This is a genomic window from Enterococcus sp. RIT-PI-f (assembly GCF_001297065.1).
In the GTDB taxonomy this organism is placed as follows: Bacteria; Bacillota; Bacilli; order Lactobacillales; family Enterococcaceae; genus Enterococcus_D.
Genome location: NZ_LHOX01000017.1, coordinates 115,344 through 230,686, shown reverse-complemented (window position 1 = coordinate 230,686; position 115,343 = coordinate 115,344). Strand labels below are relative to the sequence as shown.

The 115,343-nt window shown below is 42.7% G+C and carries 116 protein-coding genes (1 of these 116 only partly in view); 103 read left to right on the top strand and 13 right to left on the bottom strand.

Annotated features, from left to right (window positions below; all coding sequences use genetic code 11):
• The 5 genes from AEQ18_RS11025 to thrB all read left to right on the top strand — a co-directional run.
• Positions 1-627, top strand: partial view of a phospho-sugar mutase gene (locus AEQ18_RS11025; RefSeq protein WP_054116393.1) — the end only. It extends 1,101 nt beyond the left edge of the window; only the last 627 of its 1,728 coding nucleotides appear in the window; its start codon lies beyond the left edge, outside the window; it ends in the stop codon at positions 625-627.
• Between the two features lie 102 nt (positions 628-729).
• Complete coding sequence (locus tag AEQ18_RS11020; RefSeq protein ID WP_054116392.1) at positions 730-1,023, top strand: ArsR/SmtB family transcription factor; 294 nt, start codon at positions 730-732, stop codon at positions 1,021-1,023.
• 116 nt (positions 1,024-1,139) lie between these two features.
• On the top strand, positions 1,140-2,381 hold the full coding sequence (locus AEQ18_RS11015; protein WP_054116391.1) for a homoserine dehydrogenase: 1,242 nt from the start codon (positions 1,140-1,142) through the stop codon (positions 2,379-2,381).
• Positions 2,381-3,439 (top strand): threonine synthase, encoded by a 1,059-nt coding sequence (thrC, locus tag AEQ18_RS11010; RefSeq protein WP_054116390.1) that lies wholly within the window; start codon positions 2,381-2,383, stop codon positions 3,437-3,439. Before AEQ18_RS11015 ends, thrC begins: the two co-directional genes overlap by 1 nt.
• The gene (thrB, locus tag AEQ18_RS11005) at positions 3,436-4,305 is read left to right on the top strand and encodes a homoserine kinase (RefSeq protein ID WP_054116389.1); all 870 of its coding nucleotides are present in this window, start codon (positions 3,436-3,438) and stop codon (positions 4,303-4,305) included. The genes thrC and thrB overlap by 4 nt, the downstream gene beginning before the upstream one ends.
• Positions 4,306-4,394: 89 nt before the next feature.
• Here the strand turns inward: thrB and AEQ18_RS11000 are convergent, their stop codons facing one another.
• Complete coding sequence (locus AEQ18_RS11000; protein ID WP_054116388.1) at positions 4,395-5,285, bottom strand: pyruvate, water dikinase regulatory protein; 891 nt, start codon at positions 5,283-5,285, stop codon at positions 4,395-4,397.
• 94 nt (positions 5,286-5,379) lie between these two features.
• Between AEQ18_RS11000 and AEQ18_RS10995 the strand changes: the two genes are divergently transcribed.
• The 9 genes from AEQ18_RS10995 to recO all read left to right on the top strand — a co-directional run bounded on the left by AEQ18_RS10995 (position 5,380) and on the right by recO (position 12,656).
• Entirely contained in the window at positions 5,380-5,811 is a 432-nt protein-coding gene (locus tag AEQ18_RS10995; protein WP_054116387.1) for a Fur family transcriptional regulator, read from the top strand.
• A gap of 160 nt (positions 5,812-5,971) precedes the next feature.
• Positions 5,972-6,148 (top strand): 30S ribosomal protein S21, encoded by a 177-nt coding sequence (gene rpsU / locus AEQ18_RS10990; protein WP_002356740.1) that lies wholly within the window; start codon positions 5,972-5,974, stop codon positions 6,146-6,148.
• Between the two features lie 33 nt (positions 6,149-6,181).
• Positions 6,182-6,631: a GatB/YqeY domain-containing protein gene (locus AEQ18_RS10985; protein ID WP_054116386.1), complete on the top strand. Its 450-nt coding sequence runs from the start codon at positions 6,182-6,184 to the stop codon at positions 6,629-6,631.
• 180 nt (positions 6,632-6,811) lie between these two features.
• On the top strand, positions 6,812-7,786 hold the full coding sequence (locus AEQ18_RS10980) for a PhoH family protein (protein ID WP_054116385.1): 975 nt from the start codon (positions 6,812-6,814) through the stop codon (positions 7,784-7,786).
• A gap of 24 nt (positions 7,787-7,810) precedes the next feature.
• Positions 7,811-10,012, top strand: a complete 2,202-nt coding sequence (locus tag AEQ18_RS10975) for an HD family phosphohydrolase (RefSeq protein WP_054116384.1) — start codon at positions 7,811-7,813, stop codon at positions 10,010-10,012.
• On the top strand, positions 10,012-10,485 hold the full coding sequence (ybeY, locus tag AEQ18_RS10970) for an rRNA maturation RNase YbeY (protein WP_054116383.1): 474 nt from the start codon (positions 10,012-10,014) through the stop codon (positions 10,483-10,485). Before AEQ18_RS10975 ends, ybeY begins: the two co-directional genes overlap by 1 nt.
• Positions 10,469-10,870: a diacylglycerol kinase family protein gene (locus AEQ18_RS10965; RefSeq protein WP_200908916.1), complete on the top strand. Its 402-nt coding sequence runs from the start codon at positions 10,469-10,471 to the stop codon at positions 10,868-10,870. Before ybeY ends, AEQ18_RS10965 begins: the two co-directional genes overlap by 17 nt.
• Before the next feature lie 21 nt (positions 10,871-10,891).
• Positions 10,892-11,791 carry a GTPase Era gene (gene era, locus AEQ18_RS10960; RefSeq protein ID WP_054116381.1) on the top strand — a complete coding sequence of 300 codons (900 nt, stop codon included), beginning with the start codon at positions 10,892-10,894 and terminating at the stop codon, positions 11,789-11,791.
• Positions 11,792-11,882: 91 nt separating this feature from the next.
• Positions 11,883-12,656 (top strand): DNA repair protein RecO, encoded by a 774-nt coding sequence (recO, locus tag AEQ18_RS10955; RefSeq protein WP_054116380.1) that lies wholly within the window; start codon positions 11,883-11,885, stop codon positions 12,654-12,656.
• Here the strand turns inward: recO and AEQ18_RS10950 are convergent.
• Positions 12,650-13,459, bottom strand: a complete 810-nt coding sequence (locus AEQ18_RS10950; RefSeq protein WP_054116379.1) for an AraC family transcriptional regulator — start codon at positions 13,457-13,459, stop codon at positions 12,650-12,652. The genes recO and AEQ18_RS10950 overlap by 7 nt on opposite strands.
• Positions 13,460-13,574: 115 nt before the next feature.
• Here AEQ18_RS10950 and AEQ18_RS10945 point away from each other — a divergent pair, with 115 nt between their 5' ends.
• From AEQ18_RS10945 to hisIE, 13 genes are all read left to right on the top strand, one after another.
• Positions 13,575-15,587 carry a beta-galactosidase gene (locus tag AEQ18_RS10945; protein WP_054116378.1) on the top strand — a complete coding sequence of 671 codons (2,013 nt, stop codon included), beginning with the start codon at positions 13,575-13,577 and terminating at the stop codon, positions 15,585-15,587.
• Complete coding sequence (locus AEQ18_RS10940) at positions 15,584-17,341, top strand: glycoside hydrolase family 35 protein (protein WP_054116377.1); 1,758 nt, start codon at positions 15,584-15,586, stop codon at positions 17,339-17,341. The genes AEQ18_RS10945 and AEQ18_RS10940 overlap by 4 nt, the downstream gene beginning before the upstream one ends.
• Positions 17,342-17,652: 311 nt before the next feature.
• The gene (locus AEQ18_RS10935; protein ID WP_054116376.1) at positions 17,653-17,892 is read left to right on the top strand and encodes a hypothetical protein; all 240 of its coding nucleotides are present in this window, start codon (positions 17,653-17,655) and stop codon (positions 17,890-17,892) included.
• An 18-nt stretch (positions 17,893-17,910) separates the two neighbouring features.
• A complete protein-coding gene (gene glyQ, locus AEQ18_RS10930; protein ID WP_054116375.1) occupies positions 17,911-18,819 on the top strand; it encodes a glycine--tRNA ligase subunit alpha in 909 nt (302 codons plus the stop codon).
• A 1-nt stretch (position 18,820) separates the two neighbouring features.
• Positions 18,821-20,890: a glycine--tRNA ligase subunit beta gene (gene glyS, locus AEQ18_RS10925; protein WP_054116374.1), complete on the top strand. Its 2,070-nt coding sequence runs from the start codon at positions 18,821-18,823 to the stop codon at positions 20,888-20,890.
• A 211-nt stretch (positions 20,891-21,101) separates the two neighbouring features.
• Positions 21,102-22,670, top strand: a complete 1,569-nt coding sequence (hisG, locus tag AEQ18_RS10920) for an ATP phosphoribosyltransferase (protein ID WP_054116373.1) — start codon at positions 21,102-21,104, stop codon at positions 22,668-22,670.
• Complete coding sequence (hisD, locus tag AEQ18_RS10915; RefSeq protein ID WP_200908919.1) at positions 22,670-23,947, top strand: histidinol dehydrogenase; 1,278 nt, start codon at positions 22,670-22,672, stop codon at positions 23,945-23,947. The genes hisG and hisD overlap by 1 nt, the downstream gene beginning before the upstream one ends.
• Positions 23,944-25,002: a histidinol-phosphate transaminase gene (hisC, locus tag AEQ18_RS10910; RefSeq protein ID WP_054116371.1), complete on the top strand. Its 1,059-nt coding sequence runs from the start codon at positions 23,944-23,946 to the stop codon at positions 25,000-25,002. The genes hisD and hisC overlap by 4 nt, the downstream gene beginning before the upstream one ends.
• Entirely contained in the window at positions 24,999-25,589 is a 591-nt protein-coding gene (hisB, locus tag AEQ18_RS10905) for an imidazoleglycerol-phosphate dehydratase HisB (protein WP_054116370.1), read from the top strand. The genes hisC and hisB overlap by 4 nt, the downstream gene beginning before the upstream one ends.
• A gap of 24 nt (positions 25,590-25,613) precedes the next feature.
• Complete coding sequence (gene hisH, locus AEQ18_RS10900; protein ID WP_054116369.1) at positions 25,614-26,240, top strand: imidazole glycerol phosphate synthase subunit HisH; 627 nt, start codon at positions 25,614-25,616, stop codon at positions 26,238-26,240.
• Positions 26,237-26,974: a 1-(5-phosphoribosyl)-5-[(5-phosphoribosylamino)methylideneamino]imidazole-4-carboxamide isomerase gene (hisA, locus tag AEQ18_RS10895; protein ID WP_054116368.1), complete on the top strand. Its 738-nt coding sequence runs from the start codon at positions 26,237-26,239 to the stop codon at positions 26,972-26,974. The genes hisH and hisA overlap by 4 nt, the downstream gene beginning before the upstream one ends.
• A complete protein-coding gene (hisF, locus tag AEQ18_RS10890) occupies positions 26,971-27,726 on the top strand; it encodes an imidazole glycerol phosphate synthase subunit HisF (RefSeq protein ID WP_054116367.1) in 756 nt (251 codons plus the stop codon). Before hisA ends, hisF begins: the two co-directional genes overlap by 4 nt.
• A 22-nt stretch (positions 27,727-27,748) precedes the next feature.
• The gene (gene hisIE, locus AEQ18_RS10885) at positions 27,749-28,387 is read left to right on the top strand and encodes a bifunctional phosphoribosyl-AMP cyclohydrolase/phosphoribosyl-ATP diphosphatase HisIE (RefSeq protein WP_054116366.1); all 639 of its coding nucleotides are present in this window, start codon (positions 27,749-27,751) and stop codon (positions 28,385-28,387) included.
• A 77-nt stretch (positions 28,388-28,464) separates the two neighbouring features.
• Here the strand turns inward: hisIE and rlmD are convergent, their stop codons facing one another.
• A complete protein-coding gene (rlmD, locus tag AEQ18_RS10880; RefSeq protein ID WP_054116365.1) occupies positions 28,465-29,841 on the bottom strand; it encodes a 23S rRNA (uracil(1939)-C(5))-methyltransferase RlmD in 1,377 nt (458 codons plus the stop codon).
• 112 nt (positions 29,842-29,953) lie between these two features.
• Between rlmD and recX the strand changes: the two genes are divergently transcribed.
• The 4 genes from recX to AEQ18_RS10860 all read left to right on the top strand — a co-directional run bounded on the left by recX (position 29,954) and on the right by AEQ18_RS10860 (position 33,678).
• Positions 29,954-30,748 (top strand): recombination regulator RecX, encoded by a 795-nt coding sequence (gene recX / locus AEQ18_RS10875; protein ID WP_054116364.1) that lies wholly within the window; start codon positions 29,954-29,956, stop codon positions 30,746-30,748.
• Positions 30,741-31,895, top strand: a complete 1,155-nt coding sequence (gene mutY, locus AEQ18_RS10870) for an A/G-specific adenine glycosylase (protein ID WP_054116363.1) — start codon at positions 30,741-30,743, stop codon at positions 31,893-31,895. Before recX ends, mutY begins: the two co-directional genes overlap by 8 nt.
• 93 nt (positions 31,896-31,988) lie before the next feature.
• A complete protein-coding gene (gene ntdP / locus AEQ18_RS10865) occupies positions 31,989-32,522 on the top strand; it encodes a nucleoside tri-diphosphate phosphatase (RefSeq protein ID WP_054116362.1) in 534 nt (177 codons plus the stop codon).
• A 193-nt stretch (positions 32,523-32,715) separates the two neighbouring features.
• Positions 32,716-33,678, top strand: coding sequence for an N-acetylmuramoyl-L-alanine amidase family protein (locus AEQ18_RS10860; RefSeq protein WP_054116361.1), 963 nt, complete (start codon positions 32,716-32,718; stop codon positions 33,676-33,678).
• A 63-nt stretch (positions 33,679-33,741) separates the two neighbouring features.
• Here the strand turns inward: AEQ18_RS10860 and AEQ18_RS10855 are convergent, their stop codons facing one another.
• Positions 33,742-34,179 carry a GNAT family N-acetyltransferase gene (locus AEQ18_RS10855; protein ID WP_054116360.1) on the bottom strand — a complete coding sequence of 146 codons (438 nt, stop codon included), beginning with the start codon at positions 34,177-34,179 and terminating at the stop codon, positions 33,742-33,744.
• A gap of 136 nt (positions 34,180-34,315) precedes the next feature.
• Between AEQ18_RS10855 and AEQ18_RS10850 the strand changes: the two genes are divergently transcribed.
• The 7 genes from AEQ18_RS10850 (at position 34,316) to AEQ18_RS10820 (ending at position 42,119) form a co-directional block, all read left to right on the top strand.
• Complete coding sequence (locus AEQ18_RS10850; protein ID WP_054116359.1) at positions 34,316-35,437, top strand: AI-2E family transporter; 1,122 nt, start codon at positions 34,316-34,318, stop codon at positions 35,435-35,437.
• Between the two features lie 106 nt (positions 35,438-35,543).
• Positions 35,544-36,920, top strand: a complete 1,377-nt coding sequence (locus AEQ18_RS10845; RefSeq protein WP_054116358.1) for a hemolysin family protein — start codon at positions 35,544-35,546, stop codon at positions 36,918-36,920.
• Positions 36,921-37,140: 220 nt separating this feature from the next.
• Entirely contained in the window at positions 37,141-38,157 is a 1,017-nt protein-coding gene (locus AEQ18_RS10840) for a lipoate--protein ligase (RefSeq protein WP_054116357.1), read from the top strand.
• Between the two features lie 10 nt (positions 38,158-38,167).
• Entirely contained in the window at positions 38,168-38,893 is a 726-nt protein-coding gene (locus AEQ18_RS10835; RefSeq protein WP_054116356.1) for an ATP-binding cassette domain-containing protein, read from the top strand.
• On the top strand, positions 38,880-39,542 hold the full coding sequence (locus AEQ18_RS10830; protein WP_054116355.1) for a methionine ABC transporter permease: 663 nt from the start codon (positions 38,880-38,882) through the stop codon (positions 39,540-39,542). Before AEQ18_RS10835 ends, AEQ18_RS10830 begins: the two co-directional genes overlap by 14 nt.
• A gap of 13 nt (positions 39,543-39,555) precedes the next feature.
• Positions 39,556-40,365, top strand: coding sequence for a MetQ/NlpA family ABC transporter substrate-binding protein (locus tag AEQ18_RS10825; protein ID WP_054116354.1), 810 nt, complete (start codon positions 39,556-39,558; stop codon positions 40,363-40,365).
• Between the two features lie 173 nt (positions 40,366-40,538).
• On the top strand, positions 40,539-42,119 hold the full coding sequence (locus AEQ18_RS10820) for a peptide chain release factor 3 (RefSeq protein ID WP_054116353.1): 1,581 nt from the start codon (positions 40,539-40,541) through the stop codon (positions 42,117-42,119).
• A 73-nt stretch (positions 42,120-42,192) separates the two neighbouring features.
• Here AEQ18_RS10820 and AEQ18_RS10815 read toward each other — a convergent pair whose 3' ends face one another.
• Together AEQ18_RS10815 and AEQ18_RS10810 are read right to left on the bottom strand one after the other, a co-directional pair.
• Positions 42,193-42,507, bottom strand: coding sequence for a DUF1827 family protein (locus AEQ18_RS10815; RefSeq protein ID WP_054116352.1), 315 nt, complete (start codon positions 42,505-42,507; stop codon positions 42,193-42,195).
• Between the two features lie 148 nt (positions 42,508-42,655).
• Positions 42,656-44,896 carry an ATP-dependent Clp protease ATP-binding subunit gene (locus AEQ18_RS10810; RefSeq protein WP_054116420.1) on the bottom strand — a complete coding sequence of 747 codons (2,241 nt, stop codon included), beginning with the start codon at positions 44,894-44,896 and terminating at the stop codon, positions 42,656-42,658.
• 253 nt (positions 44,897-45,149) lie between these two features.
• Between AEQ18_RS10810 and AEQ18_RS10805 the strand changes: the two genes are divergently transcribed.
• The 7 genes from AEQ18_RS10805 to AEQ18_RS10775 all read left to right on the top strand — a co-directional run bounded on the left by AEQ18_RS10805 (position 45,150) and on the right by AEQ18_RS10775 (position 51,263).
• Entirely contained in the window at positions 45,150-45,341 is a 192-nt protein-coding gene (locus tag AEQ18_RS10805; protein WP_054116351.1) for a hypothetical protein, read from the top strand.
• A 160-nt stretch (positions 45,342-45,501) separates the two neighbouring features.
• Positions 45,502-45,768: a phosphocarrier protein HPr gene (locus tag AEQ18_RS10800; RefSeq protein ID WP_003126335.1), complete on the top strand. Its 267-nt coding sequence runs from the start codon at positions 45,502-45,504 to the stop codon at positions 45,766-45,768.
• Positions 45,768-47,495, top strand: coding sequence for a phosphoenolpyruvate--protein phosphotransferase (ptsP, locus tag AEQ18_RS10795; RefSeq protein WP_054116350.1), 1,728 nt, complete (start codon positions 45,768-45,770; stop codon positions 47,493-47,495). The genes AEQ18_RS10800 and ptsP overlap by 1 nt, the downstream gene beginning before the upstream one ends.
• A gap of 232 nt (positions 47,496-47,727) precedes the next feature.
• Positions 47,728-48,738: a glycosyltransferase family 4 protein gene (locus AEQ18_RS10790; RefSeq protein WP_054116349.1), complete on the top strand. Its 1,011-nt coding sequence runs from the start codon at positions 47,728-47,730 to the stop codon at positions 48,736-48,738.
• A 28-nt stretch (positions 48,739-48,766) separates the two neighbouring features.
• Positions 48,767-49,999: a glycosyltransferase family 4 protein gene (locus AEQ18_RS10785; RefSeq protein ID WP_054116348.1), complete on the top strand. Its 1,233-nt coding sequence runs from the start codon at positions 48,767-48,769 to the stop codon at positions 49,997-49,999.
• Between the two features lie 74 nt (positions 50,000-50,073).
• On the top strand, positions 50,074-50,949 hold the full coding sequence (locus tag AEQ18_RS10780; RefSeq protein ID WP_054116347.1) for an NAD(P)-dependent oxidoreductase: 876 nt from the start codon (positions 50,074-50,076) through the stop codon (positions 50,947-50,949).
• 83 nt (positions 50,950-51,032) lie between these two features.
• Positions 51,033-51,263 (top strand): YkuJ family protein, encoded by a 231-nt coding sequence (locus AEQ18_RS10775; protein WP_054116346.1) that lies wholly within the window; start codon positions 51,033-51,035, stop codon positions 51,261-51,263.
• An 86-nt stretch (positions 51,264-51,349) separates the two neighbouring features.
• Here the strand turns inward: AEQ18_RS10775 and AEQ18_RS10770 are convergent, their stop codons facing one another.
• Complete coding sequence (locus AEQ18_RS10770; protein ID WP_054116345.1) at positions 51,350-52,303, bottom strand: GIY-YIG nuclease family protein; 954 nt, start codon at positions 52,301-52,303, stop codon at positions 51,350-51,352.
• 302 nt (positions 52,304-52,605) lie between these two features.
• Here AEQ18_RS10770 and fabT point away from each other — a divergent pair, with 302 nt between their 5' ends.
• The 24 genes from fabT to AEQ18_RS10650 all read left to right on the top strand — a co-directional run bounded on the left by fabT (position 52,606) and on the right by AEQ18_RS10650 (position 71,131).
• On the top strand, positions 52,606-53,046 hold the full coding sequence (fabT, locus tag AEQ18_RS10765; RefSeq protein ID WP_054116344.1) for a fatty acid biosynthesis transcriptional regulator FabT: 441 nt from the start codon (positions 52,606-52,608) through the stop codon (positions 53,044-53,046).
• Positions 53,047-53,055: 9 nt separating this feature from the next.
• On the top strand, positions 53,056-54,018 hold the full coding sequence (locus tag AEQ18_RS10760; protein ID WP_054116343.1) for a beta-ketoacyl-ACP synthase III: 963 nt from the start codon (positions 53,056-53,058) through the stop codon (positions 54,016-54,018).
• Between the two features lie 60 nt (positions 54,019-54,078).
• The gene (locus AEQ18_RS10755; RefSeq protein WP_003126345.1) at positions 54,079-54,303 is read left to right on the top strand and encodes an acyl carrier protein; all 225 of its coding nucleotides are present in this window, start codon (positions 54,079-54,081) and stop codon (positions 54,301-54,303) included.
• A 119-nt stretch (positions 54,304-54,422) separates the two neighbouring features.
• Positions 54,423-55,346 (top strand): ACP S-malonyltransferase, encoded by a 924-nt coding sequence (gene fabD / locus AEQ18_RS10750; RefSeq protein WP_054116342.1) that lies wholly within the window; start codon positions 54,423-54,425, stop codon positions 55,344-55,346.
• 9 nt (positions 55,347-55,355) lie between these two features.
• Positions 55,356-56,093: a 3-oxoacyl-[acyl-carrier-protein] reductase gene (gene fabG, locus AEQ18_RS10745; RefSeq protein WP_054116341.1), complete on the top strand. Its 738-nt coding sequence runs from the start codon at positions 55,356-55,358 to the stop codon at positions 56,091-56,093.
• A 12-nt stretch (positions 56,094-56,105) separates the two neighbouring features.
• Positions 56,106-57,344 carry a beta-ketoacyl-ACP synthase II gene (fabF, locus tag AEQ18_RS10740; protein WP_054116340.1) on the top strand — a complete coding sequence of 413 codons (1,239 nt, stop codon included), beginning with the start codon at positions 56,106-56,108 and terminating at the stop codon, positions 57,342-57,344.
• Positions 57,345-57,824, top strand: coding sequence for an acetyl-CoA carboxylase biotin carboxyl carrier protein (accB, locus tag AEQ18_RS10735; RefSeq protein ID WP_054116339.1), 480 nt, complete (start codon positions 57,345-57,347; stop codon positions 57,822-57,824).
• Between the two features lie 3 nt (positions 57,825-57,827).
• A complete protein-coding gene (gene fabZ, locus AEQ18_RS10730; RefSeq protein WP_054116338.1) occupies positions 57,828-58,256 on the top strand; it encodes a 3-hydroxyacyl-ACP dehydratase FabZ in 429 nt (142 codons plus the stop codon).
• A gap of 7 nt (positions 58,257-58,263) precedes the next feature.
• Positions 58,264-59,628: an acetyl-CoA carboxylase biotin carboxylase subunit gene (locus tag AEQ18_RS10725; RefSeq protein WP_054116337.1), complete on the top strand. Its 1,365-nt coding sequence runs from the start codon at positions 58,264-58,266 to the stop codon at positions 59,626-59,628.
• Positions 59,629-59,640: 12 nt separating this feature from the next.
• On the top strand, positions 59,641-60,510 hold the full coding sequence (gene accD / locus AEQ18_RS10720) for an acetyl-CoA carboxylase, carboxyltransferase subunit beta (RefSeq protein ID WP_054116336.1): 870 nt from the start codon (positions 59,641-59,643) through the stop codon (positions 60,508-60,510).
• Positions 60,503-61,288: an acetyl-CoA carboxylase carboxyl transferase subunit alpha gene (locus tag AEQ18_RS10715; protein ID WP_054116335.1), complete on the top strand. Its 786-nt coding sequence runs from the start codon at positions 60,503-60,505 to the stop codon at positions 61,286-61,288. Before accD ends, AEQ18_RS10715 begins: the two co-directional genes overlap by 8 nt.
• 225 nt (positions 61,289-61,513) lie before the next feature.
• Positions 61,514-62,359, top strand: a complete 846-nt coding sequence (locus AEQ18_RS10710) for a transporter substrate-binding domain-containing protein (protein ID WP_054116334.1) — start codon at positions 61,514-61,516, stop codon at positions 62,357-62,359.
• 22 nt (positions 62,360-62,381) lie between these two features.
• Positions 62,382-63,071: an amino acid ABC transporter permease gene (locus AEQ18_RS10705; protein ID WP_054116419.1), complete on the top strand. Its 690-nt coding sequence runs from the start codon at positions 62,382-62,384 to the stop codon at positions 63,069-63,071.
• A 13-nt stretch (positions 63,072-63,084) separates the two neighbouring features.
• Positions 63,085-63,810, top strand: a complete 726-nt coding sequence (locus tag AEQ18_RS10700) for an amino acid ABC transporter ATP-binding protein (RefSeq protein WP_054116333.1) — start codon at positions 63,085-63,087, stop codon at positions 63,808-63,810.
• 158 nt (positions 63,811-63,968) lie between these two features.
• Complete coding sequence (locus tag AEQ18_RS10695) at positions 63,969-64,493, top strand: YqeG family HAD IIIA-type phosphatase (RefSeq protein ID WP_054116332.1); 525 nt, start codon at positions 63,969-63,971, stop codon at positions 64,491-64,493.
• Complete coding sequence (gene yqeH, locus AEQ18_RS10690) at positions 64,494-65,612, top strand: ribosome biogenesis GTPase YqeH (RefSeq protein WP_054116331.1); 1,119 nt, start codon at positions 64,494-64,496, stop codon at positions 65,610-65,612. It abuts the gene before it with no gap.
• A 15-nt stretch (positions 65,613-65,627) separates the two neighbouring features.
• Entirely contained in the window at positions 65,628-65,939 is a 312-nt protein-coding gene (gene yhbY / locus AEQ18_RS10685) for a ribosome assembly RNA-binding protein YhbY (RefSeq protein ID WP_054116330.1), read from the top strand.
• An 11-nt stretch (positions 65,940-65,950) separates the two neighbouring features.
• Positions 65,951-66,592, top strand: a complete 642-nt coding sequence (locus tag AEQ18_RS10680; RefSeq protein ID WP_054116329.1) for a nicotinate-nucleotide adenylyltransferase — start codon at positions 65,951-65,953, stop codon at positions 66,590-66,592.
• Positions 66,582-67,181 carry a bis(5'-nucleosyl)-tetraphosphatase (symmetrical) YqeK gene (gene yqeK / locus AEQ18_RS10675; RefSeq protein WP_054116328.1) on the top strand — a complete coding sequence of 200 codons (600 nt, stop codon included), beginning with the start codon at positions 66,582-66,584 and terminating at the stop codon, positions 67,179-67,181. The genes AEQ18_RS10680 and yqeK overlap by 11 nt, the downstream gene beginning before the upstream one ends.
• 11 nt (positions 67,182-67,192) lie before the next feature.
• Complete coding sequence (rsfS, locus tag AEQ18_RS10670) at positions 67,193-67,534, top strand: ribosome silencing factor (protein WP_082348652.1); 342 nt, start codon at positions 67,193-67,195, stop codon at positions 67,532-67,534.
• Positions 67,519-68,262: a class I SAM-dependent DNA methyltransferase gene (locus AEQ18_RS10665; RefSeq protein ID WP_235505532.1), complete on the top strand. Its 744-nt coding sequence runs from the start codon at positions 67,519-67,521 to the stop codon at positions 68,260-68,262. The genes rsfS and AEQ18_RS10665 overlap by 16 nt, the downstream gene beginning before the upstream one ends.
• A 30-nt stretch (positions 68,263-68,292) precedes the next feature.
• Complete coding sequence (locus tag AEQ18_RS10660) at positions 68,293-69,513, top strand: nucleotidyltransferase (RefSeq protein WP_054116325.1); 1,221 nt, start codon at positions 68,293-68,295, stop codon at positions 69,511-69,513.
• A 23-nt stretch (positions 69,514-69,536) separates the two neighbouring features.
• Positions 69,537-70,259: a YebC/PmpR family DNA-binding transcriptional regulator gene (locus AEQ18_RS10655; protein WP_054116324.1), complete on the top strand. Its 723-nt coding sequence runs from the start codon at positions 69,537-69,539 to the stop codon at positions 70,257-70,259.
• A 212-nt stretch (positions 70,260-70,471) separates the two neighbouring features.
• A complete protein-coding gene (locus tag AEQ18_RS10650; RefSeq protein WP_054116323.1) occupies positions 70,472-71,131 on the top strand; it encodes a hypothetical protein in 660 nt (219 codons plus the stop codon).
• A 151-nt stretch (positions 71,132-71,282) separates the two neighbouring features.
• Here the strand turns inward: AEQ18_RS10650 and AEQ18_RS10645 are convergent, their stop codons facing one another.
• A complete protein-coding gene (locus AEQ18_RS10645; protein WP_054116322.1) occupies positions 71,283-71,588 on the bottom strand; it encodes a hypothetical protein in 306 nt (101 codons plus the stop codon).
• Between the two features lie 101 nt (positions 71,589-71,689).
• On the opposite strand from AEQ18_RS10645, the gene AEQ18_RS10640 reads away from it, so the two are divergent.
• On the top strand, positions 71,690-71,893 hold the full coding sequence (locus AEQ18_RS10640; RefSeq protein WP_054116321.1) for a helix-turn-helix domain-containing protein: 204 nt from the start codon (positions 71,690-71,692) through the stop codon (positions 71,891-71,893).
• A 250-nt stretch (positions 71,894-72,143) separates the two neighbouring features.
• Here the strand turns inward: AEQ18_RS10640 and helD are convergent, their stop codons facing one another.
• On the bottom strand, positions 72,144-74,414 hold the full coding sequence (gene helD / locus AEQ18_RS10635) for an RNA polymerase recycling motor HelD (protein ID WP_054116320.1): 2,271 nt from the start codon (positions 74,412-74,414) through the stop codon (positions 72,144-72,146).
• Between the two features lie 195 nt (positions 74,415-74,609).
• Here helD and AEQ18_RS10630 point away from each other — a divergent pair, with 195 nt between their 5' ends.
• From AEQ18_RS10630 to rbfA, 11 genes are all read left to right on the top strand, one after another.
• Entirely contained in the window at positions 74,610-75,107 is a 498-nt protein-coding gene (locus AEQ18_RS10630; protein ID WP_054116319.1) for an ASCH domain-containing protein, read from the top strand.
• 69 nt (positions 75,108-75,176) lie between these two features.
• On the top strand, positions 75,177-75,353 hold the full coding sequence (locus tag AEQ18_RS10625) for a 2-hydroxymuconate tautomerase (RefSeq protein WP_054116318.1): 177 nt from the start codon (positions 75,177-75,179) through the stop codon (positions 75,351-75,353).
• A gap of 302 nt (positions 75,354-75,655) precedes the next feature.
• Positions 75,656-77,596, top strand: a complete 1,941-nt coding sequence (thrS, locus tag AEQ18_RS10620) for a threonine--tRNA ligase (protein ID WP_054116317.1) — start codon at positions 75,656-75,658, stop codon at positions 77,594-77,596.
• A 216-nt stretch (positions 77,597-77,812) separates the two neighbouring features.
• Positions 77,813-78,190 carry a DUF4234 domain-containing protein gene (locus AEQ18_RS10615; protein ID WP_054116418.1) on the top strand — a complete coding sequence of 126 codons (378 nt, stop codon included), beginning with the start codon at positions 77,813-77,815 and terminating at the stop codon, positions 78,188-78,190.
• Positions 78,175-78,516, top strand: a complete 342-nt coding sequence (locus AEQ18_RS10610; RefSeq protein ID WP_054116316.1) for a DUF2752 domain-containing protein — start codon at positions 78,175-78,177, stop codon at positions 78,514-78,516. Before AEQ18_RS10615 ends, AEQ18_RS10610 begins: the two co-directional genes overlap by 16 nt.
• A gap of 226 nt (positions 78,517-78,742) precedes the next feature.
• Complete coding sequence (gene rimP, locus AEQ18_RS10605) at positions 78,743-79,216, top strand: ribosome maturation factor RimP (RefSeq protein ID WP_054116315.1); 474 nt, start codon at positions 78,743-78,745, stop codon at positions 79,214-79,216.
• Positions 79,217-79,237: 21 nt separating this feature from the next.
• A complete protein-coding gene (gene nusA, locus AEQ18_RS10600; protein ID WP_054116314.1) occupies positions 79,238-80,446 on the top strand; it encodes a transcription termination factor NusA in 1,209 nt (402 codons plus the stop codon).
• Between the two features lie 16 nt (positions 80,447-80,462).
• Positions 80,463-80,759: an RNase P modulator RnpM gene (rnpM, locus tag AEQ18_RS10595; RefSeq protein ID WP_054116313.1), complete on the top strand. Its 297-nt coding sequence runs from the start codon at positions 80,463-80,465 to the stop codon at positions 80,757-80,759.
• Positions 80,752-81,054: a YlxQ-related RNA-binding protein gene (locus tag AEQ18_RS10590; RefSeq protein ID WP_054116312.1), complete on the top strand. Its 303-nt coding sequence runs from the start codon at positions 80,752-80,754 to the stop codon at positions 81,052-81,054. The genes rnpM and AEQ18_RS10590 overlap by 8 nt, the downstream gene beginning before the upstream one ends.
• A 12-nt stretch (positions 81,055-81,066) precedes the next feature.
• The gene (gene infB / locus AEQ18_RS10585; protein ID WP_054116311.1) at positions 81,067-83,667 is read left to right on the top strand and encodes a translation initiation factor IF-2; all 2,601 of its coding nucleotides are present in this window, start codon (positions 81,067-81,069) and stop codon (positions 83,665-83,667) included.
• A gap of 33 nt (positions 83,668-83,700) precedes the next feature.
• A complete protein-coding gene (rbfA, locus tag AEQ18_RS10580; protein WP_054116310.1) occupies positions 83,701-84,051 on the top strand; it encodes a 30S ribosome-binding factor RbfA in 351 nt (116 codons plus the stop codon).
• Between the two features lie 49 nt (positions 84,052-84,100).
• Here rbfA and AEQ18_RS10575 read toward each other — a convergent pair whose 3' ends face one another.
• Positions 84,101-84,679, bottom strand: a complete 579-nt coding sequence (locus tag AEQ18_RS10575) for a phosphatase PAP2 family protein (RefSeq protein ID WP_054116309.1) — start codon at positions 84,677-84,679, stop codon at positions 84,101-84,103.
• A gap of 122 nt (positions 84,680-84,801) precedes the next feature.
• On the opposite strand from AEQ18_RS10575, the gene truB reads away from it, so the two are divergent.
• From truB to iadA, 4 genes are all read left to right on the top strand, one after another.
• On the top strand, positions 84,802-85,731 hold the full coding sequence (gene truB / locus AEQ18_RS10570) for a tRNA pseudouridine(55) synthase TruB (protein WP_054116308.1): 930 nt from the start codon (positions 84,802-84,804) through the stop codon (positions 85,729-85,731).
• 2 nt (positions 85,732-85,733) lie between these two features.
• Positions 85,734-86,669 carry a riboflavin biosynthesis protein RibF gene (gene ribF, locus AEQ18_RS10565; protein ID WP_054116307.1) on the top strand — a complete coding sequence of 312 codons (936 nt, stop codon included), beginning with the start codon at positions 85,734-85,736 and terminating at the stop codon, positions 86,667-86,669.
• A 280-nt stretch (positions 86,670-86,949) separates the two neighbouring features.
• Positions 86,950-88,641, top strand: a complete 1,692-nt coding sequence (yfcC, locus tag AEQ18_RS10560; protein WP_235505535.1) for a putative basic amino acid antiporter YfcC — start codon at positions 86,950-86,952, stop codon at positions 88,639-88,641.
• A 24-nt stretch (positions 88,642-88,665) separates the two neighbouring features.
• A complete protein-coding gene (iadA, locus tag AEQ18_RS10555; protein WP_054116305.1) occupies positions 88,666-89,844 on the top strand; it encodes a beta-aspartyl-peptidase in 1,179 nt (392 codons plus the stop codon).
• A 59-nt stretch (positions 89,845-89,903) separates the two neighbouring features.
• Here iadA and AEQ18_RS10550 read toward each other — a convergent pair whose 3' ends face one another.
• The gene (locus AEQ18_RS10550) at positions 89,904-90,725 is read right to left on the bottom strand and encodes an aldo/keto reductase (protein WP_054116304.1); all 822 of its coding nucleotides are present in this window, start codon (positions 90,723-90,725) and stop codon (positions 89,904-89,906) included.
• A 155-nt stretch (positions 90,726-90,880) separates the two neighbouring features.
• On the opposite strand from AEQ18_RS10550, the gene AEQ18_RS10545 reads away from it, so the two are divergent.
• The 14 genes from AEQ18_RS10545 (at position 90,881) to AEQ18_RS10480 (ending at position 104,932) form a co-directional block, all read left to right on the top strand.
• Positions 90,881-91,528: a hypothetical protein gene (locus AEQ18_RS10545; protein WP_054116303.1), complete on the top strand. Its 648-nt coding sequence runs from the start codon at positions 90,881-90,883 to the stop codon at positions 91,526-91,528.
• A gap of 430 nt (positions 91,529-91,958) precedes the next feature.
• Positions 91,959-93,143, top strand: coding sequence for a radical SAM family heme chaperone HemW (gene hemW / locus AEQ18_RS10540; protein ID WP_200908915.1), 1,185 nt, complete (start codon positions 91,959-91,961; stop codon positions 93,141-93,143).
• Positions 93,144-93,299: 156 nt separating this feature from the next.
• The gene (gene hrcA / locus AEQ18_RS10535; RefSeq protein ID WP_054116302.1) at positions 93,300-94,343 is read left to right on the top strand and encodes a heat-inducible transcriptional repressor HrcA; all 1,044 of its coding nucleotides are present in this window, start codon (positions 93,300-93,302) and stop codon (positions 94,341-94,343) included.
• Between the two features lie 33 nt (positions 94,344-94,376).
• Entirely contained in the window at positions 94,377-94,943 is a 567-nt protein-coding gene (gene grpE, locus AEQ18_RS10530; RefSeq protein ID WP_082348651.1) for a nucleotide exchange factor GrpE, read from the top strand.
• 43 nt (positions 94,944-94,986) lie between these two features.
• On the top strand, positions 94,987-96,816 hold the full coding sequence (dnaK, locus tag AEQ18_RS10525) for a molecular chaperone DnaK (RefSeq protein WP_054116301.1): 1,830 nt from the start codon (positions 94,987-94,989) through the stop codon (positions 96,814-96,816).
• A 126-nt stretch (positions 96,817-96,942) separates the two neighbouring features.
• Positions 96,943-98,112 carry a molecular chaperone DnaJ gene (gene dnaJ, locus AEQ18_RS10520; RefSeq protein ID WP_054116300.1) on the top strand — a complete coding sequence of 390 codons (1,170 nt, stop codon included), beginning with the start codon at positions 96,943-96,945 and terminating at the stop codon, positions 98,110-98,112.
• Positions 98,113-98,229: 117 nt separating this feature from the next.
• Entirely contained in the window at positions 98,230-99,330 is a 1,101-nt protein-coding gene (locus AEQ18_RS10515) for a glycerol dehydrogenase (RefSeq protein ID WP_054116299.1), read from the top strand.
• A gap of 392 nt (positions 99,331-99,722) precedes the next feature.
• Positions 99,723-100,685 (top strand): PLP-dependent cysteine synthase family protein, encoded by a 963-nt coding sequence (locus AEQ18_RS10510; RefSeq protein ID WP_054116298.1) that lies wholly within the window; start codon positions 99,723-99,725, stop codon positions 100,683-100,685.
• Complete coding sequence (locus tag AEQ18_RS10505; RefSeq protein ID WP_054116297.1) at positions 100,675-101,820, top strand: cystathionine gamma-synthase; 1,146 nt, start codon at positions 100,675-100,677, stop codon at positions 101,818-101,820. The genes AEQ18_RS10510 and AEQ18_RS10505 overlap by 11 nt, the downstream gene beginning before the upstream one ends.
• A gap of 2 nt (positions 101,821-101,822) precedes the next feature.
• On the top strand, positions 101,823-102,467 hold the full coding sequence (locus tag AEQ18_RS10500; protein ID WP_054116296.1) for a class I SAM-dependent DNA methyltransferase: 645 nt from the start codon (positions 101,823-101,825) through the stop codon (positions 102,465-102,467).
• Between the two features lie 14 nt (positions 102,468-102,481).
• A complete protein-coding gene (locus AEQ18_RS10495) occupies positions 102,482-102,937 on the top strand; it encodes an S-ribosylhomocysteine lyase (protein ID WP_054116295.1) in 456 nt (151 codons plus the stop codon).
• A gap of 191 nt (positions 102,938-103,128) precedes the next feature.
• Positions 103,129-103,590 (top strand): RNA polymerase sigma factor, encoded by a 462-nt coding sequence (locus AEQ18_RS10490; RefSeq protein ID WP_054116294.1) that lies wholly within the window; start codon positions 103,129-103,131, stop codon positions 103,588-103,590.
• Entirely contained in the window at positions 103,587-104,612 is a 1,026-nt protein-coding gene (locus tag AEQ18_RS10485) for a hypothetical protein (RefSeq protein ID WP_054116293.1), read from the top strand. The genes AEQ18_RS10490 and AEQ18_RS10485 overlap by 4 nt, the downstream gene beginning before the upstream one ends.
• Positions 104,613-104,617: 5 nt before the next feature.
• Positions 104,618-104,932, top strand: coding sequence for a hypothetical protein (locus AEQ18_RS10480; RefSeq protein WP_054116292.1), 315 nt, complete (start codon positions 104,618-104,620; stop codon positions 104,930-104,932).
• Between the two features lie 114 nt (positions 104,933-105,046).
• Here AEQ18_RS10480 and AEQ18_RS10475 read toward each other — a convergent pair whose 3' ends face one another.
• A complete protein-coding gene (locus AEQ18_RS10475; RefSeq protein ID WP_054116291.1) occupies positions 105,047-105,784 on the bottom strand; it encodes an amino acid ABC transporter ATP-binding protein in 738 nt (245 codons plus the stop codon).
• Between the two features lies 1 nt (position 105,785).
• Complete coding sequence (locus AEQ18_RS10470) at positions 105,786-107,942, bottom strand: amino acid ABC transporter substrate-binding protein/permease (protein WP_054116290.1); 2,157 nt, start codon at positions 107,940-107,942, stop codon at positions 105,786-105,788.
• Between the two features lie 269 nt (positions 107,943-108,211).
• Here AEQ18_RS10470 and uvrB point away from each other — a divergent pair, with 269 nt between their 5' ends.
• The 4 genes from uvrB (at position 108,212) to AEQ18_RS10450 (ending at position 115,301) form a co-directional block, all read left to right on the top strand.
• Entirely contained in the window at positions 108,212-110,203 is a 1,992-nt protein-coding gene (gene uvrB / locus AEQ18_RS10465) for an excinuclease ABC subunit UvrB (protein WP_054116289.1), read from the top strand.
• A gap of 13 nt (positions 110,204-110,216) precedes the next feature.
• A complete protein-coding gene (uvrA, locus tag AEQ18_RS10460) occupies positions 110,217-113,033 on the top strand; it encodes an excinuclease ABC subunit UvrA (RefSeq protein WP_054116288.1) in 2,817 nt (938 codons plus the stop codon).
• A 306-nt stretch (positions 113,034-113,339) separates the two neighbouring features.
• Positions 113,340-114,593, top strand: a complete 1,254-nt coding sequence (locus AEQ18_RS10455) for a carboxylate--amine ligase (protein WP_054116287.1) — start codon at positions 113,340-113,342, stop codon at positions 114,591-114,593.
• Positions 114,594-114,596: 3 nt separating this feature from the next.
• The gene (locus AEQ18_RS10450) at positions 114,597-115,301 is read left to right on the top strand and encodes an amino acid racemase (RefSeq protein ID WP_054116286.1); all 705 of its coding nucleotides are present in this window, start codon (positions 114,597-114,599) and stop codon (positions 115,299-115,301) included.
• Positions 115,302-115,343: the final 42 nt, after the last annotated feature.

Genomic DNA, 115,343 nt, shown 5'->3' with positions numbered 1-115,343 from the left:
GCTCAATCCTACGATGTGGCGATGTTCAATGTGCTGACTGGCTTTAAATTTATCGCCGAAAAAATCCAACAATATGAAGAAGATCATTCACAAACCTTTATGTTTGGTTTTGAAGAAAGTTACGGCTATCTAGTGAAACCTTTCGTGCGGGATAAAGATGCGATTCAAGCATTGGTTCTTTTAGCCGAAGTAGCAGCATTTTATAAGCAATCTGGCAAAACATTATATGATGGTTTGCAAGATATTTTCGAGGAATACGGCTACTATGCTGAAAAAACCATTTCGGTTACGATGAGTGGCATGGAAGGTGCCGCAAAAATTGCAGCTTTGATGAAGACCTTCCGTGAGAAAGCACCGTCTGTTTTTGCAGGTACTGCTGTTGTTCAAACAGAAGACTTCAAATTATTGACCCGCGTAGGCTTAGATGGTCATATGCAAAAAATGACTACACCGCCTTCTGACGTATTGAAATATACATTAGAAGATGAAAGCTGGATCGCTGTTCGTCCTTCTGGAACCGAACCGAAGATCAAGTTTTATATTGGGGTCAAAGGTGCGTCTGATGCAGATGCGGCACAAAAAATTGCTGATTTGCAAGCTGCAATCGAAGAAATTACCGGTGAATAAGACCAAAGCACCCAGGAAGCTATTTCTGGGTGCTTTGATATTCAATTTGACAAAAATAGCTGCGGCGCGCTAAAATGCTACAAGAAAGTGAGGCTACCGCCTATGACAACCCCACAACCAGAGGAAATCCAGCAAGTGACACAAATGTTCAAAATGCTGAGTGATCCAACCCGCTTAAAGATCTTGCTGTCTTTACAAGAAGGCGAAAGAAATGTGACCTCGATCGCAGAAGAAGTACATATGGAACAATCAGCCGTTTCTCATCAGCTGAAACTATTGAAAGACAATCGCATCATTAAATCTGAACGACAAGGAAAAACGATACTTTATAGTCTAGATGACAAACATGTTGTCGATATTTTGAAAAAAACATTCGAACATATTCATCACCGCTAAAACTAGGACGAGAATTTCTCGAAAGTCCTAGTTTTTTCTCATTCTTTTTGGTATGCTAGTAGAAAAATTAAAATCAGATGAACGGTTTTTAATAACGTTTTCAGTTAGGGGGCATTATGGGTAAGCAATTGAATGTCGGATTATTAGGGATGGGTGTCGTCGGAAGCGGTGTTTGCCAAGTGTTGGCAGAACAAAAAGCAGCGATCAAAGCCCGGACCGGGGTGGAGATCACGATCACCAAAGCATTGGCTTCACCTTACGAGGATAAATCAGCTTTCGCTGAAGCGTACGGCTTTTCATTGACAACTTCTGTTGAAGAGATCTGCGCAGATCCAGCAATCGATGTGATCGTGGAATTGATTGGCAAAATCGATCCCGCGAAAGAATTTATTCTTACCGCTTTGGCACATAAGAAGCATGTCGTGACGGCCAATAAAGATTTGATCGCCACCCACGGTCCTGAATTAATGGCCGCAGCTGAATCAGCAGGGGTGTCTTTGTATTTTGAAGCCAGTGTTGGCGGCGGGATCCCTATTCTGAGGACACTCAGTACCCATTATTTACCAGATACGATCACCGGTATTTTCGGAATCATCAATGGGACCACCAATTACATGTTGACCCAAATGGTCGCTGAAGGGCTATCTTATGAGACGGCTTTATCAGAAGCCCAAGAAAAAGGTTTTGCAGAATCAGATCCCACCAATGATGTTGACGGGATTGATGCCGCTTATAAAATGGTGATCTTGACAAAGTTTGCATTCGGCATGACGATTGCGTTAACAGATATCGATATCACAGGTATTCGCGGTCTATCGATCGATGATATCCAACAAGCAGCAGCCTTTGGCTATGATGTCAAACTGATTGGCGGGGCACAAAAGAACAAGAACGGCGCACTGGCAGTTTCTGTCGGACCCGTCCTAGTGCCGCAAAGCCATGCGTTGGCATCCATCAAATCAGAATTCAATGGTGTCTTTATCAAAAGTACCGGAATCGGTCAATCGATGGTGTATGGCCCAGGTGCGGGTTCTAGACCAACAGCTACCAGTGTGGTGGCAGATTTGACGGAATTAGCGAAGCACAAAGCTGAAGGGGTCGTGACACCATTCATTCAGTTTGCTGCGCCAACCAAGTTGGCTTCAGCCTCAGAAAAAGTCGATCGGTACTACCTATCTTGTCCAACAGCTGTCGATGTGTCAGCATTGATTGCTGATGTGCTTGATCCAACTGTCGCACCTCAACAAACCAATGGTATCACTGCATACCTTACTCAGCCAATCAGTCAGCAGTTCGCAGAAGAACGATTCGGCAAAGTCGCTGGCATCCAAATGATGAAAGTAATGGAGGAATTCTAATGTATCAAGGACTATTACATCAATATAAGGACTACTTACCAGTAACAGAACAAACACCGCAACTCTCATTGGCCGAAGGCAATACACCCTTGATTCCTTTGCCTAGCTTGTCTAAAGAACTGGGGATCACGTTATACGGCAAGTATGAAGGTTTGAATCCAACTGGTTCGTTTAAAGACCGCGGCATGGTGATGGCGGTAGCAAAAGCTGTAGAAGAAGGCGCTAAAGCCATCGTTTGTGCGTCAACTGGAAATACGAGTGCGGCTGCGGCGGCATACGCCACAAGAGCGGGCATCAAAGCCTATGTGGTGATTCCTGATGGCAAGATCGCTATGGGTAAATTGGCACAAGCGATCATCTATGGCGCGGATATCATCTCGATTCCCGGCAACTTTGATGAAGCGTTGAAAGCGGTGCGGGATATTGCCAAAACCGAGGCGGTTGCTTTGGTCAACTCAGTCAATCCTTATCGTTTGGAAGGTCAAAAAACAGCGGCTTTTGAAGTCTGCGAACAATTGGGACAAGCGCCTGACGTGTTGGCGATCCCTATAGGAAATGCCGGCAATATTTCCGCTTATTGGAAAGGGTTCAAAGAATGGCATGAAAAAAACGGGACGACTCTGCCAAGAATGCATGGCTTTGAAGCAGAAGGTGCGGCGGCAATCGTCCGTGGCGAAGTCATCGAACAACCTGAAACGATCGCAACTGCGATTCGGATCGGTAACCCTGCTAGCTGGCATTTAGCTGAAGCAGCTCGGGACGACTCAAAAGGCCATATCGACGCTGTGACGGATGAAGAAATCTTAAATGCCTATCGAAAAATCGCCGCGCAAGATGGTGTCTTTATCGAACCCGGCTCAGCTGCCTCTTTGGCAGGTGTCATCCAACATGTCCGTGACGGAAAGATCAAGGCCGGTGAAACAGTTGTGGCTGTCTTCACAGGCAATGGGTTGAAAGATCCAGATACAGCTATTTCAGCGACAGAAGTAACCATCAACAAAATGAGTGATCTAGAAGAAATGCGCCGACATTTACGTGAAGGAGTTGCCCAACTATGAAGATCCGCGTTCCTGCGACTAGCGCCAATCTAGGCCCTGGTTTTGATTCCTGCGGGATAGCTCTCTCCAAGTATTTGGTGATTGAAGTAGTAAAAGAAAGTTCAGAATGGGAAATCCTTCATGATCTAGGCCCCCATGTGCCGACAGACACAACAAATCTATTGTTAAGGGTCGCTTTGAAGTTGGCACCGGCCATGAAGCCGCATCAAATCAGAATGACCTCTGATATTCCGCTGGCAAGAGGATTAGGTAGTAGTTCTTCTGTGATCGTGGCTGGGATCGAGTTGGCCAATCGTTTGGGTAATATGAATCTAAGTGCTGCCCAAAAGTTAGAAATCGCTACGGCGATCGAAGGCCATCCAGACAATGTCGGTCCAGCGATCTATGGTGATTTTGCGGTAACGGCATATGACCACCAAACCAAACATACTTATTTGGTCAAACATCACTTTCCTGAGTGTGATATCATTGCCTATATCCCAGACCATGAATTATTGACTGAAACCAGCCGCCACGTCTTGCCGAAAGAACTGACGTTTCAACAAGCAGTTGAAGCCAGTGCAATCGCCAATGTGATGATAGCGGCTTTGATCAATGGCAATTTGCCTTTGGCTGGTCAATTGATGCAGCAAGACCGATTCCATGAAATGTATCGTGAAAAAATGGTACCGCACCTATCAACGATTCGCCAAATTTGTGAAGAAGAAGGCGGCTATGGTTGTTTCTTGAGCGGCGCTGGTCCCACTGTGCTGGCCATCGTACCAGAAGACCATTCAGAACGGATCCTGCGGTTGCTTCGCGCCCTAGAACCTGAAGCATCGATCGAACTGCTGCAAATCGAACGTGAAGGCGTCCAAGTATTTTGAAAATGAGTCAAAAAAAACCAATCGATCTTCTTGAGGAAGCCTAAGACTTCTTCTAAACGATCGATTGGTTTTTTTTTTGCGGCAGATGGTTAATCTTTGGTATCTGAACTGTAATAGCTGTGATCTTCTAGATTTAATGCATTGAGAATCATTGAGGCTGTTTCCTCGATGGACAAAGAAGCCACATTGATCACCACACAACCTAGTTTTTCATATAAATCAGCAGCAAAGGCTAATTCTGCTCTGATTTTTTCAATATCTGAATAGGCCGAATCTGGATTAAGTCCATAAGAGCGCATGCGCTCTTTACGTATGCTGTTCAAAACATTGGGGTCATTGGTCAAGCCAACGATCTTCTGTGGATCAATCTCCCATAATTGTTTGGGAATATGGGCTTGGGGAACCAACGGCAGATTCGCCACTTTCAAATTCTTGTTGGCCAAGAATAAACTCAACGGGGTTTTTGAGGTTCGTGAAACCCCTAGCAGGACAACATCGGCTTCCAGAAAACCGCGCGGGTCTTTGCCGTCATCATACATGACAGCGAATTCCATGGCTTTGATCCGTTTGAAATAATTCTCATTGAGATGATGCAACGCACCAGGTTCCCTTGAGGGGGCGATACCTGTGCGGCGTTCTACTTCAGATACTGGTGGCGTCAACACATCAAAATGATAGAGATTGGCTTCTTCGCAAAAATGATTGGTCAAGTCGACCAAATCATCATTGATCAAGGTGTGTAGGATGATGGCATTGTGTTTTTTTGCATCAGACAACGCTTTGATCAATAATTCTTTGGTGTGGATAAACGTGCGGCGAAATAGATTGAATTCGACATTTGGATACTGCGCCATGGTCGCTTGCGCCAGTTTAGATGCGGTTTCGCCAGCAGAATCAGAGAGCACAAAAATCGTGACGACTGGCGTCTGTTCAGTCGCTTTTTCGGATGCAGGTTGAACTGTTTGGTCATTTGAGGTCATAGAGACATTCCTTTCTTGCTTTTTTGATGATTTCATTATACCATACATAAGACCAATAAAAATCGGAATGATTTTGATTTAACTGGAGGTTGCTATGGAAAATAAACCAATGATTGAACATGCTATGACGATGTTGAAGGAAAATGGCTTTAAGTATACGAAGAAGCGTGAGGCGATCATCACCTATCTTGTCAAACGCAACCGCTATCTGCCGGCAAAAGAGATCCATGAATTTATGTCTCAGGAGTATCCTGGTCTGAGCTATGACACGATTTATCGGAATCTTCATGACTTTTCGGAAATTGGCATTTTAGAAGAAACCGAACTAAATGGCGAGATGAAATTTCGATATAATTGTTGTGCAGAACTAGATGATCATCACCATCATCACTTTATTTGTACCGTTTGCGGCAAAACCAAAGAATTGAATATTTGCCCGATGGACTTTTTTCAACAACAAATACCAGGATGTACAATTGAAAGCCATCGCTTTGAAATATTAGGCCGTTGTGAAGACTGCCAATGAAAACCTGAACAATATTTGCGACAAGTACGTTTTTTTTGTCAGAATGCCTTGACACTTTTTCAGGGGTTAGCTATAATTTTTAAAGGACAGTCGTGTTTTTTGGGATTTAATTTCAATAACAACTACGGTTACTTTTTAAGCTCGGAGGGAGGGAATTTACATGTCAAAAACAGTCGTTCGCAAAAACGAATCACTTGACGATGCTCTTCGTCGCTTCAAACGTTCCGTGTCAAAAGCGGGTACTTTACAGGAATCTCGTAAACGTGAATTTTACGAAAAACCTAGCGTAAAGCGTAAGAAAAAATCTGAAGCAGCTAGAAAACGCAAAAAATTCTAATTTTCTACTGTTTTGAGAATTGGAGCTGGTAGTGTGACACTACTAAGTACACTGAATGATGACATGAAGACAGCGATGAAAGCCAAAGACAAAGACACGTTGCAGGTGATTCGCATGTTGAAAGCATCGATTCAAAATGAGCAGATCAAAAAAGGTGCAGCACTGGATGATGAAGAAGAATTGACAGTTTTGGCGCGGGAAATGAAACAGCGTCGCGATTCTTTGCATGAATTCGAAAAAGCAGACCGTGATGATCTTGCTGAAAAAGTCAAAGTTGAAATTACAATTGTTGAAAAATATTTGCCAGCCCAGTTGGATGAAGCTGAAATTCGTCAAATCGTAGCTGGCGCGATCGAAAAAACGGGCGCGACTTCTGCCAAAGAATTTGGTAAAGTCATGGGTGCTGTCATGCCTCAAGTCAAAGGCAAAGCTGATGGCAGTCAAGTCAATGCGATCGTCAAAGAATTATTAGATCAAATGTGAGATCACGCCGCAAGTATGTGTTCATGCTTGCGGCTTTTTTGTGCCTGAAATAGAGGGACGCCAATTCTTAAAAAAAAGATAAAGCGTTCGTGAAACGCCTTCATACAGCAGAAGTAATTTTGCTTTTTACTAAGATATGGTATGATAAGTGAGAATGCCTAAAAAGGAGCTGTAGACTATTTGACTGACAAAACAATAACAATCGATATCAAATTAAACGAGAATGATGATGTTCGTTTATTGCTAGGTGCCCATGATAAACACATCAAAGTCATTGAAGATTCCACCGGTACCTTGATCCACACGAGAGGTGAATTGATCCAAATCGTTGGTGAAGAACAGGCTGCCCACCAAGCGGAAGCTGTGATTCACGCGTTGCAAGAGCTGATCAAACGCGGGATCAATATCAGTACGCCAGATGTCATTACGGCTTTGAATATGGTCAACAAAGGCAGCTTAGAATATTTTAAAGATATGTATGAAGAAGAGTTGGTGAAAGACCGTACGGGGAAACCGATTCGTGTCAAAAATGCTGGTCAAAAGAAATATATCGATGCCGTCAACAAACATGATGTGGTATTCGGGATCGGACCTGCTGGAACAGGCAAAACCTTTTTGGCAGTCGTCATGGCGATCGCTGCATTGAAAAAAGGGCAAGTCCAAAAAATCATTCTGACTCGACCTGCAGTTGAAGCCGGTGAAAATCTCGGTTTTCTGCCCGGTGACCTAAAGGAAAAAGTCGATCCGTATTTACGACCAGTTTACGATGCCCTATACCAAATATTTGGGATGGATCATACCAATCGTTTGATGGAAAGAGGCGTCATTGAGATCGCACCGTTAGCTTATATGCGTGGGCGGACATTAGAAGATGCCTTTGTGATTCTCGACGAAGCACAAAATACGACCATCGCACAAATGAAGATGTTTTTGACGCGTCTGGGCTTTAACTCAAAAATGATCGTCAATGGCGATACCAGCCAGATCGATTTGCCTAAAGGCACACTCAGCGGATTGATCCATGCTGAAAAAACGCTAAAAGCGATACCGAAAATTGCTTTTGCCCATTTTGATGCTGCGGATGTCGTCAGACACCCAGTTGTAGCTGACATCATCAAAGCTTATGATGAAGCAGATCTTAAAGACAAACGCTAAAAATCGTCTTTTGGGAGGGATAATATGATCATTCAACCATTAAAGAAATTTCGCGAACGCCTCGGGAAGTTTTATTTGCCCGTGCTGTTATTATTCTTTTTTGTGTTTTCCGTGGGGATAATGTACAGCAGTGTCCAGCAAAATAACGTCGATTACAGCGAAGGCCAAGTGGCTGAAGAAAACATTCGTGCCAATAAAACGATTGAAAATACCACAGCTACGGAGCAAAAACGCACGCTAGCGGCAGAAGCAGTGTCGCCTGAATACACCTATCAAGATGGGTTGGCCCAAACGCAGCATGACCGCGTGGCGTATCTTTTTGAATTGGTGGCAACAGTCAACAGCGAAATCAAAGCAGCTTATGACAAGGAAGTCGCCGAAGCAGATGAAGATACCAACGTACCCAAACCTGATACGGGGGAGTATATCGCTGCGCTTAAGAAAGAGTTTGAAAAACTGAGCGACGATGAACTTGATTTTTATCAAGCATTGACCACCAACTTTTTGACGACCCTGTTTTCATTGAATGATGATGAACTGGATACCGTGAAGACGTATGCTCTGCAACTGGTGGATGAGCAGATGGCTAAGCAAATCCGCCAATCTGAGTTAAGTTCTTTTCGCTCTGAAGCCGTAGATAAAGTGCAATTTCTAGACGTGACATCAGATATGGGCAGTGTGTTGCGTTTTATCGTCAACCAGGGGATCGTTGTCAATGACTTCCCCAATGAAAAACGGACAGAAGAAGCACGACAAACGGCAATGGATGCTGTGCAGCCGGTGATGATCTATCAAGGAGAGATCATCGTCCGTGAAGGCTCTCAGATCGATGCCAATGCCTTAGAAAAATTACAGTTACTCGGAATGACCAACCAAACATTTTCAGTTTTTCCGCTGATTGCATTGCTGTTGGCGATGGTCTTGCAAATGCTGATGGTCTTCTACTATACACGGCAAACCAAAGACAATGAAAAACGTTTGAATGCTGTCACATTTTATGTGATTTCGATGGTCTTTAGTATCTTGCTGATGAAATTTTTCCAACTGTTCCAATCAGAACTAGTAACGTTTATTCCCTTGTTCTTCCCAGCAGCATTTACGCCGCTGATTTTAAGTATATTTTCCAGTCGGCGATTAGGGATTTTGTCGGCAGCTTTTCAAGTGATCGCAGCGCTGTTTATCTATTTTGATTCCAGCGGTACCAACTTGCTGACCACTGTATTGGTCACGTATCTGTTTTCTGGCTTGATGGGAACGATGGTCAAACGCGCACGGATCGCGAGTCAAGGGAAGACGGCCATTATGTGGGTCATCGTCTTTCCATTCTTACTAAGCACGATGCTCGTGATTTTCCAAGGAATGGATTTCGCTCGCGGCAATACATGGACGACGATTTTTTGTGCACTTGCTGGGTCATTATTGAGTTACTTACTAACGATGGGCTTGCATCCGTACATTGAATTGCTGGTTTCTGATGAGAGTATGATCGTGTTGAACGAGTTAAGCAATCCGAACCATCCTTTACTCAAGCAGTTGCTGGAAGAAGCGCCAGGTACCTATCATCACAGTATGATGGTCGCCAACCTAAGTGCCAACGCCGTCGCAGAGATTGGCGGACAAAGTTTACTGACAAGGGTTGCTTGTTACTACCATGATATCGGCAAAGTCAAACATGCCAACTTTTTCGTTGAAAACCTGCCTGCGGGCGCTGAAAATCCCCACAACTTTTTGTTGCCGGAAGATAGCAAACAAATCATTTTTGGTCATGTGATCGATGGGGCAGTGATTTTGGAAGAAGCCAAAATGCCTCGAATGGTCATTGATATTTGTCGCCAACATCATGGTACAACATTGATGCGCTATTTTTATGTCAAAGCCAAAGAGCGCAATCCTGATATAACAGAAGCGGATTTCCGTTATCCAGGACCAAAACCTCAAACGAGAGAAGCTGGTGTCGTCAGCATTGCCGATAGTTGCGAAGCAGCAGTCCGGGCAATGGACAATCCCACCAATCAAAAGATCCAAGAATTTGTTGCGAATTTGATCAACGACCGGATTTTAGATGGTCAATTAGACGAAAGTGGTTTGACTTTGAGAGAGATTCGCATCATCGAAAAATCATTGGTCAATGGACTATGCAGTACCTTCCATTCTCGGATCAAATATCCTAAAATGAAGTCAGAAGCAGAGAAGATGAAAGAAGAACAAGAAAGAAGAGAGCGCTAATGGAGATTACCTTTTTAGATGAAACCAATTCAGTAGGAGAGAACAAAACACAAGAAATCGATGCATTGCTGCAATTCGCTGCTGGGTATCTTCAACTACCGGAAGATACTGAGATGTCGGTCACCTTTATGGACAATGCCGCCATTCAAGTGATCAATCGAGAATACCGTGACAAAGACATGCCAACTGATGTCATCAGTTTTGCTATTGAAGAAGAAACGGATGAATTACCGATCATCTTTGATGAAGAAATGGCGGATATGCCTCGAGATTTAGGGGATATCATGATCTCTATCGAGCGGGCCCAAGAACAAGCAGAAGAATATGGGCATAGTTATGACCGCGAATTAGGCTTTTTGGCTTTACATGGTTTCTTGCATATCAACGGCTATGACCATATGACACCAGAAGATGAAAAGGAAATGTTCGGTCTGCAAAAGGAAATATTGGATGCCTATGGACTCAAAAGATAAGAACGTGGAGAAGAACAAACAATTCATCGCTTCATTTGAATTTGCGGCAACCGGCATCAAAACGGTTTTCCAAGAAGAACGCAATATGCGCAAGCATGTCTTGCTCGGTGTCATTGCGATCATTGCGGGCTTTGTGTTCCGTTTAGATCAAATGGAGTGGCTCTGGCTGTTACTGGCCGTTTTTTTGGTTTGGATCGTTGAGATCATCAATACGGTTTTCGAAAATGTGGTGGATATGTTCACTGATTTCCATTTTCATCCTATTGGCAAAAAAATCAAAGATATGGCTGCTGGCGCAGTCTTGATGACCGCTATTTTCGCATTAGTGGTTGCCGCGATCATTTTCATACCTAAATTCTTCACTTTAGTCACCAATTGGTTATAAAACATATAAAGGGGAACACAAATGACAACTCACAAATCAGGCTTTATCGCGATCGTTGGTCGCCCAAATGTTGGTAAATCAACATTATTGAATCGCGTGGTCGGACAAAAAATCGCGATCATGAGTGACAAAGCACAAACCACAAGAAATAAGATCCAAGGGGTCTACACCACAGAAGATGCCCAATTGATCTTCATTGATACACCAGGGATCCATAAACCGAAACATCGTCTAGGAGACTTTATGGTCGAAACAGCCTATAGTGCCCTTAGAGAAGTGGATGTCACTTTGTTTATGATCAGCGCCGATCAAAAACGCGGCAAAGGGGATGACTTTATTATCGAACGGCTGCGTCAAAGCAATACGCCGGTCTTTCTAGTGATCAACAAAATTGACAAAGTCCATCCGGATCAATTGTTAGCGATCATCGAAGACTATACAGCACAAATGAACTTTACTGAAGTTGTGCCAATCTCAGCAACTGAAGGCAATAATTTCGAGAAATTGATGGAATTGCTGACAGATAGCATGCCTGAAGGACCGCAATATTTCCCAGATGATCAAATCACTGATCACCCGGAATATTTTATCGTTTCTGAATTGGTACGTGAAAAAGTCCTTCTGTTGACCAGAGATGAAGTACCGCACTCTGTGGCTGTGGTGGTCGATTCCATGAAACGCGACCACAATGATAAAGTGCATATCCAAGCGACGATCGTGGTAGAACGAGATAGTCAAAAAGGGATCATTATTGGTAAAGGCGGCAAAATGCTGAAACAGATCGGCACGAAGGCACGTCTAGACATTGAACATTTATTAGATGATAAGGTCTATCTGGAATTATGGGTCAAAGTCCAAAAAGACTGGCGAGACAAGCAAACTTTCTTGACCGATTATGGCTATCGTCAAGATGAATATTGAGTCCCTCGTCAAGGGCAAGTAAATGTGACCTGCACGATGAAAAAACTGACCAGTCAGACGCTGTGTCAGTTTTTTTTAGGAGGAATCGAAAATGAACGTAGCTGAAACCAAAGGCATTCTTTTGTTTTCCCGTGACCATAAGGAAAAAGACAAATTGGTCAAGATCTTTACGGAATCTGCTGGAAAACAAATGTTCTATGTCAAAGGCGCCCATCGTAAAAATAATCCACTCGCACCGGCGCTGATCTCATACACAGAAGCCGTTTATATTGGAACGATTCGCGATGAAGGTTTGTCCTTTTTGAACAATGCCAAAGATATTCATCCATTTCGCGGCATTCAAGAAGATATTTTTATCGCTGGCTATGCCGCTTATTTACTAAGTTTGACAGATGTCGCTATTGAGGATCGGGTCTATGACCCACATCTGTATCAGTTTTTACATGAAGCGCTGACCCTGTTGGATCAAGGCAATGATCCAGAGATCATCACCAATATATTTGAGATCCAATTGCTGCAGCGTTTTGGTGTATCGCCAAATTGGACGCATTGTGCAGTTTGCGGCAAGACAGAAGGCCGTTTTGATTATTCGTCAAAATATAATGGGGTGCTGTGTGAGCAGCATTGGTCTCAAGATGATCACCGATATCACGCAGAGCCAAAAGCCATTCATTTTGCCAGACTCTTTGCGCAAATCTCTTATGAGCAAATTGCCTCAATCCAATTAAAGGCAGCGACAAAACAAGCCATTCGCACCTTCTTGGATGCACTATATGATGAATATGTTGGCATACATTTAAAAAGCAAAAAATTTATCGATCAGATGGGTACTTGGCAAGATGTTTTGAAACCAAGAGATCAATGATAGAGTTGGCGAAACTTCATAGGAGTGATGCCAACTCTTTTTTTGAACAAAGCGGTAAAATGACTGGCATCTTGAAATCCTGCTGCAAAGGCGACTTGCTGGATCGGGACATGCTTTTGCGCAACCAAATACTCTTTGGCTCGGTTGATCCGGTAATTCAACAAGTACTGCGAGGTAGATTGCCCCAAAAATCGATTGAATAAGCGCGAGAGATATTGAGGAGAGACATAGACCATGCCGGCCAATTGGCTGATCGTCAGATTTTGATCATAGTTTGTTTCGATTTCTTTTATAACAGGTGCCAATATTTGCTGATACAAGGGATGCTGCTCGGTCAAGATTCCTTGCTTTTCTTGTAAAAGTGTCAATAAGAAATGATAGCATCGGCTGGAAGAACGCAAAGGGTCGGTCCCGCTTTGCTGATCTTCAGCAATCAACGTATCGATCCAATCAACGGCGGATAAGTGCCGTTTGTTTTCAATCATCAAATAGCCCTCTTGCCCATAAGGCTGCAGTAAATCACTCGCCAATGAACCATAAAAGGTCGCAAAAGAGGTTTGCCATTGATGATAGACTGGCGCATAGTGATGTGGGGTGAAAGGAAATAGCAAGATCCCAGCACCTTTAGCCAATAGGATCGATTGGTCACCAATCTGGATTTTTCCTTGACCGTGGTTGCTTTGCAGCCAATGGTAATAAGGATAACCTTGGGGTCTACCCACGGCATCTTGATTCCAATGATTGCCAATACTCTCAATGTTGAGGGGCAGGTGGTGACTCGAAGGATAAAAGTAAATCGGCATATAGGCCTCCTTGTTTCGAAAAGTAATAAAATGATGTTATAAGTATTATATTACACAAAAATGTAAAGCCTTACAATGGGAGTAAGTAAATAGTTTAAAGGAGGCAATTGTAATTATGAAACCTATGTTCAACCGAATCTTATTTGGTGGAGATTATAACCCCAATCAGTGGCCGCAAGATATTTGGCAAGAAGACATGGCGATGTTTGAGAAAGCACATATCAATAGTGCAACGATCAATGTGTTCTCATGGGCGCAAATTCAACCATCAGAAAACCAGTATGATTTTTCAGAACTCGATCAAATCGTGGCGCTACTGAGCAAAGAAAAGAAAGAGATTGTATTAGCTACGGCAACCGGTGCGTTGCCAGCCTGGATGTTCAAGACCTATCCAGAAGTTGGCCGTACGGATTATCAAGGCCGGCATCATAAATTTGGTCAAAGACATAATGCTTGTCCCAATAGTTTGGTTTATCAAAAATATGCTGCTGCCCTTGCCGGCAAATTGGCTGAACGGTATGGCGACAACCCCAATGTGATTTGTTGGCATATCAACAATGAATACCAAGGAGATTGTTACTGTGACAATTGCGAGAAAGCCTTTCGTGTCTGGTTGAAAGACAAATACCAAACAATCGACGCGTTGAATAAAGCCTGGAATATGTCCTTTTGGGGCCATACGGTGTATGAGTGGGATGAAATCGTCTTGCCGAATGCATTATCCGAAGGGATCGGACAGGACAAAACAGCCTTTGCTGGGATTTCGATCGATTATCGACGCTTTAGTTCCGATAGTCTTTTAGAAAACTTTAAAATGGAAAGAGCGGCCATTCGACAATTTGATCCCAGCACACCGGTGACTACCAATTTGATGGGTACATTCAAAGGGTTGGATTACTTCAAATGGGCCAAAGAAATGGATATTGTTTCTTGGGATAATTACCCCGCATACAATACACCGTGGAGTTTGGTGTCAATGACCCATGATCTGATGCGAGGTTTGAAGCAACAACCCTTTATGCTGATGGAGCAAACACCGTCACAGCAAAATTGGCAACCCTATAATTCCCTGAAAAAACCAGGCCAGATGCGGGCGCAAAGCTATCAAACCATCGCGCATGGGGCAGATACGATCCAATTTTTCCAATTGCGTCGTTCAATTGGCGCGTGTGAGAAATTTCATGGCGCGGTGATTGAACATGTCGGACATGAAAATACCCGTGTCTTCCGAGAGACAGCAGATTTAGGCAAAGAATTAAGCCAATTGTCAGAAATCATGGGCACGGAAAACCATGGGAAAACCGCACTCCTTTTCGATTGGGATAATTATTGGGCATTAGAATACACAAGTGGACCAACGATCGACCTGACGTATGTCGATCAGATCCATCACTATTATCGCTATTTTTATGACCGCAATATTCCAGTAGATATGGTTTCAGAAATGGATGATTTGACAGGCTATGACTTGGTGGTTGCACCTGTTTTATATATGGTCAAAGCGGGTGTCTCCGAAAGACTGACGACATTTGTGGAAAAAGGCGGTACCTTGGTCACGACTTACATGAGTGGGATCGTCGATCAGTCTGATAATGTCCATCTAGGGGGGTATCCTGGTCCGTTGCGGGAGTTGGCTGGTATTTGGGTGGAAGAAATCGATGCATTGGCTCCAGAACAAGTCAATCAAGTGCGAATCAATGATCACTTATCAGGCAGCAGCTATCTAGTCAGTGACATCATTCATCTGGAAGGTGCGGAAGCATTGGCCCATTATACGAGCAATTTTTATGCTGGTATGCCGGCTGTCACGAAACATGCCTATGGAAAGGGAACTGTTTTTTATTTTGGGACGCGATTAGATACAGCTTCCTTTGATCATATCATGAACGATGTGAAGGAAACTGCAGGAATCGAGCCTATCTTAGCAGAACAGACAGCATTAGAAATCACGCGGCGACAAAGTGAGAGCCATGATTATTATTTCTTGATCAACTTTCAATCAGCACCGCAAACATTGCCGGCTCGTTTTGCAGGTAAAGTCGATCTACTATCTGGCATGACCCTGGAAGACAAACAGCAATTGCCGCAGTATAGTACGTATATCATCAAAGAGGAGCGACACCTATGACAACTTTTTCAATTTCCGATGAATTTTACCTCGATCAAAAACCGTTTAAGTTCATTTCCGGCTCGATTCATTATTTCCGGGTAGTACCGGAATATTGGCGTGACCGCTTAGAAAAATTACGTCTGATGGGCTGCAACACGGTTGAAACTTATGTGCCCTGGAATCTGCATGAGCCGCAGGAAGGGCAATATTGTTTTGACGACGGATTGGATTTGCGTCGATTTATTCAAACAGCCCAAGAAGTCGGTCTCTACGTGATTTTGCGCCCAGCGCCTTATATTTGTGCAGAATGGGAATTTGGCGGCTTGCCTTATTGGCTGCTGCAGGATTCAAACATGAAATTACGCTTTGATTATCCGCCATTTATGGAGAAAATCGAAAGGTATTTCAGCCATCTTTTTCCACAAGTCAATGATCTGCAATACTCCCATGGCGGCCCAATCTTAATGATGCAAGTGGAGAACGAATATGGCGGTTATGCCAATGACAAAAACTATCTAAGAAAGATGGCCGCAGCAATGCAGACAGCTGGGGTCGACACGCCTTTAGTGACATCTGATGGTCCTTGGCATGATATGCTGGAAAACGGCAGTATCCAAGATGTGGCTTTGGCAACGATCAATTGCGGTTCTAAGATCAAAGAGCACTTCGAGCGCTTGAAGACATTCCATGGTGAGAAGAAACCATTGATGGTGATGGAGTTTTGGATCGGCTGGTTTGATGCATGGGGAGATGATCATCATCATACCACCTCAACAGAAGATGCTGTTAAAGAGTTGACAGACTGTTTAGCACAAGGTTCAGTGAATATCTATATGTTCCATGGCGGGACTAATTTTGGATTTATGAACGGGGCCAATTATTATCAACAGCTGGCACCAGATGTCACAAGCTATGATTATGATGCGTTGTTGACGGAATGGGGCGAGCCAACGGACAAATATCACGCATTCCGTGAAGTGATCGGTCGCACTGTCACACTGCCAGCATTTCCGTTGAGTACGATCATCAAGTGCAAGGGGTATGGTGCGTTAAGGGCAGAGGCCCGTGTGTCCTTGTTCGCTACCCTTGATACGATCAGCCAGCCGATCAAAAGCAATTACCCGCTATCGATGGAACAGGTCAATCAAGCCACTGGGTATATCTATTATCGTTCAGCGATTGGCAAAGCGAGAAAGATCGAAGATTATCGGTTGATCAACTGCATGGATCGTGCCCATACATTTATCAACGATCAACTTGTTCGGATCGACTATGACCACGATCTCGGCAAAACCAACACATTGGATTTAACTGCTGAGGATAACGCGCTGGGGATATTAGTTGAAAATATGGGGCGGGTCAATTACTCCGTTCATATGAATCATCAATACAAAGGAATCAAAGATGGTGTCATTGTCAACGGTGCTTTCCAAAGCGAATGGACGATTTATCCGCTGCCGATGGACAATTTGTCGGCGATCGATTTCTCTGGGACCTGGGAAGCAGGTCAGCCGAGTTTTTCCCGTTTTGTATTGAATATCGAGGAGACGGCGGATACTTTCATCGAATTACCAGATTGGGGAAAAGGATTTGTGACTGTCAATGGGCACAATATCGGTCGCTTTTGGCAAAAAGGACCGCAAAAGCGCTTGTATATTCCAGCGCCATTCCTGAAAGAAGGAGAAAATGAGATTATTGTATTTGAAAGTGATGGCGTGACAGGCGAGGAAATCATCTTCCATGATCAAGCAGATTTAGGTCCTCGTCAATAAGAACGATATTTTGATTGACAAATACCCCTATTAGCTACTATGATAAGGGTAATTGAATCAGTGCCTTGATCGGAAAAGAGAAATGAGATCCTTCCATTCAGCGAACTTGGAATAGTGAGAGCCAAGCAGGAACCTTGTTTACGTAGGCGTCCGTGAGCACAATCGAATGAAGCTGCCGTGTCAACGGAAGTAGGGTGGAACCGCGAATTTTATCGTCCCTATATCTATGCGAAAAGTATAGATATAGGGACTTTTTTGTGCAGCTATTTCCCTTGCATATGGTTCAACAATCAAAATGAAGGAGGCGCAGCATGTTATTCGATATGACGATTCCAGCAAGCGAGTTTCAACAAAAACAACTAAAGGTCTTAGCAAGTATTCCTTTGCAAGTGATGATCAAAGAGCTTGATCAAGTGACCTATCAATTCACAACAGTTCCGGATCAAATGATGTATGATCTGGCTGAATATTTGTCAGAAGACAGCCTAGTCGAAGTGAAATTGATCCCGGGCTCAGTCGTGGAATTTTATCCAGTTGTCAATGCCCTTTAAAAAGAGAGGAAGATAAAAATGAGTAAAACAGTACAAGAGATGATTTTGACTTTACAAAAATTTTGGTCAGACAACGGCTGTATGCTGATGCAGGCTTATGATACAGAAAAAGGTGCCGGCACCATGAGTCCGTATACTTTTTTGAGAGCGATTGGACCTGAACCTTGGAATGCGGCTTACGTGGAGCCTTCTCGTCGCCCTGCTGATGGCCGATATGGCGAAAACCCAAATCGGTTGTACCAACATCACCAATTTCAAGTGGTGATGAAACCTTCACCAGATAATATTCAAGAACTATATTTGGAAAGTCTACGTTTGTTAGGCATCGATCCATTGGCACACGATATCCGCTTTGTTGAAGACAACTGGGAGAATCCTTCCATGGGTTGTGCTGGTTTAGGCTGGGAAGTGTGGTTGGATGGGATGGAAATCACACAATTCACCTATTTTCAACAAGTAGGTGGTTTGGCGTGCAAACCTGTCACATCTGAGATCACATATGGTTTGGAGCGTTTGGCTTCTTATATCCAAGAAGTAGAAAGTGTCTATGATCTAGAATGGTCTGCCGGTGTAAAATATGGCGAGATCTTCCGTCAACCAGAGTTTGAGCATTCGAAATATTCTTTTGAAATCAGTGATCAAGCGTTGTTATTAGGAAATTTTGATCGTTTTGAAAAAGAAGCGACGCGTTGTATCGATGCCCGTTTGGTTCATCCAGCGTATGATTACATTTTGAAGTGCAGCCATACCTTCAACTTGTTAGATGCTAGAGGCGCGGTGTCGGTCACAGAACGGGCTGGCTATCTGGCACGGATCCGAAATATGGCTAGACAAGTCGCAAAATTATTTGTCGCTGAACGCAAAAATCTCGGCTATCCGTTATTGGATCCTGCAATTGCCCAAAAATTGATCGAGGAGGATAAATAAGATGGCGAATCTATTATTAGAAATTGGATTAGAAGAAGTACCAGCACATATCGTCACACCAAGTATGAAACAATTAGCGGATAAAACCGCCGCTTTCTTAGCGGAACATTTATTGGCATATACCTCGCTTACAGCTTACTCCACACCTCGGCGTTTAGCAGTTTACGTGACAGGATTGCCTGATAAACAAGCCGATACGGTAGAAGAAGTCAAAGGACCAGCTAAAAAAATCGCTTTAGATGAAAACGACAACTGGTCAAAAGCAGCACAAGGTTTTGTGCGAGGACAAGGACTTACCACTGAAGATATCACATTTAAGGAAATAAAAGGAATCGAATATGTCTATGTCAAAAAAGAAACCAAAGGCCTGGCGACCAAAGATGTATTAAAAGGGTTAAAAGACGTCATCACCAGTTTGACTTTCCCTGTGACCATGCAATGGGCGAACCATGACTTCGCCTATATTCGTCCGATTCATTGGATCGTTGCTTTGTATGACAGCGAAGTGATTCCTTTCGACGTCGTGGATGTCGAGACTGGAAGAGAATCACGTGGCCATCGATTCTTAGGTGCGCAAGTCCGCTTTGATCACGCCGATGAATACCTAACCAAATTAGCGGATCAATTTGTGATCGCAGACCCTGAAAAACGGAAACAAATGATTGTTGATCAAATTGAAACCATCGCCCAAGCCAACGATTGGCGCATCGATCTGGATGAAGATTTATTGGAAGAAGTCAATAATCTGGTTGAATACCCAACCGCCTTTGTAGGTGATTTCGAAGACAAATACTTGTCGATCCCAGAAGAAATCTTGGTGACCTCTATGAAAGAACATCAACGTTACTTTGATGTGCGAAATGCTGATGGCGAATTATTGCCTCATTTTATTTCTGCCCGCAATGGGAATGCTGATATGATCGATAATGTGATCAAGGGCAATCAAAAAGTGCTGACGGCGCGTTTAGAAGATGCGGAATTCTTTTATAACGAAGACAAGAAGCTGACGATCGAACAATGTGTCGAAAAATTGAAGAACGTGACCTTCCATGAAAAAATCGGCAGCGTCTATGAAAAAATGCAACGGACAGCGGTGGACGCACGAATCATTGGCGAAACAGTTGGATTGACGGAAGAAGAACTAACTGATCTGCAACGTGCAGCTGAAATTTATAAATTTGATTTGGTCACCAATATGGTTGGTGAATTTCCTGAATTGCAAGGCATCATGGGAGAGAAGTATGCCTTGTTACAAGGTGAATCCCCAGCGGTTGCACAAGCGATTCGCGAGCACTACATGCCGATTTCAGCAGACGGTGCTTTACCAGAATCAGCTATTGGGGCAGTGTTGGCGATCGCAGACAAACTAGATAGTTTGCAATCCTTCTTTGCAGTCGGTATGGTGCCAAGCGGATCGAATGACCCTTATGCGTTACGTCGTCAAAGCTATGGCATCATTCGGATTTTAGCCGATAAGCGCTGGTATTTCCCGTTTGCTCAAATCCAAGAACAAATCGAAGGTCGAATCAACAGTGAATCAGCTATGTTTGGTCTTCAATTAGATGTCGGTCAAGAGCAAGTAGCAGAATTCTTGAAAGGCCGCTTGCGTCAATTCTTGATGAGTCAGAATACGCGTCATGATGTAATCGAAGCAGTCTTAGGTTCGCCACAAGGGGATATCAGTATGCTGTTTGAAGCGGCCCAATTGTTGCGTAGTCACTTGGGTGATACAGATTTCAAACCGTCTATGGAAGCTTTGACCCGTGTCATCAATTTGGCCAAGAAAGCAGAACTAGATGAAGAAGACATCGATGTAACGTTGTTTGAGAACAAATCAGAAAGTGATTTGTATGAAGCAGTAACAGCTGTTGAGAATCAGTTTGCGCAACAAACGTTGGAAGAAAATTATCAAAAATTGGTTGGTCTGCGTCCGCTGATCGAGGATTTCTTTAACCAAACGATGGTCATGGTCGAAGATGAACAAATTAGACGCAACCGATTTGCTTTGTTGAATAAAATCGCCAAAATGAGCTTGGCTGTTGCCAGCTTAGATGCGTTGATCACGAAATAGTTTTTTCAATAAAAGAGAATAAAGAAAAATTTGAACCTTTGATGCAGCGCCTATGCGCGTGTGTCAAAGGTTTTTTTGAAAACAATGGCAAAAATTGATGCAAAATGTGATATTTGAAATTTGATGTTGACTATTTACTTAAAGAAATTTAAGATGTTTTTAATACATTTTTGCGAGTTGTCATAAGGCAGCGCATCGAAAGGAGCATTTGATGGAAGATTTATTGAACATTTTACGTCCAGAAGAACGCATTGCACTTCAGTTAAGGGAGTTGTATGAGCATCGACACTTCCATCTTTTTCGATTGAGCAGCTTTGAAGAATATGATTTGTATTTGCAGAATAAAGCTTTTTTGACGAATTCTGATCCGATCACATTTACTGGTAACAATGGCCGGCTGATGGCATTGAACCCTGATGTGACCTTATCAATCGTCAAAAATACCCCGATCGGAGAAGCACGGAAAGTCTACTACAATGAAGATGTCTATCGGCATGATCGCAAAGACGGTGAATATAAACGCATCAACCAAATCGGTTTAGAAATGATCGGCAAGATCGATGCCGAAAGTGAAGCACAGGTGATTCAATTGGCGATGGAGAGTTTAGCAGTGGCTGGTAAGGGAGCATTGGATATCTCTCATATTGGTTTGGTTGAAGACATAGTGGCACAATTTGCCCCATATGGTTTACAAAAACGGGCATTGATGGCACTACAAACCAAAAGCCCTCACACGATGCGCGCCGTCTGTAAACAAGCTGGCCTAAGTCAAGATCTGACATTGGCGTTGACTCGTTTGACCACTGTTTCGGGTTCTTTTCGAGAGGTCGCTGCTGAAGTCGAGTCTTTGGTGACACCTTTTCCAAAAGCCCGTCAAGCCATGGTTGAATTGATTGCATTATACGACCAGCTGCAAGCCCATTGTCCTGCAGCTGCAACGATCGATCTGCGCTTGGACTTTTCTTTCGTCAACGATACGGATTATTATAGTGGATTATTATTTCAAGGATTTCTGGAGGGGATTCCTCATGCTGTCTTGTTTGGCGGAAGGTACGATCACTTGCTCAAAGCTCATGGTGCACAACAAGGGGCAATTGGGTTTGGGATGTATTTAAATGGGATCGATCGTCAGAGTCATCGACAGGAAGCTGTTACTAATCAATACTTGGATATTGCGTTGCCGAAAGGCCGAATGGGTAAGGCAATTTATCTGCTGCTGGTAGAAGCAGGTCTTGTCAGTGCTGGTTTATTCGATGATAGTCGCAAATTGATCTTTAAAGATGATCGCCACAAGATTCGATTTTTTCTCGTCAAACCGAGTGATGTCGATCAATACGTTGATAGAGGAGCCGCAGATATTGGTGTGGTAGGTCTAGATGTTTTGATGGAAGGTGAAACAGATGTCTTGGAAGTGCTAGATTTAAAGATCGGCAGATGCAAGATGGTCGTGGCTGGCAAAGCTGACTTCCAGGCGGACTCAACTAGGCCATTGCGGGTAGCAACGAAATATCCGCAAATCACCAGACATTACTATAACGATATCAGACAATCGATTGAGTTGATCGAACTTCACGGATCAATCGAATTGGCACCTTTGTTAGATTTATCTGATGTCATCGTTGATATCGTGGAGACCGGCACAACGCTGAAAGAAAATCATCTTGTGGTATTGCAAGAATTTTTGGAATCTTCTGCCCGTTTGATCGTCAATCCAGTGTCTTGGCGATTCAAAGAAGCTGCGATCCAAGATTTTATTCAAAAGGTGGGGGATAACTTATGATCAAACGGTTTGATAGCAGTCAGCAGACAATCACCGAGATTTTGCAGCGCCAAAGCCATGATACGCAAAATGTGGTAGCGGAAACGACTGCGATTTTAGAAGCGGTCCAAAGAGAGGGAGACCAAGCACTGCGGCACTTCACGAAGCGTTTTGACGGGCATCAATTGGTCGATCTGGCGTATCCGCCGGAAAAAATCGCGGTCGCAATCAACGAAATAGCACCTGAGCTTGCAGCTGTATTGAAGCAAGCCAAAGTCAATATCAGTACGTTTCATCAGCAACAACTGCAACAAGGATTCATTCAATCGAAGCCTGGTCAAGTCATGGGGCAACAGATCATTCCGTTAAGACGTGTGGGTGTCTATGTTCCAGGCGGCACGGCTGCTTATCCGAGTACTGTCTTGATGACTGTCTTGCCGGCCTTGATTGCTGGGGTGGAAGAAATCGTGATGGTGACCCCGGCAAATGCGCAAGGGGAGATCACGCCAGCCGTCTTGGCTGCGGCTCATTTAGCTGGCATCACTGAGATTTACCCGATCGGCGGTGCCCAAGCCATTGCCGCACTCACCTATGGTACGGAGACGATTCGACCAGTGGATAAAATCGTTGGCCCGGGGAATATTTATGTGGCAACGGCAAAAAAATTAGTGAATGGTATCGTGGGTATCGATACGATTGCAGGTCCGAGCGATGTATTGATCGTTGCCGATCACACAGCTGATCCTAGTTGGCTTGCTGCTGATCTGCTGGCACAAGCTGAACATGACATACAAGCCCAAGCGATATTGGTCACGCCAGAAGCAGCATTGATTGATCAAGTGGCAAATGCCCTCGAAGAACAAGTCGCTGCTTTGCCGCGCCAAACGATCGCGGAACAATCCTTGATCAATCATGGCAAACTGATTCTCGTCCGTGATTTGCCAGAAGCCATGGCGATCGCCAATCAAATCGCACCCGAACATTTGGAATTGGCAGTGGCTGATCCCTTTGCGCTTTTAGGCTATGTCCGCAATGCTGGTAGCACCTTTTTGGGTCATCATACGCCTGAAGTTTTAGGTGATTATCTTGCAGGACCAAACCATACATTGCCAACAGAAGGAACTGCCCGCTTTTCTTCTGGTCTTTCTGTACAAGATTTCGTGAAACGCTGCAGTTATCTCTATTACAGTCCTGAAGCCGCAGCAACGGTCTGTGAATCTGTAATCCAATTTGCAGAAGCAGAAGGCTTGAGTGGGCACGCGCGTTCAATGGCTGTCAGAAAGGAGCGTGGCGCATGACTTTTTTAAATCCTAAATACCAGCATCTCGTGTCCTATGTTCCAGGAGAGCAGCCAAAGCAAACAACGATCATCAAATTGAATACCAATGAGAATCCTTATCCGCCAGCTCCGGGCGTTGCAGCAGCTGTTCAAGCAGCAGCGCAACAATTGGCCAAATATTCTGACGCAGATTGTCTGCAAGTTCGTCTCCCGTTGGCGGAACGTTTCGATGTGACAATCGATGAAGTGTTTATCGGCAATGGCAGTGATGAAGTCTTGTCACTGGCATTTCAAGCATTTATGGCAAAGGGGGTTGCATTTCCCACTATCACCTATGGTTTTTATCAAGTTTTCGCCGATATGTATCAAGTCGAGGCACGTGTTGTGCCGCTGAATGTAGATCTTACCCTTGATTTAGATCTGTATCGGTCATTGACTCAAACCATCGTCATCGCAAATCCGAATGCCCCAACCGGATTGACGCTCTCTGCGTCAGCTTTGGAGGAATTGGTGAAAGAAGATCTGGAACGTTTGGTGATCATTGATGAAGCGTATGTTGATTTTGGTGGAGAATCAATGGTGGCTTATACGAAGCAATATGCGAATTTATTGGTCATTGGCACCTTCTCTAAATCACGGCAATTGGCCGGTGCCCGTTTGGGTTATGCGGTAGGGGATCCAAGCTTGATCGCTGACTTGAACCGGTTGAAATTTGCCGTCAATCCGTATAATGTCAATTCACTGACGCTTGCGGCCGGCGCAGCAGCACTAGCGGATGAGCGGTACTTCCATACGCAAATCGAAAAAGTTATTCAAGTGAGAGAATGGACGAAACACAAGTTGACGTCAATGGGTTTTCAAGTCACAGATAGTGCTGCCAATTTTGTGTTCATCGCCCATCCGCAAGTCAGTGCGAAAGTGATTCTCGAAAAATTAAAAGCCGACGGCATCTATGTCCGATGGTTCGATCATCCGCTGATTGACCACTACTTGCGGGTGACGATTGGTACAAGTGCGCAAATGGATCGTTTTGTCCAGTCAGTGCAGCAGATTTTGAAGGAGGCAGTTCGATGAGAGAAGCACGGATCACCAGAAATACAACAGAAACGAAGATCGATATGCTGCTTCAGATTGATGGAAGCGGCAAACAACGTATTGACACGCATGTTGGTTTTTTTGATCATATGATGGAATTGTTTGTACGCCATGGTCGTTTTGATTTAGATCTGACGGTTGATGGCGATGTACATGTCGATGCCCATCATACTGTCGAAGATGCAGCAATCGTGATTGCAAGAGGATTTTCCGAGGCATTAGGGGAGCGCAGAGGCATCTTCCGCTACGGTTCATTTCATTTGCCGATGGATGAAGCATTGGTCGTCTGTGCCATCGACATCAGCGGTCGCGGGATAGCCGTGGTTGATTTAGCGATTCCTTCACCACAAATCGGCACTTTTGCGACCGAGCTTGTGGAAGAATTTTTCGTGGCCTTCGCTAGAGAACTGGGGGCATCGATCCATTTGCATCAGATTGCCGGCAAAAACAGCCATCATATCGTTGAAGCGTGTTTCAAAGGGTTTGGTCGGGCGTTAGCACAAGCAGTGGCGATTGATCAAACAGCCCCCGATGCCATTCCATCGACCAAAGGCACGATATTATAATTAAAAAGAGAAGAGGTGGCACACATGTTGGCGATCGTTGACTATGGTGTAGGCAATGTATTCAGTATCCAGAGTTCCCTCAAGCATTTAGGGATTGCTTCCTGTATTTCTAAAGATGCGGCAGAAATAGAAGCCGCTGATCAGTTGATCTTACCTGGTGTCGGTGCTTTTGGAGACGCCAAATCGATGCTGGACAGCAGTGGATTGATCCCAGTGATCCGTAACCAGGTGGCACAAGGCACGCCCTTATTAGGGATTTGTCTAGGGATGCAATTGTTGTTCGAAGAGAGCGAAGAGTTTGGTTCACATCTAGGCTTAGGTTTGATCAAAGGGAAAATCACATCGTTGAAAAGTCAATTTCAAGCCCAGCACCTCGATTTAAAAGTTCCTCATATTGGCTGGAATACGCTGGCACAGCATCGATCATCGCCAATCACGAAATATATCAGCCAAGATTCATTTGTCTATTATGTTCACAGCTACTATGCCACTGAGTGTCAGGAAGCACTGATAGCGGACAGTCAATATGGCCTATCGATTCCTGGCATCGTCCAACAGGGTCACGTGTATGGTACCCAGTTTCATCCTGAAAAAAGTGGAGATACAGGCCTAAAGATTTTGAAGGCTTTTGCGGAGGTGAAAAAAGGATGATTATATACCCAGCGATTGATTTACTGGATGACCACGTGGTACGACTGACGCAAGGGGATTATCAGCAAAGAGAAATTTTTGGTACGGACCCCATAGTGTTTGCACAGTCTTTTAGTGAACAAGGGGCAACCCATTTACATGTGGTTGACTTGAACGGTGCACGCAATGGACAGCAAGCCCAGTTTGATACGATCAAAAAAATCGTGTCAGCAACCCCTTTGCAGGTTGAAGTTGGCGGCGGTATTCGTACACAAGCTGCCGTAGAATCTTATCTGGACTGTGGTGTCAGTCAGGTGATTCTAGGTACGATTGCGGCCAAAGACCCGCAATTGACCAAAGAGTTACTGCGCAACTACGAGGAGAAGATCGTGATCGGCGTGGATGCCAAACAAGGAATGGTCGCAGTGGATGGGTGGGAGACAAGGACAGAACGCCCAGCCCGAGATTTTTGCCAAGAGCTCGTGTCCTGGGGATGCCAGCGCATCATCTATACGGAAATCGAAAGAGACGGCACCGGTTTGGGCATCAATGGTCCCTTGTATCAAGACTTGCAGAAGATCCCTGGTTTAGCGATCACTGCTTCCGGCGGTGTTGCGCATGTAGCAGATATCGATACACTGGCAGCAATTGGTATTGAAGGGGTGATTATCGGCAAGGCACTTTATAATGGTTCCCTTTCATTGAGGGAAGTGCTTCGTCGTATCGGCAATCCCACAAAGGAGGGACTGCGATGATCACCAAGCGAATCATACCCTGTCTAGATGTTCAAGACGGACGTGTGGTGAAAGGGGTCAATTTTGCTGATTTGAAAGATGTCCATGATCCAGTAGCGTTGGCTGCTTATTATAACCAGCAAGGTGCGGATGAATTGGTCTTTTATGATATTACGGCTTCAGTGCAAGGCAGAAAATTGTTCACAGATATTTTACAGCGCACTGCTTCAGAAGTCTTCATTCCATTAACTGTAGGCGGTGGTATCAATCAAGTTCAAGATTTTGAACGCGTCTTACAGTGTGGGGCAGATAAGGTCAGTGTCAATTCCGGCGCTGTCAACAATCCTCTCTTGATCAAAGAAGCTGCGAAACGTTATGGCAGTCAATGTGTCGTGCTCAGTGTAGATGTCAAAAAAATCGGGGATGCCTATCATGTTTTTACCCATGGCGGTCGCAAAGACACGGGGATCGATGCGCTTGAGTGGTTGCAAAGAGGTGAAGCTTATGGGGCAGGGGAAGTGGTCATCAATAGTATGGATGCCGACGGCGTGAAAAGTGGATTCGATCTGCCTTTGCTCCAGCGTGTAACAGAACGTATCTCACTGCCAATCATTGCCTCAGGCGGCGCAGGAAGGATGGAGGATTTTCTTGAACTATTCGCATTGCCGGGCATCGATGCCGGATTAGCCGCATCGATTTTTCATTATCAGGAAGTGGCGATTGGCCCACTCAAACAATATTTGGCGGCCAAAGATCTGCCAATGCGTATCTAAATGAAGAAAGAGAGGCGTGACAATGGATATCAAATTTGATGCCCAAGGTTTGGTACCAGTAATCGTACAAGATTTTTATACGAATCAGGTGCTGACCTTGGCTTATATGAATCAAGAGAGTTTAACGCTGACATTGAATGAAGGATTGCTGACATTTTATTCTCGCAGCCGACAGGAATTGTGGCGCAAAGGGGAAACTAGCGGCAATTATCAACATTTGGTCGCACTCACTGCTGACTGCGACCAAGATGCTTTGGTGGCTAAAGTAATCAAAGACGGGCCAGCTTGTCATCTGGGGACTGAGAGTTGCTTTACGAAGGTTATTTATCAAAAGCAAGCGGAATTTTTATCCATAAATGATTTATCCGACTTGATCCTGCAACGAAAAAAAGACCCGCAAGCCGAAAGTTACACCAGTTATCTGTTTGAAAAAGGCCTTGAAAAGATCCTAAAGAAAGTTGGCGAAGAAGCAGCAGAGGTCATTATTGCCGGGTTGAAAAAAGACCATGAAGAGACGATCTATGAAAGTGCGGATTTGATTTATCACTTGCTGGTTTTATTGGCTGAACTGGATATTCCCTTTCCAGAGATCCAATCAGAGTTGTCTAAACGCCATGTCGTGGATCATAAAGTGAAACAAGAACGACTAGGGCAAGAATAATGCATCTTATCAATCATCTCAATCATCACAAAAGGCGAAGGGGCCTGTTTCGGCGCCCTTCGCCTTTTATTGTTGGATCAAAGACGTGTCAATTTAACGACGACTTCGCATCGAGCAGTTTGAGGAAACATATCGACGGATTGCAGATAATCGACGCGAAAGACAGTGGCCAGTTTTACCAGATCTCGAGCTAAGGTCGAAACGTTGCAGGAAATATACACCATTTTTTTAGGCGGCTGTTGGATGATTGCCTGCAATAATTTGTCATCCAAGCCTGTCCGTGGCGGGTCAACAATGATACTGTCTGGCTTGAAGCCTTCTTTAAACCATTTTGGCAACAATTCTTCAGCAGTACCTGTCTCATAGTGGGTATTGGCTGCACCAATTCTTTTGGCATTTTCTTTGGCATTCTCGATAGCTTGAGGAATGATGTCCATTCCTCGAACTTCTTTGGCTTGCTTGGCGACACTTAAGCCAATCGTACCGACACCACAATAGGCATCAACGACGGTTTCATCTTTTTTCAGAGCAAGGGCTTTGATCCCTTCTTGATAAAGAATGCTGGTTTGCTGGGGATTCAATTGGAAAAAGGCTCTGGCTGATAAGTCGAAGGTTAATTCGTTCAAGCGTTCCTCAATTGCTTCTTTGCCCCAAAGATGGATCGTGTCATCCCCCATGATCAATGACGTTTTTTTGCTTTGGACATTTTGCATGATCGAGACAACTTCAGGTATGCGTTGATTGATTTCCCGAATCAGCGCATTTTTTTGCGGCAATTTCGGTGAATTGGTGATAAACACCAGTTGGATCTCGCCAGTTGCGACACCCACCCGTACCATCAATGTCCGAAGGATGCCGCTGTTTTTGCGTTCGTCGTAAATGGGGATTTGGTATTTGTTCAGTAATTGGACGACCCGATTGATGACCATTTGCGTATCTTTTTCTTGGACCAGACAGTCATCGATCGCTACCAGACGATGGGACTCCATTTCGTATAGCCCCGCCTCCACACGTTTCGTTTGGGCGTTGTAGCGTAACTGGAATTGGGCTTTGTTGCGATAATGCCAAGGTTCGTCCATCCCTAAGGTATTACGCAACTCGAATTGACGGTAGCCTTGCGGTTTGAATTTTTCTAAGGCTTGTTTCAATAGATCTTTTTTAAAATCCAACTGCTTGTCATAAACCAAATGCTGTAATTGGCATCCCCCGCAGCGATCATAGAATTTGCAGGGAGGTTGGATGCGGTCTTGGCTTTTTTTGATGATTTTGGTCATTTTGGCCTCAGCGAAACGCGGGGAGGCTTTGGTCACCTCGGCGATCACTTGCTCACCAGGAAGCACGCGGGGAACAAATACGATCAGCTTTTTATAATAGCCGATGCCCTCTCCATTTATACCCAATCGCTTGATGGTTAACTGTAGTTTTTGTCCTAGTTCAACTTGAATGTTTGCCATGGGAACTCCTTTGATATGTATTCAACCTATTCTACCACAAAAATTGAATTCTTTTAGCGGGATTATCTCCAAACTTATGTTAAAATAGAATGTACGTTCGCGAGGTGAAGAAATGATAACAATTATTCGAATCAATAAAGGCAAAGGTCCTTTTTATGAAGTGGAAACATCGGAAGGGGAAATACTGAGGGTCTCAGAAGATCTGCTTGTTCGCTTCAGACTTTTAAAAGGCAAAGAACTCACGAAAGAAGAAATCAAAGAAATCAAAAAAAGTGCGGGGTTCGATCTAGGCTTACAACAGGCAATGAACTATATCAGTTATCAATTGCGTTCTGAAATGGATGTACGGATATATCTCAAGGATAAGGAAATTGACAGCCACGATCGACAGCTAGTGATCGATCGTTTAAAAGACTTAAACTTGATCGATGACAAAATCTATGGGGAAAGTTACGTTCGGACCCAAATCAGGATCAGCGATAAAGGGCCGATCGTCGTCGGACAGCAGTTAAAAAAGAAAGGTTTGAAAGAAACCGTGATCCAAGAAGTCTTGCCACTATATACCGAAGAGCTGCAATTTGACGTGGGCTATCACACTGCTGAAAAGGCATTGCGCCGTTTCCAAAACAAAAGTCATAAGGAAACGATCCAAAAACTGAAACTCCATTTGATGCAAAAAGGGTTTCAGCAACAAGTGATTCAGATGATTCTCGATGAACTGCCGATGGAAAAAGACCAAGAACAAGAAGATAGTGCCTTACAAAAAGAAGGCGCCCGTCTGCTTCGACGCCATCAGCGCTTGCCTTTGATGAAACGCAAAATGAAAATCAAACAAGCGTTGTATCAAAAAGGTTTTTCTATTGAAGATATTCAACAATTTTTAGATGAGGAAGTCATGGATGAGTAAACAGGAATTCAATTGGTCTCAAGAAAAAATCAGCGGCTTTCAAGAAGACTTTTTACACTGGTATCATTTAGAGAAAAGGAATTTGCCGTGGCGGGCAACCAATGATCCTTATGCTATCTGGATCTCAGAAATCATGCTGCAGCAAACCAGAGTCGATACGGTGATTGGCTACTTTTATCGCTTCATGGAAGAGTTCCCAACAATCGATGCTTTGGCCCAGGCAGAAGAACAAAAACTTTTAAAAGTCTGGGAGGGATTAGGCTATTATTCTCGGGCCCGCAACTTAAAAGCAGCTGCCCAACAGATCGTGGCTTTATATGATGGGAAAATGCCTGCAACAGTTGAAGATATCCGATCTCTCAAGGGGATTGGTCCTTATACAGCGGGTGCCATCGGCAGTATTGCTTTCGGCTTACCGGAACCGGCCATTGATGGCAATGTGATGCGGGTTGTTAGCCGTTTGTTTTGTATTGATGCAGATATTGCCAAAGCCAGCAGTCGGCCGATATTCGATCAAAAGATGCGGCAGATCATGTCAGAAAGTGAACCTGGGGAGTTTAATCAAGCATTTATGGATCTAGGTTCAAGCATTTGTACCCCAACGTCGCCTAAATGCGGAGAATGCCCAATTCGTCGTTATTGTCTGGCTTTTGCGGAAAATAACCAAACGGATTATCCAGTGAAATCTAAGAAAGCCAAAGCAAAAGATGTCTATTTTGTCGCAGGTGCAATTGAAGATGACGGGACATTTTTACTGACGCAGCGTGCAGAAACGGGCTTGTTGGCATCGATGTGGCATTTTCCCTTGCGTGAAGTCACCAAAAAAGAGTACGTGCATCTGGCTTCGCTCTGGGATAAAGCAGAACAACCCGGCCAGCTCGATTTGATTGCTGAAGAGCTGACACCGGATATTTTCCCTGAATGGCCAGTCATTTGGCAAAAACGTCATTTTGGAGAGATCACGCATTTGTTCACCCATTTAAAATGGCATATATTGCTTTTTTATGGTGTCAAGCGGCAATCTTTTGAGGTCGCATCGGGAGAGTGGGTCAAGGAAACGGCTTTTGATACGTATGTTTTTCCAAAGCCGCAGCAAAAATTAGTTGCCCAATTAAAGAAATATCAGAAACTCGATAAAGATTTCTAGGCAAAGGAGTCTTTTATTGCTATAATTATACCGATGTCGGTGTAATGAACACCCAAACAAAACGCAAGGTCACTTGCTGAGGGAAGGGTTGCTATGCGAGTTCCAAAAGAAGGAGAGTTTGTAAGCATTCAAAGTTACAAACATGATGGCAATTTGCATCGAACGTGGCGGGATACGATGGTCTTAAAGACCAGCGAATTTTCAGTGATTGGCGTCAATGATCATACATTGGTGACAGAATCAGATGGAAGACGCTGGGTTACCCGTGAACCAGCAATTGTATATTTTCATAAAAAATACTGGTTTAATGTAATCGCAATGATTAGAGAAAAGGGGGTTTCCTATTATTGTAATCTTGCTTCACCGTATTTACTTGATGAAGAGGCTTTGAAGTATATCGATTATGACCTTGATATCAAAGTATTTCCCGATGGCGAGAAACGTTTACTAGATGTGGATGAATATGAATTGCACAGCAAAATCATGCAATATCCGCAAGACACTGACTTTATTTTAAAAGAAAATGTCAAGATTTTAGTAGATTGGATCAATAATGGCAAAGGCCCCTTTTCACCAGGGTATGTGGACATTTGGTATGATCGCTACAAGCAATTGTCTCAAAAATAAGGCGAATGAGTAGACTTACTCATTTAACCGCGAAACTTCAACCGAAATGGTTGGAGTTTTTTTGTTCCTCTGAGAATAGAGGGTATCTTTGGTCACTGCTTGTTTTTTGGTCCATAATGAAAAGAGCAGGTTAAGTTTGGTTTAAGCTGTCATTGGTAATCTGAAGAACAGCAATCGATTAAGGATGTTGAGAATGAAAAAAGCAAAACTATTTACCGCGTTGATTTTGGTGATAGCAGTGACTGTGTTGCTGGTAGTCAAAACGAGGCATGCCTCCGAAGGGGAACAAAGTGAAGAGGCAACAGAAACCACTACGTCCTCTTTGACAGAAACAACGACGAGAACACAGCAAAAAATAAAGAAAGTTCAGATTTATGTCGATCCATCTCTTTATGACGCAACGGTGGAAAGCGAAAGTGACTATGTTCAACTGTATCAGACAACGGATATGACCACAGTCGTGGGGGAAGTCCATCGGGGTTCATGGGTTGAGTATTTGTCTCAAACGGCTGATTTGATCCAAATCAAAACCGATGATGGGTTGACTGGCTACATTCCGCAAGCCAATGGTGAGATCTCTGAGGTGACGATCAACGATGCCCCCAAAACCTTATCAGATCTCAAAATCGTCTTAGATGCTGGACATGGCGGCAGTGATTCCGGTGCCTTGTCTACGGATGGCACGATCATGGAAAAAGATCTAACGTTGCAGACCGTATTAACGATTGGGCAAACCCTAAGTGATGTCGGCGTGCAAGTGTCCTATACCCGGCAAGAGGATCAATATCTAGCTTTGGCCGATATCACAGCGATCTCTTTAGACGCTGAACCAGACTTGTTTCTGAGTATTCATTATGACAATTACAATGTGCCAAATGGCAATCAAGGGTTTACTGTCTATTATTATTATCCTTCCTATGAAACGATCGCGACGACGATTGCTGATCAGTTGGTCTCTCACGTTGACTTGGTCAGTAATGGGTCACGTTTCGGCAACTATTTTGTGATCCGCGAACAATATGTTCCAGCGATTTTGATTGAATTGGGTTATTTGAATAGCGACCACGATCTGCAGGTGATCACTTCGGACGGGTACGCGGCTCAAGTTGCCACAGGTTTGCTTGCAGCATTGAAAGAGATGGTTGCGGCGAATTGAGGTTCAGTTGCAACCAAAAAATCCACGCTGGACGATTGATAGTCCGACGTGGATTTTTTTGGATTAAGCCAATACTTTCGTCATTTTGATATGGGGCATATCCGCATCTAAGAAAATATCACCTTCAGGCTGATAGCCTAATTTTTGATAAAACTCTTTCGCGGTCAATTGCGCACCTAGTGTGATTTTCTCGACGCGGTGGTTTCGCGCAAATGTTTCGGCGCCTTCGATCAAGATTCGTCCATACCCATGGCCACGATGGCTTTTGGGCACTGCCATGCGTTGTAATTTCATCATTTGATCACTGATTGGCAAGAAACGTAAAGTTGCAACTGCTTGATTTTGATCATCATATAAAACAAAATGGATCGCCAGTGCTTCATTTTCATCGACTTCTAATGAGAGCGGCACGCCTTGTTCTTTGACAAAGACTGTATTTCTGATTTTCAAAGAATCTAGGTAAATACCGCTTAATGTATCTTTTGTTTGTGCAACATGCATGTTCCTTCACCTCAACACGTTTTTCTTGTTTTTTTATTAGTATAGCATTTTTTATACCAAAATAACTTTTTCCTTCTTAAGTCGCAAGCTTTTTTTGCAGAAGTATTCTATAATATAGAAAAAAGGAGGGAATTTTTTGTTCGATAAAATCAAACAATCAAAACTGTTCTTTTGGTCATTAGAGTCTTTGGTTATCGTCACACTTGTTTTCGTTTTGAGTAAAATCAATTTCTTGTTTGCACCATTAGGAACGTTCTTTTCTACATTATTTGCCCCGGTCTTGATTGCGGGGTTTCTATACTATTTACTGAATCCAATCGTTGTCTTTCTGATGAAGACAATCAAAATGAAACGGGTATTTGCCGTGATCAGTGTGCTTTTTCTTTTGCTGGGCGCAATCGTTTTGATGTTCTTTAGTTTTATCCCTAATCTGGTCAATCAAATCTCACAGTTGGCTGAAAATATTCCTAGCTTTGCCCGCAACATGGAAAGTTGGATCTATTCTTTAGCTGATGACCCGATTTTTCAACAGATCGATATTGCACAGCAACTTGAAAACTTGAATCTTTCTTATGGCTCGATCATTCAACAGTTTTTAAGCGGTGTATCGACAAGTTTAGGATCGATCGTTGGAACGATCGCTTCTGCCACGATGATCATCGTGACAGTGCCGTTCATTTTGTTCTATATGCTGAAAGATGGCGAGAAATTGGTACCAAATATTCAGTCAGTCTTTCCTGAAAAAAGGCGAGAGCAAATCGTTGGTCTGTTGAATGATCTGAATAAGACGCTGTCGAATTATATTAGCGGTCAAGCCATCGAATGTATTTTTGTTGGGACATTTACCTTTATCGGCTATTGGATCTTAGGTGTCAATTATGCGTTTCTTTTTGGTGTGATCGCAGGGATCACCAATCTGATTCCCTATCTTGGCCCTTATCTTGGCTTGATCCCAGCGGTGCTTGTCACGATCTTTGATGAACCGTTTCGCGCGTTGCTATGCTGTTTGGTGGTGTTGATCGTGCAACAACTAGACGGAAATATCATTTATCCTAACGTGATTGGTAAATCTTTAGCGATCCATCCGTTAACGATTATTTTGGTCTTACTGGTTGCCGGCAATCTGGCTGGACTGTTAGGGATCTTTTTAGGGGTTCCTTTCTATGCGATTTGTCGGACCATCGTCATTTTTATTGTTCGACTTGTACGAGATGACAAAAGTAAAAAGAATCAAGAACGCTTATTTGAAAATGGATGACTGATGTTTTTTATTGCAAAGAAAAATAGTTTGTGATAGGATTTTATCGTGGGCATAGCCCACGATTTTTTTTAGAAAAAATGGAAAATAAGGAGAGAATGCTATTATGAATGCTGACCCCGAGAGTCAGTCGCTTCTAGCGCAAATTTTATTGTTGATTGTTTTGACATTAATCAATGCCTTTTTAGCGGCTTCTGAAATTGCGGTTGTTTCAGTCAACAAAAACCGTGTCGAACAAAAGGCGGAAGAAGGAAATGTCAAATCACAAAAATTATTGAAAATCATTGAGAATCCAACGAATTTCTTGTCAACGATCCAAGTTGGGATCACTTTGGTCAATATCTTATCTGGGGCATCCTTAGCTGATAACTTGTCAACGAAATTAGCCCCTTACTTAGGTGGAGGATCAGCGGCCAGAAGTTTGGCTAATATCATCGTATTGGCGATATTGACTTACGTGTCGATCGTGTTTGGAGAATTGTATCCAAAACGTATTGCAATGAACAAATCAGAAGAAGTGGCTCAATTTACTTCTGGGGTGATTCGTGTGATTGGTACGATCGCAAAACCTTTCGTTTGGCTTTTATCTGCATCGACGAGCTTGCTGGCGCGGATCACGCCAATGGAATTTGACGATGAAGATACCAAAATGACCCGTGATGAGATGCGGTACATGTTGGAAACAGAAGGTGTGTTCGAAGAAGATGAACTGGAAATGCTGCAAGGCATCTTCTCGTTAGATACGAAAGTTGCCCGTGAAGTGATGGTACCACGTACATCTGCTTTCATGGTTGACATCAATGATTCAGTAGAAGAAATTTTGACTGAAATTTTAGCAGAAAACTATTCTCGTATTCCTGTATATAATGAGGACAAAGATAAAGTTGTTGGCGTATTGCACACCAAAAATCTTTTGAAATGTGCGTATAAGCATGGATTTGAATCAATGGACATCCAACAGATCCTGCAAGAACCATTGTTTGTTCCTGAAACGGTCTTTATCGATGATTTGCTGTATGAGTTGAAGAAGACCCAAAATCAAATGGCGATTTTGCTGGATGAATATGGCGGCGTCGTTGGATTGGTTACTTTAGAAGACTTATTGGAAGAAATCGTTGGTGAGATCGATGATGAGTCGGATGAAGTCGAAGAGTTATATGAAAAAATCTCTGATCAAGAATATGTGATCCAAGGGCGGATGTTGATCGATGATTTTAACGAAGCCTTTCATATGAGTTTGCATATGAGTGATGTCGATACAATGGCTGGCTATTTGATCACGGCCTTAGGGTTGATTCCAGATGATGGAGAAAAGCTTTCTTTTGAAGTGGACAATGTCACGTTGATCTCTGAAGAAATGGAAGGTTCTCGTGTATTGAAGATTCGGGTGAAGTTCCACGATCCTGAAGATCGCGACATCGAACCTGAAGAAGAACGGCGTTATTTCCGTAAAGATTTTGAAGAAGATGAACCTAGAAGATGATTTTTTGAAACCAATGCCTCGTGTGTTGGTTTTTTTTTGTATCAATTGATTGAATGCCCTTGCATTATAGACGTGGAACATGTAGGATAGAAGAATAAAATAGTACAGACAAAAAACAGATAAAAGAACATTTTTGATTTAATTCCAACCAAATGAGTTGCTTTTACTCTCTAATCAAGCAACCCTATATAACGTATGGAAATGAATGGAGGTACATAATATGAAATTTTTTCGGATGCCTAGTGATGATATTCGCATGAATTTGGCGACTGAAGAATATTTGATGGATAACGTAGATATTCAAGAACCTTGTTTACTGTTATATATACAAAAACCTTGTGTTATAATCGGTAGGAATCAAAATGCCTATCAAGAAATTGATTTAGCCTACTTGCAGTCAAAATCAATTGTTTTGACACGCAGGACTTCGGGTGGCGGGGCAGTCTATGATGATTTAGGCAATATGAGTTTTAGTTTTGTGACTAAAAAAGATGCCGGCAGATTTGGCGACTATCAGAGTGCGACCCAACCGATCATGAAAGGGTTAGCTGCGATGGGAGCTGAAGGCGTCACGGTTCACGGCCGCAATGATCTTTATATCGATGGCAAAAAATTCTCAGGAAATGCAATGTATACCAAAAAAGACCGTACGTATGCCCACGGAACGCTGATGTTCGATGTTGATCTGGATGCATTGACCCAAGTCTTGCATGTTGCTGAAGAAAAAATCGCGTCAAAAGCGACAAAATCTGTCCGCAAAAGTGTCACCAATATCAAGCCTTATTTATCAGCAACCTATCAAGCGTTAGATACCTATGCCTTTCGGGATGCCTTGCTATGCCACATATATGGTGTTGGATCAATTGAGGCAATCAAGTCACAAGAACTGCAACTGACCGATGAGGATCAGCAAGCTATTGAGGCAATCTATCATGAGCGCTATGCAAATCCCAAATGGATCTTTGATGAAGCACCTGCTTTTGATTGGCAGAAACGAAAACGTTATGCGCGTGTAGGCATTGTGGAAATCAATTTTTCTGTTGCCAAAGGGATGATCACTGACCTAAGGATCAATGGCGATTTTTTTGGGCAGAAAGGGATCAAGCATTTGCAAGATGCTTTAGTAGGGGCGCCGTTTCAATATGATACGGTCAAAGAAATCTTGCTGAAGCAACCATTGGATCAATATATTCATCAAATGACACACGCTGAGTTTCTCGATTTATTGTTCCACTAAGGAGGCCACCATGTTAACCGTTCAAGATATAGCAAAAAGATATAGCCAACCGGTTTTAGATCAGCTGTCTTTCTCGGTAGCTGCGGGTGAAATCGTGGGTGTGGTAGGCAAAAGCGGGTCAGGAAAATCGACTTTGCTGCGCCTGTTGAATTTGATCGAACAACCAGATCAAGGTGAGATCATCATTGATGGACAAAAGGTCAATCAGTTCAATCAAAAACAGCGGCTGATGTGTCAACGAGAGATAGGTATGGTTTTTCAACAGTATAATTTATTAAGTAATTTGTCGGTTTTCGATAATGTCTATTTACCACTAAAATTAGCGGGGCGTTCCAGTGGACCTGTGGAAGAACTCTTAGCATTTGTCGGAATGGCAGATAAAGCGCAAGATTATCCCGCTACGTTAAGTGGGGGCGAGAAACAAAGAGTTGCTATTGCCAGAGCGTTGGTCAGAGAACCGAAAATCTTGCTTTGTGATGAACCAACAAGTGCCTTAGACGAAGACACCAAGCAAGACATCATCGCGCTTTTACAGAAGGTGCAACAGACCTTTAAACCAGCAGTTGTTTTTGTCAGTCATGAGCTTTCTGTTGTACGACAATTGTGCCATCGAGTCTATGTACTTGAGTCGGGACGTTTTACAGCTGAATTTGTACATCAGCCGCAACCAATCAACACATCCGCACTTTCTTATGTGGAACAGGTAGAGAGGAGTTTGCGGCATGTCGATCAATGAAAGTATTCGTTACTACTTACCAGAGCTATGGCAAGCTTTAGGCGAAACGGGCATCATGATGGGGATTTCCATCAGTGCAGCGATTTTACTCGGTTTGCCTTTAGGGGTGTTGATGTATCTGACTAGGAAACAAGCGTTTTCCCTGGCGTATGAAGGGTTAAATTTGATTGTCACGATCATCCGCTCCTTTCCATTCTTGCTGTTTGTGGTCGCTTTGATTCCGTTAACAAGAATGCTCTTGGGCAGTTCGTTTGGGCCGATCCCAGCTAGCTTTCCCCTTAGTATCGTGGCTATCAGCGTCTATGCGCGTCTGACGGAACAAGTGCTCTTAGATGTTCCAGAAGATGTGACCTTGCTTGCCAAATCATTAGGAGTCACTCGCTGGCAATATATTCGGTCTTTTTTGTTACTAGAGGCAAGGAGCGGCTTGGTCTTGGCCTTGACCACGACGATCGTGAGTATGGTTTCTTACTCTACTGTCATGGGGATCGTTGGCGGCGGGGGGATTGGAGATTTTGCGATTCGTTACGGCTATCAACGCTATGAGTATGGTGTCATGTATTTCGCGATCATACTTATGATCGTAATGGTTTTTATCCTGCAATGGGCGGGGAATACAACAGCGAAACATTTAGATAAACGAAAATAGGAGGACATATAAAATGAAAAAAGGTTTGGTAGTAAGTGTAGGGGTATTGGCATTAAGTTTGTTGGCTGCTTGTGGCTCAACGAATAATGAGAGCAGTGATGATAAAGTCATTAAAGTGGCATCGCAAACCACCCCCATGACCGATGTGGTCAAAGTGGCTGGCGAAGCAGTAGAAGAAGGTTGGACGATCGAGCTGGTGCAAGTCAATGACAACATTCAGTACAACGAATTGCTGAATAATAATGAAGTAGATGCCAATTTTGCGCAGCATCAACCGTATATGGAAAAATTTAATGAAGAAAAAGACGCCCATTTGGTGGCGTTGGATAAAATCTACAATGCGAAAGTCGGCTTCTATTCAAAAGCGTACACAGATATTGCCGATATCCCAGAAGGCACGAAAGTCGCACTGCCAAACGATGTGTCAAATGAAGGGCGTGCATTGGCGATTTTGGCCGAACAAGGATTGATCACTCTCAAAGACGGTGTTGGTGTTAACGGCACATTGAAAGACATCACAGAGAATCCGAAGAATTTTGAATGGTTGTCGGTAGATTTGCTGAATCTAGCCGAAGCTTATGAAGAACCTAACGTATCCTTGGTTTATAACTATCCCACATATATCGCGAAAATCGGGTTGAAACCTGAGGATGCGCTATTTTTAGAAAAAACCATCGATGATCGATTTGCCATTTCATTAGTTGCTCGGGAAGACAATCAAGATTCTGAGAAGATCAAGGTCTTGCGAAAAGCAATGACGAGTGACAAGGTCAAAGAATTTCTAGAAAAAGACCATAGTGATACATTGGTGCCAGCTTTTTGATCGACGGCATTGCGATGATACCCATTTCGACGTTTCTTTACAGAAGAACGAAATGGGTATTGTTGCTTTTTTTCTTTTTTCTGGCCTATTTCCATGATATACTGATTTGGTCGGAAATCTTACAGAGGGTTCCTCTGTTCATACGTAAATAAAGAAATGGAGTTACATAAACAATGGATAACCCAAAATTAAAACAACAAGTTGATAGTCGTCGGACCTTCGCGATCATCTCCCACCCGGATGCCGGGAAAACAACCATCACTGAGCAGCTGCTTTTGTTTGGTGGCGCCATTCGTCAAGCAGGAACTGTCAAAGGGAAAAAGACAGGCAACTTTGCGAAATCTGACTGGATGGAAATCGAAAAACAACGTGGTATCTCAGTCACTAGTTCTGTGATGCAATTTGACTATCAAGACAAACGGGTCAATATTTTGGATACACCTGGACATGAGGATTTCTCAGAAGATACTTATCGAACATTGATGGCTGTCGATAGTGCAGTCATGGTGATCGATAGTGCCAAAGGGATCGAAGCCCAAACCAAAAAACTATTTCAAGTAGTTAAAAAACGCGGTATTCCAATTTTTACTTTCATCAACAAGTTAGATCGTGACGGTCGTGAACCATTAGAGCTGTTAGAAGAATTAGAAGATTTATTGGCGATTGAATCTTTTCCAATGAACTGGCCGATCGGTATGGGGAAAGGGTTGGAAGGTTTATATGACATCCACAATCAACGGATTGAGTTTTACCGCCCGGACAACCATGGCGGCGAACGGTTGGTAACCTTGGATGACGAAGGGCATTTGCCTGCTGACCATCCATTTAGTCAAGATGGTCTTTTCCAGCAAGTTTTAGAAGAAGTAGAATTGCTGCAAGAAGCCGGCGATTCATTTGATACCGAAAAAATTGCACGAGGAGAACAAACACCTGTCTTCTTTGGTTCAGCATTGACAAACTTTGGTGTGCAGACATTCTTAGAAACGTTCTTACAATTTGCACCAGCTCCTTATGGGCACAAAACATTGGCGGATACAGAAGTCAGTCCCTATGAACCAGAAATGTCCGGCTTTGTCTTTAAGATTCAAGCCAATATGAACCCAGCCCACCGTGACCGGATCGCATTTGTCCGTATTTGCTCAGGTACCTTTGAGCGAGGTATGGATGTGACTTTAGAACGGACAGGCAAGAAAATGAAACTGAGTAATGTGACGCAATTTATGGCGGATACGCGCGAAAATATTGAAGAAGCCGTTGCCGGGGATATTATCGGTGTATATGATACGGGAAATTACCAAATCGGTGATACGATCTACGAAGGAAAATTAAAAGTTGCCTACGAAGAATTGCCTTCCTTTACACCAGAATTGTTTATGAAAGTCACAGCCAAAAATGTGATGAAACAAAAATCATTCCATAAAGGAATCTATCAATTGGTTCAAGAAGGCGCGATCCAGTTATACAAAACTTACTTGAGTGATGAGTATATCATTGGTGCCGTTGGTCAATTGCAGTTTGAAGTATTCCAATACAGAATGTTGAACGAGTACAATGCAGAAGTCATCATGACGCCGATGGGGAATAAAATTGCGCGCTGGATCGATCCGAAAGACCTAGATGAACGCATGAGTTCAAGCCGGAATATCTTAGCCAAAGACCGTTTTGACCAACCACTGTTCTTATTTGAAAATCAATTTGCGATGCGTTGGTTCGCAGATAAGTATCCGGATGTTGAACTGAAGAGTTTGATGTAAGAAACGTTGATTAAAGGCAAAAAAATATATCTATAAAAGAGGGCTGCAACAGTCACCTTTTATAGATATTTTTTTATTTGCTAGAAGAGGTTAAATTTTTTTGGATCGAAATCTCTACTACGTCCGGCATCTGGATCACTGAAATACTGGCAGGGTCATATGAGCCTTCAGGTAATTTTTTCAGGAAATAATCTTTGATCTCGTCGATTTCCGTCGGACGGATATTTCGTTTTTTGTTGATCAGCAAAATTTCATTGTGGTATGGGGCAGAAGTAAAGATCACCGTTGTATCACCAGCAGTGTAAACCTTTACAAGTTCCGCATCCGTATTTTCTAACTGATTCATTACTAGTCGAGAATGGCTGTTGGTCACATTAATCAATTTCACCAGACTCACCTCACATTCTATGTATTTATTAATAACATTATAGGGCGTTTTTTTTCAAAAGAAAAGCCAGACAACTCAGAAAATCCAAATTTTTTGGGTAACATAGTTGTCTGGCGTCGAGGGATTGACTTATGAACGCATAGTCAAGTTATTCTTGTTCATTTTCACTTGTGATTTCTTGAGGTTCCTCCGCAGTACTTTTTGCGGTCACGATGATTTTGTCTTCGTCATCGATTGCTGCTTGCAGCGTACGTAAGTCTGGATGTTCTAGATAATACTCAGCGATGCCATCTTCGATTTGATCTTGGATCGTCCGACGTAAAGGACGGGCCCCCATAGTTGCGCTATAGCCGAGGTCGACCAATTTTTCTTGGACATCTTGTGGGACATCGATCGAAATTTTTTGCGGTTGCAGCGTTTGGTTGACTTCATCCAACATCAAGGAAACAATCGATAACAAGTTTTCTTTGCTCAATGATTGGAATTCGACGATTCCGTCGAAGCGGTTCAAGAATTCAGGTGTAAAGTAATTATTCAATTGATTCAAGACGGAGCGGGTGATGCCTTCTCTGGCGGCACCAAAACCAACATTGGCTTCGACTTTGCCTGTACCTGCATTGCTGGTCATAATGATCAACGTATCCTTGAAGCTGACGGTTCTGCCTTGCGCGTCAGTCAATCGGCCATCATCGAGGATTTGCAAGAACATATGCAATACATCTGGATGGGCTTTTTCGACTTCATCCAATAAAATCAAACTATATGGATTACGACGCACTTTTTCAGTCAATTGACCAGCTTCTTCATAGCCCACGTAGCCTGGAGGCGAACCAATCAGTTTTGCCACGCTATGTTTTTCCATATATTCTGACATGTCAAACCGAATCATTGAATCTGCGGAACCGAATAATTCATAGGCCAATTGTTTGGCCAATTCCGTTTTTCCGACACCCGTTGGACCCACGAATAAGAAGGAACCGATTGGTCGATTTTGTTTGCCTAGACCGACGCGATTGCGGCGAATGGCTTTGGCTACTTTATCGATGGCTTCTTCCTGACCAATAACTTTGGCTTTCAGGTCATCCGCTAAATTTTTCAATTGGGTTTGTTCTTTTTCTTTCAAATCACCGACAGGGATATTGGTCCGTTCTTCAACGATTTGTTCCATGTCTTTTTCTGTGATAACAGGCGTTTCCTCATCACTGATCTGACGTTCTTTCATTTTTTGCAATTTATTGATCTGATCGCGATAATAGGCCGCTTTTTCGAAGTCTTCTTCTTGAGAAGCAGCTTGTTTTTGCGCTTCAGCTTCTTGCAGTTTTTTATCGATCATTTTAGGATCGACGATTTGGATCGTTAAGTTTTTCTTTGAACCCGTTTCATCCAACAAGTCGATCGCTTTATCTGGTAAGAAACGATCTTGGATATAGCGATTTGATAAAGTTGCTGCAGCTTTGATCGCTTCATCGGTATACCGCACATGATGATAATCTTCATATCGCGGTTGCAGACCTTGCAAGATTCGAATGGTTTCTTCAACTGTTGGTTCATCAACACGAACCGGTTGCAAACGTCTTTCTAATGCTGCATCTTTTTCAATGATGCGGTATTCGTTTAGAGTAGTTGCCCCAACCATTTGCAGTTCTCCGCGGGCAAGTGCTGGTTTCAAGATGTTGCCGGCATCCATGTTGCCATCACCAGCAGCACCTGCGCCGACGATTTCATGGACTTCATCGATAAATAGAATGACGTTTTCCGCTTGTTTGATTTCTTCAATCAATTTTTGGATCCGTTCTTCAAACTGACCGCGAATCCCGGTGCCTTGAACAAGGGAAGCCACATCTAATCGGATGACTTCTTTGTCCATTAATTTTTGCGGCACATCGCCGTCAACGATTTTTTGGGCCAATCCTTCAACAACAGCCGTTTTACCGACACCTGGTTCACCGATCAAGACTGGATTGTTTTTGGTACGGCGATTTAAGATTTCGATCACCCGTTTGATTTCATTGTCGCGCCCGACAACGGGATCAACTTCACCGTCACGAGCCATTTGGGTGATATTGATGCCATATTCGCCTAATAACCCATTGGCTGCTTGGTTGGTACGTGGCGGCTGACCGCCTACAAATCCATTGCCGCCTGTTTGTGTCGGAGGCGTTTGGTCGGAGGGGTTTCCTTGCTGCATTTGGCGTGACATTTGACGAAATAGATCATCTAAGTTTCCAAAACCAAATGGATCTTGCGCCATCGCGGCGGCAGCATTTCCTGATTGAGATTTTAATTTTTGATAACAACTTTGACAATAATCTAATTGTTTTCTTTGACCATTGACATTGGCATACAAATGAATCGACGCTTCATTTTTACCACAATTTTGACAAAGCATAGATACACGACCTTTCTGATGTTTATCCTGCATCCCTTTAATCTCCGCCAATGTTTTGGCTGATTGTATGAGGGAGGGCCATTCATCAATGTAACCATTGACCTTTACTGACCATACTTCTATTATACTGACTTTTTGTCAGACTGCAACCATTTAAACTTGATCATTTTAAGACAGCGGCTGACTTTTTTAAGCAACTTTTCAAGTGGTCATATATCGCATATAATAGAAGCAAAGAGGTGAACGATAACTTATGGAAAACATCGATTTCAACACCAGCATCAATCAATTACGAAGTGGGGAGATCAAAGAGCTGCTCGTGACGCAACCGCAATTTTTGGCTTTTCGCGATGTCTGGCTGCAATGTGAAGATCGGGTCAAATTCGTTGGAGAAGCTGGTCTGAATGGAAATATCATTTATCGATATCTGCCAGAAAATAAATAAGCGATAGATTTCAATCGTTTATTTAAGAGAAAACGGTTGTCTAACTAAGAAAAAAATGGTAATCTTAACAGTTGAAAGGGTAATTTTTTAATCGTGCTTTTGCCACGAATAAAAAGATGCCTTCACACAAAAAAATGGTTCATAAGGGAGATTGATCAATATGGAAAAGAAAGATTTTCACGTAGTTGCTGAGACAGGTATCCACGCACGTCCAGCTACATTATTAGTACAAACAGCAAGCAAATTCAACTCTGATATCAACTTAGAATACAAAGGCAAATCAGTAAACCTTAAATCAATCATGGGTGTTATGTCATTAGGCGTTGGCCAAGGTTCTGACGTAACGATCACTGCTGAAGGTGCTGACGAAGCAGATGCAATCGCTGCAATCGTTGAAACAATGAAAAAAGAAGGTTTGTCTGAATAATGGTTGAGATGCTAAAAGGAATTGCTGCTAGTGATGGCGTTGCCGTTGCGAAAGCCTACCTGTTAGTACAACCTGATTTATCTTTTTCGAAAGTAACAGTTGAAGATACGGCAGCAGAGGAAACACGTTTAGATGAAGCGTTAGCTAAGTCGACAGCGGAATTGCAACAAATCCGTGACAAAGCTGCGCAAACACTAGGCGAAGCAGAAGCACAAGTATTTGACGCGCATTTAATGGTTCTTTCAGATCCAGAAATGATCGGTCAAATCAAACAAAACGTGGCAGACAACAAAGTCAATGCTGAAGCAGCATTGAAAGAAGTGACTGACATGTATATTGGTATGTTTGAAGCAATGGATGACAATGCTTACATGCAAGAACGGGCTGCGGATATCAAAGATGTTGCAAAACGTATCTTGGCGCATTTGCTGAATGTAACCTTGCCGAATCCTTCAATGATTGATGAAGAAGTCGTTGTGATTGCCCATGACTTGACACCAAGTGATACAGCGCAATTGGACCGCAACTTTGTCAAAGCTTTTGTTACAGATATCGGTGGACGTACATCTCACTCTGCAATCATGGCGCGGTCTTTAGAAATTCCAGCGATCGTTGGAACGATGGAAATCACCGCAAAAGTGAAAGCAGGAGATATTATAGCTGTAAATGGGATCGTTGGCGATGTGATCGTGAACCCAACAGAAGACCAATCAGCTGAATTTATCAAAGCAGGCGAAGCTTACGCTGAACAAAAAGCAGAATGGGAAAAATTGAAAGATGCTGAAACAGTGACCGCTGATGGCAAGCACTTTGAATTAGCTGCAAATATCGGTACACCTAAAGATTTAGAAGGTGTGCATAACAATGGTGCAGAAGCAGTCGGTTTATACCGTACTGAATTCTTGTACATGGATTCTCCTGATTTCCCAACAGAAGAAGACCAATACAAAGCATATAAAGCAGTTTTAGAAGGAATGGCTGGAAAACCAGTTGTTGTCCGCACAATGGACATCGGTGGAGATAAAGAACTTCCTTATCTTAAATTGCCTCATGAAATGAATCCATTCTTAGGTTATCGCGCATTGCGTATCAGCTTGTCTGAACTAGGTGACGATATGTTCCGTACGCAATTACGTGCTTTGCTTCGTGCATCTGCACATGGAAATCTACGTATCATGTTCCCAATGGTGGCAACATTGAAAGAATTCCGGACTGCGAAAAAAATGTACGATGAAGAGCGTCAAAAATTGATCGATGAAGGTGTTGAAGTTTCTAATGATATCCAAGTTGGTATCATGATCGAAATTCCAGCTGCAGCTGTTTTAGCAGACAAATTTGCTAAAGAAGTTGACTTCTTCAGTATTGGTACCAATGATTTGATCCAATACACAATGGCTGCCGACCGAATGAATGAGCGTGTATCTTACTTGTACCAACCATACAACCCATCAATTTTACGTTTGATCAAAAACGTGATCGATGCAGCGCATGCTGAAGGTAAATGGGCTGGTATGTGCGGCGAAATGGCTGGGGATCAAACAGCTGTACCGTTGCTTGTAGGTATGGGCTTAGATGAATTTTCAATGAGTGCAACCTCTGTACTAAAAACACGTAGCTTGATGAAACGCTTATCTACCACAGATATGCAAGAATTAGCAAAACGTGCTTTAGAAGATTGTGACACAATGGAAGACGTTGTGGCATTGATCGAAGAGTATGTCAAATAAGCAAACATATTAAGGCAGTAAGCTTTGGCTTACTGTCTTTTTTTATATGTTGACACCTGGTGAATCAACGAACAGTTTTGTCATATCATACCTATAATCGTTGCTATTTTTAGTGATTCCAGTATCATGGAGAATAGGAACACGCAGTATCTAGGACCTTGGTAGGAGTGTGTCTGCTATTGGCTATGCTATACTTATATGTAGACAACCGCAGCACAAGGAGGAGTTATGTTTGAAAGTACTTCTTTATTTTGAAGGAGAAAAATTATTAGCGAAGTCAGGAATTGGCAGAGCTTTAGCCCACCAGCAAAGAGCATTGACCGATGTTGGCATCGACTATACATTAGACCGACACGCAGAGGATTATGATATTTTGCATATCAATACCTATGGTGTGAATAGTTTGCACATGGTCAATAAAGCCAAACGGCATGGGAAGAAAGTCATTTACCACGCCCATTCAACAGAAGAAGATTTTCGGAATTCATTTATTGGTTCGAATCAGTTATCGCCATTATACAAAAAATATTTGATCAATTTATATGCCAGAGCCGATCAGTTGATCACTCCGACCCCTTATTCTAAAGAATTATTAACAGGATATGGCTTGACTGTCCCTATCAAAGCGATCTCAAACGGCATCGATTTGGCAAAATACCAACCCAATGTGGAAAAAGAACAAGCCTTTCGCGATTATTTTAAGATTGATCCGGATCAAAAAGTCATTATTTCAGTAGGGTTGTTTTTTGAACGCAAAGGAATTTTAGATTTTGTGGAGATTGCCAAACAATTGCCAGAGTATACCTTTATTTGGTTTGGTCACACGCCGATGATGACGATCCCCAAAAAAATACGGGACCTTGTCAACGGGGATCACCCAAGCAATGTGCGCTTCCCAGGTTATATTAAAGGAGACATCATTGAAGGTGCGTATTCCGGGGCTGATTTATTCTTTTTTCCTTCATATGAGGAAACAGAAGGCATCGTCGTACTTGAAGCGCTGGCGAGCAAACAGCAAATTTTGGTAAGAGACATCCCTGTGTATCAAGGTTGGCTCAAAGATGGTGAAAATAGTTATATGGGAAGAAATAACCTTGAATTTGCAGCCAAGATCAAGGCCCTCCTCAACAATGAATTGCCTGACCTAACAGATGCCGGCTATCGTACGGCGCAAGAGAAAAGTATTGATGCCATCGGCAAGGAGCTGCAATCAGTCTATCAGGAAGTATTGACAAAGAATTAGCAATCATGCAGAGTTTGGAGGTACCGTTTTGAAAATCGGATTTTTCACAGACACTTATTTTCCGCAAGTTAGTGGTGTCGCGACATCAATCAAAACTTTAAAAGAAGAGTTAGAAAACAAAGGCCATAAAGTCTACATCTTTACGACAACCGATCCCAATGCAGCATTAGATGAAGAAGACATCATTCGGATGCCAAGCGTCCCCTTCGTCTCCTTTAAGGACCGGCGAATCGTTGTCCGCGGCATGCTTTACGCCTATTTGATCGCCAAAGAGTTGGAACTGGAATTGATCCATACCCATACTGAATTTGGTGCCGGCATGTTAGGGAAGATGGTCGGCAAAAAAATGCAGATCCCAGTGATCCATACGTATCATACGATGTATGAAGATTACCTGCATTATATTGCCAATGGGAAGGTCTTGCGTCCAGCCCACGTCAAGTATTTGTCCCGCTTGTTCGCCAACCATAGTACCGGTGTGGTTTGCCCTAGCGAACGGGTGATCGACACATTACGGGGCTATGGCGTGGTCTCTCCAATGCGGATCATTCCTACGGGGATCGAAGTAGAGAAATTTAGGCGGCCGGATATTACAGAAGATATGAAAAACGCCTTGCGACAGCAGCTTTCGATCGATGAAGACCAACCCATGCTTTTATCCCTCAGTCGCATCTCTTATGAGAAAAATATCCAAGCGATCATTGATGGGATGCCAGAAATCATTGCTGCGATTCCGAATGCTAAATTGGTGATCGTTGGCAAAGGTCCCCATAAAGAGAAACTCGAAGAAAAAGTCATTGACATGCAATTATCTGAACATATTTATTTTGTTGGCGAAGTTCCAAATGATGAAGTGGCCATTTATTATCACGCAGCTGATTACTTCGTAAGTGCATCAACTTCTGAAACACAAGGTCTGACCTATACAGAAGCGATGGCAGCTGGAACGCCGTTAGTGGTCGAAGGCAATGATTACCTCAACACATTGATCGATGATCCTTCCTTAGGTGTCACGTATCAGACAGATCAGGATTTTGCCAAAACCTTTATCGCGTATGCGCAACAACAGATTCCTTCAGATCCTGAGGTCTTGCGCCGTAAAATGTATGAAATCTCCGCATTGCGGTTTGGTGAAACCATGCTCTCTTTCTATCATGATATGGTGGCCTATTATGAAACAGCTGAATTAGCAAAAGAAACAGAACAAACATTGGAAAAATTTAAAGTTAGATTGAAATCATTCCGACGCACAGGGGAATAAAACAGAATATTTTCTCAAGTTCATGGTTTTAGCGTATACTAAAAGCATGAACTTTTTTAATTGGAGGAATGATCATGGATTTAGGTTTTATCGGAACAGGCGTCATGGGTCAATCAATGGTAGGACACTTACTCGCAGCTGGGCATCAGGTCGCTGTGTACAATCGTACCAAAAGCAAAACAGACAGCTTGATTGAGAAAGGTGCAACATGGTATGATACCCCAACAGATGTGGCGGCGCATAGTGAGATTGTTTTTACGATGGTCGGCTATCCTAGCGATGTCGAAGAAGTATATTTTGGGTCCTCAGGGATCTTTCAAACGAATATCAAGGGGAAGGTGCTCGTGGACTTTACGACTAGTACCCCAGATTTAGCTGAAAAAATTGCCCAAGAAGCCGCAAGTAAAGGTGGCGCTAGTCTTGATGCGCCTGTTTCAGGTGGAGATTTAGGGGCACAAAATGCTACACTAACCATCATGGTCGGGGGAGATCAGGCTACTTATGCACGCGTACTCCCTTTGTTTAAGATCGTAGGGAAAAGTTATCAACTTCAAGGTGGACCAGGCAAAGGACAGCATACCAAGATGGCCAATCAAATCATGATCGCAGGTACCATGACAGGATTGACCGAAATGCTAGTTTACGCCCAAGCAGCAGGCCTTGATTTACCGCAAGTCATCCAAACCTTGTCTGGCGGCGGCGCAAATAATTGGTCAATGATCAATTACAGTCCGAGAATTTTAAAAGAAGACTATTCACCGGGCTTTTTCGTTAAACATTTCATCAAAGATTTAGGGATTGCCTTAGATGAAGCAGCAAAAATGAATCTAGATTTGCCAAGTACGAGATTAGCCAAATCACTCTACGATCAGTTGGCGGATAAAGGCTTTGAAAATGATGGTACCCAAGCCCTGATTAAACTTTGGTGGCAAGATGGAAAAAAATCGTAAAATCTCAAAAAAAATCGCAAAAATCAATGCATGTTAGAGGATGTTTTGATACAATATAACGGACAGAAAAAGGAGGCTTACGAATGAAAAGTTCGCAATTAGTCGCTATCATCAAACGTTTAGAAGCGATGGTCGAAGCGCAAGACAGTGAAGTTCAAGTACGACGTTTTGAAAAAGAAGGCGTTGAAAAATGTACCGTTACGTATGATCATTCTACTGAAACGTTTGAATTAACGGAAGCAGAAACAAATCAACCTTATCAGTTTGACAATGTTGATATTGTAGCCATGGAAATCTATGATTTGATCCAATAAGAAAGGCATCCCCTTTCTATACAAGTATCATCCAATCATATCAAAAGGAACTAAAAGAGATCGATGATCCCTTTTAGTTCCTTTTTTTAGCTATTTTCCTGTCTGAAAGCCTCTCGCATTTTGGTATCATCTTGAAAATGAATCAAGATACAAACTGGATCAAGGTCGGCATTGGTCATCAGGCGCGGTTCCAACGAACGCTTGATCGGTTGAAACCGGCCAACCCCACGACAAATCTCGCTATGAACGATTTGTCCAAATTGGATTTGATAACATTTGATCAACTGTTTGTCAGAACCCTCCTTTGATAAAAGCGGGGCGGTGACTAGCAACTCTGGACTATGCCAAAAAGTATTGATCTTGCAGATTTCTTGATAAAAGCTGCGGGCCGCCTTGCACCGTTGATGCAGCTTTTGTGCTTCTTCGAATAATAAGTGATCTGTCAAATAGCTGAGGCGTTGTTCACACAAATCAAAAAATCCTGTCTCTTTTCCGACAAAAAACTGATTGATTTCATGCCACTTATCCGATTCAGATAAGGCTTTGACTAAAGGCAGCTGTGCCTCGATCCGCATACGGGTCACAGGGTTGATACACTGGAGCTGATACGTTTCGCTAAGCAATTCTGCCAGCATCGGCAGTTGCTTGACACGTCTAAATGGTCCAACGGCATATGGTGTTCTTGCAGCTTGTGGCTGAAATGTATGATGACTAAGATCAAGATAAGCATAATTAGCTGCATGATTCATTTGGCGATTATACATGGGATGCAGTTTTTGGATCAGTTGACATTCTAATAACAAAGCATCGAGCTCGGTATCAACGCCAATGGTATCAAAATCAGTGATATTATGGACCATCCGAATGGTTTTACTGGTGTGTTGTTGGTTTTTTCGAAAATAAGAAACGACCCTTGCTTTCAAGGATTTGGCTTTGCCGACATAGACAATGCTTCCATGCGCATCTTTCATTAGATAAATTCCTGGTGTCTCAGGCAAAGCATTTGCTTTTCGCTTCAGTTCTTCTATATGTATATTCATGTGGTTCCCTCGTTTCATCTCAAATCGTAGCAGAAGAACCCTTTGATAGCAAGGCTTTCAATCAAAAAGCTGTGCAATCAATGGAGAATGGAGGATTACTTTGGACATCAAAGAAAGTTGGCAAGCGTAAGTCAAAAGATTTGTCAACTCAAAGGAAATCATTTCTTAGAAAATGGGTGGAAAAATAAAAATGTCCTTAAAAAAAGCAAAAGTTTAAAAATGTTCTTGCAATTCTCAATGACTTTCGATATAGTTTGACTATCAAATGATTTGATTATCAAAGTATTCGGATGGTGAACACTATGGAACCCAATTTAGAAACAGTCAATGACTATTTAGTCAGTGTCTTTAATGATATTTTAGTGATCGAAGAATCTGAATTGAAAAAATCAGAATTTAATGATCTTTCTATTACTGAAATGCATACCATCGAAGCAATCGGGATGTACAAAAAGAAGACAACGACTGAAGTTGCAAAAGAACTATCAATCACTGTTGGGACATTGACCATCGCGATCAATCGTTTGGTAAAGAAAGAATATGTAGAACGCATCCGCAGCGAAGATGATCGGCGCGTTGTTAAGTTGGCGCTGACCAAAAAAGGAAAGCTGCTTTTTCGGGTCCATCAGCATTTCCATCGAGAGATGGTCAAAGGCGTGCTGAGTCAAATGGATGCTGAAGAAGAGAAAGCTTTACTGAAAGCATTAAAAAACCTGCACAGCTTTTTACAAGAGTATAAGTGAGAATAGTTGATGAATATGTTTGGAAAAATTACCGCAACTGCAAGTTACGTACCTGATAAGATCGTCACGAATGATGACTTATCTCATTTGATGGATACATCAGATGAATGGATCTATTCCAGAACAGGCATCAAAGAAAGACGCATATCTGTTGGAGAGAATACATCAGATCTTTGTGGGAAAGTAGCTGTCAAACTACTGGATGAAGCGAATGTAAAGCCTGAAGAACTTGATTTTATTTTAGTGGCCACGATCACACCTGATTTCAATACACCGGCAGTTGCCTGCCAAGTGCAAGGGATGATCGGCGCAACAAACGCTTTTGCTTTTGATATCAGTGCTGCCTGTGCAGGATTTGTCTATGCCTTGTCAATGGCAGAGAAGTTGATCAGGACCGGATCGAAAAAAGGTTTGGTGATCGGCGGCGAAGTGTTATCAAAAGTATTAGATTGGGAAGATCGTTCTTCCGCCGTATTATTCGGTGATGGTGCAGCAGGGGTCTTTATAGAAGCATCCACCAAGCAGCATATCATCAAAGAAAGCCTTAAAGCTGATGGCACAAGAGGCATGTCTTTGACCTCTGGCTTTCGCAGCAATCAGAATCCTTTTTCAACCAATGCACCGGCGTATCACGCTTGTATGCAAATGGTAGGACGAGAAATCTTTGACTTTGCAACAAGAGATGTCGTTTCATCGATTGCCGAAATCATTGAAAATGAAGAAGTCGATTATTATCTGCTGCATCAAGCAAATGCCCGTATATTGGATAAAGTGGCGCGTAAGTTAAAACAACCTCGGGCACAATTCTTACAAAATATGCAGCATTATGGCAATACTTCAGCGGCTTCGATCCCAATATTACTGGATGAAGAAGTCAAAAAAGGCACACTGACATTGGGCAGTGGACAACACGTGGTGTTCTCAGGATTTGGCGGCGGATTGACATGGGGAACCATGCTCGCAGCCTTATAAACCTGTTCACATATAAAAAACGAAAAATAAGATTAAAACACACATTGGAGGAAACAACACATGGTATTCGAAAAAATTCAAGAAATCGTAGCAGAAGAATTAGGTAAAGAAAAAGAAGAAATCAAATTAAACACAAATATCCAAGAAGATTTAGAAGCAGATAGCTTAGACTTATTCCAAATCATCAACGAGATCGAAGACGAGTTCGATGTGAAAATCGAAACAGAAGATGGTATCAAAACAGTTGAAGATTTAGTTAAATATGTAGAAAAACAACAAGCATAAAACAAAGGCTAGGCAAACAGCCTAGCCTTTCCTTTTCATGTTGTAAGAACACGTTGATCAGTCTCAGCGATCAAACCATGTTCTCCAATCCAAATGATGTAAAGATAAAGGAGTCCAAGATGAAAACAGCTTTTCTATTTAGCGGACAAGGCGCGCAGTATATAGGGATGGGCCAGGAATTGTATCAACAAGAAGCGATCGTACGCCAAACCTTTGATGAAGCCAGTGATATCCTCGGTTATGACATGGCTGCGCTATGCTTTGAAGAAAATGACCGTTTAAATCAAACAGAATATACCCAACCGGCGATTTTAACCGTTAGTGTCGGTTTTTGGCGTGTGCTGCAGCAACAAGGGATTCACGCAGAGGCGATGGCTGGCCTTAGTTTAGGCGAGTATACAGCTTTGGTAGCAAGCCGTTCAGTGACATTTGCTGATGCGGTAGCGTTGGTACAAAAGCGTGGCAGATTCATGACGGAAGCGGCGCCGGCTGGCACTGGGAAAATGGTGGCAGTCATGAACACGCCCGCAGAAACGATTGAAGCCATTTGTGCAGAAGCATCAAGTGTTGGGATCGTTTCACCAGCCAATTACAATACACCGCAACAAATCGTCATTGGTGGAGAAGCACCTGCAGTTGATCATGCCGTTGCGTTATTGCAAGCGGCAGGCAGCAAACGGATGATTCCATTGAATGTCAGTGGACCATTCCACACAGCATTGTTGGCACCAGCGGCAGAGCAGTTAGCCAGCGAATTGACCACGATCGGTTTCGATCAGCCGCAAGTACCAGTGATCAGCAACACGACAGCAGAACCAATGGCCTACGAAGAAATCAAAGACTTACTGACCCGTCAAGTCAAGTCACCTGTTCGTTTCTATGAAAGTATTGCTACCTTGAAAGCCTTAGGGATTGAGCAAATCGTAGAAATCGGTCCAGGCAAAGTCTTGAGCGGATTTATGAAAAAAATCGATAAAGATATCCAAACCATGCGTGTAGAAGACAGTCAAACACTGGCGGACACACTAGCAAAGTTCAATTAGGAGGAATATATGGAGCTACATAACAAAAACGTCTTTGTTACAGGCAGTTCTCGCGGGATCGGCTTCACGATTGCGAAAGCTTTTGCCAAAGAAGGTGCCAATATCGTGTTGAATGGACGCAAAGAGATTCCGCAAGATTTGATTGCAGAAATCACCCATTTTGGCGTCAAATGTGTCGCGATCAATGGAGATATTGCTGACTTTGATCAAGCAGCGCAAATGCTGGCAGATGCCGAAGCGGCTATTGGACCCATTCATATATTGGTCAATAATGCGGGGATCACCAATGATAAATTATTGTTGCGTATGAAGCCTGAAGACTTTGATTCGGTGATCAAAATCAATTTGACCGGAACGTTCAATATGACGCAACATGCAATCAAAAAAATGATGAAGCTGCGGGAAGGCCGGATCATCAATTTGACCAGTGTCGTTGGTTTGACCGGCAACATTGGCCAAGCCAATTATGCAGCTAGCAAAGCCGGTGTCATTGGCTTTACGAAATCAGCCGCCCGTGAAGGCGCTGCTAGAGGCATCACGGTCAACGCCATCGCGCCTGGCTTCATTGAAACAGAAATGACAGCAGTGTTGTCAGACAAGGTCAAAGAACAATCGATCGCAGCGATTCCGTTACAACGATTTGGCTCAACGGATGATGTTGCAAATACAGCGGTATTTTTAGCCAAAAGCCCCTATATCACAGGTCAAGTCCTCAGTGTAGACGGTGGCATGGCAATGCAAGGCTAGGAGGAAAAGAATATGAATCGAGTTGTCATTACAGGGTATGGGGTCACATCTCCAATCGGAAATGATCCAGAAACCTTTTTAGCAAGTTTACAAAACGGAACCAACGGCATCGCGCCAATCACCAAATTTGATGCAGAAGCGACTGGGATCACTTTGGCAGGAGAGGTCAAAGATTTCCCGCTAGAAAAATATTTTGTCAAAAAAGATACCAAACGAATGGATCTTTTTTCGATCTACGGGATTTATGCAGCTTTAGAAGCCATGAATATGGCTGATTTACATGCAGAATCGATCGATGCCGATCGTTTTGGTGTGATGGTCGGTTCTGGGATCGGCGGCTTGCCAACGATCCAAGATCAAGTCATTCGCATGCATGACAAAGGTGCCAATCGCGTATCACCAATGTTCGTGCCCATGTCGATCGTCAACATGGTTGCAGGGAATATTGCATTGCGTGTCGGGGCCAAAGGTATCTGCACAACAACCGTTTCTGCCTGTGCTTCCGGTACGCATTCCATTGGCGAAGCATTCCGCAATATCAAACACGGCTATGCTGATGTGATGATTGCTGGTGGATCAGAAGCCACGATTTGTGAAATCGGTATCGCTGGTTTCGCTTCATTGACAGCATTGACCACAGAAACAGATCCGAATAAAGCCTCTGTGCCATTTGATAAAGACCGTAGTGGTTTTGTCATGGGAGAAGGTGCGGGTGTTTTCGTCCTTGAATCTTTAGAACATGCGCAGCAACGGGGCGCAACGATTTTAGGTGAGGTTGTCGGTTATGGCGCCAATTGCGATGCATATCATATGACAGCGCCGAACCCAGATGGTTCTGGTGCAGGAAAAGCAATGAAATTGGCTATGAACGAAGCGGGCATCACGCCAGCTGAAGTAGGCTATATCAATGCTCATGGAACAAGCACCCCAGCCAATGATAGTGCAGAAGCGACATCGATCCAATATGGATTAGGCGAAGATTACCGCAAGCCGTATGTCAGCAGCACAAAATCAATGACAGGACATTTATTAGGTGCAGCAGGTGGAATCGAAGCCATTGCGTCATTGTTGGCTTTGCAGCATCAATTTATCCCACCAACCATCAACGTCACAGAACAAGATCCTGCGATTGATTTGAATGTGGTCAAAAACCAAAGTCAACCAGCAGAATTAACCTATGCATTAAGCAACTCACTAGGATTTGGCGGACACAATGCCGTCATTGCTTTGAAACGTTGGGAGGAAGCATAATTGGAAACAAATGAAGTAAAAGATTTGTTGGCACAATTTGATCAATCAACTTTGACTGAATTACATTTGAAAAAAGATACGTTTGATTTATATTTCAATAAAAATACCACTAGCGGCTATCATCCTGCCGCAAATGAGTCTGCGGCCGCACCTGTTGCCGCACCAGCCGCACCGATCCAAACGACAACTGCCGCCGCGCCAACAGCACAGACTGTTCCAACGGAAAATACGATCCCTGATGGGAAAGAAGTAGTCTCACCATTGGTAGGTGTTATTTACTTGAAACCTAGCCCTGACAAAGACAACTTTAAACAAGTTGGCGATCAAGTGAAAAAAGGCGATATCTTATGTATTGTCGAAGCAATGAAAGTCATGAATGAGATCGTCAGCGACGTTGATGGCGAATTGGTATCAGTTCTAGTAGAAAGTGAACAAATCGTTGAATACAATCAACCATTGTTCCGGATAAAGGAAGGGTAATCTATGACTGCATTAACGATCCAAGAAATCAAAGAAATCATTCCACACCGCTACCCAATGTTATTGGTAGATCGCGTAGAAGAATTAGAAGAAGGCAAACGTGTTGTTGCCAAAAAAAATGTGACCATCAACGAACCATTCTTTCAAGGGCACTTTCCTCACGAACCAGTGATGCCAGGTGTGTTGATCGTTGAAGCGATGGCGCAAGCAGGTGCTGTTGCACTCTTGTCCTTGCCTGATTTTAAAGGCAAAACTGCTTATTTTGGCGGTTTAGACAAAGCGAAATTCCGTAAAAAAGTCACACCAGGCGATACATTGATCTTAGAAGTAGAAATAATCAAAGTGAAATCTGCAGCTGGCATCGGCAAAGGGATTGCTTATGTTGACGGCAAAAAAGTCGCTGAAGCAGAATTAACTTTCATGATTGGATAGGTGAAAGATGTTTTCAAAAGTATTGATCGCAAACCGCGGTGAAATAGCCGTACGTATTATTCGCGCTTGTCGCGAACTAGGTATTCAAACGGTAGCTGTCTATTCGGAAGCAGATCGAGAAGCACTGCACACCGAACTTGCGGATGAAGCTATCTGTATTGGACCAGCAAAAGCAGCAGACTCTTATTTGGATGTACAGCAAATTTTGAGTGCAGCCATCGTTACGAAGGCTGAAGCGATTCACCCTGGATTCGGTTTTTTGTCAGAAAATAGCCGTTTTGCGGCGATGTGTGAAGAGTGCAATATTGTCTTTATCGGACCAAAAAGCGAAACGATCGATGCCATGGGAAATAAAATCAACGCCCGTCGATTGATGATCGAAGCCAATGTTCCCGTTATACCTGGCAGCGAAGGGGCAATCTCCGATGTGACTGAAGCATTGACGATCGCCGAGGAAATCGGTTATCCAGTGATGTTGAAAGCCGCAGCGGGCGGTGGCGGAAAAGGGATCCGTAAAGTCATTGACAAAGAGTCATTGCCGCAACACTTCGCATCCGCGCAACAAGAAGCGAAGGCAGCCTTTGGCAATGATGAAATGTATATTGAGAAAATCGTATATCCAGCCCGACATATTGAAGTCCAAATTCTAGGTGATTCTTTTGGCTCGATCATTCATTTAGGTGAACGGGATTGCTCATTGCAGCGAAACAACCAAAAAGTTTTAGAGGAATCGCCATCTGTGGTGATTTCCGAAAGCAAGCGGGCCGAAATCGGATCAGCTGCTGTTCGAGCGGCTGAAGCCGTTTCTTATCGAAATGCCGGTACGATCGAATTTTTGATGTCCGATACAGGTGAATTCTATTTTATGGAAATGAACACCCGTATCCAAGTCGAACACCCAATTACCGAAATGGTCACCAATGTCGATCTCGTGAAAAAACAATTGGAGATTGCGAGCGGCGAGCCGCTTGGACTGAAACAAGAGGACATCAAAATGACTGGCACTGCCATTGAATGTCGAATCAATGCCGAGAACCCAGCGTTTAATTTCGCCCCATCTCCAGGTAAAATCAATAATCTGTTTCTACCAGCAGGAGGTCTAGGTGTGCGGGTGGATAGCGCCATGTACTCAGGGTACACGATTCCACCGTATTATGACTCGATGATCGCCAAAGTGATCGTTCACGGCGAAAATCGTTTTGAAGCCTTGATGAAAATGCAACGGGCTTTAACAGAACTTGTGACAGATGGTGTGATCACCAATGCAGAATTTCAAATGGATTTGATCAGCCATCCAAAAGTGATCGCAGGAGATTATACAACGGCCTTTTTACAAGAAGAATTTTTGCCAAATTGGTCACCTGAACAATAGGAGGGAAAATGAATGGCCTTATTCAAAAAGAAAAACTACATTCGTATCAATCCTAATCGTGGTCAATTGCCAACCAACGAACCAACAGTTCCAGATAACTTATGGGCGAAATGTCCTAGTTGCAAACGAACCTTATACACCAAGGAGATGGGGGCTGAAAAAGTATGTCCTCATTGTGGGTATAATTTTCGAATCAGCGCCTGGGAACGGATCGCGATCACTATTGATGAAAAGAGTTTCGACGAGTGGGATACAGATGTCGTAACAGAAGATCCCCTCGATTTTCCAGGTTACCAAGAGAAGATTGCCGTGATGCAAGAAAAGACGGGATTACATGAAGCGGTTTTGACAGGTGAAGCCAAGATCGAAGGCACATCCGTCGCAATCGGTATCATGGATGCCAATTTTATTATGGGCAGCATGGGAACTGTCGTCGGTGAAAAAATCACCCGCTTGTTTGAACGGGCAGTGGAAAAACAATTACCTGTCGTCCTCTTCACGGCTTCAGGCGGTGCTCGGATGCAAGAAGGAATCATGTCCTTGATGCAAATGGCCAAGATCTCGGCAGCGGTCAAACGCCATAGCAATGCTGGCTTATTCTATCTGACGGTCTTAACAGATCCAACAACAGGTGGTGTGACTGCCAGCTTTGCGATGGAAGGCGATGTCATCTTAGCTGAACCACAAGCGCTGATTGGCTTTGCCGGTCGTCGTGTGATCGAACAAACGATCCGTCAGGAATTGCCAGAGGATTTCCAGAAAGCAGAGTTTCTGCTGCAGCACGGTTTTGTTGATCAAATCGTGCCACGCACAGCATTAAAATCAAAGATCGATCATTTGATTCGGTTACACACAATGAAAGGGTGGGGCAGTCATGCATAAAACAGCAGATGAAATCGTTGAACTGGCCCGCCATAAAGATCGCTTGACTGCGTTGGATTACTTTGAATCCGTCTTTACTGACTTTGAAGAATTTCATGGTGATCGCTTATTTGGCGAAGATGAAGCTGTGGTAGGGGGGATTGCTTGTCTTGATGATAAACCAGTCACCGTCATCGGGATCCAAAAAGGCCGAAATTTGCCTGAAAATTTGAAACGCAATTTTGGGGCTCCCCATCCAGAAGGCTATCGTAAAGCCTTGCGTTTGATGAAGCAAGCCGAGAAATTTGGTCGACCAATCGTCACCTTGATCAATACTGCAGGGGCTTTTTGCGGCATTGGCGCAGAAGAACGAGGCGAAGGCGAAGCAATCGCCCGCAATTTATTTGAGATGTCTGATCTGCGCGTACCAATCCTGGCAATCATTATTGGTGAAGGCGGCAGCGGTGGTGCGTTAGCATTGGCCCTCGGAGATGAGGTCTGGATGATGGAATACTCGATCTATGCGATCTTATCTCCTGAAGGCTTTGCTTCGATTTTGTGGAAAGATGGCAGTCGTGCCAAAGAAGCTGCCGGCTTGATGAAAATCACAGCCCACGAGTTGCAAGCTTTAGGGGTAGTCGAGTCAGTGATTCCTGAAACACAAGGAGAAACAGTGTTGAGCAAGGAAGCAATCGCAGCGGATCTTAGACAAATGATCTCAAACAAATTAACTGCATTATCCGCATTGACTACGGATGAGTTGATCCAGAAACGTTACCAGCGTTTTAGAAAATTTTAATGCAAAGACCTACTGATTACGGGCTATTTTCAGTAGGTTTTTTGCTGCCTAAAAGAGAGAAGTACAGGTTTCGGCAATCAAACGCAATGAATAGTTATAAAATACTAAGATTATTTATTAAAATTTTTGTTTAAAAAAAGGTACTAATGTGATAATATGTATATATTCTGAATATACGAAGTATAAATTGTATAAATATTTGTTTTTTGAGAAGGAGAATGGAAAATGAAAAAATTATTTGGCTCATTGATCGTATTGGCAGGCGTTTTGGTACTAGGTGCATGTGGAAGTAACGGTTCCAGCAGTTCAGACAGTTCAAGCGGCACAGCTTCAGCTGACAACCAATTGGAAGCAATCAAAGCTGCAGGGGTGATCAACGTAGCAACTTCAGCGGATTTTGCCCCATTTGAGTTTCACGCATTGATTGACGGCAAAGATCAGATCGTAGGCGCAGATATTGATCTAGTCAATGAAATAGCAGATCAATTAGGTGTCACTGTCAATATTTTAGATTTAGATTTCAATGCGGTATTGACAGCATTGCAACAAGGCAAAGCAGATATTGCTGTTTCAGGTATTTCGGCAACAGATGAAAGAAAACAAACTTTTGATTTTACGGATAATTATTTCACTCCGGAACAAAAATTAGTCATCAACAAGGACAATCAAGATGCTTACACATCGATCGACAGTTTAGCAGGGAAAAAAGTCGGTGCGCAAAAAGGTTCGATCCAAGAATCAATCGTTCAAAATCAATTGGCTGATTCACAACTCGTATCGATCGCCAAAGTACCGAATTTGATCAATGAATTGAAGCAAGGCTCCATTGATGGTCTGGTCTTAGAAAGTGCAGTAGCAGAGTCTTATGTTGCCCAAAATGATGATTTGATGGTGACTGACGTTGCTTTAGAAGTATCCGCAGATGATTCATATGCCATTGCTTTACCTAAAGGCAGTACTGAATTGCAGGCTGAATTGAATAAGATTTTGAAAGAATTGGATGAAAATGGTACAATCAGCGAGTATGTACAAAAGAATACTGATTTAGCCAACGATAATGCAGCACAATAGATAGAACGGAGCAGAACAAATGATGGATTTATCCTTTTTAACGACGTATTATCCCTATTTTATTTCCGGTGTATTGATCACGATTGTTATCTCGATCATCACAGTGATTTTTGGCACGATTTTAGGCGTTTTATTGGCTTTGATGAAACTATCTAAAATCAACGTCTTTCGCTGGTTTGCCAATGCCTATATTGAGATCATTCGCGGGACACCAATGTTGGTCCAAATACTGATCGCCTTTGGTTTGCTGCAAGGAATCTTCTCCTTGCCAACGATTTCTTTTGGCGTACTAAGCTTAGACTTCGGCCGCTTACTGCCTGGTGTGATCGCATTGTCGTTAAACTCAGGCGCTTATGTTGCTGAAATCGTTCGTGCTGGGATCAATGCAGTTGATTTTGGTCAGTCTGAAGCAGCTGGTTCGTTAGGTTTGCGGCCAGCGCAAGCGATGCGCTATGTGATTTTTCCGCAGGCATTGCGGAATATTCTGCCACCTCTGGGCAACGAATTTATCGTCTTGATCAAGGATTCATCGTTGTTGTCAACGATCGGCATCTATGAATTGATGAACAGTGCGCAAATCGTGGTGACCAGTTCCTTCCAGCCGCTGACACCTTTTTATGTTGCAGCTGTCATTTATTTCATTTTGACATTTACAACTTCACGCTTGTTGAACATGTGGGAAAAGAAATTGGGTAAAGGTTACCGTCGTTAAAAGGAGAAAAAAGATGATGTTAGATATCCAGGATTTACACAAAAGTTTTGGTGATAATCACGTATTAAAAGGCATTTCAACAACCATCAACCAAGGAGAGGTCGTCGTTGTGATCGGTCCTTCCGGTTCAGGGAAGAGTACCTTTTTGCGTTGTTTGAATCTATTAGAAGTGCCAACCAAAGGAACGATCATTTTTGAAGGAACGGATATTACCGATCCTAAAAATGATATTTATACAATGCGGGAAAAAATGGGGATGGTTTTTCAAAATTTCAATCTGTTTCCCAATCTTTCCGTATTAGATAATATTACGTTATCCCCTACCAAGGTAAAAAAAATGGCCAAGAAGCAAGCAGAAACGTTGGCCAACCAATTGCTCCAAGATGTCGGTTTACCTGATAAAGCTGACGCCTTTCCTCAGAGTTTGTCAGGCGGCCAAATGCAGCGAATCGCGATTGCCCGTGCTTTGGCGATGGAACCTGATGTGATGCTTTTTGATGAACCAACATCTGCTCTGGATCCTGAAATGGTTGGAGAAGTCTTAGGGGTGATGCAGCGTTTAGCGCAACAAGGCATGACAATGGTGATCGTCACACATGAAATGGGCTTCGCCAAAGAAGTGGCTGACCGCGTGTTGTTCATGGATCAAGGTGTCATCATGGAAGAAGGCACACCAGCTGAAATTTTTGATACCCCGCAGAATCCTCGTACGATCGACTTCTTGAGTAAAGTTTTATAATCCAGTGAAAAACATCCTGCGGGATGTTTTTTATTTTTGGGTAGCATACAGAAGTTGGCTTGCTTGCTAGTATTCAACCAGAATTTATTGTATAATTACAGGTTGAAGAGTCATTTTTATCATAGCTGTAACCAGAATAATTAAATAGAGGAGTTTCTATGTTTTCAAATTACAAACCAACTTGGATGGTGGATGCGATCTACAAGATCACCCCTAGCCAATTAAAAAAACAAGGAATCAAAGGGATTTTGACTGACCTCGATAATACATTGATTGCATGGAACAACCCCGATGGCACGGAAGAACTTAAAAGCTGGCTATTGGAGATGAAGAATGCAGGTATTCCGGTGGTTGTCGTTTCCAACAACAATAGTGAGCGGGTGGCTAGAGCGGTCGCGCCATTTGGCTTGCAATATGTTCATCGTGCCTTGAAACCTTTCTCTCGAGGAATCAAGCAGGGCTATCAAATGTTAGGCCTGGAAAAAGAAGATGTTGTGATGATCGGAGATCAAATCATGACCGATGTCAAAGCCGCAAATGGCGCTGGGGTTCGCAGTATTTTGGTCCAGCCTGTCATTCCGACAGATTCTTGGAAAACCCAAATCAATCGTGCTGCTGAACGCAGGATCATGCATTATTTATTAAAACATAACCCAGAGTTAAAATGGCGTGGAGGAATTTAAATGACTGAAAGTAACGAAACAATCCATTGTATTGGATGTGGTGCGCTGATCCAAACAACGACACCAAATGAATTAGGTTATACCCCTCAATCAGCATTAGAAAAAGGATTGGCTTCTGGAGAAGTATACTGTCAGCGTTGTTTTCGTTTGCGTCACTATAACGAAATCCAAGATGTTGCACTAACAGACGATGATTTTTTGCGTTTGCTGAATGAGATTGGCCAAAAAGATGCCTTGATCGTCAATGTGGTAGATATTTTTGATTTCAACGGCTCCTTGATTCCCGGCTTGCATCGCTTTGTTGGGGATAACCCAGTTTTGTTAGTCGGAAATAAAGTTGATATCTTACCGAAGTCCTTAAAGAAATCAAAGATGAAACAATGGATGAAAGAACGTGCCCATGAAGCCGGTCTTCGACCTGTGGACGTCTTGCTGACAAGCGCGAAAAAAGCTGGCGAAATGGAAGAACTGCTGACAATGATCGAAAAGTATCGTGAAGGTCGGGATGTTTACGTGGTTGGTGTGACCAATGTGGGGAAATCAACATTGATCAACCAAATCATCAAACAAACCGCCGGCGTCCAAGAATTGATCACCACTTCCAGATTCCCTGGTACGACGTTGGATAAAATCGAGATTCCTTTAGATGACGGTCATTTCTTGATTGATACGCCAGGCATCATCCATCGACATCAAATGGCCCACTATTTAGGAAAACAAGATTTGAAAATTGCAGCACCAATGAAGGAAATCAAACCGAAAGTGTATCAGTTGAACCCTGAGCAGACTCTGTTCTTAGGTGGTTTGGCCCGTTTTGATTTCGTTCAAGGTGAGCGCAGTTCCTTTGTGGCCTATGTGGCCAATGATGTAGAGATTCATCGCACAAAACTTGAAAAAGCAGATGCCTTTTATCAAAAACATGTCGGCGGTCTGTTGCAACCGCCTCGTCAAGACGAAGTCGAAGCTTTCCCAGAGTTGGTCCGATTTGAGTTTTCGATCAAAGACAAAACGGACATCGTTTTTGCCGGCCTTGGCTGGATCACAGTCACCAAACCATGCGTGATCGCAGGTTGGGCGCCAAAAGGTGTCGATGTCATCAGAAGAAAAGCATTAGTATAAGAAAGAAGGAAGAACATGGAATTAAGAGGAAAACAAAAACGATTTTTGCGCAGCGAAGCGCATCATTTAAATCCGATTTTTCAAATCGGCAAGGGCGGATTGAATGAGGCCATGATCCTCCAAATCGCAGAAGCATTGGAAAAACGTGAATTGATCAAAGTTTCTTTGTTGCAAAACACGGATGAAGTAGCCGAAGAAGCGGCGCTTGCGATCCAAAAACACATTCATTGCGAGATCGTTCAAATCATTGGACGAGTGATCGTCTTGTTCAAACCTTCAAGTAAAGAAAAATATCAAACGATCTCTGCAAAAGTTCGTTCGGTATAGGAGGCATCGGCATGCAAGGACATTCATTTGACAAGGTACAGACCGTTGCAGCGCTTCAAAGCGCACAACTTGTACCAAAGAAACAAGTGGGCATTCTTGGCGGCAACTTTAATCCAGTGCATTATGCACACTTGATCATGGGAGAACAAGTGGGACAAGCATTAGGATTAGAAAAGGTCTATTTCATGCCCGAATATTTACCACCGCATATTGACGAGAAAGAAACGATTCCTGCTGTGCACCGGTTAGCGATGTTGGAATTAGCCATCGCGGACAATCCGCGATTTGCTGTAGAAACAATCGAATTGGCAAGAAAAGGCAAAAGCTATACAGTGGAGACGATGCGGGAATTGACTGCACTGCATCCAGATACCAATTATTACTTTATCATTGGTGGCGATATGGTACAGTATTTGCCTAAATGGCATCAGATTGATGAATTGATGCAATTGGTGACCTTTGTTGGTGTACGCAGACCAGGATATCCAATTGAAAGCGACTATCCAATCATTTGGATCGATGTACCATTGATGGATGTCAGTTCCACTACAATTCGTAAGAAAGTGGAACAAGGTTGTTCGGTACGGTATTTATTGCCGGAAAATGTGTTACACTATATTCAAGAAAAGGAGCTGTATTTGGATGATGTCTAGTCATTATACACATGCTGAGCGAGAAGCGTTGATGCAAAAAGTGCAAATGCAAATGAGCAACAAACGATTCCAGCATGTATTGGGCGTTGAAAAAACAGCAGTTGCCTTAGCAGAAATATATGGTGCATCACCTATCAAAGCCAGTATCGCTGCATTGACCCATGACTATGCCAAGGAACGCAGTGATGATGAATTTATACAAGTGATTCGTCAAAATGGCTTTGATTTAGATCTATTGCACTGGAACAATGCCATTTGGCATGGTATTGTGGGTGCAGATTTTGTTCAAAGAGAATTGTCGATCGATGATGAAGAGGTTCTCCAAGCCATTCGACTGCATACGACCGGTGCTGCTGACATGGGTTTGCTGGATAAAATTATTTATGTGGCAGATTACATCGAACCTGGCCGCAACTTTCCGGGCGTCGAAGAGGCCAGAGAAATCGCGTTAGTCGATTTGGACAAAGCCGTTGCTTATGAAACAAAACATACACTGCTGCACTTGATCAATCAAGAAGCAGTCATTTACCCAAAAACGATTGAAACATACAATCATTGGGTAGCTAACTTTAGGAGGGAATTACCATAGATAGTCAGAAAATATTAGAAATCGCAGTTCGTGCCGCTGATTCGAAACATGCAGAGGATATCATGGCATTAGACGTACGAGAAATTTCACTTTTGGCAGATTACTTTGTGATCTGTTCAGGAAATAGTGAACGTCAGATCAACGCGATCATTGATGAAGTCTTAGACAAAGAAGAAGAAAATCAAGTTGACGTTCGCCGTGTAGAAGGAAAAGATGGCGGTAAGTGGGTCTTGATCGACTTAGGCGATGTCATTGTCCATGTGTTCAATGCATCAGAACGTGCCTTTTACAATTTAGAAAAACTTTGGTCAGATGCACCGCTTGTGGATCTTAACGAATGGGTCGTGGCGTAATGGCTTACGAAACCTTCGCATTTGTCTATGACGAAGTAATGGATTCCAGTCTCTATAAAAAGTGGCTGGATTTTTCTTGCCGTCATTTAGGAGAACGGAAACAAATCATGGAACTGGCCTGCGGAACTGGTGCCTTGGCAGTGGAATTTGCCAAAGCTGGCTATCAAGTAACAGGGCTAGATCTATCTGAAGAGATGCTGATGATCGCAAGTCAAAGAGCACAAGCGGAAAATGTGTCGATCCAATTCGTTGAAGGGGATATGCTTGATCTCGTTGATGTTGGCCAGTACGAGGCTATTACTTGTTATTCCGATTCACTTTGTTACATGGAAGATGCGCAGAGCGTGCAGCAAGTATTCGATGGTGTCTTTGAATCGTTGGTGGAGGATGGCGTCTTTTTGTTTGATGTCCATTCCACGTATCAAATCGATGAGGTCTTTCCAGATTACAGCTATCATTATCAAACGGATGACTTTGCTTTCTTATGGGAAAGTTACCAAGGAGAAGTTGAGCATAGTATCGAGCATTTCTTGACTTTCTTCGTTCAAGAAGACAATGGACAGTTCAACCGTCTGGATGAATTACATCAAGAACGAACTTATCCTTTAGAAACTTATATCAGAATGTTAGAAAATGCCGGTTTCTCTGCTGTTTCTTGTTATGCAGATTTTATCGATGTTGAACCAAATGAAAAAAGTCGTCGCTGGTTCTTTGTTTGCCATAAATGATCGTTGTTCATCGTAAGGAGGCGTGTATAGATGCAAGCATGTGGCATTATCGTTGAATACAATCCATTCCATAATGGCCATCGCTATCATATCGAGCAAGCCAAAAGCAAGACAGGTGCTGATGTCGTTGTTGCGGTCATGAGTGGGAATTTTTTGCAAAGAGGCGAACCGGCGGTGATCGATAAGTGGCAAAGAGCACAAGCAGCGTTGGCCAATGGCGCCGATCTCGTCGTCGAACTGCCTTCTGCTTGGGCCGTTCAGCCTGCTGATTTGTTCGCGTCAGGCTCTGTGTCTCTTTTACAAGCACTCAAATGCCAATGGTTATGCTTTGGCACAGATGCACAAGCACCTTTTGATTATCAGGCATTTGCGCAGTTTGAAGAACGCCATCGTGAAGAAATCGATGCTGATTTTCAACGATTAGACAAAGCGAATGCTACTTATAATGAGAGAATTGACACGGTACTCAGCAGGTCATATCCTGCCTACGCTGCACATAGCAAGCAACCGAACCATATTCTAGGTATGGAATATGCAAAGGCGTTATTGCACTACGATGCGCCAATGGAGATCGTTGCGATTGCAAGGAAAGCTGCTGCCTATCATTCTGAAGCGTTACATCATGCATCCATCGCAAGTGCAACTGCGATCCGCAAAGGGATAAAAAACAATACTGATATCACCTCTTTTGTGCCAGTACAAACGTATAAAAACCTACAGGGGAACGTGGTTGAATGGCAGGCATTTTGGCCGCTGCTGCACTATCAGATCATGGTGATGCCTTTACATGAAATGGCGCAAATTTACCAAATGGTCGAAGGATTAGAGTATCGGATCAAGGCATGTGCACAAACTGCCCGTAATTTTGACGATTTTATCCAACAACTAAAAACCAAACGGTATTCCCTTGTTCGCTTGCAGCGCTTGCTGTGTTATGTATTGTTTCAAATTACAACAGATGAGATGACAGAAGCACAAAAGCAGCCCTATATACGTGTTCTAGGCTATACAAGCCAGGGGCAAGCATATCTCAAACAAATCAAGGCAGATCTATCTATGCCCTTAGTGGCGAAGTTTGGTAAAAAAGAAGGAACACAGTATGCACTTTCTTTGAAAGTGGATCAAGTGTATCAATTGGCGAGTCAACAAATCAGTGAACAGAATTTTGGCCGTAAGCCGCTTTTTATTCCGAATGAGAAAAAAAGCTTCACACAAGCTGATTTGGCAAGTATAATAAATAGGGATTTTTAAAAACTAGAAAGCGAAGTGAAATCATGGGTCGTAAATGGGCAAATATCGTAGCGAAGAAAACAGCTAAAGATGCAAACAATAGCCGAGTTTATGCAAAATTTGGAATCGAAATCTACGCGGCAGCAAAATCAGGTGATCCTGATCCTCATGCGAACCAAAAATTGCGCTTTGTCATTGAACGTGCCAAAACTTATAATGTGCCAAAACACATTATTGACAGAGCCATCGAAAAAGCCAAAGGTTCTGGCGACGAACAGTATTCAGAATTGAGATACGAAGGCTTTGGTCCTAATGGCTCAATGGTCATCGTGGATACATTGACCAACAATGTCAATCGGACAGCTGCAGATGTGCGGGCAGCCTTTGGGAAAAATGGCGGCAATATGGGTGTTTCAGGTGCGGTTGCATACATGTTTGACAACACCGCTTTATTCGGTTTTGCCGGAAACGATGCGGATGAAGTGCTTGAATACTTGATGGACAAAGAAATCGATGTCCGAGATGTGATCGAAGAAGATGGACAAATCATCGTTCATGGCGAACCAAGTGATTTCCATGCGATTCAAGAAGCATTGAAAGAAAAAGGTGTGACCGATTTTACAATTGCTGAAATGCAAATGATTCCGCAAACCGAAGTAGTTTTGACCGGTGAGGACTTAGAAAAATTCGAAAAAATGATCGATGTTTTAGAAGATCTAGAAGATGTGCAAAATGTCTATCATAATGTTGCGGACGCAGAAGAATAACGATCTTTTTTACAGCGAACGTTTGAGAAACCATTGACCAGTCAAGTGTATACTTGGCTGGTTTTTTTTATTTGCCATAGGGATGTCATATAAAAAAATCTTACGTTAAATAAAAAAATAATTCGTCGACCCGCTGTCTTTTCTGTTGGTTTCCGGCTGTTTTATATGTTATGATTTAGGCATTAGATAATGTATAGTGCAAGGAGGCAGACATGGAAGAAAAAATAGTTTTAGAACCATTCAACCGCATTTTAAGCGGTTATGAAAAGCTTGCAGAAGTGTCTGTTTCAGTGGCTGACTGTTCCGCTTTATGTCGAAAGTATCAAAAGTTTGGTGTGGAAGGCTATCGTCTAGGCGGCTATCGCGGGGCAACCTATTTAAATCGTTATTTAAATGTGACTGTCGATCGGGCGCCATTATTGATTTATAAAAAGCAATTTTTGATTCCATTGGTTTTTCGCCAGACAGAAGCTTCGGAACAACTTTTTTTGGAAGACTATCGAATGGAAGGGTTTTTCCTGCTTTTAGAGTGGTTGTTGCTTCATCGACCCGAAAAGGCCATTATTGATTTTCAAAAAAGCCGTGGCATCCAGCCAAATAAAGAATATGTCATTGATAGCTCATTTATCGCCTTTCGCTTGACGGAAATTTTAGATGGAGCGGGTTTTCCCCTTAGCCGTTTTCAAACCATTGAGGCGTTTAGTGATTGGAATCGTACCTATAAATTGATCGACAATGGCAGTATTGGTCGGCACAGCAAAATTTTTGATCCTGAGAATGCTGAAAATATCGCAGAATTGCAAATGATCTTATCAATCGTTGGCTTGCGTTATCCGGAAATGCACTTATTTATCGGTGAATTAAAAGGCTAAAAACATCATTCAATCTTGTCCTAAGTGGATGCAAAGATTGACTGATGTTTTTTTGCTCTTTATCAATGAGGTCGGAGGGAAATTGTTCCATTCATTTGGACAGTAGCGTCACATTACCATGCAACAGGAGGTGTCTTCCGTTAACAAAAAGCTAGACTCTCACTTTCGGACGCGCGCGCAAATCGTCTACTTGTTCGTCTAATGTGGTCAAAATATGTTGGTAATCCTGATGAAAAATAGTAAAAAGCTGTGCATAGGCATGATAATCTTTGATGATTTTTTTCTTATGCAGGGGAAGTTCTTTTTGATCAAAAAAAGTTTGGAGGGAGTGCAGTAGTTCAGACCAAGCATGCAAGTGTTCGATGGTTTCTTGTAAATGAAAGATGTCTTGATAGATAATTTCTTTAACGGGTTGCTGCTTCTTCGTGACCAGTGTCATTTCTTGTGTGTCCGCCATGATTGTCGCCCCTTTATTTTTGATAGCTTAATTATATCTGTATTTCAGATATAATTCAATATCTATATTCCAGATATTTATAATAAAAATGGGTGATGATCATGAAATATGAAAATATACGTTCAATAAGAGAAGACAACGATATTACACAACGGGAAATGGCCGCGTTTTTAAATGTCTCTCAAAATACATACTCTCAATATGAAACAGGCAAGATCGAGTGGACCGCACCAACATTGATCAAAATCGCAGAATATTTTGATGTAAGTGTCGACTATTTGCTCGATCGAACAAAAGAAAAATAGCTCCAAGGCGCTTTTAAGTGCTGATTTCACATCGGATGAGTAGTTATTCACGAAATAGGACAAAGTGATACGTACCAAATGATTAAAGCCCTTTGCGAAGTAAAGGGTTTTTTTGTCGATAAGGGTTAATGGAAAAGTATGAAGTGAATTCAAAGTTGTTTTTTTGTAGGTAAAATGAACATGGGACTGAAGAATCAAAACGGATTCTTCAGTCCCCTGAATGATAGAAGTATGGGTACTATTTATATTTCTATTGATGGATAGCTTGATAGGTTGTTGGGTTTGCTTTGTCTAAAATCGGTAACTGCTGGTCTGCGATCACCGTCAATTGATGCATGGCGCGGGTCGCCATCGTATAGAAAATCAATTGATCTTGCGGTGCATCGAAAGTCGCATTTGGTGTCCAAACAATCACTTGATCGAATTCCAGACCCTTTGCCAGGAAAGCAGGGAAGATCATGACGTTGCGCTTCATGAAGTCTTCTTCGGAGATAATCAACTGGACGTTGTCTTGGCTGCTAGGGGCCAATTGCTGATACAATTTCTGGCAATCCGCTGCTGTTTTACAGATGATCGCTGTCCGCCACTGTTGATTGTTGACAGCGTCACTGATTTTGTCCTCAAGTAAAGTGTAAGATGCAGCAGTAGAGTCAGCTGTGACCACAGTTGGCAAGTCTCCCCCGCGGGCAGTCAGTTCAACTTGGTCATCGCCAGTCAGAAATTGGTTCGCGAAATCAGTGATTTCTTTGGTTGAACGGTAGCTGGTTTTTAATTGATACCTTTTGACACTATCTTGAGGGAAGAGGTCATCCAGGGAGCCGACGATCGATTCATTGTCATATACTTTTTGATTTAAATCGCCGCAAAGTGTGATGCCCGCTTTTGGATACAATTGTCGCAGCATGGCTACTTGTGCTGGAGGGAAATCCTGCATTTCATCAATAAAGATAAAACGCGCCTTTTCTTCCACATGGATTGGATAAAGCTGTTTGATCAACAAGAAGAATAAAACGGCGTCTTCTTGTTTTAATCGGCGCTGACGCAAGTCTTGTTTGATGGCAAGCATTGATTCCTGCCAGGTTTCTGCTGATATATCCGTATGTTTCTGAACTGTTGCCAAAACTGATTGTAAAAAATGGAGATATTGTTTCGGCTGGTTGATAAATTGAAACTGTTTGACGCCGCGGGTCAATGAACGAAATTTTTTGCGGACGATCTGCTGTCGCAGTTTCTTACGCATCCGCCGCTCATTTTCTTCTGAATACTCTTGATGTGGATCATTGGCAAAGGCTTGTTGCAGTTGTTCTTCAACTTCTTCTTTGACCCAATCTTTCTTGGCTTCATCTTTTTCTAACCCAGCGACTTTCTTCAGAAGCTTTGTTTGCAGCAGCTGGCTTCTTTGATAGATAGGCAGCTCATCGTTGGTATCTTGGTACCACTGTCTGATTTGTTCTTTAGTGATATAAGTCTGTCCTTGGATTTTTAGATCTCTAAACATCGGACCGATCGGCGCGATCGCCTGTACATATTGCTGGATTTTTTTGACCAGCGTCAAGCTGCTTTTTAATTTTTCGATCGCATCATCATCACCACTCAAAAAATTGGCTTCTTGCTGGGTTTCTTTGGTCACTTCAAATCCTCTTAATATCAATTGCAGGAAATGATGGAAGGTGCGGGTGGGCACTTCGCTTTCACCTAATGAAGGCAGGACCATAGAAATATAATCTGAGAATAAATGGTTTGGTGAAAACAAGAGCACTTGTTTCTCATCCAGCCATTTGCGGTTGCGATAAAGCAGGTAAGCAACACGTTGCAGCAGTGCAGACGTTTTGCCACTTCCGGCAATCCCTTCAATCAGCAAGAAGCGATGATTTGTATCGCGAATGATCTGATTTTGGGCTTTTTGGATCGTGGAAACAATGTTGCGCATCTGTGAAGAAGACGCATCATCTAAGATTTCTAGTAGAAATTCATCGTTGATGATTTCTGAGGTATCAACCATCGACTGTAATTGGCCGTTTTGGATCTTGAATTGACGTTTCAAAAGTAAATCGACTGTAAAGCGGTCAGTATCTGTTTCATAAAATGTTTCACCCAATTCACCTTCATAATACAGATTGGCGATCGGTGCCCGCCAGTCGATGACAATTGTTTCTTCATCTTTATCTCGTAATGAGGCGATACCTAGATACAGGGTTTCCGTTTCTGTTTCTTCTTGGAAATCGATCCGAGCGAAATAAGGGTTGTTGGCCATCGTACTTAAGGTTTTGACCCGTTTTTCTTGTGATTCTGCTGTCTGATATTTGATCAGCAGTTCTTGTTCATGTTGCTGATATTCAATGACAGATTCATAGAAGGCTTCACTATCGCCACCTCGAATTTTTTTATCAGCGATTTCTTTTAATTGATCTTCCATCTTATTCGCAAGTTCTTGTTTTTGCTGTGAAAGGATCGTTTGTTCTTTATGGATCAATGCAATAGTTTCATCGATATGTTGTTGTTCTTTTTGACGTTCGTTCACTAGGGATCCTCCTTAAAAAAATTGCGACATAAAATTATAGCATATAAAAGGAGCCGTTGTCGTTAAAAAATAAAAAGTGTGCTAAACTTTTAAGAAAGCAATAGATTTCCTTGCCCATGCCAGAGAATTGGCCTCAACGGATCAAAGAATATCACGGATTCATCAGATAAAAACCCACGTAAAGGAGTCAAAAAAATGACAGACATATCTATGGAAAATCACCACACCTTTCAAGAGAAGGTGACTGATTTTTGGCGGAAGTTTTTGCAGAATCATCCTGGTTTACCATCTGACTTAATGTATGAAGAACCTTGGGCTTTTGGAAATTCTTCGGAAATGGCAGAAGAATTGGCACAGCTCGTCTTGATTGGTAAGAAAACTGCCACCACCTCGGCAGCCGCATTGTATACGATCGAGAATGAGCCGTTACCTAAAGCTGATACATACAGTATTTTATTGAATGGACAACAAGAACCCTGCGCGGTCATTTATACGGAAACAGTCACGATCGTTCCTTTCGATGAAGTCACAGCAGCTTTTGCTTACAAAGAAGGGGAAGGGGACCGTTCTTTAGCATATTGGCGCGAAGCGCATGAAGCTTTCTTTCGTCAAGCATATCAAGCAGCAGGATTAATATTTGATCATCAGATTCCTTGTGTATGCGAAACCTTTCGCTGCTTATATCAGGCGTAAAGACGTGAGGTTCTTGTAAAAGGGAAGAAAAAAGGTGTATACTGATGAAAATCAAAGGAGGTCATTACCATGCCATTTATTCATGTCGAATTAGTAAAGGGCCGCTCAGAAGCGCAATTGAGTGCCATGATGAAAGATATTACTGAAGCTGTTCATAAAAACACCGGTGCGCCAAAAGAACATATCCATGTGATTGTCAACGAAATGAAAAAAGGTACTTATGCAGTGAACGGTGATTGGAAATAAGTGCTTGCATTTTTTTGCTATGAGTGGTTTAATTAAGCCATAATTGATTGATAAAAAAGACAGCTGATCTTGAGAGTCTTCGATAAGAGAGGGAAATACTTGCTGAAAGTTTCCTAGGAGAAAACCAAAGGATGACCACTTTTTTTGACCTTTGTTGAAACAAAGGCGGTCGTACCGTTAACACGTCCAAGGAAAACAAATCGTTTTCAAACATTAGGTGGAACCACGAGTGATCGTCCTAGTATCTTCATAGATACTAGGACTTTTTTTATTCAATCAAAACTATAAAGGAGGACATATTCATGTCATTATCAATTACATTTCCAGATGGTGCTGTCAAAGAATTTCCAGTGAACGTAACCACTAAGGAAATTGCTGAAAGTATTTCAAAAAGTCTAGCCAAAAAGGCGTTGGCTGGCAAAGTCAATGGGCAATTGATCGATTTAGATCGACCAATCGACGCAGATGCCTCAATCGAAATCGTTACACCGGATCATGAAGATGCATTGCAGTTATTGCGTCACTCAAGCGCTCATTTGATGGCACAAGCCATGCGCCGCCTCTATCCATCAATTCATTTCGGTGTAGGTCCAGCGATTGACAGTGGCTTTTATTACGATACGGATAATGGAGAAAATCCAGTGACTGCGGAAGATTTACCAGCGATCGAAGCTGAAATGATGAAAATCATCAAGGAAAATCTGCCAATCGAGCGCCGTGTGTTGACAAAAGCAGAAGCCCTAGAGGTGTTTGCAGAAGACCCTTATAAAGTCGAACTGATCAGTGATCTGTCAGAGGACGAAACAATCACAGCGTATCAACAAGGGGAGTTTGTTGATCTATGCCGTGGCCCCCATGTCCCTTCGACTGGGCGGATCCAAGTCTACAAATTATTGTCAGTAGCAGGTGCCTACTGGCGCGGCAACTCGGACAATCAAATGATGCAGCGGATTTATGGTACAGCCTTTTTTGATAAAAAAGATTTGAAAGAATTTATCCGATTGCGTGAAGAAGCCAAAGAACGGGACCATCGGAAATTAGGTAAAGAGCTTGATTTGTTTATGTTATCGCCTGAAGTCGGCGCAGGGTTGCCATTCTGGTTGCCAAAAGGCGCAACCATCAGACGGACGATCGAACGATATATTGTCGACAAAGAAGTCAGCTTAGGTTATCAACACGTCTATACACCGATCATGGCCAATGTTGATCTCTACAAAACATCTGGACACTGGGATCACTATCATGAAGACATGTTCCCGCCAATGGATATGGGTGATGGCGAAATGCTTGTGTTGCGTCCTATGAACTGTCCGCATCATATGATGGTCTATAAAAATGATATCCATTCATATCGCGAATTGCCAATTCGTATCGCTGAATTGGGCATGATGCATCGTTATGAAAAATCTGGCGCATTATCTGGTTTGCAACGGGTACGGGAAATGACCTTGAATGATGGCCATACGTTTGTTAGACCGGACCAAATCAAAGAAGAATTCAAACGAACATTGGACTTGATGGTTGAAGTGTATAAAGATTTCAACGTCACAGACTACCGTTTCCGTTTAAGCTATCGCGATCCTGAAAACAAAGAAAAATACTTTGATGACGACGCAATGTGGGAAAATGCCCAAGTGATGTTAAAAGAAGCCATGGATGAATTGGGATTGGATTATTTCGAAGCAGATGGTGAAGCAGCATTTTATGGTCCAAAACTAGATGTGCAAGTCAAAACAGCTTTAGGTATGGAAGAAACGCTTTCGACGATCCAATTAGACTTCTTGCTGCCAGAACGCTTTGATTTGACTTATGTAGGCGAAGATGGCGAAAATAACCGTCGTCCAGTCGTGATCCATCGTGGGATCGTTTCAACAATGGAACGCTTTGTTGCCTATCTAACAGAAGTTTACAAAGGCGCATTCCCTACTTGGTTGGCGCCGATCCAAGCATCGATCATTCCAGTGTCAGTGGAGGCCCATAGTGATTATGCTTATGAAATCAAAGAACGTTTGCAAGCACAAGGCCTGCGGGTAGAAGTCGATGACCGCAATGAAAAAATGGGATACAAGATCCGGGCGTCGCAAACACAAAAAATTCCGTATCAAATCGTTGTTGGTGATCAGGAAGTCAATGATGCGACTGTCAACATCCGTCGCTACGGAAGCAAGGAAACCCATGTTGAAGAGTTGAATCTCTTTGTAGATGCAATGGCTGCGGAAGTGAAGAATTATAGCCGGGTTTAATTGGATGAATCATTGTCCGCTAAAATGAAGTGAAAGACAGAAATCATCATGGTTTCTGTCTTTTTTTCATCAATGTATTTGGTAAATGCAGCTAAATCATCGTCTAACACTTTCTTCTTTATCCAAATCAGGTATAATTAATTAAAGACTTGAAAAGTTGTTTAGGAGGCGTTTGATTTGGGTGGAAATTATGTAAGGCAACAACGTTCTATTTTAATGGTCATTTTACTAACGATCGTGACCTGTGGTATTTACTATTTTTATTGGTTTTATCAAACCACAAAGGAATTGACAGAATACAGTGAGGATTATCGACTCTCTCCAGGACTCTCCATCGTCCTAACGATCGTGACCTGCGGCTTCTATCAGATCTATTGGTGGTATCGTATCGCAGATATCTTTATCAGTGCGCAGCAAAAAGCGAAATACCCTCGTCTCAATGACAATAAGATCTTGTTCGTGGTCTTGACTTTGTTTGGTTTGGATATCATCAATATGGCGATCCTGCAATCAGATATGAATCAGCTTTGGGAAAAAGCGGATCAAACCATTCCGAACCAAGCTGCAGACTTCGATGATTGGACAGACTATTGATTTGTCCATTTAAAGCAGTGACTGGTTTGCCTTGCCCTGGTTGTGGGATGACTAGGGCATTTTTACATCTTGCCGATGGAGATATAGCAGGAGCCTTTCACTTTCATCCATTATTTTGGCTCGTTCCGATTTTGATCGTGGTCATGATTTTCAAACACAAACCGCTGATTGCAAAGATCTATCGCAATCAAAGATTCTGGTTAGGTACAATGATTTTGGTTGTTACAGTTTATATCGCTCGTCTGGTTCTCTATTTTCCTCATCAAGCCCCTTTGGATCTCGATGCCGATGCCGTGATTCCACGATTGATTTCAAGTTTGTTTTGAGCCAAGAAATGGGGATCGATCAGTTGCTTGAATTGGGATGAAATCTTTAAGAAATCCTATTTTATTTTCAGAAAAACCGCGATAAATGCGCCAATAGTTGAAAGTAACTGGATTTTGTGTTATATTAACAATGTAATGATACTTAGAGTGAGTGAGCGGTTTTTTCGCTCACTCTTTTTAATGGAATGAAGTTCGTTTCGATGAGAACTAAAGGAGGCGATGTTGTGTGAGTACAGTAGTGGAAACCGTCACTGAAATCGTGACACCAATTCTGGATGCACAAAATTTTGAGTTAGTTGAAGTGGAGTTTGTCAAGGAAGGCAAAAGCTGGTTTTTGCGGGTATTTATTGATAAAGAAGGCGGCATTGATATTGAAGAATGTGCCTTTGTCAGTGAACATTTGAGTGAACAGCTTGATCAAATCGATCCCGATCCAATTCCACAAGCTTATTTTTTGGAAGTTTCTTCCCCTGGGGCGGAACGTCCGCTTAAGAAAGAAGCCGATTATCAACGTGCTGTCGGAGAATATATCCATATTTCTTTATATCAGCCTGTCGATGGAGAAAAACAATTTGACGGATTTTTGCAATCTCTTGACGAAAATCAACTGGTCATCAAGACACGTGTCAAAACCAGAGAAAAAGAACGGACGATCGAACGGAAAAACATTGCCAAAGCTCGTTTAGCCATTCAATTTTAATCACGGAGGAATGAAAGAATCATGAGTAAAGAAATGTTGAATGCATTGGATGCATTAGAAGCAGAGAAAGGCATTTCAAAAGAGATCGTTATTGATGCATTAGAAGCAGCATTGGTATCCGCTTATAAACGCCATTACGGTCAAGCACAAAATGTTGAAGTAGAATTTGATCAAAAAAAAGGCAATATCCATGTGTATGCGGTCAAAGAAGTGACTGAAGAAGTGATGGACTCGCAATTGGAAGTATCGTTAAAAGAAGCAATGACGATCAATCCAGCATATGAGATCGGGGACAAAATCCGTTTTGAAGTCACACCAAAAGATTTCGGCCGGATCGCTGCCCAAACAGCGAAACAAGTGATCTTGCAACGTGTGAGAGAAGCTGAACGCAACATTATTTATAATGAGTTCAGTGCCTATGAAAAAGATATCTTACAAGGAATCGTTGAACGACAAGACAATCGGTATATCTATGTAAATTTAGGTAAGATCGAAGCTGTGTTATCAAAACAAGACCAAATGCCAAATGAATTCTATCAAGCACATGATCGGATCAAAGTATTTGTTTCTCGTGTTGAAAATACCTCTAAAGGGCCTCAAGTCTTCGTTAGCCGCAGTCATCCAGATTTATTGCGCCGCTTATTTGAGCAAGAAGTGCCTGAAGTATATGATGGTACAGTTGAGATCGTCAGCATTGCTAGAGAAGCCGGCGATCGTGCGAAAGTCGCTGTTCGTTCATTTGATGCCAATGTTGATCCTGTGGGCACTTGTGTTGGCCCTAAAGGTCAACGGGTCCAAGCGATTGTCAATGAGTTAAAAGGTGAAAATATGGACATTGTCGAATGGAATGAAGATCCAGCAATTTTCATCGCCAATGCATTGAACCCTGCAGAAGTGAGCGATGTGATTTTTGATGTAGAAAATCCACGCGCATGTACAGTCGTTGTTCCAGATTACCAACTATCATTAGCTATTGGTAAACGTGGCCAAAATGCACGATTGGCTGCCAAATTGACTAGCCATAAAATTGATATCAAGTCTGAATCAGATATGGAAGAATTTTATGCGAAATTAGATGAAGGTGATTATATCGATGAATATAACCCTGAAGAAGGCAACAATGAAGCTGTCGACGAAACGCTTGCAGCAGAAGAAGCAGTCGATGAAGCCATTGTTGCATCTGATATGACAGCAGATGATTACGAAAACATCGATTTTGACGAAAAATAGGTGAGGTGACATCGTCATGAAAAAACGAAAAGTTCCGTTGCGCAAATCAGTGGTTTCCGGTGAAATGCTGCCAAAGAAGGAAATGTTGCGGATCACTCGTTCCAAAGAAGGTGTTGTTTCTATGGATCCAACAGGTAAAATGCCTGGTCGCGGCGCATATATCGCGATCGATCCAGCAGAAGCACAAAAAGCTTGGGACAAGAAAATCCTCGATCGCGTGTTAGAAGCTAAATTGACGGATGAATTTTATCAAGAACTGCTAGAATACGTAACCCATCAAAAAGCGCGAAAAGAGTTATTTGCAAATGAATAAAACGAAAGCATTAAATATGTTAGGACTAGCCATGCGGGCTGGGAAAATGGTCACGGGTGAAGAAATGACGTTGAAAGAGATTCGCAATGAAAAAGCGGCTTTGGTCATTCTTGCCAGTGATGCTGGTAAAAATACACAAAAAAAAATCAAGGACAAAAGTTCTTATTACGAAATTCCGCTCCTAGATGTATTTTCTACTGATGAAATCAGTGCTGCCATTGGGAAACCAAGAATGGTGATAGGCATCTTAGATCAAGGATTTGCAAGGAAGGTGCAGGAATTAATATTAGGTTAGGAAGGTGATTGCATGGGGAAAAAAAGAATTTACGAACTTGCAAAAGAATGGAATAAATCGAGTAAAGAGATTGTCGAAAAAGCACAATCTTTAGGCTTTGATGTGAAAAATCATATGGGCGCCATCTCAGATGGAGAGGCAAAAACGTTGCAGCAGTCATTGGGCAGCAAACCAAATGATCAATCATCAGTAAAATCAACTCCCGCAAATCAGAAACCAGCCAACCAGCCAGAAAAACAAGAACAAAAGAAGTTTAAAACGCAAAGAAATAATCCTAACTTCCAAAACCGTCACAACAATCAAAATCAACAACGTTCCACTGCAAGCAATCAACGTCCTTCTGGTCAAGGACAAGTGGAGCGCAGCAACAATGCAGAAAATCAACAACGGCCAAATAACCAAGGAAGTCAAAGTCGAGTGAATAACCAAAATAATCGAAACACCCAAGGACAACAAAATCGTCCAACAAACCAAGGACAACAAAATCGTCCAACAAACCAAGGACAACAAAATCGTCCAACAAACCAAGGACAACAAAACCGTCCAGCAAGCCAAGGACAACAAAACCGTCCAGCAAACCAAGGACAACAAAACCGTCCAGCAAACCAAGGACAACAAAACCGTCCAGCAAGCAATAATCAAGGGGCTGCTCGTTCAAACACCAATGGTCCTTCAACCAGCGACAACCAAAATCGCGGGGGCAACCAAAACAACCGTGGCAAATCAAATTACGGTGGACGAAACAACAATTTTAACAATAACAATAATCGCAATAAATTCAATAAAAAAGGCAAAAAAGGCCGTCAAAACCAAACACCAAAACCACCAGTTCCAGCACGTAAATTCCGTGAGTTGCCAGAAGTATTAGAATATACAGAAGGCATGAACGTTGCGGATATTGCGAAAAAAATCTACCGTGAACCAGCTGAAATCATCAAGAAACTCTTTATGATGGGGGTAATGGTCAATCAAAACCAACCACTTGATAAAGATACGATCGAATTGTTGGCAACTGATTATGGGATTGATCCTCAAGAAAAAGTTCAAATCGATATTGCTGATATTGATAAATTCTTTGAGCCCGAAGAACAAACAGCTGAGAATCTTGTTTCTCGTCCGCCAGTTGTTACGATCATGGGTCACGTTGACCACGGGAAAACAACATTGCTTGATACCTTACGTCATTCTCGTGTAACTAGTGGCGAAGCCGGCGGAATCACACAGCATATTGGTGCCTACCAGATCGATATCAATGGCAAACCAATCACTTTCTTGGATACACCAGGACATGCGGCCTTCACTAGCATGCGTGCGCGTGGTGCAAGTATCACTGATATCACGATTTTGGTCGTTGCAGCAGATGATGGTGTCATGCCTCAGACTGTTGAAGCAATCAACCATGCAAAAGCAGCAAAAGTGCCAATTATTGTTGCTGTGAACAAAATCGACAAACCTGGTGCCAATCCGCAACATGTCATGCAAGAATTAAGTGAACACGAATTGATTCCTGAGGCATGGGGCGGCGATACGATTTTTGTAGAGATCTCTGCCAAGTTCGGTCAAAATATCGAAGAATTATTAGAAATGATCTTATTGGTTGCGGAAGTGGAAGATCTAAAAGCTGATCCTACACAACGTGCGATCGGTACTGTAATCGAAGCACGCCTAGACAAAGGAAAAGGACCAGTTGCGACTTTGTTGGTGCAACAAGGAACATTACACGTTGGTGATCCAATCGTTGTCGGAAATACCTTTGGTCGAGTGCGGGTCATGACCAATGACTTAGGTCGCCGTGATAAAACAGCTGGACCGGCAACACCAGTTGAAATCACTGGTTTAAATGATGTGCCGCAAGCAGGCGATCGCTTTGTTACTTTTGAAGATGAAAAAACAGCCCGTGCTGCTGGTGAAGAACGTGCCAAACGTGCATTGATGGAGCAACGTTCATCAAACAGCCGTGTGACATTGGATAACTTGTTTGAAAGCCTTAAAGAAGGCGAATTGAAAGAAGTCAACGTCATCATCAAGGCAGATGTACAAGGTTCGGCTGAAGCGTTGGCTGCTTCATTGAAGAAAATCGATGTTGAAGGTGTTCGTGTGAATATCGTCCATTCAGCCGTTGGTGCGATCAATGAAAGTGATGTCACTTTAGCTGCAGCAAGTAATGCGATCATCATTGGTTTCAATGTGCGTCCTACGCCGCAAGCCAAACAACAAGCCGATGCCGAAGTTGTGGATATTCGTTTGCACAGAATCATCTATAAAGCAATCGAAGAAATCGAAACAGCGATGAAAGGGATGCTTGATCCAGAATTTGAAGAAAAAATCACTGGTCAAATGGTTGTTCGTGAAACCTATAAAGTCTCTAAAGTCGGCACGATTGCTGGTTGTTATGTCACTGAAGGTAGTGTCAAGAGAGATAGCGGTGTTCGCTTGATTCGTGACGGTATTGTGATTTTCGAAGGCAAATTGGCTAGTCTGAAACGCTTTAAAGATGATGTCAAAGAAGTGAAACTAGGTTTCGAATGTGGCGCGATGATCGAGAATTTCAACGATGTCAAAGTTGATGATGTCATCGAAGGCTATGTGATGGAAGAAGTTCCAGTTAAATAAAAGAATGTATAAAACGTAAGGAGGCAATTTTGAATGGCTAACTATCGTGATCGAAGAGTTGCACAAGAAATATTAAAAGAAGTCAATCAGATTCTTCGTAAAAGTGTCCGTGATCCACGAGTTCAAGATGTAACGATCACTGATGTACGGGTAACAGGCGACTTGCAGCAAGCAACGATCTATTACAGTACGTTGACAGATCTTGCATCAGATAAGCAAAAAGCCCAAGCCGGTCTTGAAAAAGCGACTGGATTGGTTCGTCGAGAGCTAGGACAGGCCTTGTCCCTCTATAAAGTCCCTGAAATTCAATTTGAATTGGATCAATCCGTTCAATATGGAAGCAAGATCGATGAAATGATTCGTAAATTGCATACGGAAGAGTAATATAAAAACGGCTATACCGAAAAGGTATAGCCGTTTTTATTTGGCTTGCTTAGGTCATAAAGAGCAAAGTGACCAAACTTGCGACAGCTGTGCCTAAAAACCAGCCGCCTAGTACATCAGTCAGAAAATGGATTCCTAAGTAGACGCGGCTAAAGCCAATCAGAAAAGCAATCAAACAAGCAAAGATTGCCATAGGAAGCACTGCTTGAGGCAGCAGGCTGCCGATCGTCATCGCAATCGTCCCGTACATAGCAGCAGAAGTGGCTGCATGTGCACTAGGAAAACCATGGTCTTTTTCTTCTACTAAGCGATGGTTGATGGGTCGATCTCGTCGAACGAGCCGTTTGATGAGATACGCCAGACCAGAAACCACAAAGATACTGGTCGCTGTTTGCGGCGCGATCGATTCCCTTGTATCAGGGAAAGCAAACAATAATAAACCAATAGTGATCGTGGGTGCTGCTTTTCCCAGATTGGTAAAGAATAACATCATTCGTGTTAAAGCAGGTGTCCGATTCTTGATCAGTGATGATGCGAAAGCTTCTTCTTTTTGTTGAAGAATACCTAATTGGATCAATATCAAAAATATAACAAAGCCTAAAGTCGAAATGAGCGTCAAAAACACCATGCAAAAACCTCCCTATGTCTATATTTTAGCATGAGAGTTGATGCAGCGGAAAGGATTTTGATGTGGGTCTGGTTTTTTTTCTATGGTATAATAATCAAGTTGAAACGAATCGGAGGGATTCTATGGATGGTATTTTACCGTTATGGAAAGAGCGTGGACAAACCAGTCATGACTGCGTTTTTAAACTAAGAAAAATTTTACAAACAAAGAAAGTCGGACATAGTGGGACGCTTGATCCAGATGTTGATGGTGTATTGCCGATTTGCATTGGTAAAGGAACGAAAGTTGTTGAATATCTCGTGGATTCCGGCAAACGCTATACAGGAGAGATCACACTAGGTTTCAGTACGACGACCGAAGATGCGTCTGGAGAAGTGGTGGCGACAAAAAAAATCATGACACCTTATACAATAGAAGAAATCGATCGCGCGATGGCAGAGATGACAGGAACGATTACCCAAATTCCACCAATGTATTCTGCTGTCAAAGTCAATGGCAAGCGGTTATATGAATATGCAAGAAACAATGAGACTGTCGAACGGCCAAAACGCCAAGCGGTGATCGCCGAATTTAAACGAATCTCAGAACCTGTCTATGATGCAGAGCAAAAGACACAATCGTGGCGATTCGATGTATCTTGCGGTAAAGGCACGTATGTGCGGACATTGGCTGTCGATACTGGGAAGCTTCTGGAGATGCCGGCGCATATGTCGGATTTGACACGATTGGCAAGTGGCGGTTTTACCAAAGAACAAGCAGTAACGATCGATCAAGTGAAGGAAGCTGTAGCCAATGACACGATCGCCGAGTTGTTGCTGCCAATTGAATATGGTGTGGCCGATTTTGAACAAGTGACGATCAATGAAGACTTGTGGCTGAAAGTCCGTAATGGTATGCGGCTGCCTTATCAAGATTTCGGGCTGACTGCTCGCCCCAATCAGCTGATTGCTATTTTTTATCAAAAACAATTGGTGAGTATTTACAAAGCGCATGATAAGTATCATGATATGGTAAAACCAGCAAAAGTGATACGGACAGAAATAGGAGAATAAGAATGGAAATAATTGAAATTAGACACCCGTACGACCAAAATATGATTCCTGAAGATAACGTCGTCCTGGTATTAGGCTTTTTTGATGGCGTGCATTTGGGACATCAGAAGGTAATTGAAACTGGCCGTAAACTGGCTGAAGAAAAAGGGTATCGGTTGGCGCTAATGACTTTTAATCAGCATCCATCGATTGTCTTTCAAAAAGTAGATCCAGATGCGATGCAATATTTGACCAATTTGCAGCAAAAAGAAACGCATATGGCCGCATTAGGTATTGATTACTTGTATGAAGTGGAATTTACTTCTGCCTTTGCCAATTTAGCCCCGCAAGATTTTGTTGATCAGTACATGGTTGGCTTGCATGCGAAAGTGGTTGTGGCTGGATTTGATTATACCTATGGCAAAAAAGCGACGGCCAATATGACTGTATTGCCAACATACGCACAAGGCCGATTCGAGGTGGTCACAGTAGCGCAAGAATCGATCGATCAGGAGAAAGTCAGTTCAACACGTATCCGTGCGGCTTTGCAAAATGGCGAAATGGCTGAAGCGAACCGTCTGCTCGGCTATGTCTATGCATTCGAAGGCATCGTTGTCCATGGTGATGCCAGAGGCCGTGAATTGGGTTTTCCGACGGCCAATATCAAAGTCAAAAGTACGGTCCGTTTACCTAAAGAAGGCGTGTATGTCACTGAGCTGAAAGTTGGTGATCGCTGGTATCCTTCTATGGGATCGATTGGCCATAATGATACTTTCGGACAAGGCAGACAGCTGACAGTAGAAATCTACATTTTAGATTTTCATCAAGACATTTATGGTGAAACAGTGGACATCCGGTGGCATCATTTTCTGAGGGATCAAGTTGCATTCAACGGTGCAGAGGCGCTGATTGAGCAATTAAAGCAAGACGAGCGGGATACCCAAGCTTATTTCGCTTGATTCTATCTAGCTAAAAGGGACAAATGAAGTGCGTTACGAGAAGAGGAGATGCTTAGCATCTCTTTTTTGCGTGTTGTTTGACAGTCGGATAAATATTTATCCTAATCCAGAAAAACGAACTCTTTCGTAAATTCTAATGATTTCCCAATGAGTCAACCCGTGATTTTAGTTATACTAAATTTAGCGAATTTGTGATAGTTTATGCAAGTTCATGTATAACGAAAGGGAGATTTGTGTGGGGAAAGTGTTTAAAAAAGGCAACAGCAAAGATGTAACAAAGATGAAAACACCGCATACGTATGTGATTATTTTTGGTGTGGTCATCTTGGCTTGGTTATTGACATTCTTGATACCAGCTGGAAAATTTAGTACACAAGAAATTGAATATACGGATGCGAATGGCGAGATCAGTACGAGAACCGTCTTAGTACAAGACTCATTTCGTTATGCGTATCCATTAGAAAAAGAGTTTGTTTTTGAACAGCTAACAGCTTTGGAAGAAGATACAGCGAAAACAACTGCTTTATCCGTTGATCCAGAAGCTTTGGAAACGCTGCTTGCCAATGGTGCATATGCATTAGAGCAGAGCCAGTTAGATGACATTGGGTTGACCGATGATGTATTGTACGATTTGTATGGCGATCAAATCTATGATACGTCAGAAAAATTACACAAAACAGCGAAGGTCTGGGGCACAGATGACTTCGGTGGGTTTGGCTTTTTGAATTTTGTGTTTGAAGGATTGGTCTCTGGTGATAAGTATGGCTCTGCGGTTGGGATTGCTGCATTGATCTTGGTGGTTGGTGGTGCATTTGGGATCATCATGCAGACTGGAGCGATCGATGCAGGGATCTTTGCCTTCATCAGTAAAACCCGCGGGTTGGAACGCTTCGCCTTGCCGTTGCTGTTTTTTGCCTTTTCTTTTGGCGGGGCTACCTTTGGTATGGCCGAAGAAGTGATTCCATTTTCAATGGTGATGGTGCCATTTGTGATTGCTTTGGGCTATGATTCGATCGTTGCAGTCACTGTTACCTATGTCGCTTCCCAGATTGGTAATGCGACATCCTGGATGAGTCCCTTCAGTGTCGCTGTCGCACAAGGGATCGCTGGGATTCCTGTACTTTCAGGGGCCACTTTTAGAATCATTATGTGGGTCGTGGTTACAGCGCTATCCGCTGCTTATTTGATGGTTTATGCTGAAAAAATCCGTAAACAGCCAGAAAAGTCATTGACCTACCAATCTGATGCTTATTTTCGAGATCATTTGGAACAAACGTCAAATGAACAAAAACCATTTTTATTGGGACATAAGCTGATCTTAGTTGAAATGTTGGCGGTGTTGATTTGGATCGTTTGGGGCGTGACGCAAAAAGGATATTACATCCCAGAGATTGCTTCACAATTCTTTGTTATGGGTCTTGGGGCTGGCTTGATTGCGGTCATCTTCAAGTTGGAAAATATGGGCTTGAATGATGTTGCCAGTTCTTTCCAATCAGGGGCAGCTGATTTGGCAGGTACTGCGATCGTCGTGGGTATGGCCAAAGGGATTTTACTTGTCCTAGGTGGTTCAGATGCCAATATGCCTTCAGCTTTGAATACGATTCTTCATAGCATTGGTGGTTTGCTGAATCATGTACCGGCAGTGATCGGTGCTTGGTTTATGTATATTTTCCAAAGTTTATTCAATCTGGTGGTCACATCGAATTCAGGTCAAGCGGCTTTGACCATGCCAATCATGGCACCTTTAGCAGATCTGTTGGGCGTTTCCCGTCAGATCGCTGTCCTAGCCTATCAGTTGGGTTCTGGGTTCATGGACGCCTTCACACCCGTTTCAGCTAGTTTGATCGGTGTGCTTGGTGTGGCAAGGATCGAGTGGGCAAAATGGGCCAAATTCCAAATCAAGATGCAAGGATTTCTATTCGTATTAGGTACGATTTTCATTGTGATCGCGGTGGCAATCGGGTTGCAATAAATTTGAAATAGGGAGTTGGAAAAAATGAAATTGATCAAACAAATCGATGTTTTTACGCCGGATCATATCGGCATCAAAGATATATTGATCAGCGATGACAAAATCGTTGCGATCGAAGATGAGATTCGTTTCGATGTCACAGGCGTTGCAATAGATGTGATCGATGGGAAAGGCATGTTGGCCACGCCGGGATTTATTGATTGTCATTTTCATATTTTAGGCGGCGGTGGGGAAGGCGGCTATCAAAACCGGACCCCTGAGGTCAAACTCAGTCAGTTGACTAGTGCAGGTGTGACAACTGTTGTCGGTTGTCTGGGCACTGATGGCGTAGGTCGGGATATGACTGCTTTGATCAGTAAAGCAAAAGGGCTGAAGGCGGAAGGAATTTCTGCATATGTGTATGATGGTTCATACAGACTGCCGCTAGACCCAGTGACGGATTCGTTGATCAAAGATTTCCTTACGATCGAGGAGATTATCGGTATCGGTGAAATTGCCATTTCCGATCATCGTTCTTCACAACCGACCTTCGATGAATTTACGCGAGCAGCAGCAGATGCCCGTGTTGGTGGTATGCTTTCTGGAAAAGCAGGAATCATCAATGTCCATCTCGGCGGTGGTAAAAAGAAATACGATTTGATTTTACGAACGGTTTCCGAAACAGAAATTCCCATCAGTCAATTTTTGCCAACCCATGCCAATCGGACAAGTGAGCTGTTCGAAGCAAGTGTCGCTTTTGCCAAAATGGGTGGCACTATCGACTTCACTGCGAGTGAAGACCCTGATTTCTGGGAAAAAGAAGACGATGAAGTACGTTTCAGCAAGGGGTTGAAACGTCTATTAGATGAAGGCATCGGACTGGATCAATTTACTATGACTTCTGATGGACAAGGAAGCTTGCCTTACTTTGATGAAAATAACCAATTTATTGGACTAGGTGTCGGCAGTTCCAAAGCGTTGATGGTTGGTATCAAAGAAGCGGTTGAAAAAGAACAGATTCCCCTTGAAATTGCTTTGCGCGCAATCACCTGCAATCCAGCAAAAATCTTACAGCTTGGACATAAAGGTCGGTTGGAAAAAGGGATGGACGCGGATCTGTGTTTGCTGCATAAGGAAGATTTACGAATTGATACGGTGATCGCCAAGGGGCAGATCATGGTTGAAGAGGAAGTTGTCAAAGTTTGGGGTACCTTCGAACAATGAACATAAACAAGCACCGCAGGAAAGAGCAGATGACTGCTTTTTCCTGCGGTGCTGCTTAATTAAGCCTCGATTTGTTCCAATCGTGTCATGTCTTCATCTGAAATCTCAAAGTCAACTTTGGCATTGTCAATGATATAAGCTTCATGGACAGATTTAGGTAAAGGTAAGATGCCCTTTTGCAACAAATAACGAATCGATACTTGTGGAATCGATGCATCGTATTTGTCCGCAATTTGTTGGATTTCTTCATTATCCAAAAGGCGGCCAGTGGCAATTGGCGAATAGCCTTCCACCAAAATGTCATTTTCTTTACAGAACGTCAACAAGTCTTCGTTTGTACGGCCGATGTGATAAATATATTGGTTGACCATTGGCTTGACATCACAATGATCGAAGATATTTTGCAAATCTTTTTCGTCAAAGTTCGATACACCGATCGATTTTACTTTTCCGCTGAGATACGCTTCTTCAAGTGCTTTCCACACATCGATATTTTCCAAAAAGAAATCCTTTTGATCAGGGTTATCACGCATGATCGCCCAAGGACGTGGGGCATGGATCAAAATTAGGTCGATATAACCAAGATCCAATTTAGCAAGGGAGGCATCGATACTGTCCACCGCTTCTTGATAACTTTTCAATTCTGCTGGTACTTTTGTTGTGACGAAAATGTCTTCACGGGGCAATCCAGAATCGCGGACCGCTTTTCCGACCGCTTCTTCATTTTTATACGCAGCAGCTGTATCGACGTGACGATAGCCGTTTTCTAAAGCGATTTTAACTGCTTTGTAGGCATCTTCAGGTGAAGACTGCCATGTACCTAGTCCAATTTTTGGAATCTTTAATTGGTTTTGCAATGTGAATGTGTCTTGTAAAATCACTATATCTACCTGCTTTCATTCAAAATGTTTGGTTCACCATTTATTATAAAACGTTTTCTTTCACAAAACAATCTTAACGATTCCTTGATGAAGATTGACACCTCTAAAGAGATTTGGTAAATTGACAAGCATAAGAAGGTTTAAGGAGGCGGATCATGGATACTGCACAACAGGATTTTACATATTACCACCGTTCGTTGATCCAGATGTATCAAGTGTATTATCGGCGGCGCCTGTACGGGATCGCGACTGCTATACTGATTATTATCGGTTATTCATTATTGTTTCGCGAAGGGCTGATCATCAATGGATTATTGCTGATCTTACTCCTAGCCATTGCAGGTTGGTTGTATAAAAGATTCGGCGAAGCAGAGGAAGTGATCGCAGCTCATTTAAGCCAAAATTCACCACCAAAAGTCCGTCAATTGACTGAATTTGAAGATGTCTATGGATTTGATCCAGGAGATGGCAGCGTGTTGTATATCAAAAAACGCAGCAATCGAAATTTTCCTTCACAGGACAAAAGCCTGACATTGATGGCGGGCTATCAGAAAGGGTATTTTTTGAAGCAGCCATTTATGATTCTTTATTATGATATGTTGGAAACAGTACTGGATGAGGCATATCGCCTAAAAAGAAATCGACAAAATGGCTATCAGCGCTGGTCGGGTTTTTTCAGCTTTCGTCGGATCAAATCCTCGATTGGCAATGGCTTTCGTTTCGTTTTGGGGAATCTTTTCTTGCTCTTCATCGCCTATCGATTGGTTCGTTATTTGATCCAAATGATTCTATATTTCTTTTGATAGAATATTTTCACAATTTTCACTTATCTATGAAAAAAGTGATAGGAAAAAGTTTGGCAGAAAGAGTATACTTAACTTAAGAAAGACGATGTCTGTCTTTTCAATCATTGCGTCTTGCGCTTGTTAAGTAAGCCGTCAGCAATTGCATCATTGATTTGTGGCGCTAACAATTTGGGGGAAGTGTTAGTTCTTGCTTTCATCACGGAAGAGATTTCTGATGAAAAGAAGAGCAAAATCAGTTTTAGGACTGGGCTTAGCAAGTGCAAGTATTGTCAAATAGCAAATATGTGTCTAAAGTTTTCCTTACAACTAGGAGAACTTTTTTTGTTTTGCGCTTTTTGAATCATAGGCGAACTTTCTGATCTGTGCTACAATGAGGGACGGCATCAAAACAAGCTTGTCTTGTTCAAATAAAGGAGAATCACGACATATGATACACCCTGTGATAGAAGAATCAGAAAAAAACATTTCTGCGTACATACATATTCCGTTTTGCGAACATATTTGCTACTACTGCGATTTTAATAAGGTGTTTTTAGAAGGACAACCGGTTGATGAATATATTGAGGCCCTGTTGAAGGAAATCGCGGTGACGCTGGCTAAACATCCAATTGATGCCAGCGAAACGATTTATGTGGGAGGTGGCACACCTACATCTTTGAGTGCCCAACAGTTGGACCGTTTGTTATCTGGCATCCATCAGATTTTGCCCACGTCAACAACTAAAGAATTTACCGTAGAGGCCAACCCTGGTGATCTAACTGAAGATAAGATGCTTGTGCTCAAAAATCACGGCGTCAATCGCTTATCGATGGGGGTACAGACCTTCGATGATCGACTGCTGAAGAAAATCGGCCGCAAGCACACCGCAGCAGACGTCTATCAGACTGTCAACATGTTGGAAAAGCATGATTTTCAAAACGTCACCATTGATTTGATTTACGCATTGCCGGGTCAAACACTGGAAAGCTTTCGTGACACCCTGACGCGGGCGATCGATCTAGGATTGCCGCACTATGCCATGTATTCATTGATTCTCGAAAATAAAACAATGTTCATGAACTGGGTCAGACAAGGCCGCATGGTACTGCCTTCGCAAGAGGCTGAAACACAAATGTTTGATGAAGCAATCGAAGCGATGGCACAAGCTGGCTTGAACCAATATGAGATCAGCAATTTTGCTCGGCCGGGATTTGAATCCAAACACAATATGGTGTACTGGAACAATGCCCATTACTTTGGTTTTGGTGCGGGGGCGAGCGGGTATTTGAATCGGACCAGATACAAAAATAAAGGACCCATCCAGCATTATCTCAAACCCTTACGAGATGGGCTATCGCCTATTCATGAGCGAGAAGAGCTGACCCGTGAAAATCAGATGGAAGAAGAGCTGTTCCTAGGCTTGCGGAAAAAAAGCGGCATCTCAAAAAGCCGCTTTGAACAAAAATTTGCTGTTCCTTTTCAAGAAGTGTATGGTTCTGTCGCCAAAGATTTGATTGGAAAAGGCTGGTTAGCTGAAGCAGATGATCAGGTCCATTTAACCAAAGCGGGTATGTTTATTGGCAACGATGTCTTTGAAGCTTTTTTGATCGACCCAAATCAAGACATTCACTAAAAGCAGTGCAAGCTGCTTTTTTTATTTGCGATTAGCACTCGATTGTAAGGAGTGCTAAAAAAGTGAGGCAAATGCTTGACAATCCTATCAAATGTGGTATATTTATAATCGTATTAGCACTTAGTAGGAATGAGTGCTAATTGAGGAGTGGATAGAATGTTGACAGCTAGACAACAAATGATATTGCACCTCATCATCCAAAATTATACGAATACTGGCCAACCTACGGGGTCAAAACGATTGATGGAGGATGGGGTTGAAGCGAGTTCCGCAACCATCCGTAATGAGATGAAGGCACTAGAAGCTGCTGGATTCTTGTTGAAGACACATTCTTCATCAGGACGCGTTCCTTCAATTCAAGGGTACCGCTATTATGTGGATCACTTATTGAAGCCTTCTCAAGTTGGATCAACGGAGTTACAAACGATTCGTCATTCTTTTGGTAAAGATTTTCATGAAATCAATGAAATCATTCAACAATCTGCGACAATCTTATCCAATTTAACCAGCTATACTGCATTGTCACTTGGACCAGATGTCAAAGAACGCAAGTTGACTGGCTTTCGGATCGTCCCATTGAATGCACGACAAATCATTGCGATCATCGTGACAGACAAGGGGAATGTTGAAAATCAAGTCTTTACTTTACCCGCTTCAGTCAGTGGTGAAGATTTAGAAAAAATGGTTCGCATCATCAATGATAAGTTGATCGGAGAACCATTAATGACTGTTTACCATCGTTTACGGACAGAAATACCTATGATACTACATAAGTATTTCCAAACCACCGACGGCATCGTTGATTTATTCGATGCGATGCTGAGTCATATTTTTGAAGAAAAAATCTTTGTCGGCGGACGTATGAATCTCTTAGATTTTGAACCGACACAAGATGTCAGCCAATTCAAATCGATGTATTCTTTCATGAAAAATGCGGATCAGCTGACCCAACTGTTGGTACCTAGAGATCAATCGATTCAAATTCGGATCGGTTCTGAACTCGGCAACGACTTATTGCAAAATATGAGTTTGATCCAAGCAAGTTATGAAATCGAAGGACATGGACAAGGGACAATTGCTTTGCTGGGTCCTTCCAGCATGCCCTATTCCCGGATGTTTGGTTTGATGGATGTTTTTAGAAGCGAGTTAGCCAGCAAATTAGCTGAGTATTACCGCGCATTGGATCATTCTGATGAGTAAGCGGAATTTGAATAAAGAAGGGATGGTACACGCGTGACGGAAAAAGATGAACAATTGAAGGAAGATATGCTTCAAGAAACCGAAGCAGCAACTGAACCTTCAGAAGAAGCGATCGATACTGCAGGCATCTCTGAGGCGGAAGTTGAAAAAACGGAAGTCGAATTGCTGCAAGAAAAAAACAATGAATTAGAAGATCAGTTTTTACGCGCACGAGCTGAGATTGCGAATATTACATCCCGCAATCGCAACGAGCGAGAAACATTGCAAAAATACCGTTCGCAAGACCTAGGCAAGAAACTTTTGCCGGCAATTGACAATCTTGAACGGGCAATGGCTGCCGATGTAGGCGAAGAACAAGCAGCAAACTTGAAAAAAGGGGTCGAAATGGTCCTTGAAAGTTTGCGTCAAGCATTGAAAGATGAAGGCATCGAAGAAATTCCAGCTGAAGGTGCAGCATTTGATCCTAATTTGCATCAAGCCGTTCAAACGGTACCTGCAACAGAAGATGTGCCAGCAGATACCATCGTCAATGTTTTGCAAAAAGGGTACAAACTGCATGACCGCGTCTTGCGTGCAAGTATGGTCATCGTAGCCCAATAATTCTAACTATTATTTCGTTTAAATTGAAAAGGAGCGTAAACACATGAGTAAAATTATCGGTATTGACTTAGGAACAACAAACTCAGCAGTCGCTGTTCTTGAAGGCGGCGAAGCAAAAATCATCACAAACCCAGAAGGAAATCGGACAACACCGTCTGTTGTGTCATTCAAAAATGGTGAGATCCAAGTAGGTGAAGTGGCAAAACGTCAAGCAGTGACAAACCCACACACGATTTCTTCTATCAAACGTCATATGGGCGAAGCTGGCTACAAAGTAGAAGTAGATGGCAAAACCTATACACCGCAAGAAGTTTCAGCAATGGTACTGCAATACATCAAAGGCTTTGCTGAAGACTATTTAGGCGAAAAAGTTGAAAAAGCAGTCATCACTGTTCCTGCATATTTCAACGATGCACAACGTCAAGCAACCAAAGATGCGGGTAAAATCGCTGGGTTGGAAGTTGAGCGGATCGTCAATGAACCAACAGCTGCAGCATTGGCATATGGTTTAGACAAAACAGACAAAGACGAAAAAATCCTAGTATTTGACTTAGGTGGTGGTACATTTGACGTATCCATCCTTGAATTAGGCGATGGTGTATTTGATGTATTGTCTACTGCCGGCGACAACAACTTAGGTGGGGATGACTTTGATAATAAAATCATTGATCACATGGTTGCTGAATTCAAAAAAGAAAACGGCATTGACTTAGGCAAAGACAAAATGGCCTTGCAACGTTTGAAAGACGCTGCGGAAAAAGCCAAAAAAGATTTGTCAGGCGTAACAAGCACACAAATCAGCTTACCATTTATCACAGCAGGTGATGCAGGTCCATTGCATATGGAAATGACATTGACGCGTGCAAAATTTGATGAATTGACTGCTGATCTCGTAGAACGGACAAAAATTCCAGTACGTCAAGCATTGAAAGATGCTGGCTTATCTCAATCAGAAATCGACGAAGTGATTTTAGTCGGTGGCTCAACACGTATTCCAGCTGTCGTTGACGCTGTGCGTAAAGAAACCAATAAAGAACCAAACAAATCAGTTAACCCGGATGAAGTTGTTGCCATGGGTGCAGCGATCCAAGGTGGCGTGATCACCGGTGATGTCAAAGATGTCGTGTTATTAGACGTAACCCCACTATCTTTAGGTATCGAGACAATGGGTTCAGTCTTCACGAAATTGATCGATCGCAATACAACGATCCCAACAAGTAAATCTCAAGTCTTCTCAACAGCTGCTGACAATCAACCTGCTGTAGACATCCATGTCTTGCAAGGTGAACGGCCAATGGCTTCTGATAACAAGACACTAGGTAGATTCCAATTAACGGATATTCCACCAGCACCTCGTGGGATTCCTCAAATCGAAGTCACATTCGATATTGATAAAAACGGGATCGTCAATGTTTCTGCAAAAGATCTAGGTACCCAAAAAGAACAAAAAATCACCATCAAATCATCTTCAGGCTTATCAGATGAAGAAATCGAACGCATGGTGAAAGATGCAGAAGCCAATGCGGAAGCAGACAAACAACGCAAAGAAGAAGTTGACTTGCGCAACGATGTCGATGCTTTGTTGTTCACTGTTGATAAAACATTGAAAGAGCTTGAAGGCAAAGTAGATGCAGATGAAGTCAAAAAAGCTGAAGAAGCTCGTGACGAATTGAAAGCTGCTGTTGAAGCCAATAATTTGGAAGAAATGAAAACCAAACGTGATTCATTGAATGAAATCGTCCAAAACTTGACGGTCAAATTATATGAACAAGCAGCACAACAACAAGCACAAGAAAATCCAGAAGCTGCACAAGGCGGCGCAGACGATGTGGTTGACGCCGATTTCGAAGAAGTAGACGGTGACGATAAATAATCGCTGTTTGTGAAAAAGCCAAAGTCACCACTTTGGCTTTTTCTTATGAATGAAAGAAACGTATTTTTATCCGAAGCGATATGTGCTAAAATACGATAGACGTGAGAAAATAGTGGAGGGAAGCCGATGGCAGACAAAAGAGATTACTATGAGGTCTTAGGTCTACAAAAAGGGGCTTCGGATGATGAAATCAAGAAAGCATATCGCAAGCTTTCTAAACAATATCATCCAGACATCAACAAAGCAGATGATGCAGAAGCAAAATTTAAAGAGATCTCTGAGGCCTATGAAATTTTAAGCGATGCACAAAAACGTGCAGCCTATGATCAATACGGGCATGCAGGTACTGATCCGAATTACGGCGGCGGATATGGCGGCGGCTTCGGCGGCTTCAACAGCGGCGGTTTTTCCGGCGGTGGTTTTGGCGGATTTGAAGACATTTTCGAATCATTCTTTGGCGGCGGCGGTGGCCGTGCAGCCAACCCAAATGCACCTCGTCAAGGCGCTGACTTGCAATATGCTGTGGATCTTTCTTTCGAGGAAGCCATTTTTGGCATCGAAAAAAATGTGCAATACAATCGAGAAGAAACCTGTCATACGTGTGATGGCAGCGGGGCAAAACCAGGGACATCACCTGAAACCTGTCACAAGTGTCATGGTGGCGGAACGATCAATGTTGAACGCCAAACGCCACTTGGTCGTGTGATGAGCCGTCAAACTTGTGATGTATGTCATGGGACTGGGAAAGAAATCAAAGAACCATGTACGACATGTCACGGAACAGGTCATGAAAAGAAAAATCACAATGTCAAAGTCAATGTTCCTGCAGGTGTCGAAGACGGTCAACAAATGCGCTTATCCGGGCAAGGTGAAGCCGGGACGAATGGTGGTCCTTACGGAGATCTATATGTGATTTTCCGTGTCGAAGAAAGTGATATTTTTGACCGTGATGGGTCGGAGATTTATTATGAACTGCCACTGAACTTTGTCCAAGCTGCATTAGGCGATGAAGTCAACGTACCTACTGTTCATGGCAATGTGAAGCTGAAAGTTCCGGCCGGCACCCAAACGGGCACGAATTTCCGTTTACGGGGGAAAGGCGCACCTCGCTTGCGAGGGGGCGGCAATGGTGATCAACAAGTCAAGGTCAAATTGATCACACCGAAGAACTTGAATGATGAACAAAAAGATGCCTTGCGGGCTTATGCCAAAGCCAGCGGACATGAAACAACCGAGCAACAACCAGAAGGTTTTTTTGATAAAATGAAAGATGCTTTTGGCGGGAAAAAGAAATAATGTCGTCGTGCAATTCAGATCATTGAGATTTGAATTGCACTTTTTTTGAGTATATTTTTTGAAATCGCTTGCTACCTATGTCACAATGGAAGTAGATCAAATGAAGGAGGAACATATATGGAACGAATTTTTGCTAGTCCGTCGCGTTATGTACAAGGGAAAGGTGTGCTGAAAAATGGCTTACACCATATCAAGGATCTCGGTCAAAAAGTCCTGCTGTTAACAGATGAGAACGTCTGGGAAATCGCTGGTGAAACTTTATTTGAAGATTTGAAAAGCGCTGATTTGTCACCAGTCAAAGAAATTTTTGGCGGTGAAGCTTCTGCAAAAGAAATTGAACGCATCGTGGAAAAAGCCCAAGATGAATCAATCGAAGTGATCGCTGCGTTAGGCGGCGGCAAAACGATCGATACTGGAAAAGCTGTTGCCGATGAATTGCATGTACCCATTGCTGTGTTGCCGACGATTGCGTCGACAGATGCGCCAACTTCGTCACTGTCTGTTATTTATTCAGATGAAGGCCGCTTCGAAAAGTATCGTTTTTACAACAAAAATCCTGAATTGGTCTTAGTTGATACGTCAGTGATCGCGAAAGCACCTGCGAAATTATTGGCAGCGGGTATTGCTGATGCCTTAGCAACGTATGTTGAAGCACGAGCAGTGGCTAGAAGTCATAGTGAGAATATGGTTGGGGGAATGCAGCCGATTGCTGGAATGGCCATTGCTGAAAAATGTGAAGAGATTCTATTTGACAATGCATTGAAAGCCTATCAAGCCAATCAACAGCAAGTAGTGACTGAAGCCTTTGAGCAAATCGTTGAAGCCAACACATTATTAAGCGGCTTAGGTTTCGAAAGTGCTGGATTAGCAGCAGCCCATGCCATTCATAATGGGTTGACCGCAGTAGAAGGCGAAGTCCATTCTCTTTCTCATGGGGAGAAAGTAGCCTATGGGACGTTGACACAATTGATCTTGGAAAATGCAGATCCTGATGAACTGGATGCGTATATCGAATTGTATCAAGCGTTAGATTTACCGACAACGTTAAGTGACATGTTCTTGTCTGAAGCAAGCAATGCTGATTTGCTGCAAATTGGCGAACAAGCCTGTATCGAAGGAGAAACGATCCACAATATGCCATTTCCCGTTACACCAGAAGATGTGGTTGCCGCATTGAAAGCAGTGGATGCTTATGTATCAAGTTACTATCCAAGATAATCATTTTTGTTATTTTTAATCAAAGAGGTCTGTTCATATCGATCTCTTGAAAAAATGATTTGACAAGTGTTTTCAGTCGTGCTATTTTGAGTACAAGCAAAAAAAGGAGGGAACTACTCATGACAAACATCAACGTTCACATTTCATGTTGTTGTTGTATGGTGCAAAAAGCAGCATACCGATTTGTCATGCCTATTAATAGTTCCTTTGTCGTGGACACCTATTGAATGTTGATAGATAGTGTCTAATTATCCGGATAATACGACGATACCAGGGGTACTGATTTAATAGTCAGTACCTCTTTTTGTTTGCCTTTCATAACCGCTTACATAGATGACGATTTATGTGGACGGACATAAACTATCAATACACGAATCGTAAGGAGTGCCAGTATGATCATTAAGAATATCAAAGAATTGATTGGCAACACACCATTATTTGCATTTGATGCGGCTGCCCTAGGAGGCAAACCTGGCAGTCAGATTTTTGCCAAATTAGAGTATCTCAATCCAGGAGGCAGTATCAAAGATCGTTTGGGGTTAAAACTGATCCATCAAGCCTTTCTTGACGGTGAAATTGATCGTCATACGACAATCATCGAACCGACAGCTGGCAATACGGGTATCGGTATGGCGTTAGCGGGTCTTGAATATGGGTTGAAAATGATTTTTGTGATCCCAGAGAAATTTAGCGTAGAGAAGCAGCAGTTGATTCGCGGCTTAGGCGCGCAAATCGTGCATACAGCGACTGAAGATGGCATTCAAGGTGCGATCGAAAAAGCCAAAGCCTTAGCGAAAGACATACCGAACAGCTATTTGCCTTTGCAATTTCATAATGAAAAAAATCCTGCTGCATACAGCAGTACACTGGGACCGGAGATTTTCCAAGCATTACATGGGAAAATCGACAGTTTTGTTGCTGGTGTCGGCAGCGGTGGCACCTTTGCAGGTGTGTCTGCCTATTTGTTGAAGCAAAAGGCCAACATTCGTTTGATCGCAGTTGAACCAGAAGGCTCGATTTTGAATGGCGGCCCAGGGCACGGCCACGAAATCGAAGGTATTGGTGTGGAATTTGTGCCCCGATTTTTCGATCAGTTGTCCATTGATACGGTTGATACGATCAGTGATGAGGAAGGCTTTCGCTTCACCCGTCATCTAGCCAAAGCGTATGGGCTGCTTGTGGGCAGTTCCAGTGGTGCAGCAATGGCATCGGCAGTGAAAGAAAGCTGGCGCTTACCTGCTGGAAGCCAGATCGTGACCTTATTCCCAGATAGCGGAGACCGTTATTTATCAAAACAGATTTATGAAGGTCGTTCAGACCTATACGTTGAAGGAGGAAATGAACATGCACTTTAATACAAAATTGATTCATGGCGGCATTAGCGAAGACCAAGAAACCGGGGCAGTCAGTGTACCAATTTATCAAACATCTACTTATCGCCAAAATGGTGTCGGTCAACCGAAACAATATGAATACAGTCGATCAGGTAATCCGACGAGATTTGCCCTTGAGGAATTGATCAAAGAATTGGAAGGCGGCTACCAAGGCTTTGCTTTTGCTTCTGGGTTGGCAGCGACCCATACCATTTTTTCCATGTTCCGTTCTGGCGACCATATCATATTGGGAGATGATGTATATGGCGGAACATTTCGCTTATTGCATCAAGTCTTTGAAAAAAGCGGATTGCGTTATACCCTAGTAGAAACCAATAAACCAGAAACGATCGCTGCAGCGATCGAGCCTGAAACAAAAGCCGTCTTTTTAGAAACGCCAACCAATCCATTGCTGAAGATCACAGATATTGCAAGGGTGGCAGAAATAGCAAAAGAGCACGGCTTATTGACAATCGTCGACAATACTTTTGCCACGCCGTATTTCCAAAAACCATTGCAATTAGGCGCCGATATCGTCATCCATAGTGCCACGAAATATCTGGGTGGTCATAGTGATGTTGTCGCAGGCTTAGCCATCGTCAAAGATGAAGCGGTTGCCAAGCAAGTTGGCTTTATCCAAAATGCCGTTGGGGGTGTCTTGGGACCGCATGATAGTTGGTTGATCCAACGTAGTATCAAAACGTTGGCATTGCGCATGGAAGCGCATCAAAGCAATGCACTGCAAGTCGCACAGTTTTTGGTGGAACATCCAGCAGTTGCTCATGTGTATTATCCTGGATTAGCCGATCATAAAGACCACGATATCGCACGCAAACAAATGACTGGTTTCAGCGGCATGATTTCATTTGAGTTGAAAAAAGAAGCCCAAGTTGCCTCGTTTGTTGAAGCATTGCGCGTATTTACATTAGCTGAAAGTCTAGGCGGGGTGGAAAGTTTGATCGAAGTTCCCGCAATTATGACCCATGCGTCAATTCCGAAAGCACTCAGAGAGCAAGCTGGCATCAAGGATGGCTTGATTCGCTTGTCTGTTGGAATCGAATATGTGGATGACTTATTGGCAGATTTAGACACTGCACTGCAGAAAGCAGGTGAATAAAGATGGGACGGGAATTTATGCCAATCTTTAAAGAATGGGCCAGAAGCTATGATGACACAGTCACAGGCGCAGATCCAGAGTATCAAGAGGTATTTTTGAATTATCATGACTTGTTGGCAGAAATTGCTGAAAAAGCCAGCGAATCTGTGTTAGAATTTGGAAGTGGAACCGGCAACCTGACCCTAGCACTGGTGCAAAGAGGCAAGACTGTGGTGGCAATCGAACCTTCCGAAGACATGCGAGAAGTGGCACAAGAAAAAGCCGCCCTCAAGCATGTGACCTTTATTGATGGAGATATGGAAACTTTTCCTGTCCTTTCTGAATCATTTGATTCGATCGTTTCCAGCTATGTCTTTCATCATTTGAATGAAGAGGAGAAGCAACGGGCAATTGCCAAATATGCAACCATGCTGCCAGTTGGCGGCAAAGTCATCTTTGGGGACACCATGTTTTTGTCTTTGGATCACAAAGCTGCGACCATTCGGCAAGCCCACCAGCAAGGGTATATACGATTGTCTGAAGATCTGGAACGAGAGTATTATCCGCTGATTCCTGATATAGACCGATATTTTCGCCATCATGGTTTTCGTATCCGGTTCAAGCAAATCAATGCCTTCGTTTGGTTGATCGAAGCCATCAAAGAATAAGGAGCAATCACAGAATGAAAATGAATGTTGAGAGTTTTAATTTAGATCATACGTTAGTCAAAGCCCCCTATGTGCGGGTAGCAGACAAGAAGCAAGGGAAAAATGACACGATCATCAAATATGATGTCCGGTTCAAGCAACCGAACAAAGCGCATATGGACATGGCTAGTTTGCATTCACTGGAACATTTGACGGCAGAATTGATCCGCAATCACGCAGATTATATCGTAGACTGGTCACCAATGGGGTGTCAAACAGGTTTCTATTTAACCGTGTTGAATCATGAGAACTATGATGAAATATTGAATGTTTTAGAAGCAACGATGAAAGATATTCTCACAGCGACTGAAGTTCCAGCTAGCAACGAGATCCAGTGTGGATGGGCAGCCAACCATACCCTAAGCGGGGCACAAGCGTTGGCACAAGAATTTTTGGATCAAAGAGCACAATGGTCGACGGTATTTGCGTAGACTTGCGCTTCTATAAAACTAGCGTACAATAAAATAAATAGAATGATCTTGCTGTATATTTGTTCAACAAATATACAGTTTTTTTTGTACCCAGAATGAAATCATCTAAATGATTGGTATACTGTAAATAAAAATCTTTTTTGCAACTTTTTGCTTGTTCGATCGTCTATATAGGTAACGGGGGAGGGATAGTGTTGGAGGAGCTGATTCAAAACTATTACGATCGCATCCAATACTATTTTATTCAAAGGGTGAAAGATCGTTACATCGCAGAAGATTTGACCCAAGAAGTGTTTTTGAAAGTAGTATTGGCCTTGCCAAAAAGACAGCCGGATCATTTTGAATCATGGTTGTTTACCATCGCTAAATTCACTTTGTATGACCATTATCGGCGGAAAAAGATCAGTGTTGGCGTTGAAGATCTAGCAACACTGGCAAGCGATGATCTGCCGTTCAATCAAAAAGCAATTAGTGACACGGCGTTGATCGATGCGATCAATCGGTTGTCAGACAAATTGAGACGTCCGCTTATCTTGTCCATCAGAGGATATTCGTATCAAGAAATTGCGGCGATCATCGGCGTCAAAGAAAGTACGATCAAATCACGTATTTTTCAAGCACGACAAAAAATCAAAAAGCAGGTGAAGGAATGAAAGCAAAAGAGTATAAGCAGTTGCAAAAAACAGTACTTCGATCGAAACAGCGCTTTGGTTGGTTGTTGATTTACCATTTTCTATTTTTTAGTCTGGTGGCATTGATTCTTTCTTTTATGGTTCCAGCTGCATATTATCGGTGGGTTCCTCGGGAAGATGTTGATTATCAAAGTCTGCCATCTGTGGTCAACTTATATGCGTATCAAGATTATCTGCGGGAGGATGCGCTCGAAAAATATCGTTACTTGTGGTATGAGATGGGACAAGAAAATTTGCACTATGATTCTTTTAATCAGCAAGCGTCTCTGCGTTTCCTAGGCAAAGACGATTTCTATCCACTCATAGCCAAAAACAGCAATCAAGAACAGGTAATCTATACCTTACGCAATCGCTTTTTATTTGATCAGCGTACACAAACTCAGGTGGCCAGTAATGATTTGAATGCCTATGCGTTTTCTGCAAATATGTATGACCCTAATCAGCAAGTCAACACCTATGATGATTTAGTCGATTATTTGACTGGATTAGGTGATTTGAAGCAAGTGACGCTAGCCGCTACCTTAAAAAATGACCAAACCCCAAGTTCAGTCAGGGAAATCGTTGGAGATTTGACTGTCCAGCATTATACGATTGCTTATCAGTCGGGCAGCAACTTTGGCTATTCTGATGCGATGGTACAACAAGTATCAGCAAACAATTATGATCAGCAAGTTTTGACAGCAGTAGAAGAAGGGATCGCCTACCTGAATGATCATTTCGATACTTATCGCAATCTAGGCTGGGATAGTGATGAAAATATGCGTTTCCTTAGTAATAGCCTTCATCCGATTCAACTACACGATTTTCAAGATCTGCAAAGCTATGTTGAAGAAAATGGTGTGAAGGTACATGCGGTGTTGCTCACCGGTACCGGCACAGAACTGGCTGACTGGCTGCAAAAACAAGGATCCATGATCATGCGCGTGCAAGTAAGACAAGTCCAAGATGTAGTGATACAACAAGTAATCACGATAGGAGGATAATATATATGAAAAAAATGGATCATGATGGGCATATACTGTCAATCATCATAAAAGGATATAGCTTACTCTATTTGTTCTATTTTGCATGCATCCGATTTTTGTTTTCGACCATTACAAATCTTACTGTTTCTCTTGTTGATAGGCCAGGTGATGCGGCTGCTGGAAATGGATTTTTTTATTATCTATTCAATCCTATCCTGTTGATCATTTGTATCATAGGTATTGCTCTTTTGTCCTGGCGAGACAAAAGTTGGCTGAAAGAATTGATTTATCCAACTATCGTATTGCTTTTAGTCTGTGGCAGTGTATATATACTATAAAAATAAGAAGCAGAAGACTTAACAGACGATTCAAACAAAAAACATGCCCAAAAGTGAAGCGACCGCCAAAAGTTAGACTAAAAATCTAACTTTTGGCGGTCGCTATTTTTATGATCAAATATTCAATACTTTGTCTAAGAAATCTTTGGTTCGTTCGTTCTTTGGATTGGAGAAGATCTGCTCTGGTGTGCCGTCTTCTAAGAAGTTTCCGCCATCGATAAACATCACTCGATTGGCTACTTCTTTGGCAAATCCCATTTCATGGGTCACGATAACCATCGTCATGCCTTGTTTCGCTAACTTTTTCATGACATTCAAGACATCGCCGACCATTTCTGGGTCAAGGGCAGAGGTTGGTTCATCGAACAACATCACATCCGGATTCATGGCCAATGCCCGAGCAATGGCGACCCGTTGTTTTTGTCCGCCGGAAAGATTGTCCGGATACATATCCTTTTTATCCGCAAGGCCGACAGTTTCTAATAAACGAACAGCATCTGCTTCCGCTTCTTTGCGTGTCGATTTTTTAAGATCCATTGGTGCTAAAATAATATTTTCCAACACAGATAAATGAGGGAAGAGGTTGAAATGCTGGAATACCATTCCGATATGCTGGCGAACAGCGTTGATATTGGTATTTTTATCCATCAAATGAGCGCCATCGATAATAATATCGCCGCTAGTCGGTTCCTCTAATCGATTCAAACAACGTAAGAAAGTTGATTTACCGGAACCAGAAGGACCAATCACACAGACCACTTCGCCTTCTTCGATGGATACATTGATATCATTCAAGACTGTATTGCTGCCAAATTTTTTGACTAAATTTTCAACTAAGATTTTTTCTTTCATCTTACTTCACCTTCTTTTCTAAAACTTTGGCAAGTTTCGTTAAAGCAGTGATAACCACAAGATACATGACTGCGATGATCAAGTAGACATACGTACTTTGTGTCGTACGGGCAACGATGATTTTACCGGTTTGCAATAGTTCTACCACACCAATAACAGAAATGATCGTGGTGTCTTTCAAGGAAATCACGAATTGATTTACAAAAGACGGAATCATGATTTTGATGGCTTGCGGCAGCACGATTTTTTGCATCGTACGCGTATAGGTCATGCCCAAACTACGGGAGGCTTCCATTTGTCCATTTGGTACGGCGTTGATCCCGCCACGAACGATCTCGGCAATATATGCACTGGCATTCAAGGTCAATGTGATCACCCCAGCTGCAAAGTCCGGAATGGTGATACCGATAGCATCGGAAAGACCAAAGAAGATAAAGAAGGCCAATACCATCATAGGAATACCACGAATGATATCTACATAAATCCCTGCAAAGACCCGCAGTGCTTTGATTGGCGAAACACTAAAGAGGCCTAATATGATCCCAATCACTAAAGCTAAGGCAAATGAAATCAATGCGAGCAGCAATGTTTGCCACAAACCTTTTAGTAAAACCCCGTAATTGTTGCTGATCAAACCAGTGATCGTTGATTCATCGACTTTTTTCTCAGTGGCAGAACCATCTTGGATATATTTGCCGACGATCTGATCATACTCACCCGTTCGTTTCATTTCTTTTAACGCTTCATTAAACATCTCGATCAACTCAGGATTTTGGCCCTTTTTGACTGCAAAACCGTATTGGCCGCCGGTTTCCTTTTCAATCGGCGTGGTCAATTTTTGACCTTGCGCAATGGCGTAGCCAATCACTGGATAATCATCCATCATGGCATCGATCTGGCCGCCGCTGACTGCTGCATACAATTGATCAGCTGCATCGTAATATTTAATAGCGTAGCCGTATTTATCTTCGTTTGCGATCAAGAAATCAGCACTTTCCGTACCGACTTTTGCACCGACAGTTTTGCCATCTAGATCTTCATAGGAAGAAATATCTTCATTGCCTTCTTTGACAGCTAATTGAATCCCGCTTTCAAAGTAAGAATCTGAAAAGTCATAAGAGGCTTTTCGCTCATCTGTGATACTCATCCCAGCGATCATGCCATCGGCTTGGTTGCCGTCTAACGCTTGCAAGGCACCTGAGAAACCGATGAAATTAAATTCAATATTGAAGCCTTGCATTTCGGCAGCTCTTGTCAATAAATCGACGTCGATACCGACATATTCATTGTCTTCATTTTGGAATTCAAAGGGTGCGAACGCGGAGTCGCTAGCAATTTTGTAGACATCTTTTTTTGGTTCTACTTTGACCATTTCGCTATCATCAGTCGCGGAACTATCTGCTGTACTGATGTATGTTGCAACGATTTGATCATATTCGCCTGATTCTTTCAGATGGGCAAGTCCAGCATTGAACTTTTCCAATAGTTCAGCATTTTGGCCTTTTTTGACCGCAAATCCGTAAGAAGCACCAGCTTCTGGTTCACCAATCAACTTCATGGCTTCTCCATTGTTGATGGCATACCCTAGAACAGGGTAATCATCAAAGATCGCCACAACTGTGCCATTGCGGACAGCACCATACAATCCGCTGGCATCATCATAATTCTTGATACTATAGCCATACTTGTCTCTGTTTTCTTCTAAGAAACGCGCACTCTCTGTGCCGACTTTCGCACCGACGGTTTCTCCTGACAAATCGTCATAGCTTGTGATGCTGTCGTTATCAGCAGCCACAGCCATTTGGATCCCGCTGTCGAAATATGGATCTGAGAAATCAAAGGTTTCTTTACGCTCATCGGTAATACTCATCCCAGCGATCATGCCATCCAATTGATTTGATTGTACACCTTGAATGGATGAATCGAACCCTAAAGGACGCAAATCAACAGCGAATCCCTGATCCTCTGCGATAGCATTCAGTAAATCAATATCGATCCCAACATATTCGTTGTTTTCATTTTGAAATTCGAAGGGCGCAAATGTTAAATCCGTTCCTATTTTATACGTTGTTTCCTCCGCGTTGGCTGACTTTGCTGAAAAAGCAAAGAAACTGATGATCAGCGCAACTAAAGCGAAGGCTCTATGTTTTCTGTTCAAGAAAATTCCCCCTTTAGCTGTAACGTATTTATAGATTATATGAATTTTTCAGGCAACACACAAGCTTTTAAGAAAAAAATCGTGACAAAGTGATGTAATTCTGACATTCAATGTGAGAAATGATAACATCTTAAGTATCTGTTAACCTGCTGAAAACAATAAAGCAAATGATAGCGAAAGTATGTTCGGTATGGTATAATTATTTGTGGAAAAGCGATGGCGTTTTTTCTTTTTTTGTCATCCTTTAGAATATGTGAGGGGGAATGAAGATGATCGAAAGAACAACTTCCCACGAGTTTGATTTGGTTTCAAAATATCAACCAGCTGGTGACCAACCAGAAGCGATCCATCAATTGGTGGATGGTGTCGTCGGCGGCAAAAAAGCCCAAATTTTATTGGGGGCTACAGGTACTGGGAAAACCTACACAGTATCCAATTTGATCAAAGAGGTCAATAAACCGACATTGATCATTGCCCACAATAAAACTTTGGCTGGTCAATTGTATGGTGAATTCAAAGATTTTTTCCCCAATAATGCTGTTGAATATTTTGTCAGCTACTACGATTACTATCAACCAGAAGCGTATGTCCCTTCTAGCGATACCTATATCGAAAAAGATTCAAGTGTCAATGATGAAATCGACAAATTACGCCATTCCGCTACAAGTTCTTTGCTGGAACGCAATGACGTGATCGTTGTGGCGTCTGTCTCCTGCATCTTTGGTTTGGGTTCGCCAATCGAATACGCCCGTCAGGTTGTTTCTTTGCGTGTCGGAATGGAGAAATCTCGGGATCAATTATTAAAAGAGATGATCGATATCCAGTTCGAACGCAACGATATCGATTTTCAACGTGGCCGATTTCGGGTCCGGGGGGACGTGGTGGAAATTTTCCCAGCCTCAAGAGATGAGCGGGCTTTGCGTGTGGAATTTTTTGGTGATGAAATCGACCGTATTCGAGAAGTCGATGCGTTGACTGGAGAAATACTCAGCGATACAGAACATGTGTCGATTTTCCCGGCCACGCACTTTGTGACCAACGAAGATCACATGGAGCACGCGATCGCAACGATCCAAAGCGAGTTGGATGCACGATTGAAGGTTTTGCGAGATGAGAACAAATTATTAGAAGCTCAGCGATTGGAGCAACGAACCAATTATGATATCGAAATGATGCGGGAGATGGGTTATACATCGGGGATCGAAAACTATTCTCGCCATATGGACGGCCGTAAAGAAGGCGAGCCGCCATATACACTGCTGGATTTCTTCCCAGATGACTTCTTGCTGGTGATCGATGAATCCCACGTGACCATGCCGCAGATCCGCGGTATGTATAATGGCGACCGCGCACGGAAGCAAATGCTAGTCGACTATGGATTCCGTTTGCCCTCCGCGTTGGATAACCGTCCGTTAAGATTGGAAGAATTTGAGGAACATGTCAATCAAATCGTCTATGTCTCTGCAACACCTGGTCCCTACGAATACGATCAAACCGATACAGTCGTCCAACAAATCATTCGACCAACCGGCCTATTAGATCCTATCGTTGAGGTTCGACCGATCATGGGGCAGATCGATGATCTGGTGGGAGAAATCAATGAACGCGTCGAATTGAATCAGCGGGTCTTTGTGACAACCTTGACGAAAAAGATGGCCGAAGATTTGACGGATTATTTCAAAGAATTAGGCATCAAAGTCAAGTACTTGCATAGCGATATCAAAACATTGGAACGTACTGAGATCATCCGCGACCTGCGATTAGGCGAATTCGATGTCTTGATCGGGATCAACTTGTTGCGTGAAGGAATCGATGTGCCAGAAGTGTCGTTGGTAGCGATCTTAGATGCAGATAAAGAAGGATTCTTGCGCAGTGAACGTTCGTTAGTCCAAACGATTGGCCGAGCGGCGCGGAACTCAGATGGAAAAGTGATCATGTATGCGGATAAGATGACAGATTCTATGCAACGGGCTATTGATGAAACATCCCGTCGCCGCAGCATTCAAGAAGCATATAATCAAGCGCATGGGATCGAACCCAAAACGATCATCAAAGAGATTCGCGACTTGATCGCTATTACCAAAGTTGCTGAAGAAACAGGTGAATACACGACAGCATCCTATGATGATTTGACCCGTGAAGAAAAAGCGACATTATTACTTAAACTAGAAAAAGAAATGAAAGATGCAGCGAAAGCATTAGATTTTGAAACTGCAGCTACTTTACGGGATACGATCCTTGAATTAAAAGCAGCAGATTAGAAGGAGATACATTATGGCAAATGATAAAATCGTGATCCACGGGGCGCGTGCCCATAATTTAAAAAATATCGATGTCACGATCCCTCGAGATCAATTGGTGGTGGTGACAGGTTTGTCGGGCTCAGGGAAAAGTTCCCTGGCCTTTGATACCTTGTATGCGGAAGGACAGAGAAGGTATGTCGAGAGTCTATCTGCCTACGCCCGTCAATTTTTAGGCCAAATGGACAAACCTGATGTCGACAGTATTGATGGGTTGAGTCCGGCAATTTCCATTGATCAAAAAACCACCAGTAAAAACCCACGGTCGACCGTCGGAACTGTCACAGAGATCAATGATTATCTGCGCTTGCTCTATGCACGGATCGGCCATCCGATCTGCCCCAATGACCATATTGAGATCACGAGTCAATCTGTGGAGCAAATGGTAGATGAAGTATTGGCATTGCCGGAAAGAACCAAAATTCAACTGATGGCCCCCTTGATAAACCAAAAGAAAGGCCAACATAAGAAAGTCTTTGAACGAATTCAAAGAGAAGGTTATGTTCGGATGCGCGTTGATGGAGAAACGTATGATGTGTCAGAAGCGCCAGAATTAGAAAAGAACAAAAAACATGATATAGCCATCATTATCGATCGTATCGTGGTCAAAGAAGGGATTCGTTCCCGATTGTTTGACTCATTTGAAGCAGCGTTACGATTGGCAGACGGTTATGCGATCGTTGATGTGATCGGTGAAAAAGAGTTGTTATTCAGTGAACATTATTCTTGTCCTTATTGTGGTTTCACAGTCGGCGAATTAGAGCCGCGATTGTTCTCATTCAATGCGCCTTTTGGTGCCTGTCCGGATTGTGATGGGTTAGGCATCAAATTAGAAGTCGATACCGATTTAGTGATCCCTGATACCACGAAAACATTACGTGAAGGGGCATTGCAGCCGTGGAACCCAATCAGTTCACAATATTATCCGCAAATGTTGGAACAAGCTTGTTTGGAATTCAATATCGATATGGATACACCTTTTGAAGAATTGCCAGAAGAGCACAAAGACATCATTTTGAATGGCTCAAACGGCGAGATTTTCCATTTTCATTACGAAAATGATTTTGGCGGTGTTCGCGACGTTGAGGTGGCTTTCGAAGGGATTTTACCGAATATCAAACGACGCTATCATGAAACCAATTCCGATTTTACCCGTGATCAAATGCGGTTATATATGACAGAATTGACTTGTAAAACCTGTAAAGGCTATCGCTTGAATCCACAAGCATTATGTGTCAAAGTCAACGGCAAACATATTGGCGAGTTAAGTGAGCTAGCCATCAACAGCGCCTTGACTTTCGTGGAAGATTTGACATTGACAGAATCGGAACAAACAATTGCCAAACCAATCGTCAAAGAAGTCGATGATCGATTGAGTTTCTTAAAAAATGTTGGTTTGGATTATCTGACCTTAAGTAGGGCTTCTGGAACCTTATCTGGTGGAGAAGCACAACGGATTCGCCTAGCAACCCAAATCGGTTCCAATCTTTCTGGTGTCTTGTATATCTTAGATGAGCCTTCGATTGGGCTGCACCAGCGGGATAATGATCGTCTATTGGACTCGTTGCGTAAAATGAGAGATCTAGGCAATACACTGATCGTGGTGGAACATGACGAAGACACCATGCGGGCAGCAGATTACTTGATCGATGTCGGACCAGGTGCAGGTCATGCAGGCGGTGAGATCGTAGCAGCTGGAACACCGGCGCAAGTAGCCAAAAACAAAAAATCACTGACCGGCCAATATTTATCTGGTAAGCGAAACATTCCGACACCTGCTGAACGCCGAACCGGCAATGGCAAACAGATTCGAATCACCGGCGCAGTTGAGAACAATCTCAAAAATATCTCAGTAGATTTCCCATTAGGAAAATTTGTTGCTGTCACAGGCGTCTCAGGCTCCGGGAAATCAACGTTGGTCAATGAGATATTGAAAAAATCTTTGGCACAAAAAATCAACCGCAATTCAAACAAACCCGGCAAATTTAAAACGATCACTGGTTTCGAAGACATCGAAAAATTGATCGATATCGACCAAAGTCCAATTGGACGGACACCACGAAGCAATCCAGCGACTTATACAAGTGTCTTTGATGACATCCGAGATTTGTTTGCAAAAACCAATGAAGCCAAAGTTCGAGGGTATAAAAAAGGCCGCTTTAGTTTCAATGTCAAAGGTGGCCGCTGTGAAGCATGTAAAGGTGACGGTATCATCAAAATCGAAATGCATTTCTTGCCAGATGTCTATGTTCCTTGTGAAGTATGTCATGGCAAACGTTACAATTCCGAAACCCTTGAAGTCCATTACAAAGGAAAAAATATTGCGGAGATTTTGGACATGACCGTCGAAGATGCCGTTGCATTCTTTCAACATATTCCGAAAATCCATCGCAAACTGAAAACGATCGTTGATGTTGGTTTGGGCTACGTGACCATGGGACAACCTGCCACCACATTATCAGGGGGAGAAGCGCAACGAATGAAATTGGCCAGCGAATTGCACAAAAATTCTAATGGCAAAAGTTTCTATATTCTTGATGAACCAACCACAGGTCTGCATACCGATGATATTGCCCGGTTGCTAAAAGTATTGGAACGTTTTGTTGATGCTGGAAATACGGTATTGGTGATCGAACATAATCTAGATGTGATCAAATCTGCAGATTATGTGATCGATCTAGGTCCTGAAGGCGGCGACGGCGGCGGCACGATTCTCGCAACTGGTACACCAGAAGATATAGCCTCGGTACCGGAAAGTTATACAGGACACTATCTGAAAAAAGTGTTGTAAAATCCGAGGATTATTCGATTGTTTCATTAACAATCCTAAAGTTTAATTAATTATTAAACAATTATGAATTATTTAAACATTTCAACAAAGCCTCTTGAATTTGAAAATTTATTTGTTAGAATAGCAATAGGTATACGTATATTCTTACCGAATAAACTGCCTATAAGTTCTATCCGTTCAAAGTAGAGGAAAGCAGTCAAAGATATATGCTTTGATTGCTTTTTTCTTTGTGGTAAAATATGTCTATTGTAAAATGAACGATTCATACAATATTATTTAGAGTATCCAAAAGAGAGAGTGGTTTTAATGAGTCAGGACAAGTTTCTACCAATATTATTGGGTAGTGATATGAACGTATATGGGATGGCACGTGCCTTCCATGAAGCATATGGCATTCAATCAGTTGCTTATGCGGGGACTGAGTTGGCCCCAACGCGCTTCAGTAAAATCGTGAAAGTAAATCAAGTCGATGGGTTTGACCATGATCCGGGTTTTTTTGATACTTTGGTCGATCTAGCAAAAACCACCTATCATGATCCCGAAGTACGCTATTTGCTGATTCCTTGCGGAGATGGTTATGCGGAACTTCTGGCAAAACACAAAGAAGCACTAAAGCCTTATTACACATTTATTGCCAATGATTATTCATTATTGAAACGACTGATCAACAAAGTTAGTTTCTATGAAGTCTGTGAAGAATTTGGTTTGCCCTATCCTAAGACGTTTATCTTAACGAAAGACTTGTTGACTGATGGTCAATTTACAGAAGCATTGCCTTTCGACTTTCCGGTGGCCTTGAAACCGGCCAATAGTGTCGCGTGGCTGTCTGTGGATTTTGAAGGTCGAAAAAAAGCTTTTATTATTGATAATCGACAAGAGTTTGACACGATCGTCACTCGTATTTATCAAGCGGGCTATGAAGATGAAATGATTGTCCAAGATTTTATTCCAGGTGATGACAGCAACATGCGGGTCCTAAATGCCTATGTTGATGAAAACCATGATGTCCGTGTAATGGCGTTGGGACATCCGCTATTAGAAGATCCAACACCAGGTGCTGTTGGTAACTACGTCGTGATCATTCCTGATGAGAATCAACAAATCTATCAAATGATCCGTAAGTTTTTAAAGGAGATCAATTATGTCGGATTTGCCAACTTTGATCTAAAATATGACCGACGTGATGGCCAGTACAAATTATTTGAAATCAACTTGCGTCAAGGACGCAGCAGCTTCTTTATCACATTGAGTGGCTTAAATCTGGCACAATTTTTGACAGAAGATCTCGTGTTTGACAAACCATATACGGATACTATTTATGGAAAAGCCGATACACCCGAATCCAAACTATGGTTGGGTGTGCCAAAAAATATCTTCTTGGAATATGCCAAAGAAAATGAGGACAAAGAACGGGCCAAGAAATTACTGGCGCAAGACCGTTGGGGAACGACTGTCTTTTATAAAAAAGATATGTCTCTCAAACGCTGGGTCTTGTTGAAGAGAATGTTTTATCTGTACAACAAACGGTTCAAAACATTTTTCTCTACGAAAGAAGGATAGTCGATGGAGAATTTCTTTAGTATTTTAGGTGGGATGGGTACGATGGCGACCGAAAGTTATGTCAGGATCTTGAACCAAAGAACCCAAGCCCACAAAGACCAAGATTATTTAAATTATGTCCTGTTCAATCATGCGACTGTTCCTGACCGAACCGCTTATATATTGAATGACCAATTAGAAAATCCAGTACCCTATTTGCTGGATGATATTGAAAAACAAAATTTACTGCAGCCTGATTTTATCGTCTTGACCTGCAATACGGCACATTATTTCTTTGAGACGTTGCAAGCAGCAACACCGATCCCTATTCTGCATATGCCGCGTGCTGCTGCAGAAGCGGTCAAAGACCGAGGGATAACCGGCAAAGTCGCTTTGCTGGGAACAGAAGGCAGCATCAAAGCTGGGATCTACGAGAAAGAGTTGCGGGCTTTAGGCATTGATGTTTATCTGCCAAAGCTGTCGATCCAAAAGAAAGTCAATACGTTGATTTATGATCGCATCAAAGAAAATGGCGATTTGGATCAAGCACTTTACTTCGAGATTTTGGAAGAAGTAACGGAAAACATTGGTTGTGAAGCCGTAGTTTTAGGCTGTACAGAGCTTTCACTGATGGAGGAATTTACGGAAAACAATCCGTATCCTGTCGTTGATGCGCAATCGATCATTGTCGATCTGACAATCGAAAGAGCGTTGGCATTAAGGAAATAAGATTAGACTTTACGCAGACGTTGGCTGATCCTTTCAGCTGAC

Bases quoted from the DNA above. Each gene is read 5' to 3' on its own strand.
- AEQ18_RS10940 (WP_054116377.1), top strand. From the start codon at position 15,584: ATGACAACTTTTTCAATTTCCGATGAATTTTACCTCGATCAAAAACCG.
- AEQ18_RS10755 (WP_003126345.1), top strand. From the start codon at position 54,079: ATGGTATTCGAAAAAATTCAAGAAATCGTAGCAGAAGAATTAGGTAAA.
- uvrB (WP_054116289.1), top strand. From the start codon at position 108,212: ATGATCGAAAGAACAACTTCCCACGAGTTTGATTTGGTTTCAAAATAT.
- infB (WP_054116311.1), top strand. From the start codon at position 81,067: ATGGGGAAAAAAAGAATTTACGAACTTGCAAAAGAATGGAATAAATCG.
- AEQ18_RS10450 (WP_054116286.1), top strand. From the start codon at position 114,597: ATGGAGAATTTCTTTAGTATTTTAGGTGGGATGGGTACGATGGCGACC.
- hisIE (WP_054116366.1), top strand. From the start codon at position 27,749: ATGGATATCAAATTTGATGCCCAAGGTTTGGTACCAGTAATCGTACAA.
- AEQ18_RS10705 (WP_054116419.1), top strand. From the start codon at position 62,382: ATGGATTTATCCTTTTTAACGACGTATTATCCCTATTTTATTTCCGGT.
- AEQ18_RS10655 (WP_054116324.1), top strand. From the start codon at position 69,537: ATGGGTCGTAAATGGGCAAATATCGTAGCGAAGAAAACAGCTAAAGAT.
- AEQ18_RS10760 (WP_054116343.1), top strand. From the start codon at position 53,056: ATGAATATGTTTGGAAAAATTACCGCAACTGCAAGTTACGTACCTGAT.
- AEQ18_RS10780 (WP_054116347.1), top strand. From the start codon at position 50,074: ATGGATTTAGGTTTTATCGGAACAGGCGTCATGGGTCAATCAATGGTA.
- AEQ18_RS10860 (WP_054116361.1), top strand. From the start codon at position 32,716: ATGAAAAAAGCAAAACTATTTACCGCGTTGATTTTGGTGATAGCAGTG.
- AEQ18_RS10510 (WP_054116298.1), top strand. From the start codon at position 99,723: ATGATCATTAAGAATATCAAAGAATTGATTGGCAACACACCATTATTT.
- uvrA (WP_054116288.1), top strand. From the start codon at position 110,217: ATGGCAAATGATAAAATCGTGATCCACGGGGCGCGTGCCCATAATTTA.
- fabF (WP_054116340.1), top strand. From the start codon at position 56,106: ATGAATCGAGTTGTCATTACAGGGTATGGGGTCACATCTCCAATCGGA.
- AEQ18_RS10770 (WP_054116345.1), bottom strand. From the start codon at position 52,303: ATGAATATACATATAGAAGAACTGAAGCGAAAAGCAAATGCTTTGCCT.
- rlmD (WP_054116365.1), bottom strand. From the start codon at position 29,841: ATGGCAAACATTCAAGTTGAACTAGGACAAAAACTACAGTTAACCATC.
- AEQ18_RS10845 (WP_054116358.1), top strand. From the start codon at position 35,544: ATGAATGCTGACCCCGAGAGTCAGTCGCTTCTAGCGCAAATTTTATTG.
- hemW (WP_200908915.1), top strand. From the start codon at position 91,959: ATGATACACCCTGTGATAGAAGAATCAGAAAAAAACATTTCTGCGTAC.
- AEQ18_RS10975 (WP_054116384.1), top strand. From the start codon at position 7,811: ATGATCATTCAACCATTAAAGAAATTTCGCGAACGCCTCGGGAAGTTT.
- AEQ18_RS10485 (WP_054116293.1), top strand. From the start codon at position 103,587: ATGAAAGCAAAAGAGTATAAGCAGTTGCAAAAAACAGTACTTCGATCG.
- rbfA (WP_054116310.1), top strand. From the start codon at position 83,701: ATGGCTAACTATCGTGATCGAAGAGTTGCACAAGAAATATTAAAAGAA.
- AEQ18_RS10995 (WP_054116387.1), top strand. From the start codon at position 5,380: ATGGAAAATAAACCAATGATTGAACATGCTATGACGATGTTGAAGGAA.
- era (WP_054116381.1), top strand. From the start codon at position 10,892: ATGACAACTCACAAATCAGGCTTTATCGCGATCGTTGGTCGCCCAAAT.
- AEQ18_RS10935 (WP_054116376.1), top strand. From the start codon at position 17,653: ATGTTATTCGATATGACGATTCCAGCAAGCGAGTTTCAACAAAAACAA.
- AEQ18_RS10650 (WP_054116323.1), top strand. From the start codon at position 70,472: ATGGAAGAAAAAATAGTTTTAGAACCATTCAACCGCATTTTAAGCGGT.
- hrcA (WP_054116302.1), top strand. From the start codon at position 93,300: ATGTTGACAGCTAGACAACAAATGATATTGCACCTCATCATCCAAAAT.
- AEQ18_RS10965 (WP_200908916.1), top strand. From the start codon at position 10,469: ATGGACTCAAAAGATAAGAACGTGGAGAAGAACAAACAATTCATCGCT.
- AEQ18_RS10805 (WP_054116351.1), top strand. From the start codon at position 45,150: ATGGAAAACATCGATTTCAACACCAGCATCAATCAATTACGAAGTGGG.
- ptsP (WP_054116350.1), top strand. From the start codon at position 45,768: ATGGTTGAGATGCTAAAAGGAATTGCTGCTAGTGATGGCGTTGCCGTT.
- thrB (WP_054116389.1), top strand. From the start codon at position 3,436: ATGAAGATCCGCGTTCCTGCGACTAGCGCCAATCTAGGCCCTGGTTTT.
- AEQ18_RS11020 (WP_054116392.1), top strand. From the start codon at position 730: ATGACAACCCCACAACCAGAGGAAATCCAGCAAGTGACACAAATGTTC.
- iadA (WP_054116305.1), top strand. From the start codon at position 88,666: ATGAAATTGATCAAACAAATCGATGTTTTTACGCCGGATCATATCGGC.
- recX (WP_054116364.1), top strand. From the start codon at position 29,954: ATGATAACAATTATTCGAATCAATAAAGGCAAAGGTCCTTTTTATGAA.
- AEQ18_RS10575 (WP_054116309.1), bottom strand. From the start codon at position 84,679: ATGGTGTTTTTGACGCTCATTTCGACTTTAGGCTTTGTTATATTTTTG.
- yqeK (WP_054116328.1), top strand. From the start codon at position 66,582: ATGATGTCTAGTCATTATACACATGCTGAGCGAGAAGCGTTGATGCAA.
- fabD (WP_054116342.1), top strand. From the start codon at position 54,423: ATGAAAACAGCTTTTCTATTTAGCGGACAAGGCGCGCAGTATATAGGG.
- hisG (WP_054116373.1), top strand. From the start codon at position 21,102: ATGGAAGATTTATTGAACATTTTACGTCCAGAAGAACGCATTGCACTT.
- ribF (WP_054116307.1), top strand. From the start codon at position 85,734: ATGGAAATAATTGAAATTAGACACCCGTACGACCAAAATATGATTCCT.
- ntdP (WP_054116362.1), top strand. From the start codon at position 31,989: ATGCGAGTTCCAAAAGAAGGAGAGTTTGTAAGCATTCAAAGTTACAAA.
- AEQ18_RS10825 (WP_054116354.1), top strand. From the start codon at position 39,556: ATGAAAAAAGGTTTGGTAGTAAGTGTAGGGGTATTGGCATTAAGTTTG.
- AEQ18_RS10830 (WP_054116355.1), top strand. From the start codon at position 38,880: ATGTCGATCAATGAAAGTATTCGTTACTACTTACCAGAGCTATGGCAA.
- rnpM (WP_054116313.1), top strand. From the start codon at position 80,463: ATGAAAAAACGAAAAGTTCCGTTGCGCAAATCAGTGGTTTCCGGTGAA.
- hisH (WP_054116369.1), top strand. From the start codon at position 25,614: ATGTTGGCGATCGTTGACTATGGTGTAGGCAATGTATTCAGTATCCAG.
- AEQ18_RS10715 (WP_054116335.1), top strand. From the start codon at position 60,503: ATGCATAAAACAGCAGATGAAATCGTTGAACTGGCCCGCCATAAAGAT.
- AEQ18_RS10855 (WP_054116360.1), bottom strand. From the start codon at position 34,179: ATGCATGTTGCACAAACAAAAGATACATTAAGCGGTATTTACCTAGAT.
- nusA (WP_054116314.1), top strand. From the start codon at position 79,238: ATGAGTAAAGAAATGTTGAATGCATTGGATGCATTAGAAGCAGAGAAA.
- thrC (WP_054116390.1), top strand. From the start codon at position 2,381: ATGTATCAAGGACTATTACATCAATATAAGGACTACTTACCAGTAACA.
- fabT (WP_054116344.1), top strand. From the start codon at position 52,606: ATGGAACCCAATTTAGAAACAGTCAATGACTATTTAGTCAGTGTCTTT.
- AEQ18_RS10700 (WP_054116333.1), top strand. From the start codon at position 63,085: ATGATGTTAGATATCCAGGATTTACACAAAAGTTTTGGTGATAATCAC.
- AEQ18_RS10505 (WP_054116297.1), top strand. From the start codon at position 100,675: ATGCACTTTAATACAAAATTGATTCATGGCGGCATTAGCGAAGACCAA.
- AEQ18_RS10615 (WP_054116418.1), top strand. From the start codon at position 77,813: ATGGTCATTTTACTAACGATCGTGACCTGTGGTATTTACTATTTTTAT.
- accD (WP_054116336.1), top strand. From the start codon at position 59,641: ATGGCCTTATTCAAAAAGAAAAACTACATTCGTATCAATCCTAATCGT.
- rpsU (WP_002356740.1), top strand. From the start codon at position 5,972: ATGTCAAAAACAGTCGTTCGCAAAAACGAATCACTTGACGATGCTCTT.
- AEQ18_RS10810 (WP_054116420.1), bottom strand. From the start codon at position 44,896: ATGCTTTGTCAAAATTGTGGTAAAAATGAAGCGTCGATTCATTTGTAT.
- AEQ18_RS10680 (WP_054116329.1), top strand. From the start codon at position 65,951: ATGCAAGGACATTCATTTGACAAGGTACAGACCGTTGCAGCGCTTCAA.
- AEQ18_RS10500 (WP_054116296.1), top strand. From the start codon at position 101,823: ATGGGACGGGAATTTATGCCAATCTTTAAAGAATGGGCCAGAAGCTAT.
- hisC (WP_054116371.1), top strand. From the start codon at position 23,944: ATGACTTTTTTAAATCCTAAATACCAGCATCTCGTGTCCTATGTTCCA.
- AEQ18_RS10645 (WP_054116322.1), bottom strand. From the start codon at position 71,588: ATGGCGGACACACAAGAAATGACACTGGTCACGAAGAAGCAGCAACCC.
- hisB (WP_054116370.1), top strand. From the start codon at position 24,999: ATGAGAGAAGCACGGATCACCAGAAATACAACAGAAACGAAGATCGAT.
- recO (WP_054116380.1), top strand. From the start codon at position 11,883: ATGAACGTAGCTGAAACCAAAGGCATTCTTTTGTTTTCCCGTGACCAT.
- AEQ18_RS10640 (WP_054116321.1), top strand. From the start codon at position 71,690: ATGAAATATGAAAATATACGTTCAATAAGAGAAGACAACGATATTACA.
- mutY (WP_054116363.1), top strand. From the start codon at position 30,741: ATGAGTAAACAGGAATTCAATTGGTCTCAAGAAAAAATCAGCGGCTTT.
- AEQ18_RS10630 (WP_054116319.1), top strand. From the start codon at position 74,610: ATGACAGACATATCTATGGAAAATCACCACACCTTTCAAGAGAAGGTG.
- dnaK (WP_054116301.1), top strand. From the start codon at position 94,987: ATGAGTAAAATTATCGGTATTGACTTAGGAACAACAAACTCAGCAGTC.
- fabG (WP_054116341.1), top strand. From the start codon at position 55,356: ATGGAGCTACATAACAAAAACGTCTTTGTTACAGGCAGTTCTCGCGGG.
- AEQ18_RS10665 (WP_235505532.1), top strand. From the start codon at position 67,519: ATGGGTCGTGGCGTAATGGCTTACGAAACCTTCGCATTTGTCTATGAC.
- AEQ18_RS10945 (WP_054116378.1), top strand. From the start codon at position 13,575: ATGAAACCTATGTTCAACCGAATCTTATTTGGTGGAGATTATAACCCC.
- AEQ18_RS11015 (WP_054116391.1), top strand. From the start codon at position 1,140: ATGGGTAAGCAATTGAATGTCGGATTATTAGGGATGGGTGTCGTCGGA.
- AEQ18_RS11000 (WP_054116388.1), bottom strand. From the start codon at position 5,285: ATGACCTCAAATGACCAAACAGTTCAACCTGCATCCGAAAAAGCGACT.
- AEQ18_RS10820 (WP_054116353.1), top strand. From the start codon at position 40,539: ATGGATAACCCAAAATTAAAACAACAAGTTGATAGTCGTCGGACCTTC.
- hisA (WP_054116368.1), top strand. From the start codon at position 26,237: ATGATTATATACCCAGCGATTGATTTACTGGATGACCACGTGGTACGA.
- yhbY (WP_054116330.1), top strand. From the start codon at position 65,628: ATGGAATTAAGAGGAAAACAAAAACGATTTTTGCGCAGCGAAGCGCAT.
- AEQ18_RS10590 (WP_054116312.1), top strand. From the start codon at position 80,752: ATGAATAAAACGAAAGCATTAAATATGTTAGGACTAGCCATGCGGGCT.
- AEQ18_RS10480 (WP_054116292.1), top strand. From the start codon at position 104,618: ATGAAAAAAATGGATCATGATGGGCATATACTGTCAATCATCATAAAA.
- yqeH (WP_054116331.1), top strand. From the start codon at position 64,494: ATGACTGAAAGTAACGAAACAATCCATTGTATTGGATGTGGTGCGCTG.
- AEQ18_RS10695 (WP_054116332.1), top strand. From the start codon at position 63,969: ATGTTTTCAAATTACAAACCAACTTGGATGGTGGATGCGATCTACAAG.
- AEQ18_RS10545 (WP_054116303.1), top strand. From the start codon at position 90,881: ATGGATACTGCACAACAGGATTTTACATATTACCACCGTTCGTTGATC.
- AEQ18_RS10710 (WP_054116334.1), top strand. From the start codon at position 61,514: ATGAAAAAATTATTTGGCTCATTGATCGTATTGGCAGGCGTTTTGGTA.
- ybeY (WP_054116383.1), top strand. From the start codon at position 10,012: ATGGAGATTACCTTTTTAGATGAAACCAATTCAGTAGGAGAGAACAAA.
- fabZ (WP_054116338.1), top strand. From the start codon at position 57,828: ATGACTGCATTAACGATCCAAGAAATCAAAGAAATCATTCCACACCGC.
- dnaJ (WP_054116300.1), top strand. From the start codon at position 96,943: ATGGCAGACAAAAGAGATTACTATGAGGTCTTAGGTCTACAAAAAGGG.
- yfcC (WP_235505535.1), top strand. From the start codon at position 86,950: ATGAAAACACCGCATACGTATGTGATTATTTTTGGTGTGGTCATCTTG.
- AEQ18_RS10495 (WP_054116295.1), top strand. From the start codon at position 102,482: ATGAAAATGAATGTTGAGAGTTTTAATTTAGATCATACGTTAGTCAAA.
- hisF (WP_054116367.1), top strand. From the start codon at position 26,971: ATGATCACCAAGCGAATCATACCCTGTCTAGATGTTCAAGACGGACGT.
- AEQ18_RS10840 (WP_054116357.1), top strand. From the start codon at position 37,141: ATGAAATTTTTTCGGATGCCTAGTGATGATATTCGCATGAATTTGGCG.
- AEQ18_RS10835 (WP_054116356.1), top strand. From the start codon at position 38,168: ATGTTAACCGTTCAAGATATAGCAAAAAGATATAGCCAACCGGTTTTA.
- AEQ18_RS10950 (WP_054116379.1), bottom strand. From the start codon at position 13,459: ATGCCGATTTACTTTTATCCTTCGAGTCACCACCTGCCCCTCAACATT.
- glyS (WP_054116374.1), top strand. From the start codon at position 18,821: ATGGCGAATCTATTATTAGAAATTGGATTAGAAGAAGTACCAGCACAT.
- truB (WP_054116308.1), top strand. From the start codon at position 84,802: ATGGATGGTATTTTACCGTTATGGAAAGAGCGTGGACAAACCAGTCAT.
- AEQ18_RS10455 (WP_054116287.1), top strand. From the start codon at position 113,340: ATGAGTCAGGACAAGTTTCTACCAATATTATTGGGTAGTGATATGAAC.
- AEQ18_RS10725 (WP_054116337.1), top strand. From the start codon at position 58,264: ATGTTTTCAAAAGTATTGATCGCAAACCGCGGTGAAATAGCCGTACGT.
- AEQ18_RS10775 (WP_054116346.1), top strand. From the start codon at position 51,033: ATGAAAAGTTCGCAATTAGTCGCTATCATCAAACGTTTAGAAGCGATG.
- AEQ18_RS10475 (WP_054116291.1), bottom strand. From the start codon at position 105,784: ATGAAAGAAAAAATCTTAGTTGAAAATTTAGTCAAAAAATTTGGCAGC.
- glyQ (WP_054116375.1), top strand. From the start codon at position 17,911: ATGAGTAAAACAGTACAAGAGATGATTTTGACTTTACAAAAATTTTGG.
- thrS (WP_054116317.1), top strand. From the start codon at position 75,656: ATGTCATTATCAATTACATTTCCAGATGGTGCTGTCAAAGAATTTCCA.
- AEQ18_RS10660 (WP_054116325.1), top strand. From the start codon at position 68,293: ATGCAAGCATGTGGCATTATCGTTGAATACAATCCATTCCATAATGGC.
- AEQ18_RS10515 (WP_054116299.1), top strand. From the start codon at position 98,230: ATGGAACGAATTTTTGCTAGTCCGTCGCGTTATGTACAAGGGAAAGGT.
- AEQ18_RS10625 (WP_054116318.1), top strand. From the start codon at position 75,177: ATGCCATTTATTCATGTCGAATTAGTAAAGGGCCGCTCAGAAGCGCAA.
- AEQ18_RS10800 (WP_003126335.1), top strand. From the start codon at position 45,502: ATGGAAAAGAAAGATTTTCACGTAGTTGCTGAGACAGGTATCCACGCA.